Source organism: Streptomyces sp. NPDC003032 (genome assembly GCF_053591415.1).
In genome coordinates, this window is sequence record NZ_JBSFTT010000021.1 from 1 (window position 1) to 113,485 (window position 113,485).

The following is a 113,485-nucleotide window of genomic DNA, read 5'->3' on the forward strand; positions in this document are numbered from 1 at the left end:
TGTTGCGGCGGCCGGCCCCGCGGGGGGTTGAGGCTGTTGGTTAATTCCGGGGCTCGCGTGACGTCGGCCTTCAAGACCTGGTTGTGGTCTTGAAGGCCGACGTTGTCGTATGGGGTGGGTGCGGATGTCGATGCAGCCGAAGGGGTCTGGGGAGATTCCGGCGGAGACGGTGCGGGTGGCGCGGGCCGCGTTCCCGAAGAGAAGCCTGGCGATCCGGGTGAGGGACGAGCTGGGGCCGTTGTTCACGGACGAGGAGTTCGCTGACCTGTTTCCGGCGCGGGGCAAGCCTGCCTGGTCACCGGGGAGGCTGGCGGTGGTGCTGGTGTTGCAGTTCGTGGAGGGGCTGACCGACCGGCAGGCCGCGGAGGCAGTGCGGGCGAGAATCGACTTCAAATACGCCCTCGGGCTGGAGTTGGGTGATCCGGGGTTCGATTACTCGGTGCTTTCGGAGTTCCGGGACCGTCTGATCGCTGCGGATGCCGGGCGCGAGGTTTTGGACGGAATCTTGGCCGCGGCCCGGGAACGAGGGCTGCTCAAGACGGCAGGCCGGGCCAGGACCGACGCCACCCACGTGCAGAGTGCGGCAAGGGCGCTGAACTGGCTGGAGCATGTCGCGGAGACACTGCGCTCTGCCCTGAACGCGCTGGCCCAGGCAGCCCCTGACTGGCTGGCGGAGGTGGCCGAGCCGGACTGGTTCAAGCACTACGCGACCCGGGCCGAGGACTCACGTTTCCCCCAAGCCCGGTCCAGGCGGGAGGAAGTCGGCAGAAGGATCGGGGCGGACGGGATGCGCCTGCTGATGGCGGTGACCTCCCCTGAAACGGACGGGCGGCTGCGCGTGCTGCCCGAGGTGGAGACACTGCGAAAGGTCTGGGTCCAGCATTTCCACCTGGTGGAGGGAGAGGTGATCCGCCGGGCCCCAAAAGACCGCCCGCCGGGCGCGTTACGCCTGGTCAACCCGTATGACATCGAGGCACGCTGCGGGAAGAAGCGCGACATCCTCTGGGACGGCTACAAGGTCCATCTGACAGAGACTTGCGAGCCGGACGCCCCCCACCTGATCACGAACGTGGCCACCACCGTTGCCACCGTCGCAGACAGTTTGATGAGCGGAACGATCCATGCGGACCTGGCCCGACGGAACTGCCTGCCCGACGAGCACTGGGTCGACGCCGGCTACCCCACCGCCGCACACATCGTGGCCGCCCAGCATGAGCACGGCGTGGCCCTGCACGGTCCGGTTCAGGTCAACACGAGCACCCAGACAAGCACCGCAAGCGGCTATGACCAGGAGGCGTTCACCATCGACTGGGGCGCCAAGCGGGTCACCTGCCCGGGCGGTCACACCAGCAGAACCTGGAGCAACCGGCTCTCCCAGCAAGGACTCCCGGTTATCCGGGTGGTGTTCTCCGTGAACGACTGCCGCCCCTGTCCCGTGCGGGCCCAGTGCCTTGACGCGCCCGTCAGCAGGCCCCGTGAGCTGCGTCTGCGCCACCAAGACGAACACCACGCTCTGCGGGCCGCCAGGGCCGAGCAGCAGACCGACCAGTGGAAGGACCGCTACCAGATCCGCGCCGGGATCGAGGGCACCATCTCCCAGGGTGTCTTGCGGTGCGGATTACGCAGATCCCGTTACCGCGGCCAGGCGAAGACCAGCCTTCAGCACCAGCTCACGGGCGCCGCGATCAACCTCGCCCGCATCGACGCCCACCTCACCAAAACACCCCGAGCCCGCACCCGCACCAGCCACTTCGCAGCACTTCGCCCCGCCGAACAACTCGACGGGGCGAAGCAGCACGGCCCGGATTAACCAACAGCGTCCACCTACAAGTAGGGCGGGCCGTTCCGCATTTCGGGCGTGACGGTCCGATTTTCGGTTCGTTACTCCGTACGAGGCCGCGAACGGGCGGCCGGATACGGAGGGGAAGATGCCGGTCAGCCGGTACACCAAGGAACGCCCGGAGGGCGTCTACAGCAAGAAGCACCTCATGGCGATGGTCGCTGAGGCACGCAACTGGACCGACCTGATGCGCCGCCTCGGCCTCGGGACGGACGGCGGGCAGCGCCGCGTGGTGCAGGAGAAGGTGATCCAGCATGGGCTCGACACGAGCCACTTCGCCAAACGCAGCCCATGGCGTAAGTATCCGGACGCCGCCATTGCCGAAGCCGCAGCGTCATCGACTTCACTGCGCGAAGTAGCACTGAAGCTGGGCGCCACACCGGCCACAGGGACGCTCTCCCACATCCGACGCCGTATCGGCGCCGCAGGCATCGACATCAGCCACTTCCCTGGCATCGACCGTCCCGAGGTGGACCTTCCCGTCACCATCGAGGAACTGCAGACGGCGGCCTTGACGGCCACCAGCGTGCGCGGCGTGGCTCGCGCGTTGGGCGTGCCGGACGACAGCCGCTCCCGCGCAACACTGAGTCGCATACTGCGTGCTCAGCACATCGACACCAGGCACTTCTCCCACCAGCGTCTGCTCATCCGGGAGGAAGACCTGCGCGACCTGGTGCGGAGCTGCTCGAGCTATGCCGATGTGATGCGTGGTCTCGGCGTGGAGGTCAACGACACGAATCACCGCCGTGTCCGCCGCACGGCGGCACGCCTCCATCTCGACACGAGCCACTTCAAACGCAGGGCCTGGGGACAGCCGGAGCGCCCCGCACCGCCGTCGACCGCACACCGGGTGTTGGTCGTCCTGCCGGACGACGCCGGGCGGACCAGGAGGCCCCAGCTCCATCGGGCCCTGACCGAAATCGGAGTCCCGTACCAGTGCGCGTGGTGTGGCAGCACCGGGGAATGGCTGGGGCAGTCGGTCACTTTGCAGATCGACCACGTCAACGGAGACTGGCGCGACAACCGACGGGAGAACCTGCGGTATCTGTGCCCCAACTGCCACGCGTTGACGGAGACGTGGTGCCGCCGGAAGGGGCGACCACCTCTCGCCGGTCAGCCTGCCCAACCCGTACACTGAACGCCGCCGGTCAAACACACTGACCGTTTTTGAGCGGCCGTGATGGAATTTGGCAGTCATGCTGGGTTTAGGTCCCAGTGGGTTCACACCCGTGTGGGTTCGAGTCCCACCGGCCGCACTTTTTGCGGGCTGTGTGGCCGGTCGGCTGGGACCGGCCACACAGCCCGTTTGCGTCAGCCCAACAACTCCCGTACCACCGGCACCAACCCCCGGAACGCCTCCCCCCGATGGCTGATCGCGTTCTTCTCCGCGGGCGAGAGTTCCGCGCACGTGCGCGTCTCGCCGTCCGGCTGGAGGATCGGGTCGTAGCCGAAGCCTCCGGAGCCCGCGGGAGTGTGGCGCAGTACGCCCCGGAGTCGGCCCTCCACCACTCGCTCCGTGCCGTCGGGGAGCGCTAGGGCCGCCGCGCAGGCGAAGTGGGCGGCGCGGTGGTTCGGGGGGATGTCGGAGAGCTGGGCCAGGAGGAGGGCCAGGTTGGCCCGGTCGTCGCCGTGGCGGCCCGACCAGCGGGCGGAGAAGATGCCGGGGGCTCCGCCGAGGACGTCGACGCAGAGGCCCGAGTCGTCGGCGACGGCGGGCAGGCCGGTGGCCCGGGCGAGGGCGTGCGCCTTGAGCAGGGCGTTCTCCGCGAAGGTGACGCCGGTTTCCTTGACGTCGGGGATCTCGGGGTAGGCGTCCGCGCCGACGAGCTCATGGGTGAGGCCTGCGTCGGCGAGGATCGCCTTCAGCTCCGTGATCTTGCCGTTGTTGCGGGTGGCGAGGATGAGGCGGGTCATGCCCCCCAGTATCCCGATTCCGGTACCGGGGAGCGCGACGCGTCCGTGGCGAGCGTTCCTTACGGCGTGCAGACCTTGGTCAGTTCGCCCGCCGCGTCGGTGACCGGGCTGACATCGGGCGTGTTGTCGCCGTTCTTGATGGCGTCGCGGACGTTGTCGACGGCCTTGTCGAGGTCGTCGACGGCCTTGCCCACGTCGGCGTCGTCGGTCTTGTCGTCGATCTTGTCGAGGTTCTTGCCGATGTCGTCGAGCGCCCGGTCCGCCTCGGCGGGGTTGTCGGCGGCGTTCGAGACGGCCTGTTGCAGGTCGGTGACGCTGTCGGCGATGGTGTCCGCGGTCTGGACGCAGTCCAGGGCCTTGGAGACGGCGTCGCAGCCGACGAGGCCGACGCCTGCCGGTACGACGATCAGGGCTGTGGCGACAGCGGTGGCGATACGACGGTGGCGCGCGGCCATGGTTCGGTCCCTCCCCGGGGTGCGTACGGACGCACGGTTCCGCCCGTGCGTCCGTACTCGTTACAACGCCGGGCGCGGGTTGTTGGTTGCTCGGCGTGACCTACGTCGCTATCGCGTCGCTTCGAGCGCCTCGCGCTGGAGGGCGGCGAGGTCCTCGCAGCCGCCGACGGCGAGGTCGAGGAGCGCGTTGAGTTCCTTGCGGTCGAAGGGCTCGGCCTCGGCGGTGCCCTGGACCTCGACGAAGCGGCCGTCGCCGGTGCAGACGACGTTCATGTCGGTGTCGGCCCTGACGTCCTCCTCGTAGCAGAGGTCGAGGAGGGGTACGCCGCCGACGATGCCGACGGAGACGGCGGAGACGGTGTCGGTGAGGGGCTTGCGGCCGGCCTTGACGATCTTCTTGCCCTGGGCCCAGGCGACGGCGTCGGCGAGGGCTACGTACGCGCCGGTGATGGCGGCGGTGCGGGTGCCGCCGTCGGCCTGGAGGACGTCGCAGTCGAGGACGATGGTGTTCTCGCCGAGCGACTTGTGGTCGATGACGGCGCGGAGGCTGCGGCCGATGAGGCGGGAGATCTCGTGGGTGCGGCCGCCGATCTTGCCGCGGACGGCTTCGCGGTCGCCGCGGGTGTTGGTGGAGCGGGGCAGCATCGAGTATTCGGCGGTGACCCAGCCCTCGCCGCTGCCCTTGCGCCAGCGCGGGACGCCTTCGGTGACGGAGGCGGTGCAGAAGACCTTGGTGTCGCCGAAGGAGATGAGGACGGAGCCCTCGGCGTGCTTGCTCCAGCCGCGTTCGATGGTGACGGGGCGGAGCTGTGCGGAAGTGCGGCCGTCAATGCGGGGCGAGGGCGTAGAGGACATGCGTCGAGCCTAGCCTTTGAGCGGGCCCGCGAGTTGCCGCCCTTGGGGGCTGCGGTCCGCGGGACGGGCTCGCTCTTGCGTGCGAGAGGCCCCGTCCAGCGCTGCGGACGGGGCCTCTCGGTGCGGGTACCGCGATGCGGGTCTCTCGGTGCGGGCTCCTAGGCACGGGTCTCGCGCTGCGGGCCCCTGGGTGCGGGTCTCCCATCGCAGGCCCCTCTGTATGGGTCCCGCGATGCGGGTCCCGCGATGCGGGGTCAGGAACTCACATCATGTCTTCGATGTCCGCGGCGATCGGGTCGGCGTCCGTGCCGATGACGACCTGGATCGCGGTGCCCATCTTGACGACGCCGTGGGCGCCGGCGGCCTTCAGCGCGGCGTCGTCGACGAGGCTCGGATCGTGGACCTCCGTGCGGAGGCGGGTGATGCAGCCCTCGACCTCTTCGATGTTGTCGATGCCGCCGAGCCCGGCGACGATCTTCTCAGCCTTGCTGGCCATGTGTTTCTCCCTGGTTCCAAAGGACGCGGCCTCAGCACGCCGTAGGTCCGCTGTGTCACGTTAACGCACGGTTGGACCATCTTCGCGGGCGGTCACGGCGGGCGTGCCCAATGATGACGATCAAGGTGTCGGCTCCCGCCGAGGCGGCGCCCCCACCCGTTCCCAACTCGCTCCAACTGGTCTACACCAGTTTCCCACGACCGCCAAACCTGGCCTGTTCCGGGAGGACGCCGATGAGTTCCGACGCCGCCGCGGTACCGCGGAAGAAGTGGTGGAACGGCCTGTTCCAGGGGCTGCAGAAGATGGGCCGCAGCCTCCAGCTGCCCATCGCGGTCCTGCCGGCGGCGGGCATCCTCAACCGTCTCGGCCAGCCGGACGTCTTCGGCGAGGACGGCCTCGGCTGGACGAACGTGGCAAAGGTGTTCGCGGCGGCGGGCGGTTCGCTGCTGGACTCCTCGCTCGGGCTGCCGCTGCTGTTCTGCATCGGTGTCGCGATCGGGATGGCGAAGAAGGCGGACGGGTCGACGGCCCTCGCGGCGGTCGCCGGTTTCCTCGTCTACTACGGGGTGCTGCGCGCCTTCCCCGAGGACTGCCCCGCGGACACGACGTTCGGCGCCGCGGGCATGTGGAGCGGCGTCTGCGTCGCGGAGGACGGCACGGTCGCGCAGGCGGCGTTCCAGAACCCGGGGGTCTTCGGCGGCATCGTGATGGGCCTGCTGGCCTCGTGGTTCTGGCAGCGCTTCCACCGCGTGAAGCTGGTCGACTGGCTCGGCTTCTTCAACGGCCGTCGGCTGGTGCCGATCATCATGGCCTTCGTCGGGCTCGTCTTCGCGGGCCTGTGCGTCTGGATCTGGCCGCCCATCGGTGACGCGCTGACCAGCTTCTCCAAGTGGCTCGTCGACCTCGGCTGGCTGGGCTCCGGCATCTTCGGTGTCGCCAACCGGGCGCTGCTCACGGTGGGTCTGCACCAGTTCCTGAATACGTTCGTATGGTTCCAGTTCGGCGACTACACGAAGCCGGACGGCACGATGGTGCACGGTGACATCAACCGGTTCCTGGCGGGTGATCCGACGGCGGGCCAGTTCACCTCGGGGTTCTTCCCGATCATGATGTTCGCGCTGCCGGCGGCGGCCCTCGCGATCACGCACTGCGCGCGTCCGGAGCGGCGCAAGGTGGTGGGCGGCTTGATGCTGTCGGTGGGCCTGACGTCGTTCGTCACGGGCATCACCGAGCCGATCGAGTACTCGTTCCTCTTCATCGCGCCGCTGCTGTACGCGCTCCACGTGGTGCTCACCGGTGTCTCGATGGCGGTGACATGGGCGCTGGGTGTGAAGGACGGCTTCAGCTTCTCCGCGGGGCTGATCGACTACGTCATCAACTGGAGCCTGGCGACCAAGCCGTGGCTGATCATTCTGATCGGTCTTGGCTTCGGCGTCGTGTACTACTTCGTATTCCGCTTCGTCATCACGAAGTTCGATCTGGCGACTCCGGGACGTGAACCGGAGGAGGAGGCGGAGGCGTTGGACAGGGAGCAGACGAAGGCGTAACCGTCCGCCGCAAAGAGACCGCGGAGAGCCTTCGCCGTCCGCTTACGGCCCTCGGATCGCAAGGTCCGGGGGCCTTTGGCCTGTCATATCCAGATATGGCCCAGGCCACAGGAATCGCAGGTTCCTTACGCCACCTTCACCGTGCTACAACAGGTCTACACCACTTATTGGTGTAGACCACGCGGCATTCTCGCCGCGTCCCCCGGAGACGCCGCCGTCCCCCACTTCCATGTCCCCAGGCGGCGCCTTGCCCACTGGAGGAAGTTGTGTCCACGGCCAGTTCCGCTCCCGCGGCCGAGAAGAAGAAGGGCGCCGGCGTGATGGCTGTCATGCAGCGCATCGGCCGCAGCCTCATGCTGCCGGTCGCCGTGCTGCCCGCAGGCGCCCTGCTCGTCCGTCTCGGCAACCCCGACATGCTGGGCCGGGACTCCTTCCCGGCCTTCGTCACCAAGATCGCCTCGTTCATGGCGGCGGGCGGCAACGCGATCCTCGACAACATGGCGCTGCTGTTCGCCGTCGGCATCGCGATCGGCTTCGCCAAGAAGTCCGACGGCTCGACGGCGCTGGCCGCCGTCACCGGCTACCTCGTCTTCAAGAACGTACTCGCCACGTTCACCGACCCGAACCTCGACAAGATCGCGAAGGTCGTCGACGGCAAGATCGTCATGATAGAAGCCCCCGTGGACGCCAAGGTCCTCGGCGGTGTCGTGATGGGTATCGTCGTGGCCCTGCTGTACCAGAAGTTCTACCGGACCAAGCTGCCCGACTGGGCGGGCTTCTTCGGCGGCCGCCGTCTCGTCCCGATCCTCTCGGCCTTCGCGGGCCTGATCCTCGGCATCGCGTTCGGCTACATCTGGCCGGTCCTCGGCACGGGTCTGCACAACTTCGGTGAGTGGCTGGTCGGTTCGGGCGCCGTGGGCGCGGGCATCTTCGGTGTCGCCAACCGTGCGCTGATCCCGGTCGGCATGCACCACCTGCTGAACTCCTTCCCGTGGTTCCAGGCGGGCTCGTACGAGGGCAAGAGCGGCGACATCAACCGCTTCCTCGCCGGTGACCCGACCGCGGGCCAGTTCATGACCGGCTTCTTCCCGATCATGATGTTCGCCCTCCCGGCGGCCTGCCTCGCGATCGTCCACTGCGCCCGTCCCGAGCGCCGCAAGGTCGTCGGCGGCATGATGTTCTCGCTCGCGCTCACCGCGTTCGTGACCGGTGTGACCGAGCCGATCGAGTTCACCTTCATGTTCATCGCGCCGGTCCTGTACGCGATCCACGCGGTGCTCACCGGTGTCTCCATGGCGCTGACCTGGGCGCTCGGCATGAAGGACGGCTTCGGCTTCTCGGCGGGCGCGGTCGACTTCTTCCTGAACCTCGGCATCGCGAAGAACCCGTGGGGCCTGGCCCTGGTCGGCCTCTGCTTCGCCGCGGTCTACTACGTGGTCTTCCGCTTCGCGATCACCAAGTTCAACCTCCCGACGCCGGGCCGCGAGTCCGACGAGGAGCTGGCCGAGCTGCTGAAGGCCGAGGCGAAGTAGCCTCCGCCCGAACCGGGGACGACCCCGAACCGGGGACGACGAGAGCCCCCGCCGTTGACACCAACGGCGGGGGCTCTGTCAGATCTCGCACGTCCCGGTCAGATCTCGTACGTGACTCCGGGCGCCGCCAGGTCCGCCGGGCCGTCGTACACGGCGCGCGCGTCCGCGAGGTTCACCTGGGGGTCCGTCCACGGCGGGATATGGGTGAGCAGCAGCCTCCCCGCACCGGCGCGCTGGGCGCACTGGCCGGCCTCGCGGCCGTTGAGGTGCAGGTCGGGGATGTTCTCCTTGCCGTGCGTGAACGCGGCCTCGCAGAGGAACAGGTCGGTACCGGTGGCGAGTTCGTCCAGGTGTTCGCAGGTGCCCGTGTCCCCGGAGTACGTGAGTGACCTCCCGCCGTGCTCGACACGGATGGCGTACGCCTCGACGGGGTGGTGCACCTTCTCGGTGCGCACCGAGAACGGGCCGATGTCGAAGGAGGCCGGCTTGACCGTGTGGAAGTCGAAGACCTCGCTCATCGAGGAGGCCGAGGGCGTGTCGGCGTACGCGGTGGTCAGCCGCTGCTCGGTGCCCTCGGGGCCGTAGACCGGGAGGGGGGCGCAGCGGCCGCCCTCGTGCCGGTAGTACCGCGCCACGAAGTACGCGCACATGTCGATGCAGTGGTCGGCGTGCAGATGGCTGAGGAAGATCGCGTCGAGGTCGTACAGACCGATGTGGCGCTGCAGCTCGCCGAGGGCGCCATTGCCCATGTCGAGCAGCAACCGGAAGCCGTCGGCCTCTACGAGGTAGCTCGAACAGGCCGAGTCCGCGGACGGAAACGACCCCGAGCAGCCGACGACGGTGAGCTTCATGAAGCTGGGACCTCCGCGCTGGCAGGAGAGCTGGGGAGTGGGTATGCGGTCCGTCGAGCGTAAGGCGCAAAAGGGCTGGTCGCTCCTCCGTCGAGGGCCGTTGTGGGGGAACTCACCTGCGCTGTCACCGGTTCGGGGGGCGCATGGGGCCGTTGGTGGGACGGCGGGCGGTACGGGGAGTGCGCCGGTACCGTCGTGCGTATGGACACGTCGTGGTGGCTCGCGCTGGCCGCCGTGGTGGTGCTGGCCCTGGTTGTCGCGCTGGTGGACGGCTGGGGCCGCGGGCCGCGGCGATCGAGCACCCGTCCGCCGGGCCGGCAGCGGCCGCCGCGGGGGCCGCGGGGGCCCCGGCGGCGGCTGCCCGCGCCGCGGCCCGCGGAGATCTGGTGGGCTCGGGTGCCCTACGAGGACGGGCCCGGCGGGAAGGACCGGCCGTGTCTGGTCCTCTCGGTGCGCGGGGAGAGGGCCCTCGTCGCGAAGATCACCAGCCGGTACCACGAGGAGCGGGCGGGTGTGATCCCGCTGCCGCCGGGCTCGGTGGGTGACGCGGAGGGGCGTCCCAGCTTCCTGGAGACCGATGAGCTGAGGGACGTACCGCTGTGGGAGTTCCGGCGCAGGGCGGGGGTGGTGGATCCGGTGTTGTGGGATCAGGTGCGGTACTTGGCCGGTTGAGCCTGGAGATGCCGCTGCCCGGGCTGGAGAACCAGCCCGGGCAGCGGGATTTCAAGCCGACTACGCCCAGAGTTGCCCGTGCAGCGTCTCGATCGCCGCCTCGGTCGTCGCCGCGGTGTAGACGCCCGTCGACAGGTACTTCCAGCCGCCGTCGGCGACGACGAAGACGATGTCGGCGCTCTCGCCGGCCTTGACGGCCTTGTTGCCCATGCCGATCGCCGCGTGCAGCGCCGCGCCCGTGGAGACGCCCGCGAAGATGCCCTCCTGCTGGAGGAGTTCGCGCGTGCGCGTCACCGCGTCGGCCGAGCCGACGGAGAAGCGGGTGGTCAGCACGGAAGCGTCGTACAGCTCGGGGACGAAGCCCTCGTCGAGGTTGCGCAGGCCGTAGACGAGGTCGTCGTAGCGCGGCTCGGCGGCGACGATCTTGATGTCCGGCTTCTGTTCGCGCAGATAGCGGCCGACGCCCATGAGCGTGCCCGTGGTGCCGAGGCCCGCCACGAAGTGGGTGATGGTGGGCAGGTCCGTGAGGATCTCCGGGCCCGTCGTGGCGTAGTGGGCGCCCGCGTTGTCGGGGTTGCCGTACTGGTAGAGCATGACCCAGTCCGGGTGCTCGGCGGCCAGTTCCTTGGCGACGCGGACCGCGGTGTTGGAGCCTCCGGCCGCCGGGGAGGAGATGATCTCGGCGCCCCACATGGCGAGCAGGTCGCGCCGCTCCTGGGAGGTGTTCTCCGGCATGACGCACACGATGCGGTAGCCCTTGAGCTTGGCCGCCATGGCGAGCGAGATGCCGGTGTTGCCGGAGGTCGGCTCCAGGATCGTGCAGCCGGGCGTCAACCGGCCGTCCTTCTCGGCCTGTTCGACCATGTGCAGCGCGGGCCGGTCCTTGATGGAGCCGGTCGGGTTGCGGTCCTCCAGCTTGGCCCAGATGCGGACGTCGTCGGACGGCGACAGGCGCGGCAGGCGGACGAGCGGCGTGTTGCCGACCGCGGCGAGCGGGGAGTCGTAGCGAGGCATCCGGGATCGGGCCTAGACCATGCCGCCGGCGACGGCCGGCAGGATCGTGACGCTGTCGCCGTCGGTCAGCTTCGTGGAGATGCCGTCGAGGAAGCGGACGTCCTCGTCGTTGAGGTACACGTTCACGAAGCGGCGCAGCTTGCCGTCGTTCGCCGGGTCGATGAGTCGCTCGGCGATGCCCGTGTGCCGCGAGTCGAGGTCGGTGAAGAGCTCGGCAAGGGTGCCTCCGCTGCCCTGGACGGCCTTCTCGCCGTCGGTGTAGGTGCGGAGGATGGTCGGGATGCGGACCTCGATGGCCATGGCTGAGGGCTCCTGTCGGAAGAGTTCAGATGAGTGGGCGCGCGGCGGCCCGGTGGTGCGCCGGTGTGCGCGTTCGTACGCGGATGAGGCGCCGCGGCCCGTTTCCGGCCGTACGGCGGCAGGGGTCAGCGCGAACAGATGGCGCTGCTGAGCCTGCACAGGTCGACGTGCAGACGCGCCACGAGCAGCATGCCCGGCATCTTGTCGCTCACGTCGTAGGGAACCATGGGCTCATCGTATCGATTCCCGGTCCGGGTTCTGGAATGTGATCTCGCATGGTGGACGGTTTCCGTCCATTACCTGGATGCCGGGAGGTAGGTGACCGTCGGGGCGCCCGTCGCCGGGTGCACCGCGACCTCCGCCGTCACGCCGTACACCTCGGCGAGCATCTCGCTGGTCAGGACCTCCTTGGGGGTGCCGGAGGCGACCGGTCGGCCGTCCCGCAGGACGTACAGGCGGTCGCAGTAGTACGCCGCGAGGTTCAGGTCGTGCAGGGCGAGGAGATTGGTCGTGCCGAGGCCGCCGACCAGGCCGAGGATCTCCAGCTGGTAGCGGATGTCGAGGTGATTGGTCGGCTCGTCGAGGATGAGGACCGTGGGCTGCTGCACCAACGCCCGTGCCACCAGGGCACGTTGGCGCTCGCCGCCGGAGAGCGCGGCGAAGGAGCGGTCGGCGAGGCCCGCCGCGCCGACGCGGGCCAGGGCGGCCCGCACCAGTTCCTCGTCCCGCTCGGTGTCGCCCTCCCAGAAGCGTTTGTGCGGGGAGCGGCCCATCGCGACGATCTGCCGCACGGTGAGGTCGAAGCCCGCCTGGCCGTCCTGCGGGACGGTGGCGATGTGCCGGGAGCGGGCCTTGGCGCCGAGGCCCGCCAGGTCGGTCCCGTCCAGCAGGACCCGGCCCTCGGAGGGGGTGAGCGCCCCGTACACGCAGCGCAGCAGGGTCGTCTTGCCACTGCCGTTGGGGCCGACGACGCCGACCGTCTCGCCCTCGGCGACAGCGAGTGAGACGCCGTCGAGCAGGCGCGCGCCGCCGGGAAGGGTGTAGCCGAGGTTCTCGGCGCGCAGCATCATGCCGACACCCCTTCGTGCGTCTGGCTCCTGCGCAGCAGCCACAGGAAGAACGGGCCGCCGGTCAGCGCGGTGAGCACGCCGACCGGGATGTCCTGCGGCGCTGCCACCGTACGCGCGGCGAGGTCGGCGCCGACCAGGAACACCGCGCCCATCAGCGCCACCACCGGCAGCAGCGGGCGGTGCGCGGCGCCGACCAGCATGCGGGCGGCGTGCGGCACCATCAGGCCGACGAAGCCGATGGCCCCGCTGTACGCGACGAGGACTCCCGTCAGGAGCGAGGCGAGGACGAAGACCGCGGCGCGGAAGCGGGCCGTGTCCAGGCCGAGGACGGTGGCGCCCTCCTCGCCGACGAGCAGCAGGTCGAGAGGTCTGGCCAACGCGACAAGGAGCGCCGTGCCGACGGCCAGGACGGCGCAGGGCAGGGCGAGCATGTCCCAGCGGGCGCTGCCGAGGCCGCCGAGCGTCCAGTACAGGACTTCCTTGAGGTGGTCGGCGCTGTCCGCGGTGACCAGGATGAGGCTGGTCAGCGCGGTCAGGATGTACGAGACGGCGACGCCCGCGAGGATCAGGCGCCCGGTGGCGAATCCCCCGCCGCCGGTTCTCGCCAGGGCGTAGACGAGGACCAGGGAGATCAGCGCGCCCACGAAGGAGGCGGCGGGGATGGTGACGGTGGTGGTCAGGGCGGTACCGAGGCCGAAGACGCCGCCGAGCACGATCGCGGAGACCGCGCCTACGGAGGCGCCCGAGGAGACGCCGAGCAGGAACGGGTCGGCGAGGGGGTTGCGGACCAGCGCCTGGAGGACGGTGCCGATGACTGCCAGTCCGGCTCCGACGGCGGCGCCCAGTAGGACTCTGGGGAGTCTTACGTCCAGGACGATGGTTCTGAACGGGGAGGGTTCTGCTCTGCCGCTCAGTATCTCCAGGACCTGGCTCGGGGGGATGCTGACTGAGCCGAGGGCGAGCCCGGCGACTGTCGCTGCCGCGAGGGCTGCGGTGAGTATCGTCAGGATCAAGAGGCGGTGCCCCTTTGATCCGCGTTTATCGCCCTTCGGGCTCGTCCTCAAACGCCGGACGGGCTGGATCCCCCAACGCCCCCTCACAGCTGTGCCGCCAGCTTTCCCACCGCCTTGGGTGCTCTTACTCCCGTCACCGCGTCCGACAGCGGCAGCACCGCGAAGCGCTTGTGCTTGATGGCCGGGATGTCTGCCAGGGCCGGGTCGTCGAGGAGGCGCTGTTTCTTCTGGGCGACCGTCGTGGCGCCGTAGTCCAGGATCACGATGATCTCGGGCCGGCGCTCGACGACCGTCTCCCAGGACGCGTCGCCGAAGGACTTGTCCACGTCGGCGAAGACGTTGCGGCCGCCCGCGCGCTCGACGATGTCGTTGCCGATGCCCCGGCCGCCCAGCGTGAACGCCGTCTTGTCGCCGCTGTCGTAGACGAAGACCGGGACCGGCTTCCTGGCCTTCGACTTCTTCTCGGTGGCGGCCAGTTCACGCTTCGCGCCGCTCACCCACGTGTCGGCGCGTTCGCGCACCCCGAACGTGGAGCCGACCTCGCGCACCTCGCGGTACACGTCGTCCATCGTGACCGGGCGCTTCGCGCAGCCCTCGATGTCGAGGCGGCTGTCGATGCCGGACTTGGCGAGCGCGGAGCGGCTGCGGCCGTCGCCCGCGAGGAAGGCGCTGGCGTAGCCGCCGTAGACGAAGTCGGGGTTGGCGGACAGCAGCTTCTCGTAGGAGGGGTACTCCTTGGCGAGCACGGGGACGGACTTGTACGCCTTCTCGTACTTCGGCAGGACCTTGTCGTCGAGGTAGGCGGTCCCGGCGAGGCGGTCGCGCAGGCCCAGTTCCAGCATCACCTCGGTGACGTGCTGGTTCATGGTGACGGCGCGTTTCGGGGGTGCCTCGTACGTCGTCTTCACGCCGCAGTTGGTGACGGTGTACGGGAATCCGGCGGCCTTGGCGGCGGGCTTCCCGGAGTCGTCGCCGGGTGAGGTGGAGCATGCGGCGAGCGGGATCAGCAAGGTGGTCGCGACGAGGGCGCGTACGGGGCGGGACATGGCGGGTCTGCCTCCTCCAGGGGATTTCCGCGTCCCCTGCGTGGTGTGGAGAAGGGCGGCAGGTCAGTTCCTGACTCCCCCGCCCCGGTGTGGGGTGGGGTCACAGTGGCGGGACCGTGCCGGGTTCGCACCGGCTTCCTGGCTCCTGCCGCCCTGGAAGGTGGTCGGGGGTCAGTATGCCCCGACCACCCGCACCTCTTCCTCGGTGACCTCGCCGTCCACGATGCGGTACGAGCGGAACTGGAAGGGGCCCGCGTCATCGGTGTCCGCGGTGGAGACCAGGACGTAGTGGGCGCCGGGCTCGTTGGCGTATGTGATGTCGGTGCGGGAGGGGTAGGCCTCGGTCGCGGTGTGCGAGTGGTAGATGACCACCGGCTCCTCGTCGCGGTCGTCCATCTCGCGGTAGAGCTTGAGCAGGTCACCCGAGTCGAACTCGTAGAAGGTGGGCGAGCGAGCGGCGTTCAGCATGGGGATGAACCGCTCGGGGCGGCCGGTGCCCGCCGGGCCCGCGACCACGCCGCATGCCTCGTCGGGGTGGTCCTGGCGCGCGTGCGCGACGATCTGGTCGTGGAGGGCCTGGGTGATGGTCAGCATGGCAGTCAGGATAAGCAGAGGGCCCGCACCGTACCGAAGTGTGGTACGGGCGGGCCCGAATGCTGGACAGGTACCCCGAGGGGTCGGCGTCAGTCCTTCTCGGCCTGCTCGCTGTCGGAGGCGACGGCGGCAGCGGCGTACTTGCGCTTGTTGAACGCGGCGGCCTGCGGGTCGCGGCTCTTGAGGATCAGGTAGGAGACCCCGAGGATCGCGGCCCAGACCGGAGCGGCGTACAGCGAGACACGCGCGTCCTTGTCGACGCCCATCATCACGATGACCATGCCGATGAACAGCAGCGCGAACCAGCTGGTGTACGGGGCTCCGGGCGCCTTGAAGGTGGACTGCGGCAGCTCGCCGCGGTCGGCCTTGCGGCGGTAGCGGATCTGGCAGGCCAGGATCATGATCCAGGCCCACATGCCGGAGATGGTCGCGAAGGAGACGACGTAGTTGAACGCCTCGCCCGGCCACTGGTAGTTGATCCAGACGCCGACCAGCATGAACGCGGCGGAGGCCGTGGTGCCGATCAGCGGCAGGCCGTTCTTCGTGAGCTTGGTGAAGAACTTCGGGCCCTGGCCGTTGAGCGCCAGGTCACGCAGCATGCGGCCGGTGGAGTACATGCCCGAGTTGCAGGAGGAGAGCGCGGCGGTGAGGACCACGAAGTTCACGATCGCGGCGCCGACGCCGAGACCCATCTTCTCGAAGGCCGCGACGAACGGCGAGACGCCGGGCTGGAAGTGCGTCCACGGCACGACCGAGAGGATCATGATCAGCGCGCCGACGTAGAAGACGGCGATGCGCCACGGCACGGTGTTGATGGCCTTGGGCAGGACGGTCTTCGGGTCCTTGGACTCGCCCGCGGTGACGCCGACCAGCTCGACGGCGAGGAAGGCGAACATCACGATCTGGAGCGTCATCAGCGTGGAGCCGATGCCGTTGGGGAAGAACCCGCCCTGGTTCCACAGGTGCGCCACGGTCGCGGTGTCACCGGCGTCGGAGAAGCCGATGGTGAGGATGCCGACGCAGATCAGGATCATGCCGATGATGGCGGTGACCTTGACCATCGAGAACCAGAACTCCAGCTCACCGAAGAGCTTCACGGAGATGAGGTTCGCGCCGTACAGGATGACCGTGAAGACGAGCGCGTACGCCCATTGTGGGAATGAGTCGTGTGTCCAGTACTGCATGTACTGGGCGGCCGCTGTGACTTCCGTGATGCCGGTGACGACCCAGAAGAGCCAGTACGTCCAGCCGGTCACGAATCCGAAGAACGGGCCCATGAACTCGCGTGCGTACTCCGAGAAGGAGCCCGACACGGGGCGGTACATGAGGAGCTCGCCGAGCGCCCGCATGATGAAGAAGATGACGAGGCCCGCGATGGCGTACGCCAGGATGAGGCTGGGGCCGGCCTTGTGAATGGCCTTGCCCGCGCCGAGGAACAGGCCGGTGCCGATGGCACCGCCGATCGCGATCATCTGGATCTGCCGGGCCCCCAGACCGCGCTGGTAGCCCTCGCCCTCGCCGGACGGGCCGCCCGCGGCCTGCACGGCACCATTGCCGTCGTGCCCGTCGTGCTGCTCTTCGACCTGCACTGAGGTCATGGTGACGCCTTTCTCCATGCTGATCCGCGCCCGCTCACCGCGTGATGGCTGCGGATCAGGTCCTGATCCCCCCGGATATGTATGGAGTGCTACCGGCGGTCTGCCGGCCCGAGCGCCCTCGGCGACATGGGTGGCGTCACCGAGTGGTCGTGAAGATTTATCACGGCGGCAACAGTGGGGGAATCAGCCACCTGTGGCGCACACCACAGCAAGAAGCGGACAAAGTTCTCTTCGCGTGGCAAACGTGGGCAATGAAGTGACAGGATCGTTATCCGGATTTGAGCGTCCGCTGATCGGGACTCAGTCCAGCAACGTCCCGACCAGCGTCTCCTGCAATCCGCCCAGCCAGAGGTAGGCCATCACCATCGGCTTGCGGGGGTCGGAGTCGGGGAGCCGGTAGAGCAGATCGGCGTCGTCCTCCTCGGTGACTTCCAGGCGCGTGCCGATCGCGAGCCGCAGGTCGTTGAGGGAGCCGAGCCAGTGCCGGCACTCCTCGACCGACAGTTTCAGGACAGCTCCGCCCTCGCCGGAGGACGCCGTCGAGTCGAGCGAACGGATCACGGCCAGCGCGTCGTCACGCTTCTTCGCCCGCAGGTCGTTCTCCGTGAACCGGCGGAACTCGGCCGAATACGCCCGCAGCTCCTCCTCGTGTCCGACGTCCCCGGTCTCACTGCCGGGGCCGCCGTACGCGTCCGGCAGCAGCCGCTGCATCACAGGGTCGGCGGGCGGCTCGCTCGGGCCCTCGGCGAACAGCTCCGCCAGGGGGTCGTCGGAGGGCTCGCCACCGGGGCCCGGACCGATCAGCTCCAGGAGCTGCACGGCGAGGGAACGGATGATCGAGATCTCGACCTCGTCGAGCGCGACGGCGGCGCCGCCCCCGGGGATCGGTTCGAATTGTCCTGGCATCAGATGCGTCGCTGCTTCCGGTCCGTCCCGCTACTTGCGGTCCTGCTGAAGGGTGGCCCACAGCCCGTACCCGTGCATGGCCTGCACGTCGCGCTCCATCTCCTCGCGGGTGCCGCTGGACACGACCGCGCGGCCTTTCTGGTGCACGTCCATCATCAGCTTGGTCGCCTTGTCCTTCGAGTACCCGAAGTACGTCTGGAACACGTACGTCACATAGCTCATGAGGTTGACCGGGTCGTTGTGCACGAGCGTGATCCAGGGGACGTCCGGCTCGGGGACGACGAACGTCTCCTCGTCGGATTCCGGGCGGGTGATCTCTGCGGGAGCCGTACTCACGTGCCCCATGCTGCCACCCCCGAGGGCCACTCGCACAAACGGGCCACGAAATCGTCAGAGTGACGAGATGCGGGGTAGCATTCTCGGCATGAACACAGCGGACCTTGGCCTGCCGGTGGATGTTCCGTCGACAGCGCTCTTCACGGACCAGTACGAGCTGACGATGCTCCAGGCCGCGCTGAAAGCCGGTACGGGCGAGCGGCGTTCGGTCTTCGAGGTCTTCTCCCGCAGACTGCCCGAGGGGCGGCGCTACGGAGTCGTGGCGGGCACCGGCCGGGTCCTGGACGCCGTCGAGAACTTCCGCTTCGACGCCGGCGTCCTCGGCTTCCTGCGCGAGCGCTCCATCGTCGACGAGGCCACCCTCGAATGGCTGTCCGGCTACCGCTTCAGCGGCGACATCTGGGGCTACCCCGAGGGCGAGGTGTACTTCCCCGGCTCGCCGATCCTGCGGGTCGAGGGCGCCTTCGCGGAGTGCGTGCTCCTGGAGACCGTGATCCTCTCCATCCTCAACCACGACTCGGCCATCGCGGCGGCCGCCTCCCGGATGTCCTCGGCCGCCGGGGAGCGCCCGCTGATCGAGATGGGCGCCCGCCGCACCCACGAGCTGGCCGCCGTCGCCGCCTCCCGCGCCGCGTACGTCGGCGGCTTCGCCACCACGTCGGACCTGGCCGCCGGCTTCCGCTACGGCATCCCGACCGTCGGCACCAGCGCCCACGCCTTCACCCTGCTGCACGACACCGAACGCGACGCCTTCCGCGCCCAGGTCGACTCGCTCGGCCGCGGCACGACCCTCCTCGTGGACACCTACGACGTCACCGAGGCCGTCCGGCTCGCCGTCGAGATCGCCGGGCCCGAGCTGGGCGCCGTCCGCATCGACTCCGGTGACCTGCTGCTCGTCGCCCACCGGGTGCGTCAGCAGCTGGACGAGCTGGGCGCCACCACGACGAAGATCGTCGTGACCTCCGACCTCGACGAGTACGCCATCGCCTCGCTGCGGGCGGCGCCCGTGGACGCGTACGGCGTCGGCACGCAGCTCGTCACCGGCTCCGGGCACCCCACCGCCTCGATGGTCTACAAGCTGGTGGCCCGCGCCCACTCGGCGGACCCCAAGGCGCCCCTGGAGCCCGTGGCGAAGAAGTCGCTGGGCGCCAAGAGCTCCGTCGGCGGCCGCAAGTGGGCCGCGCGGCGGACCGACGAGCACGGCGTCGCCGAGGCCGAGGTCATCGGCACCGGCCCCGTGCCGGCCGAGCTGGCCGACCGGCAGCTTCTGGTCGAGCTGGTCAAGGGCGGCCAGGTCGTCGCCCGCGAGCCGCTGGACGCGGTCCGCGACCGGCACGCCGCCGCGCGCGCCGGGCTGCCCCTCTCGGCGACGCAGCTGTCGCGCGGCGAGGCGGTCATCCCCACGGAGTACGTCTGATCCCCTCTTCACGCGGGACCCCCGCAGTCTCTAGGCTCGTAGTCACCCCACAGAAGGACAGCCCATGCGCCGCGCACTGATCGTCGTAGACGTGCAGAACGACTTCTGCGAGGGCGGCAGCCTCGCGGTCGCAGGAGGCGCGGACGTGGCCGCCGCCGTCACCGAGCTGATCGGCCAGGCCCCGGCGTGCTACCGCCACGTCGTGGCCACGCGGGACCACCATGTCGACCCTGGTGACCACTTCTCCGACCATCCGGACTACGTCGACTCCTGGCCGCCGCACTGCGTGGCGGGGACGGAGGGGGTGGGCTTCCACCCGAACTTCGCTCCCGCCGTCGCCTCCGGGGCCATCGACGCCGTCTTCGACAAGGGGGCGTACTCGGCCGCGTACAGCGGCTTCGAGGGCGTCGACGAGAACGGGGTCTCGCTGGCGCGGTGGCTGCGGGAGCGGGAGATCACGGAGGTCGATGTGGTCGGCATCGCCACGGACCACTGCGTTCGCGCTACCGCGATGGACGCGGTGCGGGAGGGGTTCGGGGCGACTGTGCTGCTGGAGCTGACCGCCGGGGTCGCTGAGGCGACCACCGAGGCCGCCATGGCCGAGTTGCGCTCGGCCGGGGTGGAGCTGACCGGGAAGCCCGTCGTCTGACACGGCTCAGCCGGCGGCGCTCTGTCTCCTGAGCGCCCGTATCGGATGCCACAGCTCCCGTACGTCATCCGGTGCCGTACGCCATATCAAGCCGTCCGGATGGTGCAGTACCGCCGTGACCTCGTCCGGCGTGGGCGGCTCCGCGTTGCCCCGCAGGTACACCGCCCGCAGGCCGAGGTTCCGCACCCGCGTCAGCGCCCTCGCGCGGTTCACGGCGTGCGCTATCACCCTGACCGAGCCCCCGGCCGGCCACGGGCTCGGCAGGGTCAGTGCCACCACCACGCTGCCGCTCGGCAGCTTGCAGAAGCCTCCTGCGGACATGCCGGCTCACACCCCCGTCAATAAGAAGTACTCAGCACGCACCTAAACACGATCGGCCGCCGCCCGCTAGAGGACGACGACCGATCATGGCTTGACCTGCGGAAACGCTAATTACTTCTTCGAGGGAGCCACCTGGACCGTGATCGAGGAGCCGTCCTTCGGCTGCTTCAGGATCTTGATCTGCGTGTTGGTGTCAGTGACCTTGACGCTTCCGGTGGGGTTCTCCTTGTACCAGTAGGTGCCCTTGTGGTCGTCGAAGACCGGGACGCCCTTCTGGGACTTCAGCTTCAGCGCGACGTCCGCGTTGTGGAGCGTGAACTTGTCCGTCGCGTACTTGCTGAACGGCGCGTCGAACGGCTGGATCTTGTTGCGCAGGAGCGAGCCGTCCTTCCACTTCAGCGGCTTGGCGTGCGCGTCGACCGGGAGGATCAGGCCCTCGCCGGGGTGCGCGCTGGTGTTGTTGTCCTTCTGGGAGGTGTCCCACTGCCAGACCATCAGACCGGTCTGGTACGGGTAGTGCTCGACCCAGTCGGGGCGGGACTGCGAGAAGCCGAAGTTGTACGGGCCGACCTTCAGGGTCTTGTCGTACGAGACGTACTGGCGGTTCTCGGCGAGGTAGTACTGGTCGTACTTCTTGGTGAAGGACTCGGCGATGCGCGAGAAGCCCTTCGACGTCCAGCCGTTGTCGTCGCCCTCGGCGCCGTCCTCGAAGAGCTTGGTGCCGTCCGCGGTGATCGCGAGGGCGTCGGCCGCGAAGCCCTTGCCGCCCGCGCCGCCGTCCGTGGCGTAGCGGAAGCGGACGTCGATCTTCTTGCCCGCGTAGGCGTCGAGCGGGAAGACCAGCTTCTTGTACGCGCCGGAGGCACCGGTCAGCGCGGGCTTGTCACCGGCGTCGCGGGTGATCGGCCTGCCGTCGGCGGTGCCGTCGACCGGCGTGTAGTTCGCGCCGCCGTCCGTGGACACCTCGGTGTAGAGGTAGTCGTAGTTGGCCTCGATGTCCCACCAGCCCTGGAGCGACAGCTCGGCCTTGGCCTTGCCGGTCAGGTCGACGGAGCGCGTGAGGGTGTTCTTCAGGTCGTCGCCCTGGTCGCTCCACCACTGCTTGGCGCCCTCGGCGGGCTTCACTATCTTGGTGGTGACGGCCTTCTTCGGCAGGTCGACGAGGAGCGCCTGGCGGTGGCGGGTGTTGTACTCCGCGACGCCCAGCTTGTGCTCGGAGGTCGTGGCCGCCTTGGCCTTGGCGTAGTCGAGCCAGCCCAGCTGGAACTTGTCCCAGGCGGTCATGTCGCCCGGCAGGTCACCGATCGAGTCCTTGCCGGTGCCGAGCCAGGAACCGGCGGACATCAGCGACCAGAAGCCGACCGAGTTCTCGCCCTTGCCCGTGGTGTCGTACAGGTCCGGCAGACCGAGGTCGTGGCCGTACTCGTGGGCGAAGACGCCGAGGCCGCCGTTCTCCGGCTGCATCGTGTAGTCGCCGACCCAGATGCCCGAGTCGCCGATCTGGGTGCCGCCGGCCTTGTTGTTGCCGGGGCCGGTCCTGCCCGCGTCGTTGCCGTACGCGTACCAGCGGTGCGCCCACAGGGCGTTCTCGCCCTCGGCGCCGCCGCCGGCCGACTCGTCCTCGCCCGCGTGGACGATCTGGAAGTGGTCGATGTAGCCGTCGGACTCGTTGAAGTCGCCGTCGTTGTCGAAGTCGTAGCGGTCCCAGATGTCGTACTTGGCCAGGTCCGCCTTGATCTGCGCGTCCGTGCGGCCCTGGGCCTTCTGGTCCTTGGTCCAGGCGGTCACGCCGTCCTTGACCGCGTCCCAGACGTTGGCGCAGTTGGTGTCGCCGCAGTAGTTCGAGCCGTAGCGGGCCTCGTTGTAGTCGACCTTGACCCAGTCGGAGACCGTGCCGTCGACCGAGTAACGGCCCGAGGAGGTCTTCTCGTAGTAGGTCTTCAGCGAGTGCTTGGCCTTGCCCTTGCTGTCCTTGCCCTCGCCGAAGTACAGGTCCTTGAAGTGCTTGCGGTTGTAATCCGCCTGCCAGGCCGTGCTGTTGTCCTTCGCCCGGTCGGGCTTGGCTATCTTGTTGTGCAGCGGGCCGGGCTTGCCCCCGTACTTCTTGACGGGCTCCTGCGGGCCCTCGGGGCCGTCCGGGTCGTACATGGTCGTGTCGTCGACCTTGCTCCCGAACTCCACCAGGATCGTGAAGATCTTGTCGGTCTTCTCGCGGCCCAGCTCGACGTACTTCTTGTCGTCGAGCTTGACGACCTGCGAGCCGCCCCGCTTCTGGACCTTGGCGTCGCCCGCGACGACCTGCTGGAGGGCCGCCTTGCGCTGCTGCGCCTGCTGCTTGCTGAACGGACCGTCGAGGTCGTGGTCGACGTGCGCCTTCGGGCGCGACGGGTCCTGCCGGTCGATGGCGGGTGCCCCGCCCGGTGCCCCGTCCCCCGGCGCGGCCGTGGCCGTGGTCGCCGAGTACGTGGCGGCGGCCGCGGCCACCGCCACAGCCACCGCCGTGGCTCTGAACGTGCGTGTTCTGGCTGTCACTTGATGAATGTCCTCCCCACGCGCCCGCGCGAATGGCGGACCGATATCCCGGTCGGAGGAGGTCCGCGCGCGATGTACGCGTCACAAGTGACGACATTCGACCGGAAGTACGGGAGAAAAGACAGTCCTTGACTTGCACAGGCCAAGTGCACTATGCGACCTCCGCATCCGCTATGCGGACACGGGGCACTCGTCCACGGGGCAGGCCAACGGGCGCGCCGCGCCGTCCACTTCATGGACGCCATGAACCCGTGCGCCCCCTGTGCTCCGGCACCGTGGGTTAGGTCACGCTTACCGCCCGTTCCCGTCGGGCATGCAGCGTCATAGAGTCAATCGACGGTGCGCTACCGCGCGAGGCGGCACATCCCAAGTCGCTGCCGTCGAGCCCCCTTTGATTCGTATACATCCGTGCAGACATCCGCGCAGACAGCCGTACACACATCCGCATCCGCCCCCATCGCCACAAAGCGTGTGGGGGGATCACTGCCGAGGACGGATCACGTCATGCCTCGTCCCATGCCACGTCCGACCACCGCACAGATCGCCTACGGTTCGGTGACCGTCGTCTTCTCCACCCTCGCCATGCTGCTGCTCTCCCGGACCGGTTCCGGGGTCGGCGTCGCGGTGATAGCCGTCGCCGCGCTCGGCCTCGGCATACTGGTCGCGATGACGGTCCCCGCCCCCAAACCCATGGCGCCCGCCGCGCCCGCCTCTCCCCTCTCTCCCGTCTCTCCGGGACGCGTTCCCGCTCAGCGCGGACTGCTCGCCGAGTCCGTGAGCGAACCGGCGGGCCCGTGAGGCGGACATGACCTAGACACTGACCACCACCGTCTTCGCGGCCTTGTCGTGCAGGCCCTGTCTGTAGGGCCTGTCGAAGAAGCTCCAGCCGCCGCAGATCGCCGTCCAGACGCAGGCGCAGCAGAAGGCGAACGGCAGCCAGAGGACGGCGGCGCGGGCGAGTGCGGTCTGCATGCTCGGCGTGGCACCGTCGTTGAGGTTCGCGACCCGCATCCCGAGCCACTTCTTGCCGAGCGTCTGCCCGGTCCTGGAGATCATGAAGGTGTCGTACGCGATGTAGAGCACGGCGGCCAGCAGCGACTGGCCGAACGACCTGCCCCTGTTCACCTCGTCCGGGTCGACGTCGTACTCGGCCGTGTTGAACAGCCAGGACAGCAGCCAGACGACGATGCCGACGAGGATCATGTCAATGACGCGGGCGAGGACGCGCTTGGCGCTGTCGGCGAGCGGTGGCATACCGGCGAGGGGGTCCTGCCCGCCGTAACCGCCCGGACCGCCGCCGTAAGGGCCGCCGCCCCCGTAGGGTCCGCCGCCGCCGTAGGGTCCGCCGCCCCCACCCTCGTAGGGGTCGCCGCCTTCGGGCGGGGGCGGAACGCCGTAGGGGGAGCCGCCGCCGGGGCCCGGGGGCGTGCTCCCGTAGGGGGCGCCGCCGCCCGGTGGCGGAGTGTCGTACGGCGACCCGCCGCCCCGCGGGGGCTCCCCCGGGGACTGCTTCTTGAACGGGTCGTCGTCCGGCGGCGGGTCTTGCGGCGGTTCGGTGCTCATGGCCCGAGTCGACCGTGAGGGTCCCGGCCGCGCATCCGGCGAGCGGCTGACCGGGTTACCCGACGCCGTGCGTACGCCTCGGACCGCGCCCTACGTACGGACGCTCATCCCGCCACGAACGTGCCCGCCGCCTTGTCGTGCCAGCACTGCCGCCACGGCCTGTCGAAGAGGCACCACAGCACGCCGACGACGCCGATCACCAGGAGCCCCGGCACGCTGTAGACGAGCCAGCGCCGCAGCGCCGCCCCGAACGTCGGCGCCTCGTGCTCCCCGATGTCCCGCACCTCGATGCCGCACACCTTCTTGCCGAGCGTGCGGCCCCACTTGGCGGTGGGCAGCGCCTCGTACACGACGCCGAAGAGGAGGAGGACGGCGAGGATGATGCCGAGGTAGCCCGCGGTGGTGCCGTCGAGCAGCCAGACCGTGGTCTTCTCGCCGGAGAGCTTCGCCGCGTCGATCTTGCTGTCGACGTGGTCGGCGGCCTTGGTGCCGAGCGGCAGGGCCGCCGCTCCGGTGACCGCGACGAGGACGACCGTGTCGATGAGCCGCGCCGCGAAGCGCCTGCCGAGCCCGGCGGGCCGGGCCGACGCCTGGGCCTGCGCGACCGCGAGGAACGGGTCGCTGGCCACCGGCTTCCACGGCACGACGGGCTGCCCCTCGCCCTGCTGGGCCGACGCGGGGGCGCCGGACGCCAGCTGGTGAACCTGCTGCGCCCAGGAGGCCGAACCGCCACCGGCCCCGGCGGCGACGGGCGCCGGGGCGCCGCCGTCCTGCGGGGGCGCGGCGCTCGGCGTGGACGCGGCGCTCGGCGGAAACGCGGCGCTCGGCGAGGGCTGTTTTGAGTGCTGGGCCCGCTGGGACTGCTGGGGCAGAAGGGCCTGTCGCGATGCGGGGGCCTGCTGTGGGGCGGGGGTCTGCGTCTGCGCGGGGGCGGGTGCCTGCGGGGGTACGGAGGGGTGCTCGGCGGCGGTGCGGCCGTCCCGCTGGCCCGGTCCCGGCCGGATCGCGCGGATCGACATGGTGCCGTCGGTGACGGGCGAGGGGGCGGGGGGCGGGGTGGGGGTGGGCGCGCTGCCGTCTGCGGGGTTCACCGGGGCCGTCGGGCGGCGGAACGTCACTGTGCCCTCGCCGGCGGCCGGCGTGGACGCGCCCGGCTTGACGGCGCGGATGGTGACCGTGCCGGGGTTGCTCTCGTCCCGCGACGGCGGCTCGGGCGCCGCCGCGGGCACGCGCGGGTCGGCCTGGTCCGGGGCGCCCCACGAGATCCGGCGCTCCTGCTCGCCGCCGAGGCCGGACTGCCGGTTGGCGTCGGCCTGCCAGGCGGAGGCGGGCTCGGGCATGGCGCCGTGCTGGTCGGCCGCCGGGTCCTCGTCGAAGAAGTGCGGGCCGGTCTCCTCCACGGCGGGCACCACAGCGGCACCCGCACCCGCACCCGCGCTCACGCCAGGAGGGGCCGGCAGAGGTTCGCCGTCGGACGGCGCGGGACGGCTCGTACCGGGCACCCAGGCGGCACCGTTCCAGTACCGGACATATCCGGGAATGGACGGGTCGGGGTAATAGCCTTCGCGGGGCCTGTCGTCGCCTGGGGCCGGAGTTGGGGCGCTCATGTCCGTCGTCCCGTATCTGCTCGGGGGTCTTTTTGGGGCTCCACATCTATCAGACCTCCGTGTCCCACCGGGCGTCTCCCGCCCTACGGACCACTTTCCGGGCACGCTCCCCACACTTTCCCCGCGAGCCCCACGCCCCTCCCGGCCCGCTCTCCGCAGCCGTCCGAAGTCATCCGAAGTCGTCCGAAGAAAAATTGACGAACCCGCGTAATGCTCCGGCGACCACGCGCTCTCCACTCGTACGGGTCCGCCCCCAAGGGCCCCGCGACGAAAGGAAGCACCCGACATGCACTCCGTGGTGGAACGCGAGCTGGAGCTCAAACTCGTCCTCTCACCGGAACGGATCGTCCCCGTCCCGGCCCGCCTCACCTACCGCACCGACGATCCCTACGCCATCCACATCGCCTTCCACATCGGCTCCGAGCACCCCGTGCACTGGACGTTCGCCCGCGAACTCCTGGTGGAGGGGGTGTTCAGGCCCTGCGGCCACGGCGACGTACGGGTCTGGCCGACGAAGGTGGACGGCCGCGGCGTCGTCATGATGGCGCTCAGCTCGCCGGACGGCGACGCCCTCCTCGAAGCACCGGCGGCCGCCGTGTCCGCCTGGCTGGAGCGCACGCTGCGGGTGGTCCCTCCGGGCTCTGAGGGCGAGCGGCTCGGCATCGACGACGGCCTCGCCGAGCTGCTCGCACCCGCTTCGGGCCGTGGCCGTGTGGACGAGCTGTGGCTGCGCGACCCGTGGCCCTCGGACGAGTCCAAGGACGGTGAGTGAGCAGCTTGCCCGGATCTCGGGGCAGTTCGCCCGGATCTCGGGGCAGCTTGCCCGGATCTCGGAACGGTTCGCCCGGGTCTCAGAACAGCTTGCCCGGGTTGAGGAGTGAGTGCGGGTCGAAGGCCGCCTTGACGGCCCGCTGCATCTCCACTCCCACGGGGCCGATCTCGCGTGCCAGCCACTCCTTCTTCAGGACCCCGACGCCGTGCTCGCCGGTGATGGTGCCGCCGAGTTCGAGGCCGAGGGCCATGATCTCGTCGAAGGAGTCGCGGGCGCGCCGGCCCTCGTCGGGGTCCGCCGCGTCGAAGCAGACGGTGGGGTGGGTGTTGCCGTCGCCCGCGTGCGCGCAGACCCCGATGGTCAGGCCGTACTTCTCGCCGATGCGCTCGACGCCGTCGAGCATGTCCGCGAGCTTGGAGCGCGGCACGCACACGTCGTCGATCATCGTGGTGCCCTTGACGGCTTCGAGCGCGGTGAGGGACAACCGCCTCGCCTGGAGCAGGAGTTCCGACTCGGCGGCGCCCTCGGCCGGGACCACCTGGGTGGCGCCCGCGGCCTCGCAGAGCGCGCCGACGGCGGCCAGGTCGGCCGTCGGGTCCGGGGTGTCGAAGGCGGCGAACAGGAGCGCCTCGGTGGTCTCGGGCAGCCCCATGTTCGCCAGCGCGTTCACGGCCTTGATGGTCGTACGGTCCATCAGTTCGAGCAGGGACGGGACGTGTCCGCCCTCCATGATCTTGCATACGGCGTCACAGGCGTCCTTGGACGAGCCGAACTCGGCGGCCAGCACGAGCTGTCGGGGCGGCCGGGGCCTGAGCGCGAGGACGGCGCGGACGACGATGCCGAGGCTGCCCTCCGAGCCGACGAACAGACGCGTGAGGTCGTAACCCGCGACGCCCTTGGCCGTGCGGCGGCCGGTGCTCATCAGCCGCCCGTCGGCGAGGACGACGTCGAGCCCGAGGACGTACTCGGCGGTGACCCCGTACTTCACGCAGCACAGGCCGCCGGAGGCGGTGCCGATGTTCCCGCCGATGGTGCACATCTCCCAACTGGAGGGATCGGGCGGGTAGTACAGGCCGTGCTCGCCCACGGCGCGGGAGAGCGCGGCGTTGACGACGCCCGGCTCGACGACCGCGATCCGGTCGACGGGGCTGATCTCCAGGATGCGGTCCATCTTGACGAGGGACAGCACGATGCAGCCCTCGCTGGCGTTCGCGGCGCCGGACAGGCCCGTGCGGGCGCCCTGCGGCACCACCGGGACGCGCAGCTCGGTGGCCGTGCGCATGACGTGCTGGACCTGCTCGACGGTGCGCGGCAGGACCACGACGGCGGGGGCCCCCGCGTCGCAGAAGCTCGCCATGTCGTGGGAGTACGAGGAGGTGACGTCCGGGTCGGTGAGAACCGCCTCGGCCGGGACGCCCTCCTGAAGGCGTTCGATGAGGGTGCGGCTCATGATCACAGCCTCGCATCCGGGGCCATCGGTGTGAACCCGTGTGCGACGCCGTTCGCCGTGCCGGGATGTGCTCTTCATATTGACGCACAGTGAGCGTCATGAAGCCTTACCGGTCGAGGTCTCCCCTGACGCCTTCCACGTCCCTCATGGAGCCGCCCGCCAAGTCCTCCGTGAGGCGTTCGGCGAAGCGTGCCCTGGTCGCCTCCGTGGCGGGGGCCGTGGTGCTCGGCGCCGCCTACGTGCTGGTGCCGATGGACCGCGGGGCCGCGAAGCCGCCCGCGCTGGGGCCCGCGGGGCGCGCGCTGGCGGCCGTGGGGTCGGGGGCGCCGGCCTCGCTGCCGGATCTGGCGGCGCTCATCGGGGAGCGCGAGACGTATCTGCGGGCGCACCCCGGCGACGACCACTCCTGGGCGGTGCTCGGCTCGGCGTATGTGGCGCGGGGCGCGCGCACCGCCGACTTCGCGTACTACCCGAAGGCCGAGCAGGCGCTGCGTACGTCGCTCAAGGTGCGGCCCGAGGGCAATGCGGAGGCGCTGACGGGCCTTGCCGCCCTCGCCAACGCCCGGCACGACTTCCGCGCGGCCCGCATGTGGGGCGAGCGGGCGGTCCGGCAGGCGCCGAAGCGGTGGACGGCGTATCCCGTGCTGATCGACGCGTACACCGGGCTCGGCGACGCCAAGGCGGTCGGCAAGGCGCTGGAGTCCCTCAAGAAGCTGGGCTCGGGCGCCGTGGTCAGGGCGCGCGCCGGGCAGGTCTACCGCGACCGCGGCTGGCACGAGGACGCCGACGCCGCCCTCAGCGACGCGGTGGCGCTCGCCGACGCTCCCGTGGAGAAGGCCGCGTGTCTGCACCGCGTCGGGGAGCTGGCGTGGGAGCGGGGCGAGCCTGCGCAGGCGCTGCGCCACTATGACGCGGCGCTCGCCGCCGACCCCGACCACCACGCGTCGCTGGCGGGCCGGGGCCGGGCGCTCGCGGCGCTCGGCCGCACCTCGGAGGCGCTGCACGCCTACCGCTCGGCGCTCACCAGGCAGCCGCTGCCGGAGTACGCCCTTGAGCTGGGCGAGCTGTACGACGCGCTGAGGCTGCGGCCCGCCGCGCGCGCCCAGTACGACGTGCTGCGGGCCCTGGTGAAGCAGGAGGGCACGGGCGGCGTCAACAACGAACGCGTCCTCGGCCTCTTCGAGGCGGACCACGGGGACGCGGAGGCGGCGGTGGAGCGGCTGAGGGCGGAGTACAAGCGGCACGGCAGCCCGGAGACGGCGGACGCGCTGGGCTGGGCGCTGCACCGTTCCGGGGACGGCGAGGAGGGCCTGAAGCTCGTCACGAAGGCGATGGAGAAGGGCCCGCGCAGCGCGCTCTTCGCCTACCACCGGGGCGAGATCGAGCGCCGGCTCGGCCGCTACGGGGCGGCGCGGCGGCACATCGGTGAGGCCATGCGGATCAACCCGTTCTTCTCCCCGCTGGGCGTGCCCGCGGCGAAGAAGGCCCTGGAGTCGCTGGGCGAGCCCCCGGAGGGCGGCCCGGCACAGATGTACGAGCCGACCCCGGAGCCCCCCGCACCGGCGGCGGCCCCGCGCCGGCCGTCCGCACAGCGGCCGGGCCCCCGCCAGGCGACGCCCCGCAGCTCCACGCGGCGCCAGGCCACACCCCGCCGGACGACACCGCGCCGTGCGGCCACCAGTTCGCCTCGGCGGCCGTGGGCGCGGACGGGTCCGGTGCGCACGGGCTCACCGCGCCGCTGAGTCCGGAACCGGGTCAGGGGCGGGCGGCGGCCCCCACGGGGCCTCCAGGGCCGTCCGCAGGGTGTCGGCGAGGTCCTTGCCGATGCGTTCGGCGAGCTGTTCCTCAAGGCGGGCGAGGGCGGCCCTGGCCTGGCCGTGGGCCTGTTCCCCGGCGCTGGTGCGGCGGATGAGCCGCTGACGGGCGGAGGCGGGGTCGGGGGCCTGTTCGAGGATGCCGACGGCGACCAGGCCGTGCACGGCCTGGTGCGCGGTCTGCCGGGTGACGCCCATGCGCCGCGCCAGTTCGGAGACCGTGGTGCCCTCGTCGTCCAGGACGGAGCAGAGCTGCACCTGCGTCGGGGACACCGGCGTCGCACCGGCGGCGGCCATGGCCGCGAAGAGGCCCTCTTCGAACCAGCGGCGCGCCTCGCCGAGGAGTTGGGGCAGATCGCGCAGATCGCGCTGGGTGGACGACATTTTTTCCTCACAGATGCGCTCACCGGCTTGCTCACCGGTACTCTTAATGTCAGGCTGCCTGACATTCCGACGGTCCGACATTCACGGAGGATTCCATGACCATCGAGTACGCCACTCGCTACCGACCCGCGTCCCGCATCCCCGCGGACCCGAGCAAGCCGTACTTCATCGAGAAGGGCGAGGGAGACCGCGCCCACCTCTTCGGCGACCTGGTCACCGTCTACGCCGGCGGCGAGCAGACCGAGAACTCCTTCAACTTCTTCACCGTAGAGGGCCCCAAGGGCGACCTCATCCCCGCCCACATGCACGCCGACACTCACGAGGTCTTCTACGTCACCCAGGGCGCCGTCCGCCTCTTCGTCGAGGACACCGAGGGCATCCAGCAGGAGAAGCTGCTCACCCCGGGCGACTTCGGCTTCGTACCGAAGAACTGCACGCACGCCTACCGCATGGAGCGCCACCACAGCCAGGTCGTCGGCGTCGCCGCGGGCCCCGGCGGCACCTTCGAGCGGTTCTTCGAGAACCTCGGCGCGCCCACGGAACAGCACGGCCTGCCGCACCGGCCGCTCATACCCGAGCCCCACAAGTTCGGAACCGTGCCCCAGCAGTACGACGTGAACTTCCTGCCCGACCACCAGTGGCGGACCCGGTGACCGGCCCCTCGCTGCGCCGGCTGATCGCCGCGCCCCACCCGGACGTGGCCCCCCTGCCGCCCCCGGCCCCGCGCGAGCCCGGCGTACGGGAACTGCGCGGCGTGCCCTATCAGCAGGCCATGGGCAGCCGCCCCCTGGAGCTGGACCTGTGGCTGCCCGGGACCGCTCCGGCGGCCGACCCGGCCCCGCTGGTGCTGTTCCTGCACGGTGGCGCCTGGCTCCAGGGCCGCCGCGACGACATGGGCATGCGCACCCGGCACTGGTCCCCGGGCCCGTTCGCCCGTATCGCGGCCGCCGGTGTCGCCGTCGCCTGCGTCGACTACCGGCTCAGCGGCGAGGCCGTCTTCCCCGCCCCGCTGGACGACGTACGGGCCGCGCTGCGCTGGCTCACCCTGCGCGGCCCGGAACTCGGCGTCGACGCCGGGCGGACCGTGGTGTGGGGCGAGTCGGCGGGCGGCCACCTGGCCTCGCTCCTCGCGCTGGGCCCGGCCGAGCCGCCCCTGGCCGGTGCGGTGATCTGGTACGGCCCAAGCGACTTCACCACTCCCCGGGGCCACTTCACCCCCGAGGACCCCGCCACTCCCGAGGCGCTCCTGCTCGGCGCGGCCCCGGCGTCCGTCCCCGAGCGGGCCGGGTCCGCCAGCCCACTGGCCCAGGTCGCCTCGGGGGCGCCGCCGTTCCTGCTGGCGCACGGCGACGCGGACACCATGGTGGACCACTCGCACAGCGCGTCCCTGGCGGCCGCGCTGCAAGGGTCGGGGACCTCGGCGGAACTGCGGACGGTCCCGGGCGCGGACCACGGCTGGCACGGCCTGCCGGATGCGGAGGTCGAGGAGATCTTCCTGCGCTCACTGGACTTCGTACGCGACTGTACGAGGCGATAGAGCCCGGCCGCCGGACAGGCGGTGACACGTGAGCCTGTCCGGCGACCGATCACGGACTTCAACCCGTCCGGCGCTTGAGGACGAGCTGGGCGCAGCCCGCGATCAACGGTGCCTAGAGATTGCCCCGCTTCTCCTGCTCCCGCTCGATCGCCTCGAACAGCGCCTTGAAGTTGCCCTTGCCGAAGCCCATCGACCCGTGCCGCTCGATCATCTCGAAGAACACGGTCGGCCGGTCCTGGACCGGCTTGGTGAAGATCTGCAGGAGGTAGCCGTCCTCGTCGCGGTCGACGAGGATCTTCAGCTCGCGCAGGATCTCCACGGGTACGCGCGTCTCGCCGGCCCACTCGCCGAGCGTGTCGTAGTACGAGTCGGGCGTGTCCAGGAACTGGACCCCGGCCGCGCGCATGGTGCGTACGGACTCCACGATGTCGTTCGTGGCGAGCGCGATGTGCTGGACGCCCGCGCCGCCGTAGAACTCCAGGTACTCGTCGATCTGCGACTTCTTCTTCGCGATGGCGGGCTCGTTGATCGGGAACTTCACCTTCAGCGTCCCGTCGGCCACCACCTTCGACATGAGCGCGCTGTACTCGGTGGCGATGTCGTCGCCCACGAACTCCTTCATGTTCGTGAAGCCCATGACCTTGTTGTAGAAGCCGACCCACTCGTTCATCTTGCCGAGTTCGACGTTGCCGACGCAGTGGTCGATCGCCTGGAAGGTCCGCTTGGCCGGCGGCTCGACGATCGGCTTCGCGGCGGTGAAACCGGGCAGATAAGGACCGTCGTAGTCGACGCGCTCCACCAGCGTGTGGCGGGTCTGGCCGTAGGTGGCGATGGCGGCGAGGACGACCTTGCCGTTCTCGTCCTTCTCCTCGTACGGCTCGGTGATCCCGCGCGCGCCGTGCTCGACGGCGTACGCGTACGCGGCACGCGCGTCCGGCACCTCGATGGCGAGGTCGACGACGCCGTCGCCGTGCTCGGCCACGTGGGAGGCGATGAAGTGGCCCCGGTCGGTGGAGGCCTTGATGACGGAGGTGAGGACGAAGCGGGCGGCGCCGTTCGAGAGCACGTAACCGGCGGTCTCGCGGCTGCCGTTCTCCGGTCCGGAGTAGGCCACGAGCTTCATTCCGAAGGCGGTGGAGTAGTAGTGCGCGGCCTGCTTGGCGTTGCCCACGGCGAAGACGACCGCGTCCATTCCCTTCACCGGGAAGGGATCGGCCTCGCGCGCGGTGTTCGGAGTGGTGTGGGTGGTGGTCTCAGTCATGGCTTGAGGCTCCCGCCGAACAGCAAGGTGCGCAATAGTTGGCGTTTTCAGTGGTCAATCTGACCAGCGGATGGCCGGACCGAGCGGGCTATCTGTACATCATGACCATCCTGGAGGCCGCATGGCGATCGATCATCTGGACGGGAGACTCATCGTGCTGCTGGCGCGCGAGCCGCGTATCGGGGTTCTTGAGGCGTCCCGCAGGCTCGGAGTCGCGCGCGGCACGGTGCAGGCGCGGATGGACCGGCTTCAGTCAAATGGAGTCATCCGGGGGTTCGGCCCGGAGGTCGATCCGGCGGCGCTCGGCTACCCCGTCACGGCGTTCGCGACGCTGGAGATCAAACAGGGCCAGGGCGCGGACGTACGGGCCCACTTGGCGACCGTCGCCGAGGTGCTCGAACTGCACACCATCACCGGCCACGGTGACATGCTCTGCCGCCTCGTGGCCCGGTCGAACGCCGATCTCCAGCGGGTGATCGACCGGGTGGTGGGTTTTGATGGCATCGTCCGGGCCTCCACGGCGATCGTGATGGAGAACCCCGTTCCGCTGCGGATCATCCCGCTTGTGGAACAGGCGTCCGAAGATCCTTGAGTCGACGACCATTGAGCACTTCGGAAAGGCGAGGTGAGCACTTCAGTGAATTTCTGGGACTACCTCGGCAACCGTCACCAGCAGTTGCTGTCGGACACGTACCAACACGCCAGCGCCGTCTTCCAGTGCATGGTCGTGGCGACCGTCATCGGCGTACTGATCGGCGTCCTCACCTACCGCAGCGACTGGGCGGGCAATCTGGCGACGACCGTCACCTCCACCATCCTGACCGTCCCCTCGCTCGCCATGATCGGTCTGCTGATCCCGGTCGTCGGGCTCGGCGTCGCGCCGACCGTCATCGCGCTGACCCTCTACGGCCTGCTCCCGATCGTGCGCAACGCCATCGTCGGCCTGCGCGGCGTCGACCCCTCGCTCGTCGACGCGGCGAAGGGCATCGGGATGTCCAGGATCGCCCGGCTCCTGCGGGTGGAGCTGCCGATCGCCTGGCCGCCGATCCTGACCGGCATCCGGGTCTCCACCCAGATGCTGATGGGCATCGCCGCCATCGCGGCGTACGCGTCCGGGCCCGGCCTCGGCAACGAGATCTTCCGGGGCATCGGCTCGCTCGGCTCCAAGAACGCGCTCAACCAAGTGCTGGCGGGCACGCTGGGCATCATCGTCCTGGCGCTGCTCTTCGACGCCGCGTACGTCCTGATCGGCCGGCTCACGATTCCGAGGGGTATCCGTGTCTGAGACCACCGATTCGTCTGGGGCCACCGAAGCGTCCGGGGCCACCGAACCGCCCGGGACCGCCACCTCCGGGGCGACGATCGAGCTGGAGCACCTCACCAAGCGCTACCCGGGCAGCCACGAGCCGGCCGTGGACAGCGTCAGCATGGAGATCAAGGCGGGCGAGACCGTGATCTTCGTCGGCCCGTCCGGGTGCGGCAAGTCGACGACCCTGAAGATGATCAACCGCCTCATCGAGCCGACCAGCGGCCGCATCCGCATCAACGGCGAGGACGTCACCGACATCGACCCGGTGAAGCTGCGCCGCAAGGTCGGTTACGCCATCCAGTCGTCCGGCCTCTTCCCGCACATGACGGTCGCCCAGAACGTGGCTCTCGTACCGAAGATGATCGGCTGGGGAAAGGCGCGGATCAGGTCGAGGGTGGAGGAGATGCTCGACCTGGTCGGCCTGGACCCGGGCGAGTTCCACGGCCGCTATCCGCGTCAGCTCTCCGGCGGCCAGCAGCAACGCGTCGGCGTCGCGCGGGCGTTGGCGGCCGACCCGCCCGTCCTCCTCATGGACGAGCCGTTCGGCGCCGTCGACCCGATCACCCGCGACCACCTCCAGGACGAGCTGATCCGGCTCCAGCGCGAGCTGCACAAGACCATCGTCTTCGTCACGCACGACTTCGACGAGGCGATCAAGCTCGGGGACCGTATCGCCGTGCTGCGGGAACGCTCGCACATCGCGCAGTTCGACACGCCCGAGGCGATCCTCACCAACCCCGCCGACGACTTCGTGTCGGGCTTCGTGGGCGCGGGGGCGGCGCTCAAGCGCCTGAACCTCACCCGCGTACGGGATGTGGAGATCGCCGACATCCCGACGGTGACCGTCGACGACCCGCTCCAGAAGATCTTCGACAAGCTCCGCGGGGGCGGTGTCAACGAACTGCTGCTGCTCGACAAGCGCGGCCGTCCCTACAAGTGGCTGCGCCGCGGTGACCTGATGCGCGCCAGGGGCTCGCTGGCCCGCGCGGGCACCCTCGTCCACGACACGGTGACCCGCGACGCCACGCTGCGGGACGCGCTCGAAGCGGTGCTCACCGACAACGCGGGGCGGGTCGCGGTGACCGGGCGGCGCGGCGAGTACACGGGCGTCGTCGACATGGAGACGCTGATGAACTCCGTGCACGAGATGCTGGAGGCGGACCGCCTCGACGCGATCGAGAACCAGCATGAACTCGTCGAACAGCGGGCGCAGTTGACGCACATGGAGCAGGAGGGCGCGGGCTACGCGGATCCCGGAGGGGCGGCGAAGGCATGAGGCCGACGGAGCGCCGTCCCGAAGGTGAGCACGAGGTCAAGGGGCTCGCCTTCCGTGACGGCGGCGAGGCCGAACTGGAGGCTGCGCCGCCACCGGCGGTCCAGCGGCAGCCGCGCCGGGTCACGTGGCAGAAGGTCACGTTCCTGCCGGTCGTCCTCGCGGTGATCCTGCTGCTGACGTGGTGGTGGTTCCGGCAGGCCGACCTGGACTCGATCTCCAGGAACGCGCTGGCGAACGGAAACGTGGGGCTGCGGCTCCGCCAGCACATCGAACTCACCGCCATCTCCACCTTCTTCGTCCTGATCATCGCCATCCCGCTCGGCATCCTGCTGACTCGCGGGAGGCTGCGGAGGGCGGCGCCGGCCGCGATGGCACTGGCCAACATCGGCCAGGCGACACCGGCGATCGGTCTGCTCGCGCTGCTGGTGATCTGGCTGGGCATCGGCGAGAGGGCGGCCCTGATCGGCATCATCGTCTACGCGGTCCTGCCGGTCCTGTCCAACACGATCGCGGGCCTGAAGGGGAACGACCCGACGCTGCTCGAAGCGGCGCGGGGCATCGGCATGTCGCCGCTGGGCGTCCTGGCGAAGATCGAACTCCCACTGGCCGTCCCCCTGATCCTCGCGGGTGTACGGACTGCCCTCGTCCTGAACGTCGGCACGGCGACGCTCGCCACGTTCGGCGGGGGCGGCGGCCTCGGTGACCTGATCACGACCGGGATGACCAACCAGCGCATGCCGGTCCTGATGCTCGGCTCGATCCTGACGATCACGCTGGCGCTCCTGGTGGACTGGCTGGCCTCACTGGCCGAACTGGTCCTGCGTCCGCGCGGACTGGAGGTGCGGTCATGAGAGTCACCGCACGCACGTCGGCTCTCGCCGTGCTGGCCGGCGCCCTGCTGGTGAGCTGCGGCCTGACCAGCGGCAGCCCGATGGTGGACGACGTCAAGCCGGGCTCCATCGGCCGGGGCCTGCCCCTCAAGGGCGCCGACCTCACGGTCACGTCCAAGGAGTTCACGGAGCAGCTGATCCTCGGCGCGATCATGGGCATCGCCTTCGAGGCGGCGGGCGCGGACGTGCTCGACCGCACCGGCATCCAGGGCTCGATCGGCGCGCGGGAGGCGGTCAAGGGCGGCGACGCGGATGCCATGTACGAGTACACGGGCACGGCCTGGATCACGTACCAGGGCAACTCGGAGCCCATCGACGACCCGCAGAAGCAGTGGGAGGCGGTGCGCGACGCGGACCTGAAGAACGGCATCACGTGGCTGCCACCGGCGACGCTCAACAACACGTACGCGCTGGCGACGAACGAGAAGAACGCGGCGAACTACAAAACAAAGACCCTCTCGGAGGTGGCGGCCCTCTCCAAGTCCGACCCGAAGGCGGTCACGCTCTGCGTGGAGAGCGAGTTCGCGTCCCGCGAGGACGGTCTGCCGGGCATGCAGAAGGAGTACGGGATGAGCGTCCCGTCCGCCAACATCACCAAGATGGACACCGGCATCATCTACACGCAGGCGTCCAAGGGGTCGTGCACCTACGGCGAGGTCTTCACGACCGACGGCCGCATCAAGGCGATGCACCTCACGGTGATGGAGGACGACAAGCGCTTCTTCCCCAACTACAACGCGGCCCCGGAGATCAACAGCGACTCGCTGAAGAAGCACCCAGAAATGGCGGAGATCCTGGCCCCCATCACGGCGAAGCTGAACAACACGGTGGCGCGGGACCTGAACTCAAAGGTGGACGTGGACGGCCAGGACCCGCACACGGTGGCGAAGAAGTGGCTGATCGAGGAGGGGTTCGTCAAGGAGTAGCGGCGGTGTCGGCGCGGGGCTGCGGCCCGGTCGCCCGGTCAGCAGCTCGGGACGTTCTCACCCTTGTTCAGGGCCCGCAGCGCGTCGACCGTTTGCGGCAGTGTGGTGACGGGGATCAGGCGCAGGCCCTTCGGGAGTTCTTCCTTGGCGTCCGCGCACTCTGCCCTCGGGACCAGGAAGACCGTCGCTCCGTCGCGGCGTGCCGCCTGGGTCTTCAGGGCGACGCCGCCGACCGGGCCCACTTTGCCGGAGGCCGTGATCGTGCCGGTGCCCGCGATGTCGCGGCCGCCCGTGAGGTCGTTGCCGCTGCCGTCGCCGTCCAGCTTGTCGATGATGCCGAGCGACAGGAACAGGCCCGCGCTGGGGCCGCCGATCTTGCCGAGGTCGGCCTGGACGTCCACCTTGTCGGTGTTGTCCACGCCGTTCGCCTTGAGGTAGCGCAGCGCCGCCTTCGTGGCCTCGTCCTGCGACTTCCTCATGTCGCCGAGGTTGTGCTTCTGGACTTCCTTGACGTTGTCGCCGGTCGGGTAGACCGAGTCCTTCGGCATCACCGCGCGGTCTGTTCGGAACCAGCCGTCGATCACGTCACCGAGCCGCACGTCCATCTGCGGTCCCGTCGCGACGATCGTCGTCATGCGCAGCGCGCCTCTCGTGTCGCGGGTGGGCGCGCCGGTGATGGTGAGGACCGGCTTCCCCTCGTGCTTGCCCAGCACGTTCGCCGTCCCGCCTGGCTGCGCCACGGCAAACGGCAACGGCGCAAGCCCCGCCACGGCGAGCAGGGCCGCCACGGGCAGGGCGCAGACGGCGAGGGCCTGGGGGCGCGTGAAACGAGAGAGGGAGAAGACCACGGGATCAATCTAACGTGAGGCGACAGTTCCAAGCCCGTCCGGCGTTCGAGGACAAGCCCGGCGCAACCGGCGGATGGTTCTCAGCCTGTCCGGCGTTCGAGGACAAGCCCGGCGCAGCCGGCGATGTGCGGTACCAGAAACGGGACCGCTCGCCCGCGCGGCCTCAGCGCAACGCGTCGGCGACCTCCCGTGCCGCGTCCACCACCCGCGGCCCCACCCGCTCCGGCACCGAGTCCGCCAGCATCACCACTCCCACGCTGCCCTCTATGCCGGTCACCCCGACCAGCGGGGCGGCGGCTCCGCTCGCGCCCGCTTCCAGTTCGCCGTGGGTGAGCGCGTAGCCGGGGTCGGTCACCAGGTTCTGGCGGGCGGCGAGGATGGCGCGGCCCGCGGCGCCCCGGTCCAGGGGGTGACGGAAGCCGGTGCGGTAGGCGACGTGGTAGTCCGTCCACGTCGGCTCGACCACGGCGACCGCGAGGGCCTCCGTGCCGTCGACGAGGGTCAGATGTGCCGTCGCCCCTATGTCCTCGGCGAGCGACCGCAGCGCCGGCAGCGCGGCCTCGCGCACCAGCGGGTGCACCTGGCGGCCCAGGCGCAGCACGCCGAGGCCGACGCGGGCCCGGCCGCCCAGGTCCCGTCGTACGAGGGAGTGCTGTTCGAGCGTGGCGAGCAGGCGGTACACCACGGTCCGGTTCACGCCGAGCTTGTTCGACAGCTCGGTGACCGTGAGTCCATGGTCGGTGTCGGCCAGCAGCTTGAGGACACGCAGTCCTCGGTCCAGCGTCTGGGATGTCTCCGCGGTCACGACGCCCACTCCTTAAGTGAGGGTCGGCGGCCCCCTTACGCGGCGGTTGCGCCGCCGGTCCCGTGGGCGACGCGCGTCAGAGGCCGCCGGTCGGAACACCGGCTGCGCTCCGCGGCGGCGCTGCCACGGGGCGTGTGCGTTGCGGGGACAGTAGCGAGGCCGTCCCGCTGAGCGGAAGACTCCGTCCAGAATCCGGGCAGGGAGGCGTCCCGAGCGCCCCCACTTGCCCCGTTACGCGGGGGCCGGGAGGGAAGACGTGTGCACGACCTTCGCACACACTCCCCGCACTTGGAGCGTCACGGTCCTGCGTCACGCTCCACCGCTCACTTCATGCGCGTAGCCCACTCCTGCACCTTCTCGATGCGCTGCCGCAGCTGCCCCGCCGTGGCCTCCGCGCTCGGCGGCCCGCCGCAGGTGCGCCGCAGCTCGGTGTGGATCACGCCGTGCGGCTTCCCGCTCTGATGGACGTACGCGCCGACCATGGTGTTCAGCTGCTTCCGCAGCCCCAGCAGCTCCTTGTGGGAGACCACCGGGCGCCGCTCGGCGGGCAGTTCGAGGAGGTCGGCCTCCTCGTCCGGCTTCTTCCTGCTGTGGGCGATCTGCCGGGCCTGCCGCTTCTGGAGCAGCATCTGCACCTGGTCGGGTTCGAGGAGCCCGGGGATGCCCAGGTAGTCCTGCTCCTCCTCGCTCCCCGGGTGCGCCTGCATGCCGAACTCGGCGCCGTCGAACAGCACCCGGTCGAAGACGGCCTCGGACTCCAGCGCCTCGAAGGAGAACTGCTCCTGCTCGCCGGTGTCCTCGTCCTGCTCCTTGTTCGCCTCGTCCATCTCCTTCTCGGACTCGGCGTAGGGGTCCTCTTCCCCCTCCTTCTTCGGCTTGTCGAGGGCGTGGTCCCGCTCGACCTCCATCTCGTTGGCGAAGGTCAGCAGGTCGGGCACGGTGGGCAGGAAGACGGAGGCCGTCTCGCCGCGCCGCCGCGAACGCACGAAACGGCCCACGGCCTGCGCGAAGAAGAGCGGAGTCGAGATGGTGGTGGCATACACGCCCACCGCCAGGCGCGGCACGTCGACGCCCTCGGACACCATGCGGACGGCGACCATCCACCGGGAGGTGCTCGCGCTGAAGTCGTCGATGCGCTTGGAGGCGCCGGTGTCGTCGGAGAGGACGACCGTCGCCTTGTCCCCCGTGATCTCCCGGATCAGCTTGGCGTAGGCGCGCGCGGAGTCCTGGTCGGAGGCGATGACGAGCCCGCCAGCGTCGGGGATGGCCTTCCTGACCTCGGTGAGCCGCGTGTCGGCGGCCTTCAGCACGTTCGGCATCCACTCGCCGCGCGGGTCCAGGGCGGTCCGCCAGGCCTGCGAGACGGCGTCCTTGGTCATCGGCTCGCCGAGCCGCGCGGCGATCTCGTCCCCCGCCTTCGTGCGCCAGCGCATGTTGCCGGAGTAAGAGAGGAAGATGACGGGCCGCACGACGCCGTCGCCGAGCGCGCTGCCGTAGCCGTAGGTGTAGTCGGCGGAGGAGCGCCGGATTCCGTCGTTTCCCTCCTCGTACGTGACGAAGGGGATCGGGTTGGTGTCGGACCGGAACGGCGTACCGGTGAGCGCCAGCCGCCGCGTCGCGGGCTCGAACGCTTCGAGGCACGCCTCGCCCCACGACTTGCTGTCCCCCGCGTGGTGGATCTCGTCGAGGATGACGAGCGTCTTGCGCTGCTCGGAGCGGTTGCGGTGCAGCATCGGACGCACGCCCACACCCGCGTACGTCACGGCGACGCCGTGGTACTCCTTGCTGAGCGGCCCCGCGCTGTACTCCGGGTCCAGTTTGATGCCGATCCGGGCGGCCGCCTCCGCCCACTGCTTCTTCAGGTGCTCGGTCGGCGCGACGACGGTGACCTGCTGCACGACATGGTGGTGCAGCAGCCATGACGCGAGCGTGAGCGCGAACGTCGTCTTGCCGGCGCCGGGGGTGGCGACGGCCAGGAAGTCTCGCGGCTGCTCCTGGAGGTACCGCTCCATCGCCCCCTGCTGCCAGGCACGCAGCTTGTTGGCGGTGCCCCAGGGGGCGCGGCCGGGGAAGGCGGGCGAGAGGTGGTGGGAGTTGGCGGCGGCGCTGGTGGTAGTCACGGTCTCCGGGTTTTTACGGCTCGGGTACGTACGACAACCGGGCCACCTTACCGGTGATGGATTGACGTACCCGCGAGTTCGGGGCGGGGTCCGGGCCGGGTGCGACGGGTCTCACATCTACGTTTCACGGCGTACGTCCGTTCGACTCACGGCGTACGTTCCTTCTCTTCACCGCGTACGTTCCTTCAGCCGCGTCCCCACCCAGGCGCCGACCAGGGCGACCGCGGCCATCGGCAGGAAGACGGCGACGAAGGCCCCCGGATGCGTCGCCGAGACCCCGTCCGCCCCGTGGCCCGCGCCCACCGTGCCGCCCCCGAGCGCGGCGAACGCGGCGCCGCCGACGGCGAGGAGCAGGACGTTCGAGAGGCCGTCGGAGATCTGGAGCGCGGCGGAGTTCGACCCCGCGTCCTCGGGCGCCGAGAGCCGCAGCAGCAGGACACTGGTCGAGGCGATGACCATGCCCATGCCGAAGCAGCCGAAGCCCCAGGCGACCCCGACGATCCACACGGGCACCGCCTCGATGAGGACGGTGGGCGCGGTGAGGATGGCGGCGGCCACGAGGATCATCCCGACGACCATGAGACGCGCCCGGTACGGCTCCATGCGGGGCCGCGACTGGACGTACGAGCCGAGCGCCCACGTCGCCCCGCCCACGGCGAGCGAGAGTCCGGCCATGGTGGGGCTCAGCCCCCGCTGCGTGACGAGCATCAGCGGCACGAAGGACTCCGCTGCGATGAACGACCCGGCGGCGACGCCGCGCAGCAGCACCACGGACGGGAGCCCGCGGGCGGCGCGGTAGGTGCCGCGGGGCAGCAGCCCGAGCACGGCGGGGACGAGCACGGCGGCGCCGACAGCGGCCGGGAGCAGCGAGAGCCACCGCAGCTCCTGACCCGCGTACTGAAGGAGCCCCGCCCCCAGCGAGATCCCGAGCGCGAGCCGGATGCGCCGCCGGTCGAAGGCCATGACCGGCGCCGACGGGTCGACGGGCCCGGCGGCGGTCCGCCGTATCGCGGGCAGCGCGAGGGCGAGCGGCGCGACGACGAGCACGGGGATGCCGACGAAGACCCACCGCCACCCGAGCTGCTCGGTCACGGTGCCCGACACCAGCGGCCCCACCACGGACGGCACCACCCAGCTCGCCGCGAACGCCGCCATGATCGCCGGGCGCAGGTGCTCCGGATAGGCCCGGCTGACGACGACGTACAACGCGACGATCACGAGCCCGCCGCCGAACCCCTGTACGGCCCGTCCCGCGATGAACAGCCACATCGCCCCTGCGGTCCCGCTCAGCAGCAGCCCCGCCGCGAACATCGATATCCCGGCCGCGAGTGGTCCCAGCGGTCCCCGCCGGTCGGCCCACTGCCCGCTGAGCACCATGCCGAAGAGGCTGGTCGTGAAGTACCCCGAGAAGGCGAAGGCGTACAGCGAGACCCCGTCCAACTCCCGCGCCGCGACCGGCATCGCGGTCCCGACGGCGGTCGCCTCGAACGCGATCAGCAGCACGACGGAGACGATGCCGATGCTGAGGGCCCGGTGGGGCTTGCCCAGGAGGCCAGCCGTGCGGTCCTGGCCGGGTGGGGGTGGGGGTGCGGCTGTGGTCTCGGAGGCGACGCCGGTCTCGGTCATGCGCCTCAGGGTAAGAGGCGTGGGGTGGTTATGCGCCTGTCCGGGGGTGGGGGGTCGGTGGTCCCTTGGTCGTACGTCTTCAGGCGCGTGAGGCGTGGGTGGCGTACGTGACGAAGGCGGACCAGGTTTGGGGGGTGACGGTCAGGTGGGGGGTGGTGGGGGTTTTGGAGTCCCGGATGTGGATGGTGTCGGGGGTGGGGGCTATTTCGACGCAGTCTTCGCCGTTGCTGCTGTCGCTGTAGCTGCTCTTGCGCCACTCCAGGGCAAGTTCGACGCAGTCGCCGGACTCGTTGCTGCTGCTGTAGCTGCTCTTGAACCACTCCAGCCCGGAGGTGTCCCCGACAGAGGCCTTGCGGATCATGTCTCTCCCAGCACTTGCTCGATGAAGGCCCGCGACTCCTCTGGCGTAAGGGCCTGAGCCCGGATAATTCCATACCGCAGTTCGAGGATACGAAGCTGCTTCGGATCTGAGACCGGACGACCGGCGAACTCGTCGTCGGTGCGCCCCATCGCCGTACCGTCCCCGAACTTGAGCACCTGAATCCGCCCGCCCGTCCCGGGGTGGCCACCACAGGATGTCGGCATCACCTGAATCTCGACGTTCGGCAACTTTGCCACCTCTAGGAGGTGTTCGAGCTGTCGGCGCAGGACCATTGTCCCCCCGATCGGCCGCCGCAGCGTCACCTCTTCTTGGACGAAGCTGAACTCAGGAGCAGGTGTTCGCTCGAAGACCGACCGGCGTGCCATACGCGCCGCCACCAGACGCTCCAATGCGGCGTCCGAGTACACAGGCCGCCTGGTGCGGAGCAACGCCCGCGCGTACTCCTCCGTCTGCAATAGACCGTGAAGGTTGTGGTTGCTGTACATGGCAAGCTCAACGGCCCGCTCCTCCAGCTTCGCCAACTCACGCACCTTCTTCGGGTACCGAGCCTCCCGCATCTCCTTCTTCATCGCGGAGACAAGCCCCCGCGCATCCACGACCTGGTCCACCTTGTCCAGGTACTCGGAACGAGGAATCCGCGCCCCCCGCTCGATCTTCCGGATCAGATCCTCCCCGTACCCGATCGCGTTCCCGAAGTCGGTGACCCGGAGCCCCGCCGCCTCCCTCCACAGCTTGAGCTGATGGCCGACCATCTCGACGACCGCACTGATCTCGTCCTCGGGATCAACGTCCCAACCGGGTTCGTCCACACTGTCGTTACCGTCGTTGCGTTCCACCGCGCCACCTCCCGACGTACCGTCCAAGCCCAACGCGCACGCGTACCCGGGCGTCACCCGGGACAGCCAGGACAAGCCGGGACAACGACCGGACATACGCGGGACGCAAAGCCCGCATGGCTATTCACGGTACGCACGGACGGCCACGCTGAGTGACGTGAACCAAGAAATCACCCGTGCCCCCGCGCCCGTACACCAGTTCACGGTGCTGCTCTCGGCGACCCGCAGAGGCGCGCGCCTGGCAAGGCTGCTGGTGGGCGACCAACTCCGCACCTGGGGGCGGCCGTACGAGGCGGCGGAGCAGATCGTCGCCGAGCTGGCGAGCAACGCCGCGCTCCACGGTGCCGTGCCCGGCAGAAGCTTCCGCCTCGCGCTGACACTCAGCGAGACGGACACGCTCCGTATCGAGGTGACGGACGCGAGAGCGGACCGCCACCCGCCGAGCGCCGCGCGGCTCCCCGCGGCCGACGCGGAGTCGGGCCGGGGCCTCTTCCTGGTGGAGGCCCTCTCCAGCCGCTGGGGCACGTCGGAGGGCCCCGCCCCCTGCAAAACGGTGTGGGCAGAACTGCCCGCCCCGCCCTCGCGGTGAACCCGGCGGGTCAGTCGCCGCGAGGGCTGGTGAACTCCTCGATCAGTACGGGGTACTGCTCCCCGCCGTGCCCCGCGGCGATAGCGCGGTCCGCCATCGCCTTCAACAGCCTGGGGAGTTCCGCGTTGATGCCCGCCGCCTCGCTCTCCTCGATCAGGTGGCCCATCGCCCGCGCGTCGGTCTCCAGGGCCGACACCTCGGCCGGGAAGGAGCCGCCGTCGATCTGCTCGGCGTACCCGGGCAGCCATTCGGCCACGCCCGCGGCGATCTGCCGTGCGAACGGCGCGTACGTCGCGGCGTCGACCCCGGCCGTCCTGAGCAGGGCCGTGCCCTGGAGCCAGGCGTTCAGGACGCTCCACATCATGGCCAGGCCCGCCACGTCGTACAGGGCGGCGAGACCGTGGTCCGCGCCGAGATGGGTGACGGTGCCGAGCGCCGCGAGTGTCGCCTCGTGCGCATCGAAGTCCGACCGCGGCCCGCTGTGCAGGATGAACGCGTCGGCGGTCCCGATCGCGGGCGGGACGGCCATGATGGCGCCGTCCAGGTAGCGGGCGCCGCGCTGCTCGGCCCACTGGGCGGTCTCCCGGGCCTGGGTGGAGTCGCCCGAGGTCAGGTTGATCAGCGTCGTGCCGTCCAGCTCGGCGTCGCTCGCGCCGCCGAGCAGTTCGCGTACGGCCTGGTAGTCGGTGAGGCAGATGATCGCGAGGGGACCCGCCTTGAGCGCGTCCCCGACCGTCGGGGCCAACTCGGCCCCGCCCGCGACCAGTTCGTCGGCCTTGGAGGCCGTGCGGTTCCACACGGTTGTGGGGTGCCCGGCCTTCAGGAACGCGCCCGCGAGCGCCTGGCCCATCAGGCCGAGTCCGATCACTGTCACAGGAGGAAGAGGAGTAATGGGAGTAGCGGTTTCGTTGGTCATGACAGGATCGTCAACGTTGATGCCGGTGTGAAGGTCAAGCGAGGTTCTGATGCTGATCGGGGAACTGAGTCGTCGGACGGGCGTCAACGCCCACCAGTTGCGCTATTACGAGGCCCACGGCCTGCTGGAGGCGGACCGCGGCGCGAACGGCTACCGCGCGTACGACGAGAGCGCGGTGCTGCGGGTGAAGCAGATCCGGCACCTGCTCGGCGCCGGTCTGTCCTCCGAGGACATCGCGTACGTGCTGCCCTGCGCGGTCGGTGAGGCCCCGGAACTGCCCGGCTGCCCCGAGTTGCTGACCGCGATGCGGACACGGCTGCGGCGGCTGGACGACCAGATGGACAAGCTGGCGCAGTCCCGCGACGCCCTGGCCCACTACATCGACGCGGCCGAGCGGACGGGCGGCGAGAGCTATCCCCCCTTCGACGGCACCGGCTTGGAATCCAGCCCCGCCGCCTGAGCGGTTCATTGCAGCCACATGGCAGTCCCGTTGCGGCGCCCGCCGTTCCCTTGAGCCGTCCGTCCGGTCCCGGTTACGTTCATGGAGTCAGGTCGACGACTTGGCCGTGTGCCCGAGTGGCTCAGGGGCTGGACTGCAAATCCAGTAACGCGGGTTCGAATCCCGCCACGGCCTCTACGAAGTTCTCCATGAGGGGGTTCCCCACGGAGGGCGTCAGGCGACCCGCGCCTCTTCCATCCGCTCCAGAATCGCGTCCACCGTCTCCCCCACCGACAGCTCCGAGCTGTCCAGCCAGAGTCCGAGGCGCGGCGTCGTCTCGCGCAGGCCCGTGTCCAGGTCCTGGACCGTCCACGCGCCGTAGCCCGTCTTGCCGCGGCCGGCCTCGCGGGCGGTGACCACGTCGGGGCGCGGGGCGAGGACGATCACGTACAGCGGGCGGGTCCGCACGAGATCCACGTACGTCTTCAACTGCTCGCCCAGGATGACGTCCTGGACGACCGCCGTGAAGCCCGCGCTCGCGTACGCGTCCGCCGTGGACGCCGACAGGCCGTACCGCAGGCGGAGTTGCGCCTCGGCCTCTCCCCCGGCCCCCGGCTCGTACTCCACGCCGCCGGAGACGATCATCCGCCGGTAGACGTCGCCCCGCACATGCGCGGCCTTCGGCAGCCGCTCGGCCAGGGCCTGGGCCACCGTGGACTTTCCGGACGCCATGATGCCGGTGATGACGATGACACCGGTGGGGTCAGAGGTAGTCATGCGCTCCATGGTGCCACCAGTGCCGCGTCCCCGGCCTCCGGTCAACGCTCTCCCGGCCTCCGGTCAATGCGGCGCCGCCACCGCCGCCTGCGGGCGGATCGGGAGGCGGTTGACCGGGCGGCCCGTCGCCGCGCGGACCGCCGAGGCGATCGCCGCCGGGGACGTCACGACCGGGACCGCGCTGGCCGCCTTCGCGCCGAAGGGGGCGACGACGTCCCGCTCCTCCACCAGTTTCACGATGCGGATGTCCGGGGTGTCCAGGGCGGTCGGAAGGGCGTAGCCGGTCAGGTCGGGGTGGCGGACGATGCCTCGCGGGGTGCGGAGGTTCTCCGTGAGCGCCGCGCCCACGCCCTGCGTGACGCCCGCCTCGATACGGGCCTTCAGCTGGACGGGGTTGAGGACGCGGCCCACGTCCTGGGCGACGGCCAGTTCGACGACCCGGACCGAGCCGATCTCGATGTCGACGTCCACCACCGCGCGGATCGCGCAGAACGCCATGCCCACGAAGGCGTCGCCCTGCCCGGCCTCGTCCAGCGGCTCGGTCGGATGCGGGCGGCACTGGGCCGTGGCCCACAGCTCCTTGCCGTCCAGCGCCTCGGTGACCGTCGTGGAGAGCACGCCGTCGTACGAGGTGATCTTGCCGTCGGTGATCTGGAGCAGCTCGGTGGACATGCCGAACTTGTGGGCCAGTGGCTGGAGCAGCTGGGTCCTGACCATCTTCGCCGCGCGCTCCACCGCGCCGCCCGACACCCAGGTGTGGCGGCCGCGGCAGCTCGGGCCCGCCGGGGGCTGGTCGGTGTCGACGGGGGCGACGCGGACGTCGTCGATGCCCAGGGTCTCCTGGACGATCTGGCGGGCCAGCGTGGTGAAGCCCTGGCCGGTCTCGACGGCCGCGCAGATCACCGTCGCCACGCCGTCGTGGACCTTCACGGTGGCGGTGGAGACCTCGTCCGTGCCCTCGGCGCCGAGGAGCTGGACCATGCCGAGGCCGTAGCCGACGCCCCGCCGCACGGCGGCCGGTTCGCCCGCGCCCTCGGGGCCGCCGGGCAGCAGCCACTCGTCCTCGGGGCTGTCCTTGGGAAGGTCGGGGAGGGGGACGTCCCGGACGGCGGCGAGGAGTTCGGCCACCGGGGCCGGGCACGTCACCGTCTGGCCCGTGGGCATGATGTCGCCGGTCGCCATGGCGTTGCGCAGCCGCAGCTCGGCCGGGTCGATCGACAGCTTCTTCGCGATCTTGTCCATCTGGGCCTCGTACGCGGCGCACACCTGCATGGCGCCTTCGCCCCGGACATGCCCGGAGGGCGGGTTGTTCGTACGGACCGCCCAGCCCTCGATGAAGGCGTTCGGTACGACGTAGGGGCCGCAGGCGAAGGAGACGGCGGCGGCCAGCGCCTCCGACGACGTGTCCGCGTACGCGCCCGCGTCGAGCAGGATCTGCGCCTCCACCTTGACCAGGCGGCCCTCGGTGTCCGCGTGGTGGCGGTAGCGCAGGAGCGTGGGGTGGCGGTGGGCGTGGCCGAGGAAGGACTCCTCGCGGGTCGCGGTGAGCTTGACGGGGCAGCCGGTCCGCAACGCGAGGAGGCCGAGCGGCAGTTGGAAGCTGGCGTCCTCGCGGTCGGCGGTCGCGCCCGGCACGCCCGTGACGACGACCTTCACCTGGTCGTGCGCCAGGCCGTAGCAGGCGGCGGCCCGGTCGCGGTCCGCGTGCGGGTCGGTGGAGGCGACGTACAGCTCCACTCCCCCGTCGGGGCGCGGCACGGCGAGGCCCGCCTCGGCGCCGACCGGCGCCGGGTCCTGGCGGCCGATGCGGTACAGGCCCTCGACGACCAGCTCGCCCACCACCTCCGGGTCGCCGTGCCGCAGCGGGATGTGGCGGATCAGGTTGCCGTCGGGGTGCAGCGGTTCGGCCTCGAAGGCCTTCTCCGGGTCGGTGACCGGTTCGAGCACCTCGTACTCGACGATGACGGCGGCGGCGGCCATGCGCGCGGTGTCGGGGTGGTCGGCGGCGACGGCGGCGATGGGCTCGCCGTGGTGGCGTACGACATCGGAGGCGAAGACCGGCCGGTCCGGCGTCCTGCGGCCGTGCAGCGCGTCGCCGGGCACGTCCTCGTGGGTGACGACGGCGTGCACGCCCGGCATGTCGCGCGCGTGGCTGGTGTCGACGGAGACGATGCGCGCGTGCGCGTGCGGGGAGCGCAGGACCGCCGCCCACAGCAGGCCCTCGGCCCACAGGTCGGAGGCGTACGGGAAGGTGCCCTCCGTCTTGGCGCGGCACTCGGCCGGCGACAGGGCCGAACCGATGCCGTGCGGCAGCGGCTCGGAGCCCGGCGCGGTGGCGGGGGGCGCGGCCGTGGTGGTGGTCTCGGTGCTCACGCCTGGCCTCCGTCCTGGCCGTAGGGCCTCTGCGGTCCTTCTTGTCCGTCGTACGGGCCGTGGTGCGGGGGGCCGTCGTACGGGCCGTCGTGCGGACCGTCGTACGGGGGGCCGTCGTGCGTGCCTTCGTACGAGCGGTCGTGCGTGCCTTCGTACGTGGTGCCGTCGTACGCGCTCTGGTGGACGCCGCCCGCGCCCGGACCCGCCTGGTGCGGGATGCGCGCCTCGTCCGTCTGCTCGTCCTGCGCCGGGGCTTGGGCCTGGACTTGGGCCTGGGCCTGGGCCTGGGCCGAGTTCTCGGCGGCGGACGACTCGCGCTCGGTGACCACCTCGCGCACGGCGTCGAGGACGCCGCGGTAGCCCGAGCAGCGGCAGAGGTTGCCGCACAACGCGCGGCGGGTCTCCAGCTCGCTGGGCGCGGGGTTGCCCTCAAGGAGGTCGTGCACGGTCATGGCCATGCCCGGCACACAGAAGCCGCACTGCACCGCGCCGCACGCGGCGAGCGCGCGCTGCACGTCGGAGGGCTGCCCGTCGACGGCCAGACCCTCGACGGTACGGACCTCGCTGCCCGCGGTGGTGGCGGCGGGCACCAGGCAGGACGCGACGAGCCGCCCGTCCACCTGGACGTTGCAGGCCCCGCACTCACCCTGCGAACAGCCGTCCTTGGCGCCCGCGAGACCGAGCCGCTCACGCAGGACGTAGAGCAGGGACTCGCCGATCCAGGCGTCGGTGACGGGCCGGTCGGTGCCGTTCACGCGCAGGACGTAGGAGCCGAGGGGGTGGTCGTCGTGCAGGGGGTTGGGGGCGATGACGGGGGCGGCGCGTTCCTCGGCCGCTTCCGCGGCGCTCTCCTCGACCGTTCCGGCAGCCGGTTCCGCGGCGTCTTCCCTGTCCATTCCGGCAGCCACTCCCGCGTGGACTCCGTCAGCCGTCCCGGCAGCCGCCTCCGCGGCGCTCACCCCGGCCGTCCCGGCAATCGCTGCCGCGGCGTTTTCCCTGGCCATCCCGGCAGCCGCTCCCGCGTGGACTCCGTCAGCCGTCCCGGCAGCCGCCTCCGCGGCGCTCACCCCCGCCATCCCGGCAGCCGCCTCCGCGGCGCTCACCCCCGCCGTCCCGGCAGCCGCTCCCGCGTGCGCTCCGTCAGCCGTCCCGGCAGCCGCCTCCGCGGCGCTCACCCCGGCCGTCCCGGCAGTCGCTGCCGCGTGGGCTCCGTCGGCTTCGCCGGGCTCGGTCGCGTCGCTCGGCTCTTCGGTGGCGTCCGCTTCATTCGGCGCCCCCGGCGCCCCCGGCTCGTCCGGGCCGTCAGCCGGTTCCGCGACTGCTTCGGCGGGTGCGTCAGGCGTGGGGGACACGGCGTCCACGGGATCGGCGGCGTCCACCGCGCCCGTCGGCTCCGCGGAGTCCGGCAGCTCCGGCGTCTCCGTCAGTTCCGCCAGCTCCGAAGGCTCGGCGGACTCCAGGGCCTCCGCGATCTCCGCGGCCTCGGCTGCCTCTGCCGCCTCCTGGGCGGCTTCCTGAGCCGCTTCGGCGGCCGCCGCCGCCCGCGCCGCCGCCTCGGCCCCGGACTGCCCGGCGGGCGGCACCTTGACAGCCCGCAGCAGCGTCGTCTGCTCGAACCGGCTCTCCTGCGGCGCCTGCTCCGAGGCATCGGGAAGCGGCGGCGCGGCCTCCTGGGGCGGTGCGCCCCAGGGCGCTCCGGCTCCCGCGCCCGTCGCCCACGGCGCGGGCGCGCCGCCCGGCAGCGTGGCGGGAGGCATGCCGCCCCCGGCCCAGCCGCTCACCTGCGTACCAAGGGGGTAGGCGCCATCCCCGGTCAGCGAAGACGCGGTGTACTCGCCCGACTCGTCCGGGAGATCCCCACCGGCGACCGGGATCGACCACTGCCCCGTGACGTCGGAGGAGGGAGCGGCGACGCCATTCCCGTCATACCGCTGCCCGTAGCCCTGGCTGTGGCCCTGCGCCTGCCCGTACTCCCGGTGGTCGTACTCCTGGTGGTCGTACTCCTGCTCGTATTCCCGTCCGTACGTCCGCCCCTCCGCCGCGCCTGCGTCGGTGAAGCTCCACTGTCCGGTCGCGCGGGAGTCGTAGCCGTGTGCCGTGTCCGCGTCGGGCCACCGCACCGCGCGTCCGCCGTCGGCCGCGCCCGTCACCTCGGGCGGCATGACCCACGCGCCCGTGCCCGCGGGGTCGGTGGCGTCGGCCGTGGTCGGGGTGACCGTTATCTGCGGCGGCACATAGCCGTGGCCGGGCGCGGCGAGCGGGATGTCCAGCATGCCTTCGGGGAGCTGCACGAACGCCGTGGCGTCCGAGTCGTACTCACCCTGTGGATGCGGCTGCCAGCCGCCGTTGTCGGTGTTGCGGTCGTCGCTCACGACAGCGCCCTCCCCAGTGCTCGTCGGGCCAGCACGGCGACGGTGCGCCGCAGGTGCAGTACGCCGGGCGACAGCGGCTGTTCGGTGCCGTCGGCCGCCGGGGGCTGGTCGGGGATGCACGCGGCGGCGACGTACTCACCGAAGGCGGCGACCGCCTCGGGCACGAGGCTGCCGCGCTCGCCGTCCCAGTCGATCAGCGAGGCGACCCACTGCTCGGCCTCCAGGGGCCGTAGCGGCATCGGCGCGATGGCGCCGACCGCGCACCGCACGCCGCGCCGCGCGGGGTCGAGGACCAGCGCGACGGAGGCGGTCGCCCGGCCGGGGCCGGTGCGTCCGGTCGCCTTGAGGAAGACCTGGGGGGCGTGCAGCAACGGCACGCGCACAAAACCGATCAGCTCGCCGGGGCGGAGCATCTCCATGCCCGCGAGCAGGTGCGGGACGGGGACCTCGCGGCGGGTCCCGCCGGGCCCCGCGATGATCAGGACGGCTTCGAGCGCGGCGAGCACGGGCAGCGCGTCGCCGGTGGGCGCGGCCGAGGCGATGTTGCCGCCGAGGGTGCCCGCGTTGCGGATCTGGGGCGGTCCCGCGGCGCGCGCGGCGGCGGCCAGGGCGGGGATCAGCGCGGCGAAGTCGGGGCGGCCCATGCGGGCGTGGGTGAGACCGGCGCCGAGCAGGGCGTGGCCGTCCTGGTACTGCCAGCCGCGGATCTCGTTGATGCGGCCGAGGCCGACGAGGGCGGTGGGGCGCAGCTGTCCCGAGTTGACCGAGGCCATGAGGTCCGTGCCGCCGGCGACGGGCACGGCGGCGGGCATGGCGGCGAGTGCCGCCACGGCCTCGTCGAGTGTGGCGGGCAGGTTCACCGACCGCGGTGTCCGCGCCGCCTGCGGTGCGTGCGTGCTCAAAACCGGCTGCCCCTTCCCGATGCCCGGCCGTGTACCTCACCTACGTCGCGTACGTGAAGTGCTCGCCGTTCGCGACGCGTCGCCGTTACGCCTGTTCCGCCGTACGGTACGTGCTCACAACCCGGACGTGGCAACTCTGGCACATCTTCGCCGGGGCCCGACGCGGGGGTCCGCTAGGAGGCATTCGTCCCTGGTCCAGGGGGATATGCCGCTTTCGCACGGCTTTCCGGCGGCCCGCACCCGGCCCTCGTTCGGCCCCCGTTCGGGGCGCGTTCGGTCCGCGTTCGGTCGCGTTCGTGGGGCGGGCCGCCGGGGTACACGCACTCGGACGGAACCTCACACGTTCGGGGGCGGCCCCTCGATCGGGCGTCCGAGACCGCTGCTCGTCAGCCCTTCGGGGGCGGGTCGCCGCTGCCAGGGCAACGGGCCGCCCGGCGGGCGGTAGTCGACGCCGAGGGCGTCAAGTCGTGCGTAATGGGCCGACATACGCCGTTCGAAACCGGCGAAGTCCCGCTCGGCCGGGGCGGGCAGGCTGCGCCAGGCGACCTCGCAGAAGGCGGCGAGGCGGGGGAAGACCTGGTAGTCGACGCGCCCTTGGTGCTCCATCACCTCGGTCCAGACGTTGGCCTGGGTGCCGATGACGCGCGCGGCCTCCTCCTCGGTCAGCTCCGCGGGGACGGGCTCGAAGCGGTAGACGTCTTCGAGGGTGCGGATGAAGCCGATGGGCATCGGCTCGTCGGGGCCGCCGTCCTGCCGGTGGTCCAAGTACACGTGCTGTTCGGGGCACATGATGACGTCGTGGCCGGACTTGGCCGCGGCGATGCCGCCGCGGTAGCCGCGCCAGGACGAGACGGTGGCGCCCTCGGCGAGGCCGCCCTCCAGGATCTCGTCCCAGCCGATGAGCCGCCGCCCGCGGGCCGTGAGCCAGGTGTCGAAGTGGCGGATGAACCAGCTCTGCAGCCCGTCCTCACCCTCGACGCCCAGCTCCTTGACGCGGGCCTGCGCGGCGGGCGAGGCCTTCCACTGGTCCTTGGGGCACTCGTCGCCGCCGACGTGGACGAAGGTGGAGGGGAAGAGGCCGAGGATCTCCTCGAAGACACCTTCGTAGAAACGGAGTACGTCCTCGGTCGGGGCGAGGACGTTCTTGCTGACGCCCCAGGTGTCCCAGACGGTGAGCGCCTCGGTGTCGACGACGTCCGCGTTGCCGAGGTGCGGGTAGGCGCTGATGGCGGCCTGCGAGTGGCCCGGGATGTCGATCTCCGGGACGACGGCGATGTGCAGGGAGTCCGCGTACGCGACGATCTCGCGGATGTCGTCCTGGGTGTAGAAGCCGCCGTGCGGGCGCTCCTCCCAGAGCGGCGACGCGCGGTGCCCCCACTTGGAGCGGGCGCGCCACGAACCGACCTCCGTCAGCTTCGGGTGGCGCTTGATCTCCACCCGCCAGCCCTGGTCGTCGGTGAGGTGGAAGTGGAAGACGTTGAGCTTGTGGGCGGCGAGCAGGTCGAGGTAGCGCAGGACGCCGTCCTTCGGCATGAAGTGCCGGGCCACGTCGAGCATCATGCCGCGCCACCCGAAGCGGGGGGCGTCCTCGACGACGCCCGCGGGGACGGAGCGCGGCGCGCCGGGCCGCAGTGGCACGCGCCGGAAGGCGTCCGGGCCGAAGAGCTGGCGGAGCGTCTGGGCGCCCCAGAAGACGCCCGCGGCCGCTCCGCCGCGGATCTCGACGCGGTCGCCGCCGATGGTGAGGCGGTACGCCTCCGGCTCCAGGGAGTCGTCGACGAGCAGGGAGACGGAGTCGCCCGCGCCTTCGGCGCCGGGGTGAAGCGGCAGGCCGAGGGCGGCGCCGAGCGTGGCGCGCAGCCAGCGCTCGGTGGACTCGGTGCCGGGGCCGGCCCACAAGGTGGTCGAGGGTCCGGCGGCGAAGGAGGAACCAGGCACGGCCTCGGCGCGTGCGGGCGCCGGGATGAGCTGCTCGAATGTCATGCCACAGAAGGCTGTCACGCGATTGCGCAACGCAAAAGGGGCGTTGCGGCACACGCAACGCCCCTTGGGCGAAGGGGTCTCACCGGGACGGAAAAGGAGCCCCGGCGGGACAGAAAGGGACTACTTCTTGCCGCCCTTGCCGTCCTTGCCGCCCTTGTCCTTGTCGCCGCCGGCGCCCATGGACTCGTAGATCTCCTTGCACATGGGACAGACGGGGTACTTCTTCGGGTCGCGGCCGGGGACCCACACCTTGCCGCAGAGCGCGACGACGGGGGTGCCGTCGAGTGCGCTCGCCATGATCTTGTCCTTCTGGACATAGTGCGCATAGCGCTCGTGGTCGCCGTCACCGTGCGACACCTGCGGCGTCGGCTCTACGAGGGTCCCCGTACCTGCCCCGCGTTCGGGCTCGGGCTCAAGAGTGCTCATAAGGGCCAAGGGTACTCACGCGCGCGGCGTCCTGGCAGCGACCGCCCTCGGGAGTCCGGCCGGAAGTCTGTCCGCAGGTGCCGGCGGGCGTGCGCCGGGCGCGGGCGGTCGCCAGGTGCAGGGCGAGGCCCGCCGCCGCCACCGCGGCCGCCGCCCACGGCAGGTCGCGGGGCGCGAGGCCCGCGGAGAGGGCGAGCCCGGCCACCCCGGAGCCGACGGCGCTGCCCAGGTAGAGGGCGGAGTTGTTGAGCGCGAGTGCCACGGTGCCGCGCTCGGCGCGCAGGGCGAGGAGGCGGTGCTGCTGCGGGACCTGGAACGCCCAGCCCGCGGCGCCCCAGACGACGAGCGCGGGGAAGGCGGCGGCGCCGAGCAGCGGCAGGACGCCTATGGCGACGACCAGGGTCGAGACGATCCCCGTCACGAGGAGGACCACCCGGCCGGTGCGGTCCACCAGCGGCCCGGCGACCACGCTGCCGATCACCCCGCCGATGCCCCACGCCCACAGATACGGCGCCACCTCGCCCTCGCCCACCCCGCCCGACGAGGCGAGCACCGGCGCGAGATAGGTGTAGAGGCCGAGGCTCGCCACCGCCCCCAGGAAGGAGACGCTCACGACGGGCAGCACCTTCCGGTCGGTGAGCGCCCCGAGCCGCGCCCGCACCGGAACCGGCGGCTCGGCGGGGACCTCCGGCAGCCCCACCGCGAGGCCGACGAGCGCGACCGCGCCAAGGCCCGTCACCAGCCACATCGTGGCCCGCCACGACGTGTGGCCGGCGAGCAGCACACCCAGCGGGACACCGAGTACCGTGCCCGAACTCATCCCGCCCATCACCAGCGCGAGCGCCCGCCCGCGCCGCTCCGGCCCCGCCAGCGAGGCGGCGGCCGCCGTGGACAGCGCGGAGTAGACCCCGGCGCCGACACCCGCCACCGCCCGAGCGACGAGCAGCACGGCGAGGCCGGGCGCGAGCGCGGTGAGGCCGTTGCCGAGCGTGAAGACGGCCAGCGCGGCGACGATCAGCACGCGCGGCCGTACGCCGGTCAGCAGCCCGGTGACGAGCGGCGCGCTCACCGCGTACGCGAGGGTGAAGACGGTGACCATCTGCCCCGCCAATGAAACGGTCGTTCCCAGATCCCCGGCGACGACGGGCAGCAGCCCCGCCATCACATAGGCGTCGAGCCCCAACGTGAAGGCCCCCACCATCAGCAACCACACCTTGCGCACGCCGCTCAACTCCCTCGTCGGTTCGGTCCGGCGAGGGAAACGTAGGCACCCTCCGAATACTGGGGGAAATGCCTGCCGTGCGCATTTATGCTGGGGCGGCATGAATGACGTACAGCCCCCGGAGCCCCGAGAGTCCCGGGTGTCCCGGGTGTCCCGGGTGTCCCTGGAGGGCATCGAGCTGCGGCACCTCCGCGCCTTCCTCGCCGTAGCCGACGAGCTGAGCTTCACGCACGCCGCCGACCGGCTCCGCGTCGGGCAGCCCGCGCTCACGCGGGCCGTGCGGGGGCTGGAGGAGAGCCTCGGGGCGCGGCTGCTGGAGCGGACGACGCGGCGCGTCGCGCTCACGGAGGCCGGGCGGCGGCTGCGGGACGAGCTGGTGCCGCTGCTGGGCCGCCTGGACGCCACGCTGCGCACCGCCGCCGGTGCCGAGCCGCCCCTTCTGCGGCTCGGCTTCACCTCGCTGCTGCCCGAGGCGTGCGCCGAGCTGGCCCACGCCTTCAAGGCGGCCACCGGCGCGGGCGTGCGCCTGGTGCGGCGTGACGCCCCGCTGGCCGGGCTGCTGTCGGGCGCCTGTGACATCGCGGTCGTGCGGGGCGACATCCCGGCCGGCGGCGCGGTGCGCTCACGCCTGCTTCTGCACGAGCCGCGCGTCGCCGTCCTCGCCCGCGACGCGCCCGAACTCGCGGGCCGCCGTGTCGTGGACTGGACGGAGCTGGCGGACCTCCCCCTCGTCGTCAACACGGTCACCGGCACGACCGGCCCCGAGCTGTGGCCCGAGGGGCGCCGCCCGCGACCGGCCTGCACCGCCGACAACTTCGACGAGTGGCTGGAGGCGGTCGCCGCGGGCCACGGCGTGGGCGTGGCCCCGGAACCGGTCGCCCGCAGGCACTCCCACCCGTCCCTGCGCTACGTACGCCTGAAGAACGCCCCGCCCGTCGCCGTGCGCCTGGCGGTCCCGGCCAGGGACGCGCATCCGCTCGCCGAGCGGTTTCTCGCTCTCGGCGGGACCGGTCAGTTCAGCGACGGGTCGTCCGGATAGGTCGCCACCATGGCCAGCTCGCTGCGCTGGCGTCTGAGCACCGCGCGCCACAGCCGCTCCGGGTCGGGCGACGAGACGTCACCGGGCTCGGACTCGACGACGTACCACGCGCCGTCCGCCAGTTCGGTCTCCAGCTGGCCCGGCCCCCACCCCGAATACCCCGCGAAGATCCGCAGGCTGCCGAGGGCCGGGGAGAGCAGCTCCGGCGGTGCCTCCAGATCGACGAGGCCGATCGCGCCGTGCACACGGCGGAAGCCGACGGGGTCCGCCCTGCCGGGGCGCGGCCGGGTACCGAGGGACGCGCCCTCCTCGCCGGGGATCACCGCGACGCCGAGCGCCGAGTCCAGCGAGACGGGGCCGCCCTGGAAGACGACGCCCGGCGCGCCGGTCAGCGCGCCCCAGCCCTCCAGGATGTCGGCGACGTCCACGGGCGTCGGGCGGTTCAGGACCACGCCGAGCGAGCCCTCCTCGTCGTGGTCGAGGAGCAGCACCACCGCACGGTCGAAGTTCGGGTCCGCCAGGGCCGGTGTGGCCACGAGCAGCCGCCCTGTGAGCGAGGACACCTCGGTCATGGTCCACATGATCCCGCATCTTCGCCCCGCGCGGGGAGGTAATGGCCGTACGTGAACCGGTGCAGATCAGGGCGCATGAAGGCGACCGGAGCGCACACGGAGGGCGGTGACCCGGAGTGTCCGGTTCCGCACGGTTCGTGTTGTGGCGAACTCATGACCTGTTTTGCACGGCCTTGGCCTTACGGAAGGGGGGTACGCGGCCATTACGCTTGGCCCTTTGGTCCCCCCGTCCATCCAATCGGAACGCGAGATTCATGACCGTCACCGGCACCGAAGACGTACTGCTTGTCCATGGCGGAACCCCGCTGGAGGGCGAGATCCGTGTCCGCGGCGCGAAGAACCTCGTGCCCAAGGCCATGGTCGCCGCGCTGCTCGGCAGCGCACCGAGCCGGCTGCGCAATGTCCCCGACATCCGCGACGTACGTGTCGTACGCGGCCTGCTTCAGCTGCACGGCGTGACGGTCCGCCCCGGTGAGCAGCCGGGCGAGCTGATCATGGACCCGTCGCACGTGGAGAGCGCGAACGTCGCCGACATCGACGCCCACGCCGGTTCGTCGCGGATTCCGATCCTCTTCTGCGGACCGCTCCTGCACCGCCTGGGGCACGCCTTCATCCCCGGCCTCGGCGGCTGCGACATCGGCGGCCGTCCCATCGACTTCCACTTCGAGGTGCTCCGCCAGTTCGGCGCGACCATCGAGAAGCGCGAGGGCGGCCAGTACCTGGAGGCCCCGCAGCGGCTCCGCGGCACGAAGATCAAGCTGCCGTACCCGTCCGTGGGCGCCACCGAGCAGGTCCTGCTCACCGCCGTGCTCGCGGAGGGTGTGACCGAGCTCTCGAACGCCGCGGTCGAGCCGGAGATCGAGGACCTGATCTGCGTCCTGCAGAAAATGGGCGCGATCATCGCCATGGACACCGACCGGACCATACGGATCACCGGTGTCGACAGCCTGGGCGGCTACAACCACCACGCCCTCTCGGACCGCCTGGAGGCCGCCTCCTGGGCTTCCGCGGCCCTGGCGACCGAAGGCAACATCTACGTCCGCGGCGCCCAGCAGCGCTCGATGATGACGTTCCTGAACACCTACCGGAAGGTGGGCGGTGCCTTCGAGATCGACGACGAGGGCATCCGCTTCTGGCACCCGGGCGGCTCGCTCAACGCGATCGCCCTGGAGACGGACGTGCACCCCGGCTTCCAGACCGACTGGCAGCAGCCGCTCGTCGTCGCCCTGACGCAGGCCGCGGGCCTGTCCATCGTCCACGAGACGGTCTACGAGTCGCGGCTCGGCTTCACCTCCGCGCTCAACCAGATGGGCGCGCACATCCAGCTCTACCGCGAGTGCCTCGGCGGCTCCCACTGCCGCTTCGGCCAGCGGAACTTCCTGCACTCCGCGGTCGTCAGCGGCCCCACGAAGCTCCAGGGCGCCGATCTGGTCATCCCGGACCTGCGCGGCGGCTTCTCGTACCTCATCGCGGCCCTCGCGGCCCAGGGGACGTCCCGCGTCCACGGCATCGACCTGATCAACCGCGGCTACGAGAACTTCATGGAGAAGCTCCAGGAGCTGGGCGCGAAGGTCGAACTCCCGAACGGCAAGACAGCGCTGTAGCTGATTTCAGCAAGCAAAAGGGGCGGTCACCCAGTGGGTGACCGCCCCTTTCAGCTGCTTGAGGCTACTTGCCCTTCGCCGCTTCCTTCAGCTTGGAACCGGCCGAAACCTTGACGCTGTAGCCGGCCGGGATGTTGATCGGCTCGCCGGTCTGCGGGTTACGGGCGGTGCGAGCGGCACGGTGGGTGCGCTCGAAGGTCAGGAAGCCGGGGATGGTGACCTTCTCGTCGCCCTTGGCAACGATCTCGCCGACGGTCTCGGCGAACGCGGCCAGCACGGCGTCGGCGTCCTTGCGGGTCACCTCGGCGCGGTCGGCCAGCGCGGCCACCAGCTCACTGCGGTTCATGTTTGTACTCCCGTGTTCTTTTGCCGTTGAGGCGTGATCGAAGCCGATGCTGCCAGGGTCCTCGGACAGTCCCCGGACCCGGGTCTGGCGTCAGACCCTCGCGCCCGATTACGCATCCTGCCCCCACCTGCGGCGGGAAAGCCAATCCGGCACCCTCCGAAGGGCCGCAGGGCCATGGTCCGCCACCCTAAAGGGGCGTTTACGAACCGGTGTCCCGCGACGCGCCGACGGTCAGGCGGACGTGGGACCCGTCACAGTGGCCCCCGCGGCCTTCGCGGCGGTGCGCACCGCACCGGCCACCGCGCCCGCGACCTTGTCGTTGAAAACGCTGGGGATGATGTAGTTCCGGTTCAGCTCGTCCTCGGCGACGACGTCGGCGAGCGCGCCCGCGGCGGCCAGCATCATCTCCGTGTTGACCGTACGCGACTGGGCGTCGAGGAGGCCGCGGAAGACACCGGGGAAGACCAGGACGTTGTTGATCTGGTTCGGGAAGTCCGAGCGCCCGGTGGCCACAACTGCCGCCGTCTGACGGGCGATTGCCGGGTCGACCTCGGGGTCCGGGTTCGCGAGCGCGAAGACGATGGCGTCGTCGGCCATGGCGGCGACGTCCTCGCCGTTCAGCACGTTCGGGGCCGAGACGCCGATGAACACGTCGGCGCCGACGACGGCCTCCTTGAGGGTGCCGGTGAGGCCCTCGGGGTTGGTGTTGTCAGCGATCCAGCGCAGCGGCGAGTCCTGCTCGGCGCCGACCAGGTCCTCGCGGTCGGCGTGCACGACGCCGTGGATGTCGGCCACCACGGCGTTCTTCACGCCCGCGGCGAGCAGCAGCTTGAGGATGGCCGTGCCGGCCGCGCCGGCGCCCGACATGACCACACGGACGTCGCCGATGCCCTTGGCCACCACACGCAGCGCGTTGGTGAGCGCGGCCAGGACCACGATCGCGGTGCCGTGCTGGTCGTCGTGGAAGACGGGGATGTCCAGGGCCTCGCGCAGCCGGGCCTCGATCTCGAAGCAGCGGGGCGCGGAGATGTCCTCCAGGTTGATGCCCGCGAAGCCGGGGGCGATCGCCTTGACGATCTCGACGATGGCGTCGGTGTCCTGGGTGTCCAGGCAGAGCGGCCAGGCGTCGATGCCGGCGAAGCGCTTGAAGAGGGCCGCCTTGCCCTCCATGACCGGCAGCGCGGCCTTCGGGCCGATGTTGCCGAGGCCGAGAACGGCCGATCCGTCCGTTACGACCGCAACGGAGTTGCGCTTGATCGTGAGGCGGCGCGCGTCCTCGGGGTTCTCGGCGATCGCCATGCAGACCCGGGCGACACCCGGGGTGTAGATCATGGAGAGGTCGTCACGGTTCCTGATGGGGTGCTTGGACGCCATCTCGATCTTGCCGCCGAGGTGCATCAGGAACGTACGGTCGGAGACCTTGCCGAGGGTCACGCCCTCGATGGTGCGCAGCTGCTCGACGATCTCGTCGGCGTGCGTGGTGGAGGACGCCGCGATCGTCACGTCGATCCGCAGCATCTCGTGGCCGGAGGCCGTGACGTCGAGGCCGGTGACCGAGCCCCCGGATGACTCGACGGCCGTGGTGAGCTGGGAGACCGCCGTTCCGCTCGCGGGCACCTCCAGCCGGACCGTCATCGAGTAGGAGACGCTGGGCGCCGTTGCCATGGCCGACTTCCTCTGCTTTCACCTTGTAGCTCTTGCCGTCCGATGGTCGCACCTACCGCCGAGTACGTGGTAGCCGCCCCGGATTGAGAACGTTTTGTTCACCGGCCGCTGCGCTTCGTTTTCGGAAACTGGTTTCCACCATACGAGAAGTCGCGGGAAACAGAAAGAGGCCCACGTCACTTGGTGACGTGGGCCTCTCTCCTACGTTCATGACACCGACCCGCCATGCTCGCCTCGCGGCAAGTGGTCGCTCGTAGCGACGAAGGTTGGGCCCGGGGGCTTGGATCGAGCCGGTGCCACATCCAAGGTAACAAACGATTCCCGCAAGGCAATTCCCGTCCCGCGAATCAATCCCGGAGCAGGTCCGGCACACCCTCCCCGTCCGGGTCGTCCCGCTCCCCCGAAAGGACCGTGAGCTGCTGCGTCGCGCGCGTCAGCGCCACGTACAGGACCCGCAGGCCCGCCGGGGACTCGTCCGCGATCTCAGCCGGAGAGACGACGACCGTCGCGTCGTACTCCAGGCCCTTGGCCTCCAGACTGCCGAGCGCCACCACACGGTCACCGAGCCCCGCCAGCCAGCGGGCCGCCTGGTCGCGGCGGTTCATCGCGACGACCACGCCGACCGTGCCGCTCACCCGCTCCAGGAGCAGGGCCGCCTCCTCGCGCACGGACGCGCCAAGATCCCCGCCGCGTACGACACTGAAGCGGGGCTCCACGCCGGTGGAGCGGACCGCCGACGGGGACTCGGCGCCCGGCATCGCCAGGGCCAGGACCTTGGCGGCCAGATCCGCGATCTCGGCCGGGTTGCGGTAGTTGACGGTGAGCGTGAAGCGGCGGCGCGGGCGGGTGCCCAGGGCCTCGTCGCGGGCCGCGGCCGCCTCGTCCGGGTCGGACCACGAGGACTGCGCCGGGTCGCCGACGACCGTCCAGGTGGCGTGCCGCCCGCGGCGGCCCACCATGCGCCACTGCATGGGCGTGAGGTCCTGCGCCTCGTCGACGATGACGTGGGCGTACTCGGTGCGCTCCGCCGCCAGGCGCTCGGCGCGCTCGCGCTGGGTCTCCTCGCGCTGCGGCATCAGCTCTTCGAGGCCGGTCAGCAGGTCGAGCGGGTCCAGCTCCTTCTTCTTGCGGGGCCTGTGCGGCGTACCGAGGATCGCCTGGAGCTCGTCGAGCAGCGCCACGTCGTGCACGGACAGCGCGTCCCGCTTGAGGGAACGGGCGACCTTGCGGACCTCGCCGGGGTTCAGGACGCGGCGGGCCCAGCGGCCCAGGCGCCGCTCGTCGCCCATCGCGGACAGGACCGCGCGCGGGGTCAGCTCCGGCCACCACGCGTCGAGGAAGCGGATGAAGTCGTCCTCTGACGTGATGTCGTCGTCGAAGGAGGAGCGCAGCTCGGCGGCGAGTTCCGGGTCCGAGTGGCGGCCCGCGGCCCCGGACTGCGACCAGAGGGCGTCCAGGAGCAGCTTGCGGGCGCGCGGGCGCAGCAGGTTGACGGGGGCGGTGCCGCCGAGGGCGTTGCGGCGGACGCGGTCCAGCTGGTCGGCGTCCAGTTCCAGGCGGCGGCCGAAGGCGACGACGCGGAGGCGGGTGGGAGTGCCCTGGGGCTCCCGGGGCTCCGGCGCCGGGTCGTCACCGAAGGTCAGCTGCTCGTCGCGGGGGGCCGCGGGCCTGGCCCGTACGCCCTCCAGCGCGCCCCGTGCCGCCTTGCGCAGCACGCTCAGCATCCGCGAGGACCCCTTGACGCGGGCCACCGCCGGAGAGTCGTACACCGTGGCCCCGATGCCGTCGACGAGGGAGCCGACCGCGCGGATCGCCACCTGGCCCTCCTCGCCGAGGGAGGGCAGGACGCCCTCCGTGTAGGCGACCAGGAGCGGCGTCGGCGAGACGATGAGGATGCCGCCCGCGTAACGGCGGCGGTCCTGGTAGAGGAGGTAGGCGGCGCGGTGCAGCGCCACCGCCGTCTTGCCGGTGCCGGGGCCGCCCTCCACGTACGTCACCGACGCGGCGGGCGCGCGGATCACCATGTCCTGCTCGGCCTGGATCGACGCCACGATGTCCCGCATCGAGTGGCTGCGCGCCTGGCCGAGCGCGGCCATCAGCGCGCCGTCGCCGATCACCGGGAGCTCCTCGCCGTCGAGGCGGGCGGTGATCTCCGGGCGCATCAGGTCGTCCTCGACGCCGAGGACCTTGCGGCCCTTGGAGCGGATGACGCGGCGGCGCACGACGCGGCCCGGGTCGACCGGGGTCGAGCGGTAGAAGGGGGCGGCGGCGGGCGCGCGCCAGTCGATGACGAGCGGGGAGTAGTCCGCGTCGAGGACACCGATGCGGCCGATGTGGAGCGTCTCCGCGATCTCCGCCGTGTTGTCCTCGCCGATCGCGCCCTCCGCGGGCTCGACCGCCGTGTACGCGCCGTCCGGGCCCTTCTTGCCGTCCTTGCCCCGGAGCAGGTCGATGCGGCCGAAGAGGAAGTCCTCGAACTCGTTGTTGAGCCGGTTGAGGTGGACGCCGGCGCGGAAGACCTGCGCGTCGCGCTCGGCGAGCGCGCCCGGCGTGCCCACCTGGGAGCGCTGCGCGGCGTCGTTCATCAGGAACTCGGCCTCGTGGATCTTCTCTTCGAGACGTCGGTAGACCTGGTCGAGATGGTCCTGTTCGACACTGATCTCGTGGTCGCGTGTGCCTGGCGGCATTACTGCGTTGAGGTCGGCCACCGAGGCCCCTTTCAGACGTGCTGCTCGCCTGTGATGAGCAGCCGTCCACCGTACGCGAAAGGGGCCCCGCTTGTGCACCTCCTCTACGTCGGCCCATATGTCGGCCTATACGTCGACCGTGACCAGGCGGTCGCCGTCGAAGGTGGTCACCTCGAAGTGGTCGATGTCGTCGCGGTCCATGGCGGCGCCCCCGTGGACGTACAGAGGATCGCGCGCCCATTTGTTCGGGCTGTCCTTGATGCCGTAGCCCCACTTGGGCACCGACCAGGTGGTGACCGTCTCCTTCGCGCCGTTCTTGCCCACCGCGACCAGGGAGCACTTGAGCGGGCCCTTGACGTTCTTCAGCTCCAGGACGGTGTGCGTGCCCCAGGCCTTCTTCTCCGTGCCGACCGTGGCGCTGACCTTCGTCGACGGGTCCGTGGCCCGCGCCTTCTCGTCCATGTGGTGGAAGAAGGCGTCCTCGGCGGGGCTGGTGGGGTGCGGGTGCGGCCGCTGCTCGACGGCGACGTCCTTCGGGGCGCCTTCGTCGTCCCCGCTCACCGCGAGGACGGTGAGCGGGCCGCCGACGATCAGCGCGACCGCCGCCGCGACCAGGAGCAGCCCGCGCCTGCGGCGCCGCTCGCGCCGGAGCGACACCTCGGCGACGAGGCGGTCGGCGAGGCGGGGGCCCGGGCGGGCCGCGAGCCGTTCACCGATGGCCGGTACGCCGTGTCCGCCGTGTCCGCTGGGAAGGTCCGCGAGCGCCGCCAGCATCGGCTCCACGCCGGAGAGCTCCTCCAGCTGCCGCGCGCAGATCCCGCACCCGGCGAGATGCTCCTCGAACCGCGCGGCCTCGGCCTCGTCGAGCACGCCGAGGGCGTAGGCGCCGACGGTCTCGTGGATGGTGTCGTCCTGCCACGCGCCATGGTGGCCGTAGGACTCGGTCATGCCGTCACCCCCCGCTCCTCCAGTGCGAGCTTCATCGAACGAAGCGCGTAGAAGACCCGTGAGCGGACCGTGCCGCTGGGTATGCCCAGCGTCCGCGCCGCCTCATTGACCGTACGCCCTTTGAAGTAGGTCTCGACAAGTACCTCTCGGTGCGCGGGAGTCAGATCCTCCAGCGCGTCGGAGAGCGTCATCAGCCACAGCGCCTTATCGATCTCGTCCTCCGCGGGGATGACCTCCAGCGGCGACGGATCGACCTCCTGCGGCCGGGCCTGCCGGCTGCGGTGGCCGTCGATGACGATGCGCCGGGCGACCGTCACCAGCCAGGGGCGTACCGAACCGGTCGCCCGGTTGAGCTGACCGGCGTTCTTCCAGGCACGGATGAGCGTTTCCTGTACGACGTCCTCGGCGCGCTGCCGGTCTCCCGCCACCAGCCGCAGCACGTACGCGAGGAGGGGACCCGCGTGCTCGCGGTAGAGCGCGCGCATCAGCTCCTCGTCCGGGCCCGGCGGTCGGCCAAGGCGGTGCCGGGGCGGCTGCGGGCGTTCATCGGCCACGGCGGAATCCTTGCGCACGTCTGCCTCCGGTGTCCGCGCTTCGGGCGGGTCGGGCGGGTCTCACGTCGGAGATACGTACGTGGGGCGCGGGGTGTTCAACGGACCGCGGAAACAAGTGGTTCAGGTGCGGGCGAGCGCGGCATTCAGGTGCCGGCGAGCGCGGCATTCAGGTGCGGGCGAGCGCGGCATTCAGGTGCGGGCGAGCGCGGCCCTGCGGCGGTGCCTCGCGACTCGTTCGCGGTTGCCGCACACCTCGCTGGAGCACCAGCGGCGGCGGTGCCCGCGGGACGTGTCCAGGTACACGATGAGGCAGTTGTCGCCCTCGCACTGCCGCAGCAGGGCGCGGGCCGCGGGGTCGGTGAGCAGATCGACGGCGTCCCTGGCGACGCAGGCGACGAGCGCCGCGCAGCCCGGGTCGTCCCGCAGGGCGCGGACCAGGGTGCCGTCGGCGGCGCGCACCGCGCGGGGCGCCGGGGGCGCGGCGGCGGCCAGCGCGTTGACGCGTTCCAGCGCGCCGGCAGCGGGCGCACCGCCGATCTCACCGAGCACCAACTCCTCGATCCGGGCACGCAGTTCGTGGAACGCTGTGAGCCACGGCGGGCCCGCGCCGGGCAGGGGCGCGCCCGCCGGGACGAGGCCCGCGCCCGCGAGCCAGGCGCGCAGCCTGGCCACGGAGTCGAGCCGTTCCACGGGGTGGTTCGTCGCCACGAGGTCCAGGCTGCTCCGCCCGGAGTCGAATCGCAGCTCGTACGGAGCCGGGGCCGTGCCCAACGCCATGCGCCTGTCACCGCCTTGGAGGTCACCGGTGAGTGAGTGCCGTTGCGTACCCCCTACAGTGCCTGTCCCCCGGCGGGTCCGGAACCCCCGCCACCGGACGGCGTTCGACGAACCGTCAGTTATGCGCTCAGACCGTGTACTTCGACTCCGTCGCCGGGTCGATCGAGAGGCGGTAGCCCCTCTTGACCACCGTCTGGATCAGCTTCGGCGTACCGAGCGACGTACGCAGCCGGGCCATCGCCGTCTCCACCGCGTGCTCGTCGCGGCCGGCGCCCGGCAGGGCGCGCAGCAGTTCGGCGCGGGCCACCACCCAGCCGGGCCGGCGGGCGAGGGCGCGCAGGAGGGCCATGCCCGCGGGCGGCACGGCCCGCAGCTCCTCGTCGACCAGCACGGCGTGGCCGCGGATCTCCACACGGTGCCCGGCGATGGGCAGCGCCCGCGCGCGGGAGGGCAGTTCCTGGCAGAGCAGTTGTACGAGGGGGCCGAGCCGGAAACGTTCGGGCTGGACGGTGGCCACGCCCCGGGACTGGAGCGGCAGCGCGGTCACGGGCCCCACGCAGGCGGCCAGTACGTCATGGTCGAGGGCGGCCAGGAACTCGTCCGCCATGCCCCGCTCCTCCGCGCGGGACAGCAGCGAGGCGGCGGCGGGCGCGCTGGTGAACGTCAGCGCGTCGACACCCCGCCCGACCGCCGCGTCGAGCAGCCGGTCCACGGGCGCGAGGTCCTCCGGCGGCATCCACCGGTAGACGGGTACGCCGACGACTTCCGCTCCCCCGGCCCGCAGCGCCTCCACGAAGCCGGGCAGCGGCTCGCCGTGCAGTTGCAGCGCGATGCGCCGCCCGTCGACACCCTCGCCGAGCAGCCGGTCAAGGACCTCGGCCATGGACTCGGACGACGGCGACCACTCCTCGGTGAGCCCGGCGGCGCGCACCGCGCCCTTCACCTTCGGGCCGCGGGCGAGCAGTTCGACGCCGCGCAGGCAGCCGAGCAGCGCCTCGCCGTACCCCCAGCCGTCGGCGGCCTCGATCCAGCCGCGGAACCCGATGGCGGTGGTGGCGACCACGACGTCGGGGGCCTGGTCGATCAGCTGCTTGGTGGCGGCGAGGAGTTCGCTGTCGTCGGCGAGCGGCACGATGCGCAGTGCGGGGGCGTGCAGGACGGTGGCGCCGCGCCGCTGGAGCAGCGCGCCGAGCTCGTCGGCGCGGCGGGCGGCGGTCACGCCGACGGTGAATCCGGCGAGGGGGCCGTGCGCCGCCGGAGCGGCGTTCGACGGCCTGGGCTGCGGTGGAGTGGCGTGCATAGTTTGTCTCGTCTCGTCCCGCTCGTGGCTCGTGGGCGGCGGACGACCGAGCCTGTCAACGGCGCGTGACAGGCCCGGATCACTGCGATGTCCGCCGTGTTACGTCACACCTCGGCATAGCTGAGCTGCGGCTTCGCGTCCGTATCGGCCCCGGCGACCGTACGCGTGCGCAGGGCCGTCTTCCCACGAAGGTATACGGCCCAGGTGACGACCGAGCACACCCCGTAGAAGGCGAGGAACCCGATGAACGCGCCCGTGCCCGAGCCCACGGTCTGGAAGGACTGCCGCAGGGCGAGGTTGATGCCGAGCCCGCCGAGCGCGCCGACCGCTCCGATGAGCCCCATGGCGGCCCCCGACAGCCGCCGCCCGTAGGCCGCGGCCTCCTCCCCCACGAGCCCCTTCGCCTCCGCCTTGGCCTGGAAGATCCCGGGGATCATCTTGTACGTCGATCCGTTGCCGAGTCCGGTGAGCATGAACAGGGCGATGAAGGCGCCGACGAACAGCGGCAGCGACTCCTGGACCGAGGCGGCCACGACGACGCCGGTCGCGGCGCCCATGCCGACGAAGTTCCACAGGGTGATGCGCGCCCCGCCGAACCGGTCGGCGAGCCGTCCGCCGACGGGCCGGATGAGCGAGCCGAGCAGCGGGCCGATGAAGGTCAGCTGGGCCGCCTCCAGGGGCGTACGGCCGAACTGCGTCTGGAGGACGAGCCCGAAGGCGAAGCTGTATCCGATGAACGACCCGAACGTCCCCACATACAGGAAGGCCATGATCCACGTGTGCGCGTCCCGCGTGGCGGCCTTGACCGCGCCCGTGTCGTTGCGCACGGACGAGATGCTGTCCATGTAGCGGGCGGCGCAGAAGACGGAGACGAGGATCAGCGGGATGTAGATGCCGAGCACCACCCGGGGCCCGCCGCTCGCCCCGATGACAGCGAGCCCGACGAGCTGGACGACCGGTACGCCGATGTTGCCGCCCCCGGCGTTGAGCCCGAGCGCCCATCCCTTCTTCCGCAGCGGGAAGAAGGAGTTGATGTTGGTCATGCTGGAGGCGAAGTTGCCCCCGCCGACGCCGGTGAGCAGCGCGCACACCATGAAGGTGGCGTAGGAGGTCCCCGGCTCCATGACGGCGAAGGCGGCGACGGTCGGCGCGAGCAGCAGCGAGGCGGCGATGACGGTCCAGTTGCGGCCGCCGAAGCGGGCGACGGCGAAGGTGTACGGGACGCGGACGACGGCCCCGACCAGGGTCGCCATCGACACGAGGAAGAACTTTCCGGCCGGGTCGATCCCGTACTCCGGTCCCATGAACAGGACCATCACGGACCACAGGCTCCAGATGGAGAACCCGATGTGCTCGGAGAGCACCGAGAAGGCGAGGTTGCGCCGGGCGACCCGCTCGCCTCCCTCCTCCTTCCAGAACCTCTCGTCCTCCGGGTCCCACCGCTCGATCCACATCACGCGCCTCCACGGCTAGTCCACGGGCATCGGCCGGCGCTCCCGAAAGTGCCGACGGTCCCGAAGGTAGGGAGATCGCGTTTCGGCCCTGTGGCGTGGAGTGACCGTCGGGGAACGTTGCTCTCACGTGGGGTGGGCCGGGGTGGTGAGGGGCGGGTGAGTAGGGCGGTGGGGCGGTGAGGGCCGCTCAGCCCAGGTGGGTGTCCCCCAGTGACACCAGGAGGCGGCGCAGCGCCCAGTCGAGCGCCTCGCGGTCGGCGGGGGTGAGGGCGGCCAGCATGCGTTCCTCGTTGGCGATGTGGTCGACGACCGCGCGGTCCACGAGGTCCAGGCCCGCTTCGGTGAGGCGTACGCGGATGGCCCGGCGGTCGGCGGGGTCGGGGTGGCGTTCGATGAGGCCCTTGCGTTCCAGCTTGTCGAGGCGGTTGGTGATGGCGCCCGAGGTCACCATCGCCGTCTTCAGGAGGCCGCCCGCGGTCAGCTCGTGCGGGGCGCCGACCCGGCGCAGCGTGGCGAGGACGTCGAACTCCGCGAATTCGAGGCCGTACTCGACGAAGACCTTCTTCATGCCCTTGCTCAGCAGGTGGTCGGCGCGCTTGATGCGGCCCACCAGGGCCATCGCGTCCAGGCCCGTGAGGTCGAGGTCGGGGCGTTCGCGGCGCCACTGGGCGCGGAGCGCGTCGATGGCGTCGGGCTGGGGCTGTTCCGACGGCTCTTGCTCAGCCATGGCTGTAGTACTCCTGAATCTCTCAACGTTCAGATACTTGACGTTCGTAGACCGGGGGTCCATATTTGTCTCAACGTTGAGAATAACAGCGTTGAGGGGAAGAGCGAGGGGAAGCGTCATGTCCGTCAGCAAGAGCACCGTGGAGCGCCCGTCCGCACGGACGGTCAAGGCACCGGTCACCAAGACCGCGGCCGCCAAGACCGCGGCCGCCAGGACCGCAGCCGCCAGGACCCCGGTGGCGTCCCGCACCACCGCCAAGACCGCCGCCGGCATCGCCGCGCTCGCCGCGATCGGCCCCGCCACCTGGGGCACGACGTACGTCACGACCACCGAACTGCTGCCCCCGGACCGCCCGTTGCTCGCCGCGGCCCTGCGCGCCCTGCCCGCCGGGCTGATCCTGCTCGCGCTCACCAGGCGGCTGCCGAGCGGCGACTGGTGGTGGAAGGCGGCCGTGCTCGGGCTGCTCAACTTCGGCGCCTTCTTCCCGCTCCTCTTCTTCGGCGCCTACCGCCTGCCCGGCGGCGTCGCGTCGACGATCTCCGCGGTCATGCCGCTGCTCGTGGCGGGCTTCGGGATCGGCGTCCTGAAGGTGCGGCCCACCCGTCGTACTTTGGCCGCGGGCCTCGTCGGTGTCGTGGGCGTCGGGCTGCTGGTCCTGCGCGGCAGCGCGGCGATCGACGCCACCGGGATCATCGCGATGCTGGCGGCCACGACGCTGATGGCCCTCGCCGTGGTCCTCAGCAAGCGCTGGGGCCGCCCCGAGGGAGTCTCGCTGCTCGCCCTCACCGGCTGGCAGCTCACCGCGGGCGGCCTGGTCCTTGCGCCCATCGCCCTCACCGCGGAGGGCCTGCCGGACCACTTCACCGGCGACAACCTCGCCGGGTACGCCTACCTCGGCATCATCGGCACGGCCATCGCGTACGCCCTGTGGTTCCGCGGCATCGAACGCCTCCCCGCCTCCTCGGTCTCCTTCCTCGGCCTCACCAACCCGGTGGTCGCCACGCTCGCGGGCCTGCTGCTCCTGGGCCAGACGCTGACCGCCTGGCAGGTCGGCGGCCTGGCCCTGGTCCTGACGAGCGTCCTCCTCGGCCAAGCGCCCCGAGCCGCCCGCAAGCCATAACCCCACAACGCACAACCCGCCACTCACATCACTGAACGACGACACAAGGAGCGAACCCCATGCGCATCACCGTCTTCGGAGCAGCAGGAAACGTGGGAAGCCGCGTCGTGACCGAGGCCCTGGCCCGCGGTCACGAGGTCACCGCGGTGGTCCGCGACCCCGCGCGCTACCCGGCGCTGCACCCCGACGCCACGCACCGCACGGGCGACGCGGGAAACCCGGACCACGTGGCGGAGCTGGCCACAGGGCAGGACGTCATGGTGAACGCGACGAGACCGGCCCCGGGCCGCGAAGACGACCACGCGACCATCACCAGAGCCATGCTGTCGGGCCTGGCCCACACCCCCGGCATCCGCCTCCTGGTGGTCGGCGGCGCGGGCAGCCTGACGGTCCCCGACAGGGAGGGCACCCTGGCGATCGACGACCCGAGATACGTCCCCACGGCCTGGCGCCACATAGCGGCGGCCTCCAACGCCCAGTACGACGCACTCCGCACGGCGGACACGCCCGTGAACTGGACCTACCTGAGCCCCTCCGCGCTCCTGGAACCGGGCACCCGCACCGGCACGTTCCGCCTCGGCAAGGACGACCTACTGGTGGACACGGACGGCAACTCGTCCCTCTCCATGGAGGACTTGGCGGTAGCCCTCCTGAACGAAACGGAACATCCCGAACACCCGCGTGCGCGCTTCACGGCCGGGTACTGACCGACTGCCTGACTGACGCTCAGCGGTTGACGGCCTGGACTTCCCGCACGACGACATCCTGCGCCGCGCCGTACACCCCGTCCGGCAGGTCGCCGCCGTAACCCTCGGTGCTGGTCCAGGTGATCTCCCAGGTGAGGGTGGCGTTGAGCTCGTACGCACCGTCCTTGGCGGAGGACCGCAGATACCGCACGCCGCACGCCGGCTCGGTGTCCACGGGAGTCCCCTTGGCGCGAGGCCGGCCGATCCGCCCGCCCTCGATGGGGCACTCCCCCGAGGCCGGGTACGTCTCGGCGTCCGCCGTCCCGGGGTCGATCGTGAGGGAGACGGGCTCGGCGGTCGTCGTCGCGGAGAGGCCGGACCCCGGGATACTCGCCGTCACGGAGACCTTCTTGAACTTCGCCTTGTCCAGCCAGACCCAGGTCGGCAGGTTGACCTTCGTCTCGCCCGTCGGGGCCATCGTGATCTCGGTGTCGGGGACGGGGAGTTCGTCATAGGCGTACTCGGCGAGGATCTTCGGGGTGACGGCGAGGGGCTCATCGGGGGTCTGGCCCTCATCAACCCAGAACGGCTGCTTGTCGCACGCGCTGGCCTCCGGGTCGTCCTTGCGGTTCGGATTGACCGCGGCCGCCCAGAACATCCCCTTGCCCTGCTTGTCGAGGTTGTAGTCCTTGTACGGCTTGCCCTTCTTGTAGCGGTCGTCGAGATAGTCACCGACGAACTCGCCGACGCCGTCGAAGAGCGGGACGCCATCACCGAAACCGCGCCACGCCTTGACGGTCTTCTCGATCTCCTTGGGCGAGAACGCGGGCTCGTACCAGCACGCGGGCGGATTCCAATTGCTGTCCGCCGACGAAAGGTTGCCGGTCGTGGCGGATCGCGTGTCGCCGTTGACGGACGTCCGCACCTTCGTCTGTACGGTGATGGTGCGGCCGTTCTTGCCGCCCTTGGCGTCCCTGCTGGGAGCCCCGGGGTTCGTCCAATCTGCCCATGCCGCAGGCGCGGCCTGCACGGTAAACAGCATGGCCGCGCACATGGCCAGGGCTACACTCCTGCGCGTCACGGCTGGCAGACCTCGCTCCCCCGCTCCGAGGTGCTCTTGGTGAGCTGCCACACGCCCTTGGAGTTCTTACGGAGCCGGTCGTTGTAGAAGACGTACGAATTCTTCGTGGCCTTGGTGACGTTCGTCTTCTTCGTCTTACGGTCCTTCGTGTACCCCTTGGACTCGTCGGCGCAGTACGTGAGCCCGGCGGAACCGTCCTTGCTGAAGACGACCTTGCGGTTGAAATAGCGCACCGAGCCGGTCAGCGTCGTGTCGGCCTTGATGAACCCGCTGACCCAGTCGACCGAACCCAGCAGGGCCGAGCCCTTGCTGTAAAAAACAATGGCCTCTGATTTGGGGTCCCGCTTGTCTATGGCCTCGACAAGGGCGCGCTGATACTCCGCACTGTCACGCAGCACCGCGTCGGTCTTCGGCTCGCCCGTCGTCTCCGGGGTGAAGGCCAGCTCAACCCCCTTCGGCAAGGTGACCTCGGGCCGCTCGATCCCGTCCGACGACGCCGATGGGGAGGGTGACTTCTTCGCCTCGTCCCCCGATCCGGCCCCGGCGATCTTGTCGTTGTCCTTGGACCCCCCATCGCCCCCTCCGCAGGCGGAGAGCGAAAGGACTGCCGCGGCAGTGAGGGTGGCCGCTGTGAGCAAGGCAGGTCGGGGGTTCACGGTCAGCTCCTGGTGGGGGAGAGTTCTCTTGCAGTGATCCAAGCTATCCAACCGAGCGTGGCCGCGCGCCGCCGCGTCTCGGCACGCGGCTCACCCGCCGCGCCTACTTCGCCGGGAACTTCCAGACGGTCGGCTCGGCCTCGCTGCCCTCCGGGGTCCACTGGACCTCAAGTTCCTTGGTGCCGACGGGGACCAGGTAGGTCTGGCAGAGCACGTGGCTCTCGCCCTTCTTCCAGCCCTCCAGTTCCAGCTCGTCCTCGCAGCCCGCCGCGTCCTCGGAGGCACCGATCAGGAGGCCGCCGCGAGTGCCGTCGGCGTAGATCTCCGCGCCGTCGCCCACGTCCGGGACGTCCGCGAGGGGTGCGCCCGCCTTGTGCGTGTACTTCACGTGGGCGACCGCGGCGACCAGGCCCTTGGCCTTCTTCGGGTCCGAGACGAGTTTCTTGGTCTCCGCCTCCGTGCCCAGGTCGACCTTCTGCGCGGCGACGTCGTACGTGACGGTGGCGTCGCCCTCCTTGACCTTCCCCGTGGTGCTCTCGCCGGCCGTCAGCGCGGCGGGCTCCTTCGGCTTGGCCTGCGAGTTGGCGGCGTCGGTCCTCGGCTTCTCCTCCGACTTCTTGTCGTCACCGCCACCGCAGGCGGTCAGCGCGAGGGCGAGTACGGCGACGGGCGCGGCCAAACGCAGCGCGGTCTTCTTGCAGAGCAAAGTGATCTCCTGGCAGTGATGAACCCGCCGCCCCGCGGACGATCGACCCGTGCGAGCAGCAGGAAGAGCCGTCAGCTTAGGAGTCGGGCACGTGGCGCGTCGAGATCATCACCGGCCATCGACCCTCCCCCGTTGGCGATTGCAATGCTTTGCGCGTCGCTGCGTCCAATGCCGCCCCGTCCAGCGCCTTTTCGCACACGTGCACTTCACCAAAGCGAATGGCGTTGCTTGTGTGACTGACGAGGCCCGACCGGCCCGGCTTCCCAACGCCCCCATTTCCCAGGGTTTTTCGGCTCATTGCGGTCACCAACTCGCGCGTAACAGTCGCGCAACGCAATGGGCTTCGCTTCTGAGTCTCCGCTAAGAGCGGGAAGAACGGGACGTCGGCCACAGTCGTGGGCTCCGCCTCGCCGCCAGGTCCTCGACCCAGCCCACGGCCACGGTCATCACGCCGATCAGCGGCCATATCAGCAGTGCCATCCAGAGCATGTACGTCATGTCCAGCGCCGAACTCCAGCGCTCGTCCTCCATGAACGGCAGGTCGTACGCCATGTCGATGATCGGCACCGTCGCCGTGATCAGGAGGTTGTGCCAGAGGTAGATCGTGACGGCCCTGTTGTTGGAGAGCGTCACCAGCCTGTCCCACTTCGCGAGCCTGCCGGGCAGCTCCTGCCACGAGGGCGCGTACGAGAGCAGGATCACGACGAAGCCGGACGACCAGGCCGCCTGCGCCATCGGGATGTCGTTCAAGTCCCAGCCGTCGGGGCCCTGGTGGCCCGACGCCCACCACAGGCCGAAGGCCATGACCAGGGACGACACCGACACCGCCAGATAGCGCGGGACGCGGGCGAGCAGACCGTCCTGGTGGGCGAAACCGAGGACCCAGCAGCTGCCGTACACCGCGAAGTCCGTGACCGCGTCGCCCGTCTCGCCGGGGATCGTGACGACGCCCGTGCCGATCACCGCGGTCAGCGCGAGCGGCGCGAACAGCGTCGCCCACGGCGCCTTGCGGAACGCCCACAGCAGCAGCGGCGAGGCGATGACGAACCACAGGTACGCGCGGAGATACCAGACGGCGCCCACGGCCTGCGCCGGCCAGGTGTCCTCCGGGAGGCCCGCCTTGTCACCCAGGTGCCAGGGGAAGGGTGGCGCGCCCACCGGGAACACGTAATTGAGCATGCTCAGCACGCCCCAGGTGCTCCCGTGGTCGGGGTCCTCGGAGACGTTCCAGCCACCGGCCAGGAGGAGGACGAGCGCCGCGGCGCTGAACACCCACAGGGGAGGCAGGAGCCGGCGGACGCGGCCCTTGATCACGCCCCACGCCGGGCGTTTCAGCGAGCGCGCCATGAGCGAGCCCGCCAGCGCGAACATCACGCCCATGGAGGGGAACACGATCGTCAGCCACGCCCAGCCGAACAGGTGGTAGACGATGACGCGGACGAGCGCCAGCGAGCGGAGCACGTCGAGGTAGCGGTCCCTGCCCGGCTCCTTGACGGCCGCGGGGGCCTTGGAAGGCAGGCTCTGGGTCGTGTGCGGGCTCTGGGTCGTGTGTGGGTCCTGGGTCGTGTGCGGGTCGTGGGTCGTGTGCGGACTCTGGCTCATGCGACGGGCCTCCGTTCACGGCCGCCCGACCGCTGTCGCGGGATGGAGCCGGGCGCCTCCACCACCCCCGTGCGCCGGAGCTTCTGCCAGCGAAGGCGGCCTCCGGTGAGGGCGGTGATCCAGGACTGCAGCAGCACGACGTACATCAGCTGCCGGTAGAGGATCTGCTGGAGCGGCAGCGAGATCAGATGGGTCATGCGTTCGCGGTCGAGGCGGAAGGCGTACGCGGCACACACCGCCTGGATGGCGAGGACGCCGAGCCAGGCGGCGACGGTCTTCCGGGTGGGGCCGAAGACCAGGCCGTAGAGCAGGAATACGTCGATGAGGGGGGCCAGGAGCGGTGCCAGGACCATGAAGAGGGACACCAGGGGCAGGCCGACGCGGCCGAAGCGTCCGGAGGGACCGGATTCGACGAAGGCGCGGCGGTGCTTCCAGATGGCCTGCATCGTGCCGTACGACCAGCGGTAGCGCTGGGACCAGAGCTGCTGGACGGACTCCGGGGCCTCGGTCCAGGCGCGCGCCTTCTCCGCGTACACGACCCGCCAGCCGTCGCGGTGCAGGGCCATGGTGATGTCGGTGTCCTCGGCTAGCGTGTCGTCGCTCATGCCGCCGACACGCTCCAGGGCGGACCGCCGGAACGCACCGACCGCTCCGGGGATGGTCGGCATGCAGCGCAGCACCTCGTACATCCGGCGGTCGAGGTTGAAGCCCATCACGTACTCGATGTGCTGCCAGGCGCCGATGAGCGAGTCCCTGTTGCCGACCTTCGCGTTGCCCGCGACGGCGCCCACGCGCGGGTCACCGAAGGGCTGCACGAGTTCGCGGACGGTGGACTTCTCGAAGACCGTGTCGCCGTCCATCATCACGATGAGGTCGAAACGGGCGTTGGCCATGCCCCTGTTGAGGGCGGCGGGCTTGCCCGCGTTCTGCTGGCGTACGACGCGTACGTTCGGCAGGTCCGGCCCCGGGCCCAGATCCAGGCCCAGGCCCAGGCCCAGGCCCAGGCCCTCGACGATCGCTGCCGTGCCGTCCGAGGAGCCGTCGTCTATGACGACGACCTCGATGGGGTGGTCGCTCGCCATCAGGGAACGGACGGTGGCCTCTATGCACTTGGCCTCGTTGTACGCGGGGACCAGGACGGAGACCGGCTCGGTGGTCTGTGGGCCCCAGTGGAAGTCCCGCCGCCGCACCCGGCGGGCGTGCGCGGCGGAGAACAGCAGCATCAGGCCGAACCGGGTGAAGACGAGGACGCCGATGACGGCGAGCGCCACGACCAGGCCGTCGGTGATGCGCTCGGAGGCACCGACCAGGAAGACCCAGGCCTTGCCCTTCCACAGGTCGACGCCGCTGACCCGCGTGTGCGCGCTGGGCGCGTCCAGAACCTCGGTGAGGTTCCCGAACTCGTAGCCCCTCTCCTGGAGCTGAGGCAGAAACCGGTCGAGCGCGGCGACGGTCTGGGAGCGGTCGCCGCCGGAGTCGTGCATGAGGACGATGGCGCCCTCGCCGCCCCGGGGGGTGGCGCGGCGGATGATCTCGTCGACGCCCGGGCGCTTCCAGTCCTCGCTGTCGGTGTCGTTGACGACGGTGAGGTAGCCGCGGTCGCCTACGTGCTGGGTCACCGGATAGGACTTGTCGTCCATGGCGTCCGAGAAGGAGGAGTACGGGGGACGGAAGAGGGACGTCCGTATCCCCGCCGCTCCGGCGAGCGCGAGCTGGTTCTGCGAGAGCTCCCAGTCGATGCGGTCGGTGGACTGGTAGGAGAGGTCGGGGTGGTTGAAGGTGTGCAGACCGATCTCGTGGCCCTCGTCGACCATGCGCTGGACCAGGTCGGGGTGGCGCGAGGCCATGGTGCCGGTGACGAAGAAGACGCCGTGCGCGCGGTGCTTCTTCAGGACGTCGAGGACCTTGGGGGTCCACTTGGGGTCCGGCCCGTCGTCGAAGGACAGCACGAGCCGGTGATCGGGCACGCGCAGAGTGGCCTCGCGGTCGCCGCGGGTGTCAATGACGGGGCCGCCGTCGAGGATCTTCTGGGGCACGTGGTCGGTGGGCGCGGACGGTCTGACGCGGTGGTCGGCGAGGATCTCGCTGTGTACGTATCCGCGCAGCATCAGCATGGCGAGCAGCACGAGGAGCAGCAGCGAGGGCAACAGATGACGGAGGGGCAACCGCCGCCACCATCCGTCGGGCCCCGCCGTGCCTGCGTTGGGGCGGCGGTCCTTGGGGCGGTGGGCCTCGGGACGGTGGGCCTCGGGGCGGTGGCCCTGGGCGCGGTGGGCCTGGGCGCGGTGGCTTCGATTGCTGTTGGGCTGGGGGTGGCCGCCTGCCTGGCCGTAGCTGGCAGGCTGGGCGTGGCCCAGAGGCTGCGGCGGGCTGTCGGGCTCGGCGTGGCTGCCGGGTTGGCGATTGCCGCTGGGCTGGGGGCTGCCGCTGGGCTGGGCGCAGCCACCTGCCTGACCGTAGCCGGTGGGTTGGGAGCGGCTGTCGGGCTGGGTGTAGTCCCCTGACTGGGGATGGCCGTCAGGCTGGACGTAGTCCCCTGGCTGGGGACGGCCGCCAGGCTCGACGTACCCCCCAGGCTGCCGGAAATCCTGGCCCTCCGGGACGTGACTGTCCTGGGGCCGGTCCGGTCGTCGGCCCCCGTTCGTGCGGGAGTTCATCGCTGAGCGTCCTCCGAGGGCGGTGGGGAGTCAGCGGGGGGCCGCTGGGCGGGTGAGGTGTGTCCGGCGGGGTCGTCGGTGCCACCGGCGGGGGCCGTCGACTGTGCGGGCGGGTCGGGGGGCGGGGCGGGCGGCGCCGTGGGTTCGGGGGCCGGGGCGGGAGGCGGGTCGGTCGGGGCCGGAGCGGCGCCGGCCGCGGGGACGGGGGCGGGGGCGCCGCCTCCGTCCATCGGGCCCCGGCCCGGAAGCGCGCCGTCGGCGTCACCGCTGCGGCCGGGGCCCGGCCCCGCGCCGTCGCCGGGCTCGCCCGCGACCTCGGTGCCGTCCGTGGCGCCGCCCCGCGAAGGGGCCGCGCCGCCGGGGGAGGTGGACGGGCTGCCCGGCGGAGCCACCTTGCTCGCCGGTCTGCCGTCCCCGCCGTCCCCGCCGTCCCTGCCGCCCTCGCCGCCCTCGCCGCCCTTGGGGTCCTGCACCGGCAGCCACGGCGCGCTGGAGTTGCCCGAGAGCAGCGTCCCCACGATGACCAGGGCATAGACCGCGCAGGCTATGCCGACGATCACGCCGATCCGGCGGTACCTCCGGCTGCGGCGGCCCGTCTCGTCGACGAAGACGGGGCCGTCGGCCGCGTCTTCCGCGTCGGCCCGGGCGGGCAGGTCCGCCAACATGCGCCCCACCCCGTCGATCTGAACAGTGACCTCGCCCGGATCATGGGTATGTCCCGGCAGGGCATCTTCTCGCCACGTTTCCATGCGTACGCACAACCCCCCACGTCAGGATTCGGGTGCGCGCACGGCCCCGGGCGCCCGCCGTCCGGACCGGGCCCCCGCCCGTTCCGAGCGCCCCCTCTATCACACTGCGCCGGGGCAAACGAAAGTAGCGCACCGGAGTGGCCAGGTTGCTTTCAGTCAATTTCTACTCATCATGATGAGTGCATCTTTGGCCGGAACCCAGCCGTTCTCGGGCCTCACCAGCCACCCTTCTGCGGCGGCAAGCTCCGCGGCAGCGGTCCGAACTGCGGCAACACCAGGATGAATCAGCCCCTTACGCCACACCAGTGACACGGGCGAGAGCGGCACAGGGTCCACCAGCGGCCGCAGCTCCGCGCCCGGCATGGCCGGAAAGTCCACGACGACCAGGGCCGGATTGCGCTTCTTCGCCATGATCCGCCCGAACTCCTCGGGCCCCACGGCGAGCGGCGCGGGCGCCGCGACACCGATGCCGCGCCCCTCGAAGAGCCGGTGCGCGAGATCGGTCCACTCCAGGGTCCGGGGGTTGCCCGCCCCCGCGTACACGGTCTCTCCGGAGAGCGCGTCCAGCGGCACGGCGTCGAGTTCGGTGAGCGGATGGCCGTAGGGCAGCAGCACCGCCATCGGCTCGTACCGCACGGGCTGGTGGGCGAGCCCGGCCCGCAGCGCCGGGTCGAGTCCGGCGTACCGCCCGAAGGACATGTCCAGCCGCCCGGCGATCATCTCGGCGGCGGCGCCGGTGAGGCCGCTCTCGAAGCGGGCCATCAGCTCGCAGTCCGGGGCGAGTTCGCGGGCCCGCGCAAGGATCCGCCCGAAGACGAGGCCGGGGCTGTTCAGATCGACGAGCAGCGGCCGGGCGGCGCCCGTGAACGCCGCGACCAGTTCGTCCTGCGCCTCCAGGACCCTTCGCGCGTACGGAAGGAGCCGCTCGCCGTCGGCGGTGAGCGCGACCTGCCGTGTCGTACGTGAGAACAGCTCGGCTCCCAACTCCCGCTCAAGCCGCCGCACATCACGGCTCAGCGCCTGCTGTGCGACGTACAGCCGGGCGGCGGCCCGGGTGAAGTGCAGCTCTTCGGAGACGGCGATGAACGCGCGCAGCAGACGCGGGTCCACGTCGCGGGGCAGGGCGGGTCCTTCGGCGGGGCGTATGCCGGGCTCTGCGGTCACCGCTGGAACCTACAACGCGTTCACCGCCGGGACTCACAACGCGGTCACCGCCGGCACTCACAACGCGGTCACCGCCGGAACTCACAACCAGGGTGCGTGAATCGGCACCCAGAAGGTGTTGGACCCCGCCGATCACCGGCGGCCAGCCTGAGAGGCATGCCCCGCGACAAACCCCGCATCCCCTACGCCCGCCTCTTCGCGATACCCGGCGCCACCGCCTTCACCATCGGCAACCTCATCGCACGCCTCCCCATGGGCATGTTCAGCGTGAGCGCCGTCATCATGATCTCCGGCGCCCGCGGTTCGTACGCGTTGGCCGGCGCCGTCACCGCGACCGGCCTCGCGGCGACCGCCGTCGTGGCGCCCTGGACGGCGCGGCTCGTCGACCGGCACGGGCAGGCGCGCGTCGCCGTGCCCGCCACCGCGGTCGCCGCGCTCGGCTCGCTCTCGCTGCTGCTCTGCGTACGGTACGGAGCCCCCGACTGGACGCTCTTCGCGTCGTACGCCGCCACGGCCACGACCCCCAACACGGGCGGCATGTCCCGCGCCCGCTGGGCGTACCTCCTCAAGGGCGACACCGCGGCCGTGCACACGGCCAACTCCTTCGAGCAGGCCGCCGACGAGCTCTGCTTCATGCTCGGCCCTGTCCTCGCGGCCTTCCTCTGCGGCTCGCTCTTCCCGCAGGCGGGCACCTTGATCGGCGTGGCGCTGCTGCTGACCGGCGTGCTCCTCTTCGCCGCCCAGCGCGCGACGGAGCCCCCGCCCCAAGGACGTACGGACTTCTCCGCCGAGGCGAAGTCGCCCCTCCGCGCGCGTGGGATGCCCGCTCTGCTGGTCGTCTTCCTCGCCACGGGTGCCGTCTTCGGCTCCCTGGAGGTCGTCACGATCGCCTACGCCGACGCGCAAGGGCACAAGGCGGCCGCGGGTGTGATCCTCGCCCTCCAGGCCGCGGGTTCCTGCGCGGCGGGCCTCGTCTACGGGGCCGCGAAACCGCGCGGGCCGCTCGTGGGCCGGCACCTGCTGTGCGGCGCGGCGATGGCGGCCCTGATGACGCTGCCGCTGCTCGCGGTGACGGTCACGGGTTCCCTGATCGCCCTCTCCGGAGCCCTGCTCGTCGCGGGGATGGCGACGGCGCCCACGATGGTCACCGGTATGACGCTGGTCCAGCACCGCACCCCCGAGGGGCGGCTCAACGAGGGCATGACCCTCGCCGTGACCGGCCTCCTCGGGGGCATCGCGTGCGGCGCGGCGGGCGGCGGCTGGGCGGTGGAGCGCCTGGGCCCCGCCGCGGGCTACTGGGTGCCGGTCGCCGCCGCCGGTCTCGCCCTGCTGCTCAGCAGCGCGCAGGCTTGCGCCACGAGCACTCCACGTCGCCGTCCCGCTCGGTCGCCGCACGTGTCGAACGGGGCCTGACTGGCACGGCCTTGTCTTTCGTGGACGACGCGAGGGTCACCACGATCGCGTCCTCCAGTGCCTTCACTGAGGGAGCCAGGTGGTTGTTGAGGATGATGCTGAACACCAGCTCGCGGCCGCTCCTGTCCGTCACGTAACCCGACAGCGCGGACGCTCCCGTCAACGTCCCTGTCTTGGCGTGGACATTGCGCGCCGCCGGGGTCCCGCACATCCGTGAGCGCAGCGTGCCGCCGCCGGACTTGCCCGGGGCGCAGGCCACCGGCAGGGACGCGTACCAGTCGGCGAACCACGGCTCTCCCTTCGCCGAGCGCAGCAGCTCGATGTACTGATCCGCCGGCGCGTTGTCCTTGCGGGAGAGCCCGGAGCCGTCGACCTGGCGCAGCTTGCCCGGGTCGACACCGGCGGTCTTCAGATAGCCGCCGATCGCGGCGATGCCGTCGCCCCAACTCCCCGGCCTGCCGGTCGCCTTGTGGCCCATCGCCTTGGTCAGGGACTCCGCGTGCATGTTGTTGGACAGTTTCATGAAGGGGACCATGAGGTCCTTGAGCTTCATGGAGTCGTGCGAGGCGAGCTGCCGCGCGCCCTTGGGTGTGGCGGTCCCGGTCCTGGTGGGCCCGCTCACCTGCACGCCGTGCGCGGCGAGCGCGTCCCGGAAGACGGCGGCCGCGTAACCGGTCGGCTCCCAGACGGTGACCCACTCCTTGGTGGTGGTCCCGCCGACCGGGACCGTGCCGCTGACGGTGATGGTGTTCTTGCCGTGCTGCCGCTCCACGGCGATGGTGTCGGCGCCGCCGGAAGCGACGGTGGTCGCCCGCAGATCGATGTCCACGTAGTCGGTCTCCGGTGTCACGCCGACGCGCGGCGCGTCCCCCGCCTCCGCCCCGGGCGCCACCTCGACGATGACCGTCCCGGTGTCGTAGTCCGTGTCGGGCGCGACGCTCAGGGCGCTGATCTGCGCCGCGTAGTACGCGGACTCGTCATCGGCGCTCCAGGTGTCGCCGACGCGCTCGGCGTCGAAGCGGGTGTCGTCGGCGATCAGCCGCCCGTGGACCCACCGGACCCCCGAGTCGGCGATCTCCTCGGCGAGCCGCTCGTAGTCCTTGGCGAGCGTCGTCGGATCGCCCGTGCCGCGCAGATACAGGTTCCCGCGCAGGACGGGGCCCCGCCGCACGCCGTCGGAGAGTACGTCGGTGGTGAACCGGTGGTCGGGCCCCAGGAGCTCCATGGCGGCGGCCGAGGTGAGCAGCTTGGTGTTGGAGGCGGGCATGAGGCGCCCGCTGGACCGGTGCTGGTAGAGGACGTCACCGGACGCGGCGTCGGCGACGACCACACTGGCCACGCCGCCCTCCATGCGGGGGTCGCCGAGGATGGTGTCGATGGCTTCGGGCAGCCCCGACCGGGCGGAGTCCGCCCCGGCCGGGCCGCCGACGGAAAGGGTGGCCGCCGCCACACCGAGCACGGCGGGCCAGATCCAGTGGCGCATACGGTGGTTGACGCGTCTCACGGGTCTACTCATGACCCTGGAGCATCCCGGACCGCGCCGCCTCGCGACAGACCCCACTCCGGAGGTGACCGGCGGGATACGGAAAAGCCCAAACGGAAAAAGCCCCCTGGCCTGGGGCCAGAGGGCTTCGTCCTCACATGGGAATTGTGGAGATGGCGGGAATCGAACCCGCGTCCAACGGTGCAGAATCAGGGCTTCTCCGAGCGCAGTTCGCTACGATTTTCTCGGCCCCGGAGATCTCGCGAACAAGTCTCCGACGGGCCCAGTCACTGTTTGATTTCCCGTCGAACCCCGTGACCGGGCTCGGCGGTTTAGTTCCCTAGATTATGCCAGGGTCCGGGTCGGGAACACCCCCGGGCTGACACCCATTAAGGGTCCTTCAGTCACTGCTTATTAGGCAGCGAGGGCGAAGGACTGGGAATCGCTCTTGGAATTGGCGATTATTGGTTGCGACATATGGTTTACGAGATCATTGCCGCTTCCTCGGCTCGCTTCCCCTGCTTCGACATCCGCTGTCGAAACCGATCATCCCCATGTTGATTTTTCAAGGTGGATCTTTCGATCCGGGCGCCCCGTCATCAGCGGGGCAAGACCCATCGTACGTGACCAACGCACGACGGTGCCAGCCTATTCCTGAGGACCCGCCGGAGGCTAGGCGATGCCCTGCCGGCGGCGCACCTCCGAGATCGCGCGGCTCGTCTCCCTCGTGTCCTGCTTCTCGCGGAGCGTCTGCCGCTTGTCGTACTCCTTCTTGCCCTTGGCCAGCGCGATCTCGACCTTCACCCGGCTGTCCTTGAAGTACAGCGCGAGGGGCACGATCGTGTGACCCGTCTCCTGCGACTTGGAGTCCAGCTTGTCGATCTCCGCGCGGTGCAGCAGCAGCTTGCGCTTCCGCGTGGCGGAGTGGTTGGTCCAGGTGCCCTGCACGTACTCCGGGACGTGGATGTTGTGCAGCCACGCCTCGCCGCCGTCGATGTGCACGAAGCCGTCCACCAGGGAGGCCCTGCCCATGCGCAGCGACTTGACCTCGGTGCCCATCAGCACCAGGCCGCACTCGTAGGTGTCCAGGATGTGGTAGTCGTGCCGCGCCTTCTTGTTCTGCGCGACCATCTTCCGGGCGGGGGCCTTCTCACTGGCCTTCGCGGCCTTGCGCTTAACCTTTTCCTTAGCCATAGTGCGGCCATTTTCGCACTACGAGGGGGGTCCGAGGCCAGTCAATACTGTCTCGGCCCTGGCCTCGGCCCCGTCCCCCACCTCAAGGTCGGGGGTGATGCCCCGCCCGTCGACGGTCCGGCCCGACGGGGTGCGGTAGTGGCCGACGGTCAGCTCGGCGACGGAGCCGTCGGGGAGGCGGCTCGGCATCTGGACCGAGCCCTTGCCGAAGGTCCTGGAGCCCACGACGACCGCGCGGCCGCGGTCCTGGAGGGCACCCGTGAGGAGCTCGGCCGCGCTCATGGTGCCCCCGTCGACCAGCGTGACCACCGGCCGGTGGGCGTCGCCGCCCCGCTCGGCGTGCAGGGCCTTCTGCTCGCCCCGGACGTCGTACGTGGCCACGAGGCCGCCGTCGACCAGCGCGGACGAGGCGGTGACCGCCTCCGACACCAGGCCTCCGGAGTTCCCGCGCAGGTCGAGCAGAATGCCTGCGCCCTCGGGGGCCTCGCGCACCGCGGACCGCACGGCCTCCCCCGAGCCCTTGGTGAAGGCGGCGACCTTGATCATGACGGCGCCGCCGGGCAGCTCGGTGACGGTGACGGAGTCCGTGGAGAGGCGGGCCCTGCGCAGGGTCTCGCTCCACGCGCGCGTGGAGCGCGTCAGACCCAGGCGGACCGGCGTACCGGCGCGGTCGCCGCGCAGCAGGGCGACGACCTCCGTGACGGGGCGGCCGGTGACGCGCTCGCCGTCGATGGTGCGCAGCCGGTCGCCCTCGCGGATCCCGGCGCGGTCGGCGGGCCCGTCCCGCTGGACCCGGGAGACCTCGATACGGCCGTCGGCCCCGCGCCGGGCCCACAGTCCGACGCCGGTGTACGCGCCGTCGAGGGCCTGCGCGAACTCCTCGTACTCCCCGTGCGAGTACACCGACCCCCAGCGGTCCCCGCTGCGGCTCACGGCCTCCTCGGCGGCCTTCTTCGCGGACTTGCCGTCGGCCATGGCCTCGGCGGCGGCCTCGGCGGCCTCCTCGGCGGTGCCGGCGTCTCCCACCGACAGGGCCGCGGCGTCCGAACGTAACGAAGGAGAAGGCGTTTTCCGGCCGTCGCCCGCCGCGTCGCTCCAGGAGCCGGTGGCTGCACCGGTGGCAAGGACGCTCGCGAAGACCAATGTCAGGGCCGCCCCGCGGCGTACGCTGCGGGGCGTTGAGAACCGATCGGCGAGCCGGTCGCGGCCTGACATGACGGTGAGTCTAGGACAACGAGAAGCGCCGTACGGTTGGTTGAACCGTACGGCGCCCTGGGACGACAGGGGTACTTGTCACACCTTGAGGTACTTGCGCAACGCGAAGAACGCGGCGAGCGCGGGCATCAGAAGGCCGATCGCGAGCACCAGCGGCAGCTTCGCGAGGACGGCGTCCCAGCCGATGAAGTTGATGAGGTTGATCTTATCGGCGAGCGCGAGACCGTGGTCGATCATGAAGTAGCGCCCCACGAGCAGCATTCCGCAGGCCAGACCGCCGCCGATGAGGCCGGCGACGGCGGCCTCCATGATGAACGGCATCTGGATGTAGAAGCTGGACGCGCCGACAAGGCGCATGATGCCGGTCTCCCGCCTGCGGCTGAACGCCGATACGCGCACGGTGTTGACGATCAGCATCAGCGCGACGACGAGCATCAGCGCCATCACCGCGAGCGCCGCCCAGTTCATACCGTTGAGAAGCCCGAAGAGGTTGTCCAGATAGCCCTTCTGGTCCTGCACGGACTGCACACCGTCACGCCCGGAGAAGGCGGTCGCGACGACCTGGTACTTCTCCGGGTCCTTCAGCTTGATGCGGTACGACTCCTGCATCTGGTCCGGCGTGAGGGAGCTGGACAGCGGGGAGTCGCCGAACTGCTCCTTGTAGTGCTTGTACGCCTCGTCCGCCGACTCGTGCGTGACCTTGTCCACGACCGGCATCTTCTTCAGATCACCGAGGATCTGGTCCTTCTGCTCGTTCGTGACGGCGCCCTTGGCGCACTTGGGGTCCTGTTCGGCGTCGGCCTTGTTGCACAGGAAGACCGAGACGTTGACCTTGTCGTACCAGTAGCCCTTCATCGTGCTCACCTGGTCGCGCATGAGCAGCGAACCGCCGAAAAGGGCGAGCGAAAGCGCTACGGAGACGACGACCGCGAAAGTCATCGTGAGATTGCGGCGGAGACCTACGCCGATCTCCGACAGGACGAACTGGGCGCGCATGGCGGCCTTTCAATGGCTCAGGTGGAACGGGTGAATCAGATGGAACAAATCAGTGCTGGTAGCCGTAGACGCCGCGCGACTGGTCGCGCACGAGGCGGCCCTTCTCCAGCTCGATGACCCGCTTGCGCATCTGGTCCACGATCTGCTGGTCGTGGGTGGCCATCACGACGGTGGTGCCGGTCCGGTTGATCCGGTCGAGCAGTTTCATGATGCCGACGGAGGTCTGCGGGTCGAGGTTGCCGGTCGGCTCGTCGGCGATGAGGAGCTTGGGACGGTTGACGAACGCGCGCGCGATCGCCACTCGTTGCTGCTCACCACCGGAGAGCTCGCCGGGCATCCGGTCCTCCTTGCCGCCGAGGCCCACGAGATCGAGGACCTGGGGCACGGATTTGCGGATCTCGCCGCGGGACTTGCCGATGACCTCCTGCGCGAAGGCGACGTTCTCGGCGACGGTCTTGTTGGGCAGGAGGCGGAAGTCCTGGAAGACGGTGCCCAACTGGCGTCGCATGTGCGGCACCTTGAAGTTGGACAGGCGCGCGAGGTCCTTGCCCAGGACGTGCACCTGGCCGTGGCTGGTGCGCTCCTCACGCAGGACCAGCCGCAGGAAGGTGGACTTTCCGGAGCCGGAGGACCCCACCAGGAAGACGAACTCGCCCTTTTCGATCTCCAGGGAGACGTCCCTGAGCGCGGGGCGGGTCTGCTTGGGGTAGGCCTTGGAGACGTTGTCGAAACGGATCACGGATGCACCACGGGTTGCCGGGGGTAGGTGTGCGTGACCCTACGCGAAGCCAGTACGCGAGCGCAGTCGGCGTCCGGAGTTGCGCGATTTGTCGCGCGAGTGCCGGGTACGGAACGTGTCGAAACCGTCACCGGACGGCGGCCCGCGCCGAAATCCGCGGAAGCTGGCACAGTGGTAAGGGGAACGATTGGGTTCCCCGTAGCGTTGGGCAGGCTGAGACTGTGCGGGAGGAGAAGCGCATGACCCTGGATCGGTTGGTATGCGCGAACTGCGCAGCGCCCGTGAGTGAAGGCCGCTGCCCCGTGTGCCGGGCCAGTCGCGAGCGCATGCAGCAGCAGGAGGGGCCCTTCGCGGGCCTCAATCCCGCGGCACTGATAGCACTGCTCGTGGTGCTGATCGCGGCGGTCGCGCTGCTGGCGCACCAGTCCGCGTAGGGACTGGGGCGCGGGAGCGGCACCGACGTAACGATCAAGAAGGGCCCGGAGCTGCAGAAGCTCTGGGCCCTTCTTGATGTGGTGCTACGTACGTGGTGTACGTGCCGTACATCTCAACACGTCCATAGGTCCGTACGTCCATAGGTCCGTACGTCCGTACGTCCGTCAACGCCTCGATCAAGCGATCAGGCAGCGGCGCCGCGGTTGCCGACGAGGCGAGGCAGGATGCGGAAGCCGATGCCGCCGGCGATCATCGTGGCGGCGCCGATCACCAGGAAGGTGGTCTCGGCGGCGCCGGTCTCGGCCAGCTCGCCCTTGTCGCCCTTGTTGCCGCCCTGCTCGACCGGCTTGGAGCCGGTGTCGGTCAGGCTGTCCTTGCCCTGGCCCTGCTCGACGGGGTTGGAGCCGCCGTCGGGGTTGGTGTCGTTGCCACCACCTCCGCCGTTGCCACCTCCGCCGTTGCCACCTCCGCCGTTGCCTCCGCCGCCGTTGCCGTTGTTGTCCGGGCCGTTCGGGCCGCCCGGGTCCGAGGTGGGCTTGCCCGGGTCGGTCGGGTCAGAGGTGGGCGGGTCCGTGGGGTCCGGCTCCGGCGGCTCCCCCGGCTCCGTCGGCTCCCCGGTCGGCTCCGGCGGGTCGTCCGTCGGCTCCTGGGTCGGGATGCCAGGGTCGCCCGGCGGGGGCGGGTCGTCGTTCGGCTTCACGTCCACGTCGACACCGACGCCACTGTCGTCCGCGTGGGCGCCGACACCGACAGGGCCGAGGTCCACGCCGACGTCGAGGGCCGAGGCGGCGCCCGCGGCGGTCAGCGAGGCACCGGCGGCGATCACCGCACCGGCGGCTATGCGCGCGACACGAATCCGTGTCCTTTTGGTCATCTGGTTGCTACCCCCAGTAGCTGAATCGTCAGTGAGGCAGCGTCCGGGGCGGCGTACGAGCAGGGGCGGTCGATCAGCCCCCACAGATCCCACGCACCCCAGGAATACGCATACCGCACGCTAGCCTTTCCACTTTTCACAGCAGCGTCAAGGTCGTTGCGCGTGCGATGTCCGATATCTGGGCAGTTGACCGTCGTAGGGAGATGTGACTGTGACGTAAAAGGCAACTGCCGCCTCTTGGGCGGCAGTTGCCTTGTCGATAAAGCCGCTCAGGGCGGTTTTTACTTCTCCTGCTGCTTGCGCCAGCGAATTCCGGCTTCCAGGAAACCGTCGATCTCGCCGTTGAAGACGGACTCGGGATTACCGACCTCGAACTCCGTACGCAGGTCCTTGACCATTTGGTACGGGTGCAGGACGTACGAACGCATCTGGTTGCCCCAGGAGTTGCCGCCGTCGCCCTTGAGGGCGTTCATCTTCGCCTGCTCCTCCTGGCGGCGGCGCTCGAGGAGCTTCGCCTGGAGGACGTTCATCGCGGTCGCCTTGTTCTGGATCTGCGAGCGCTCGTTCTGACAGGAGACGACGATGCCGGTCGGCAGGTGGGTCAGGCGGACCGCCGAGTCGGTGGTGTTGACGCCCTGACCACCGGGGCCCGAGGAGCGGTACACGTCGATGCGCAGCTCGCTCTCGTCGATCTCGATGTGGTCGGTCTGCTCGACCACCGGGAGGATCTCGACACCGGCGAAGGAGGTCTGGCGGCGACCCTGATTGTCGAACGGCGAGATGCGGACCAGACGGTGGGTGCCCTGCTCGACGGAGAGCGTGCCGTACGCGTACGGGACCTGGACGGCGAAGGTGGTCGACTTGATGCCGGCCTCTTCCGCGTACGAGGTTTCGTATAGCTCCGTCTTGTAGCCATGCCGCTCCGCCCAGCGCAGGTACATCCGCTGGAGCTTCTCGGTGAAGTCGGAGGCGTCGACGCCGCCGGCCTCGGCGCGGATGGTGACGAGGGCCTCACGGGCGTCGTACTCCCCGGAGAGGAGGGTCCTGACCTCCATCTCGTCCAGCGCCTTCTTGACGGACGCCAGCTCGGACTCCGCCTCGGCGCGGGTGTCCGAGTCGTCCTCCTCCTCGGCCATCTCGAACAGCACGCTGAGGTCGTCGATGCGCCCGCGCAGGGCCTCGGCCTTCCTGACCTCCGCCTGGAGGTGGCTCAGCTTGCTGGTGATCTTCTGCGCCGCTTCCGGGTCGTCCCACAGGGACGGCGCGGCCGCCTGCTCCTCGAGCACGGCGATATCGGCCCTCATCTTGTCGAGGTCCAGGACGGCCTCGATCGACTCCATGGTCGAGGAGAGGGACTTGAGCTCTTCGGATACATCGACGACTGCCACGCCTCCAGCCTAACGGCTGCGGCAAGTGTCGTATCCCGGGGCGGGGCCTTCCCCGTGCGGGGCCTAGGCGCGGGGCCTAGGCGCGGGGCCTAGGCGCGGGGCCTGAGGCAGGGGGGCCTGAGGCAGGGGGGCCTGCCTCAGGCCCCGCGGCTGCCCGCGGGGTGGGGCCTCCCTCCCCCCGGCGGGGCCGAGGCGCGGCTGCTCGCGGGGCGGGGGCCTGCCCTGCGGGGTGGAGGGGGGTGGGGGGGCTTCCCTCGCCCGCCGCGGGGGTGGGCCTTCCCTGCGGGGGTGGGGGCTTCCCTCGCCCGCCGCGAGGGTGGGCCTTCCCTGCGGGGGTGGGGGGGCTTTCCCTCTCCCGCCGCTTCGCGGCGGATATCTCCCACCCACCCGCCCGTTTGCCCCGCGTTGCGCGGCGGATGTAGGGGCCAGGCGCATCCTGTCGCGCGTAGCGGGGGGCGTGGTCCGCCGGTGGGCGGGGAAAGGGATGCCGGGCAAACGGGTGGGTGGGAGGGAGACATCCCGACGCGAAGCGGCGGGGAACCGCCCACCGGCAGGCCGACGAAAGCGGTGCGAGAGCCCAGAGGGCTACCTCGGCAGAACCATGCCGGGCAAACGGGCGGGTGGGAGGGACACATCCCGACGCGAAGCGGCGGGGGAACCGCCCACCGGCAGGCCGGTGAAAGCGGTGCGGTGGCTCAGGGGGCTGCCTCGGCAGGACCATGCCGGGCAAACGGGCGGGCGGGCGGGAGGCATCCCCGCGTGACGCGGCGGGGAACGGCCGCCGGCCGGTGGTCCAGGGGGCTGGCCCGGGAGGTTCATGCCGGGGGGCCGGGTCAGGGGGCGGGTGGGGAGGAGTTGCCCGTGTGCGGCGGGGGGTCGTCGGATGATGTGGCCGCCCATGTGCCTACCCCCGCCGCCGCCACAAGGACCACCGCCGCCACACCCAGCGTGATCCGGCGCCGCCGCGCCGAGGCCCGGTGCTTCGCGGAGCCCGGCCGCGCCGCCCCGGAGGCGCGCGGGGCACGGGCCGTGCCGCGGGCCCCGCCGGCCAGTTCGTCGGGGCCCGGCACCCGCATCGAGGTGTGCGTGTCGCGGTTGGAGTCGGCGGACGCCGGGCCCGGCACCAGGGGGACGGCGCCCCGCCGGGGAGCGGCCTCGCGCGGCTCCGGCGCCGAGTCCTCGTACGCCTCCTCGGCCGGCGAAGGCTCCGCGTCCGGTTCGTCGACGTCCAGCGGCGGCATCCCCGCGACCAGCGGCAGCAGCTCCCGCAGCCGCACCGCCAGCTCGGAGGCGCGCAGCCGCGAGGCGGGGGCCTTGGCGAGGCACTGGACGAGGAGCTGCCAGAGCTCCTCGGGGATGCCGGGGAGCGGCACCACCGTCTCCGTGACGTGGCGCCGCAGGACCGCCCCGGGATGCCCGCCACCGAAGGGAGTGAAGCCCGCGAGAAGCTCGTAGAGGACGGTCGCGAGGGCGTAGATGTCGACGGCCGCGCGCGGCGGCAGGCCCTCGATGATCTCGGGGGCGAGATAGTCGGGGGTCCCGATGATCTTCGTGGCGCGGGTCCGGCGCGGGGAGTCGATCAGCTTGGCGACGCCGAAGTCGGTCAGCAGGGCCGGGTGCGCGCCGCCGGGGCCGAGCGGGCCCTGCATGTCCAGGAGGACGTTCTCGGGCTTGACGTCACGGTGGACGATGCCCGCGGAGTGCGCGGCGGCGAGGCCGTCGGCGACGTCCGCGACGATGGCGACGGCGGCCTCGGGGGCCATGCGCCGCTCACGGTCCAGGCGGGTGCGCAGGTCCGTACCGCGTACGAGGTCCATGACCAGGGCCAGGTCGTTGCCGTCGACCACGAGGTCGTGGACGCCCACCACGCGCGCGTGGTCGAGGCTGAGCAGCGCCGTGCGTTCCTGGACGAAGCGGCCGACGAGTTCCTGGTCGGACGCCAGGTCCTCGCGCAGCAGCTTGATGGCGACGGGGCCTTCGGGTCCCTCGCCGAGCCACACCGTGCCGGCGCTGCCACGGCCCAGGATCTGGTGGGCGGTGTACCGGCTGCCGATCTTGCGCGTCAAGACTGCTCCTACGGATGCGTGTTGGCGACAAAACTACGCGGCCTTGCCGCCAACCTTCACTCCGGGAGCAGAAATCACTCTGCCGATGTCGACATATCGCTCCGGTCACCCTCCGGCCGGTTGCCGGTCAGTCGACGGTCAGTTGCCGCCCAGCTTTCCTATCCAGCCGCTGACCGTGTCGTACCAGTCCGTCAGCTGCTCCCAGTAGCCCTTCGTCGTGCCGATCCAGTCCTGGAGCGGGCTGAACTCCCACACCAGCCAGCTCGCCACGAAGAGGATGACGATCGTGAACAGGCATCCCTTGAGGCAGCCGAGACCCGGGATCTTCATCGGGTTGGCGCTGCGCTGACGCGGCTGGCGCGGCTCCCGCGGCGGACGCGGCTCGCGCGTGGGGCGCGGGGCGGGCTGCTGGGGCGGCGGCGCCTGCGGAGGCGCGGCGTACTGCTGGGGCTGGTGCTGCGGCTGGTACGGCTGCGGCGCGGGGGCGTGCTGCTGCGGGCGCTGCCCGCGGGGCTGCTGCGGCGCGTACTGCTGGGGGCGCTGCTGCGGCTGCTGCTGCGGGCGGGCCACCTGGCGCTGGGGGCGGCGGCGCAGCGGGTCCTCGCTGGGGTCCAGGTACGACTGGACCTGCGTCTGTTCGTTGCGGTCGCGGGCCGCGCGCATCTGGTTCTGCCAGGGGTGCGGCTCGTTCGGGTCGGCCCCGGGGGCGCCCGGCGGGACCGGCGGCATGACCGCGGTCGGGTCGGCGGCGCCGGCGCTGTGCGGCAGGACCGACGTCGGGTCCGCGTCACCGAAGCCCTGGCCGTGGCCCTGACCCGGGCCGCCGGTGTTCCGCATGACGCTGGTCGCCGCGTTCGGGTCGTACGAGCCCGCGTTGCTCGGCAGGACCTGCGTGGGGTCGGCGGCGCCCGGGGCGTCCGGCACGGGGGCCGGCGACGGGTCCGGCATGAGCAGCGCGCCCACGCCCTCGGCGGCGGCGATCTGCGCGGGCGTGGAGTGCACGCCGACGCCCTCGGCGACGGCCCGCAGGGCGCGCGCGAGGTTCTCGGCGCTGGGGCGGCGGTCCGGGTTCTTGTCCAGGCAGCGCTCGATGACCGTCCACAGCGGGTCGGGGACGGTCGAGGGGCGGCGCGGTTCGGCGCTGAGGTGCTGGTGGAGGACTTCGAGGGCCGAGCCCCCGGCGAACGGCGGGCGGCCGGTGACCAGCTCGTAGAGCAGGATGCCGGCGCCGTAGATGTCGACGGCGCTGGTCTGCGGGCGGCCCTCGGCGGACTCCGGCGCGACGTACGCGGGCGTGCCGACGAATTCCTGGGTGCGGGTCAGGCCCGGCGAGTCGGCGAGGCGTGCGATGCCGAAGTCGGTGAGCATCGGGTGCATGCCTTCGGCGTCCTGCTTGAGCAGGACGTTCGCGGGCTTCAGGTCGCGGTGCACGACGCCGTCGGCGTGGCTCGCGGCGAGCGCGTCGGCGATCTGGGCGGTCAGCAGGGCCGCCGCGACCGGCGTGAACGGACCGTTCTCGCGCAGATAGCGGTGCAGGTCCGGGCCGTCGACCAGGTCCATGACCAGGGCGAGGAGGTCGCCCTCGACGACCAGGTCGCGCGTTCTGACGATGTTCTCGTGGGTCAGCCTGAGCAGGACGGACCGCTCCCTGAGGAAGCGCATCACGACGTCCGCGTCGTTGGCGAGCTCTTCCTTGAGGACCTTGATCGCGACGGTCTCGCCGGGCTGGCCGGGGACGGCCGCCTCGGCACCCGCGGTCTCCCGCTGGCGGGCTCGCCAGACGGTGCCCGTGGCGCCGCGCCCGAGCGGCTCCTCGAGCAGGTACTTGCTGCCTACCGGCCGCACGTCATGCGCTCCCTGCTGATCTGGCTGGTCCCGTCCGGACGCTGGTCCCGTCCGGGGGTCTGAGATGTTCCGACCCACTGTAGTGCTGACGAACGGGGCACCGGCCGATCCGATTCCGTCCGGCCCGTTCCTTCCGGATTCCTTCCGGAATTCCCTTCGGAATCCCGCCGGAATCCTGCCCACCCCTCCCGGTCGCTGTCCGGGAGGAAGACGTCCACCCGTGGCCATTGGTTGCCGCGGAGTTCCGGATTCGGTCTTCCGCCGTGGAAGCCCGCACATATCCCCAACGGTCCAAGCAGGCACTTTTCCGAGCAGAGCCGACCATTCAAGATCACTTACCGGTGGCCGCCGGGCGTGTTGTCAGTGGCAGGTGCGAGGATGCATCCCGTACTGGCCGACGTGCCCGTGTGCGGTGGGGGGAATCACAGCGCGAGTCCCCGTGCCGGGCGCCCAGCGCAGAAGGGACCGCTGACGGCGATGCAGATCCGGCTGACCGTCCTCGGGCCGCGCAGCGGCCAGACCGAGCGGCAAGGCCGCCCCCCGGCGGCGACCGGGGTTCACGGCGCCTGTGACGTCCTGGTCACCGCGCCCGCCGGGACCGCCCTCGCCGCGGTGGCCTCCGGCCTCGCCACGGCCGTGGCGGGCACCGAGAGCCCCCTCGTGCTGTACGCGGGCCCGGAGCGCCTCGACGCCCAGCGGTGCACGCTCGGCGAACCCCCCTTGATCGACGGCGCGGTGCTCTCCCTGGGCGCACCGGCCGAGCCGGGGCCCGAACCGGCCGGTGCCGCCGCCCAGTTGCACGTGGTGGCGGGTCCCGACGCGGGCGGCGTCCATCTCCTGCACGGCGGCCAGATCCGGGTCGGCCGCTCCGCCGAGGCGGACGTCCCGCTGGACGACCCCGACGTCTCCCGGCTGCACTGCGCGGTCACCCTCGCCCCGGACGGCCGCGTCACGGTCACGGACCTCGGCTCGACGAACGGCACATCCGTGGACGGCAGGGAGGTCACCGACCGCCCGGTGCCGCTCTCCCCCGGCTCGCTGCTGCGGATCGGCGAGTCCGCGCTCCGCCTGACGGACGGCGGTCTCGGCACGGCCTCCGGCGCGGGCGGGGCGCTGGCCACGGCCCCGGACGGCGAGGGGCACGTGCGCGTGCGGGCCGCCGCGACCCCGCAGCCCGCGTTCCTCGCACCCTCACGCGTCCCGGAGGGAAGCAGCCATCACGCGTACGGCTCGGCGGACTGGGGAGCCGCGGGAGGCGACGCCCCTCACCGGCCGACCGGGTCCCACGGCACGCACGGGGCCCATGGGGCCCACGGGACTTCAGGGACGTACGAGACACACCAGCCGTACGAGACACACCAGGCGTACGGGACCGCGGAGACGTACCGCAGCGGTCACGTGGCGTACGGTCCGGGCGTCGTGCCGCCCCAGGGCGGCGCGCCCGACGCCGAGCGCACGCGTCTCGGCACACCGCCGCGCGGCACGACGGTGCCGCGCGCCCTGCGCAAGCGAGGCGGCCTCTCGGCGTGGGCCCGTCGGCTGACCGGGGGCCGGGGCAGCGGGCAGGACCAGGGCGCGTATGAGGGGGATGAGACGTACGACGGTTACGAGGACGGCGGTGACGGCGGCCCCGGAGCACCGGAGCCCACCCCGGAGGAGCTCGCCGTGGCCGCCGCCGCCCGTACGCCCGAATCGTGGCCGGATCCCGCCGCCCTGCTGCTCGCGGCGCTCGGCCCCGGCCCCCGCCTCTGGGAGCGCGGCCCCGGTCACCCGGAGGCCCTCGCGGTGCGGCTCGGCACGGTCGACCGGGCGGTCCCCGACGACCAGGGGCTGCTGCCCGCCGTGCCCGTCACCGTGAGCCTGCGGGAGGCGGGCGCGCTGGGCCTCGCCGGGCCCCGGGAGCGGCTGACCGGTCTGGCCAGGGCCGTCGTCGCGCAGCTCGCCGCGCTGCACTCCCCCGACTGCCTGGAGATCGTGCTGATCAGCACGGACCGCGCGCGCACCACCGCGGAGCGCACCGCCGAGTGGGCCTGGCTCGGCTGGCTCCCCCATCTGCGGCCCACGCACGGCCAGGACTGCCGGCTCCTCCTCGCCTACGACCGCGATCAGGCGGCGGCGCGCACGGACGAGCTGATCCGCCGCCTGGACGACCGCATCGCCGACGGCGCCGACGCGCGCGCCGGGCTCTCCGGCCCCGGACAGTCCGGCCCCGGACAGTCCGGTCCCGGGGAGCCCGGATCTCGCACGGTCGTCGTCGTCGACGGCGATCCCGGGTCGGCCGGGCTGCGCGAGGCCGCGGTCCGGCTCGCCGGTGAGGGCGCGCGGGCCGGCATCCACGTCGTCTGCCTCGCCGAGACGGTGGCAGCCTCCCCCGCGTCGCCGGTCCTTGACACGTACGAGGCGGCCTGCGCCGTCTCGCCCGCCTTCCGCGCGTGTGGCGCCGTCGCGCTGCTCAGCGGTGATGTGGCGACCGCGCTGCGGCTGATGCGGACGGCGGGCGGACGCCCGGCGGGGCACGGCACGGTCGCCGCCGTGGACGCGGTGTCGGCGGCCTGGGCCGAGCGGTTCGCGCGGGCGCTGGCGCCCCTGCGGACGGACGGCACGGCCGGCGAGGGGCACGCGCGCGTGTCCGCGCCGCTGCCCCAAGCGGCGAGGCTCCTGGACGAGTTGGGGCTCGCCCGGGCCACGCCCGCCTCGCTGATGGCGCGGTGGGCCGCGGCGGCGGACGACCCCGAGGCGCTCGGCGGGCGCGCGGTCGCGGTGCTCGGCGCGGGGCCGCGCGGGCCCGTCGTCGCGGACCTCGCCGCCGACGGCCCGCATCTGCTGGCCGAGGGCCCCGCGGGCAGCGGGCGCACCGAGCTGCTGCGTTCCGTCGCCGCGTCCCTGGCCGCCGCCGAGCGGCCCGACCGGCTCGGCATCGTGCTCGTCGACGGCCGGGACAGCGGGGGCGGGAGCGCGGGGCGCCAGGGCGCGGGGCTCGGGGTCTGCACGGACCTGCCGCATGTCACCACGCATCTGGTGGCCAACGACCCGGTGCGGATGCGGGAGTTCGCGCAGTCCCTGGCCGCCGAGCTGAAGCGGCGGGCCGAGCTGCTCGGCAGGCTCGGCTTCGCCGAGTGGCACACACGGCGGGAGGTCTCGGGGCGGATGGTGGCACAGCGGTCGCCGTCGTCCTCGGGGGCGTCCGCCCCTTCCGGGCCAGATGGTTCTTCCGTGTCCGCTCAGGCGGCCGACGGCGACCTCGATCCGCCGCCCAGCGCCACGATGCGGCTGCGGCCCGCGGCGGCGCGGCAGCGGGCCGAGCCGGGGCCTCCGCTGCCCCGGCTCGTGGTGCTCGTCGACGACTTCGACGCGCTGCTCTCGCCCGCCCTCGGCTCTCCGGGGCGGCCCGCGGCCGGGTCGGTCGTCCGCGCCCTGGAGGCGGTCGCGCGGGACGGCGAGCGGCTCGGCGTGCACCTCGTGGCGGCCACCGGGCGCAGCGAGCGGATGCCGGAGACCGAGCTGGGGCAGCGGGCCTCGCTGCGGGTCGTCCTCGACGCGGTGACGTCCGGGCCGGAGGAGCCCGCGCCGGGCCGCGGCGAGCTGCGTTCCCCGGACGGCCGGGCCACCGCCTTCCAGGCGGGGCGGGTCACCGGACGGATTCCCCGTACGGCGACGCTGCGGCCCACGGTCGTGCCACTGGAGTGGGAGCGGATGGGCGACCCGCCGGCCCGGCGTCCCGTGCGGGAGCTGGGGAACGGCCCGACCGACCTGGCCCTGCTCGCCAGCGCCCTGGAGCGGGCGGCGCGCTCGGTCTCGGCGGACCAGGTGCCGTCCCTCCTCTAGGACGCGTGAGGACGCGTGAGGACGCGTGAGGACGCGTGAGGACGCGTGAGGACGCGTCGCGAAAGTCCCGCCTGCCCCGCGGGGCCCCGCCCTCCGGGCGAACGGCGAGACCTCGCGACGCGCCCTGGCGGCCGGCCTCACGGCACGCGTCCGTCCATAAGCGGCCCCGTCAACGGATCGTCGCCCCGTACACCCGCTCCACCCTCATCGTGATCAGCACGCGTCGCTCGGCGACCATCACCGCGCGGTACTCGTCCCAGTCCGGGTGCTCGCCGGCGGCGTCGCGGTAGTACCGCACCAGGGCGTCGACCTCGGGGCCGTGCGGGTCGGAGCCGGGGCCGGTGAGGGTGACCGTGCCCTCGGCGGTGGCCCAGGCCATGCCGTCCGGGTGGGTCACCTCCAGTGCGGTCCGTGCGTCGCGGCGCAGGTTGCTGATCTTGGCGGTGCCCTCGGTCGTCGACACCTGGAGAAGACCGGTGGCACGGTCGTACGACGGCATGACCGGGGAGAGCTGCGGGCGGCCGTCGGACTTGATCGTCGCCAGTACGCCGAGCCGGCTCCGGGCGAGCAGCGCGTGCGGGTCGAAGGAGTCGGCGGGGCGGGTGGAGTCCGCGGAGCCGGTTGAGTCTGCCGAGCCGGTGGGTGCGTCAGTCATGTCCGGCCCAACCCGGCCGCCGATGGTGCCTATTCCCACCAGTGGTGTGACAAGGCCGGGCACGAGGTTTTGACCCCACGTCACAACGCCATCACGATCACCGAGTTGACAGCGCAGGCCATCTTGCCGCCCCTCCCCGCGCGGGCGTAGACCAGAGCGCACGGGACTCGCCAGGGAAGAGAACGGGGCAGTGATGCGCAGCACTCTTCGTACACGCAGGACACCGCTACATCGGCGTACCACCGCCAGAATCGCCGCGGCCGTCGTCGCGGGGACGCTCGCGCTCACCGTCACCGCGTGCGGCGGAGACGACAAGGACGACGGGGAGAAGGGGGACAAGGGCACAGGGAACGACACCGGGGCGGCGCTTCAACTGCCGAAGCTGGACGGGGAGACGGTCTCCGTGTCCGCCGTGTGGGGCGGTTCGGAGCGCAAGGTCTTCCTGAAGGTCCTCGACGAGTTCGAGAAGAGGACGGGTGCCAAGGTCTCCTTCGTACCGGCGCAGGACCCCATCATCAGCTTCCTGGAGTCGAAGGTGGCGGGCGGGCAGCCGCCGGACGTCGCGATGCTGCCCCAGGTCGGCGCGATCGAGCAGGCCGTGGAGAACAAGTGGGCCAAGCCGGTCGGCGCCGAGGCGCAGAAGCAGCTCGACAAGAACTACGCGCAGGGGTGGCAGGACCTCGGGGCGGTCGACGGCAAGCAGTACGGCGTGTACTTCAAGGCCGCCAACAAGTCGCTGGTCTGGTACAACACGCTGGTCTTCGAGAACGCGGGCGTGAGCGAGCCCAAGACCTGGGACGACTTCATGAAGACGGCCCAGACGATCTACGACTCCGGGGTGGCGCCGGTATCGGTCGCGGGCGCCGAGGCGTGGACCCTCACGGACTGGTTCGAGAACATCTATCTGTCGCAGGCGGGCCCGGAGAAGTACGACCAGCTCGCCCAGCACGAGATCAAGTGGACGGACCCGTCCGTCAAGGACGCGCTGACCACGCTCGGCGAGCTGTTCGGGAAGAAGGGCTTCGTGGCGGGCGGCGCGGACGGCGCGCTGCAGACCGAGTTCCCCGCGTCCGTGAAGCAGACCTTCAAGGGCGGCGACCAGCCCAAGGCGGGCATGGTCTTCGAGGGCGACATGGTCTCCCTGCCGATCTCCGAGACGAAGGCCGAGGTGGGCACCGACGCCAAGGTGTTCCCGTTCCCGGCCGTGGGCGACGAGTCCCCGGCCGTGGTCGCCGGTGACGCGGCCGTCGCGCTGAAGGACAGCAAGGGCGCGCAGGCGCTGCTGACCTATCTGGCCTCGCCGGACGCCGCGAAGATCTGGGCGGAGGCGGGCGGTTTCATCTCGCCGAACAAGAACCTGGACATGGCGGCGTACCCGAACGACGTGCAGCGCGACATCGCCAAGGCGCTCATCGCGGCCGGTGACGACATCCGCTTCGACATGTCGGACCAGGCCCCGCAGTCGTTCGGCGGCACGCCGGGCAAGGGCGAGTGGAAGGCGCTGCAGGACTTCCTGAAGAACCCGAAGGACGTCGAAGGGACACAGAAGACGCTGGAGACGGCCGCCGCCAAGGCCTACAAGGACTGACGCGATGGCGTCCGCGAACGCCGGGGGCAATGCCAAGGTGGCGCCCCCGGCCCCGACCCCGCGCAAGAGCGTGACCGGCACCCGCAAGACGGTGGCAGTGCTGTTCCTGCTGCCCGCCCTGGTGCTGCTCGGCGCGCTCGTCCTCTACCCCATCGGGTACTCGCTGTTCCGCAGCTTCTTCGACAAGTCGGGCGACTTCACGGCGTTCGACAACTACAAGACGCTGTTCACGGACGACAGCATTCTGACCGCCATCAAGAACAACGCGATCTGGGTGGTCGTGGCGCCCACCGTCGCGACCGCGCTCGGCCTGATCTTCGCCGTGCTGACCGAACGGGTGCGCTGGGGCACGGCGTTCAAGCTCGTCATCTTCATGCCGATGGCGATCTCGATGCTGGCCGCGGGCATCATCTTCCGGCTCGTGTACGAGTCCGATCCCGACCGGGGTGTCGCCAACGCCGTGGCCGTGAGCGTGCATGACACGTTCGCCGAGTCGTCGGCGTTCCCCCAGGCGCATCCCAGCATGACGTCGCCCCTGAAGAGCGCGGGCGGGGGTGCCTTCATCACCCGCGACCCGGTGGAGGCGGGCACGCCCGTGGTGCTGCCGCTGACCGGTGTGCCACCGAACGAGATGCCGGACGACGCGAAGGCCGCCAAGGCCGCGCGGGCAGACCCGGACCAGGTCACCGGCACGGCCTGGCAGGACTTCACGCGCGGCAAGGGCCGGGGCCAGGTCAACGCCCCGGACACCGCCGAGTTCGGCTACGCGGGCATCAAGATCGAAGCCGTCAAGGACGGCGAGGTCGTGGCGTCCACCGAGGCGAAGGCGGACGGCACCTTCGCGCTGCCGAAGGAGGCGGACGGCGCCCAACTGCGCTTCCCCGCCTCCAACTTCCGCGAGCCGTACAACGGCGTGGACTGGCTCGGCCCGTCCTTGATCACGCCGGCCGTGATCGGCTCGTATCTGTGGATGTGGGCCGGTTTCGCGATGGTCCTGATCGCGGCGGGCCTGGCGAGCGTGCCGCGGGAGCTCCTGGAGGCGGCACGGGTGGACGGCGCCAACGAGTGGCAGGTGTTCCGTCGTGTGACGGTGCCGCTGCTCGCCCCGGTCCTCGCGGTGGTGCTGGTCACGCTCATGATCAACGTACTGAAGATCTTCGACCTGGTCTTCGTGATCCCGCCGGGCTCGTCGAAGGACGACGCGAACGTGCTCGCGCTCCAGCTGTACAACTCGGCGTTCGGCGACAGCGACGCGGGCGTGGCCAGCGCCATCGCGATGCTTCTGTTCCTCCTGGTGATCCCGGTGATGCTGTTCAACATCCGGCGCATGCGGCGGGAGGCGGGGCGATGACGACCCGGACCGAGATCGTCAAGGCCAAGCGGTCGCTGGGCGGGCGCGTCGCCGCCGCGCTCGGCGGCACCGCGCTGCGCGTGTTCCTGGTGCTCGTGGGCCTCTTCTGGCTGGTGCCGACCATCGGGCTGCTGATCGGCTCGCTGCGCAGCTCCGCCGACATGAGCGAGAGCGGCTGGTGGAAGGTGTTCGGCGCGCCCTCGCAGATGACGCTGGACAACTACTCCAACCTCCTCAAGGACGAGACGATCACCGACTCGATCCTGTCCAGCGTCATGATCACCGTTCCGGCGACGCTGCTCGTCGTGATCCTCGGTTCGCTCGCCGGATACGCCTTCGCGTGGATGGACTTCCCGGGCCGCGACTGGTGGTTCATCGCCGTGGTCGGGCTGCTCGTCGTCCCCGTCCAGGTGGCGCTGTTGCCGGTCTCCGAACTCTTCGGCAAGATCGGCATCTTCGAGACGACGGTCGGCGTGGTCATCTTCCACGTGGCGTTCGGCCTGCCGTTCGCGATCTTCCTCCTGCGGAACTTCTTCGCGGAGATCCCGCGCGAACTGCTGGAGGCGGCGCGGCTCGACGGGGCGGGCGAGCTGCGGCTCTTCCTGCGGGTCGTGATGCCGCTGGGGGCGCCCGCCATCGCCTCGCTCGGCATCTTCCAGTTCCTCTGGGTCTGGAACGACATGCTGATCGCACTGATCTTCGCCGACTCGCAGAAGCCGCCGATCACGGTGGCGCTCCAGCAGCAGGTGCGGTTCTTCGGCGACAACGTGCACATTCTGGCGCCCGGCGCGTTCATCTCCATGGTGATCCCGCTGGCCGTGTTCTTCGCGTTCCAGCGGCAGTTCGTGTCCGGTGTGATGGCGGGGGCGGTGAAGTAGGCCGGGGGTTCCGAATGTTCGTACGGTGATCGAGGCGGCCCGGGTCCGGGCCGCCTCCTTCCGTGTGCCCGCCCCGGTGCCGCCGTCCCGTTCGCGGGCGGCACTGCTCCGAGCGGATCGATTCTGCTGGCCCGGGGAGGGAAACGGCCCGCGGTACGCGGAGTACGGGGCCAAAGCGGGCAAAGTAGGCAAATGCACCGCATCGGGTTCACGTCACCTCGCCGTCCCGGGCCCCCGCCGGCCCTCGTCCGGCGGCTGCGCGCCTCCGCGCGAAGCACGCGGTTCCGGCTGGAGCGGGCGGCCGCGGGGCGGGTGCGCGGGGCCGCCGGGCGGGCCGCGCCCCTGCTGACGCCCGTGCACCTCTCCCTCCGCGACAGCCGCACGCTCAACCTCGCCCTCGCCGCCGGGACGGCCGAGCCTCCGGACCGGGCCCGGCTGCTGATCACGCGCGGCCGCCGCGGGCAGGCCGTCCCCCTCGCCTTCGAGCGGCACACGGCCGGCACGCCGCTGCTCACCGCCACGGTCACGCTGCGGGGCATGCGGGACGGTGTCTGGCGGCTCACCGTGGAGACACGGGGCGCCGACGGACGCGTACGGCGTCAGGGGATCGCGCCCGCCGGTGACGGCGCGCCGCCCGCGACGCCGACCGTGCCGCACGCGCCCGATCCGCTGAGCGGGACCCTCGTGCGGATCGTCAGGTCCCGCAGCGGGCGGGCCGTGCTCCAGGCCACGCGGCCGCGGCCGCGCGCCGAGCTGGTGCGGTTCGAGCCGCGCGGGGACGGGATCACCGTGCACGGGCGGCTGGTCGGGGCGGCGCTCTCCCCGGGCCGCGCGGAGGCCGTGCGGCGCCGGGACGGGGTCGTCGTGCCCGTCGAAGTGACGGGGCACGGCGGCGCGTTCACGCTACGGGTGCCGCTCGGCGCGATGACCGGGGCCGGTGCCGGGCAGTGGGTGTGGGACTTCCGGGTGGCCGGACTGCCGCTCGGACGGTGGCTGTCCGACGTACGGAACCCCGCGACGGCCTACCCCAGCCCCTTCCGCGTCTTCGCCCTCCCGAACGGCACGCTGGTCCGGGCACACGCCCACTTCACAGGGGCGGGCGCGTTCGCGGTGACGTGCTGGGACATCACGGAACTCACGCGGGAGCGGACCAACCGCACGCGCCAGTCGGCGGCGAAGGAGACCTCATGAAGATCACGTACCTGCTCGGATGGGGTGACGAGATGGGAGGGACCGAGCTTGCCACCTATACGCAGGCGCGGCATCTCGGCGAGCGGCCCGGTGTCGAGGTCGAGGTCGTCTCCGTTTTCCGGACCCGTGCCGAGCCGTTCTTCGCCGAGGCGCGTGTCCTGCCCGTGCGGTATCTCGTGGACCGTACGACTGCGCCCGAGCGTCCGGTGCGGGAGTCGGAGTTGGATGACGGAGCCTGTCGGACGCTCGCCGCGCTGCCCAGTGAGCTGATCCGGCCCGCCTGGGAGGATGCCTTCGACCGGCTCTCGGATGTCGAGATGACCGCCGCGCTCGGCTCACTCGACACCGATGTGCTGGTCACCACCACGCCCGCGCTGCTCGCCGCCGCCGTGGCGCTCGTGCCCGCGCGGGTCGTCACCGTCCACCAGGAGCACCGCCCCACCCAGCGGCGCGGCCCCTCCGGTGAGCCGCTGCTCCTGCACGCGCCGCGCCTGGACGCCCTCGTCACGCTGACCGAGCGCACCCGGCAGTGGATCGCGGAGTCCCTGGGGCCCACCGCGCCCGAGCTGGCCGTCATCCCGAACGCCGTGCCGGACGGCTTCCGGCCGCGTGCGGACGGCGAGGGCAAGGTCATCGTGATGGCGGCGCGGCTGACCGGCGAGAAGCGCGTCGACCACGCCGTGCGGGCCTTCGCGCAGGTCGCCGACGCGCATCCGGAGTGGACGCTGCGGATCTTCGGCGGCGGCCACCGCGAGCGGCATCTGCGCCGCCTGGTCGACGGGTTCGGCCTGCACGACCGCGTCGAACTGCTCGGCCCCTGCCAGGACATGGCCGCCGAGTGGGCCAAGGCGGGGCTGAGCCTGATGACCGCCGGGCACAACGAGGCGTTCCCGCTGGTGCTCCTGGAGGCGCTCGCCGCGGGGGTGCCCGTCATCGCGTACGACGTGGTGACCGGGCCCGCCGAGATCGTGCGGCACCGCGTCGACGGGCTGCTCGTACCCCCCGGGGAGGTCGACGAACTCGCGCGGGCCATGGACGAGTTGATGGCGGACGACGCGGCCCGCCGCGCGTACGCACGCGCCGCCCGCGAAGGCGTCTACGCCCGTTTCTCCTCGGCGGACGTCACCGCCCGCTGGGAGGAGCTGTACAGGCGGCTCGTGGCCGGGCGCGACCGGCCGCGACGGCTCGGCGGGCGCGCGGACCGCGTGGCGCTCGGCGTCGCGTCCGGCGGCTGCGGCTTCCGGCCCACCGCCCCGCACACCTTCGACGCCGCGGCCGCCGCCGACGAGCGGGCCCGCGAGGACGAGATCATCGCCGCCGACACCACGGGCCGCGTCATCCGCTCCGTGGGCCGCCTCGCCGAGCGGCGCGACGACGTGCTCGCGCCGCGCATGGCGGAGTGGAATCTGCGGCTCACCGCGTCCGCGCTGGAGGCGGAGGGTGTGCCGCACGTCCTGGTACGCACCCCGGACGACACCGCCCACACCCTCGCCGTGGCCGCCGACGACCGGAGCCGCGCCCTGAAGGCCCTGGCCGGGGCGCTGCGCGGGCAGCCCGTCTACGCCGAGCTGGTCAACCCGCGCGACGCGGCACCCGGCGCCGTCCTGGCCGAACGCCTCGACGGCATCGGCGACCTGTCCGGCGTGAAGATCTTCAAGCCGGTGACCACGACGACGCTGTCGCTGCGGCACGGCGCGGGCCTCGCCTGCACGGTGGCGTTCTGGCCCCGGACGGTCCAGGGCGCCCCCGCCACCGCCGCGGCCGACGGCTTCCGCGCGCCCTTCGGGACGACGCTCGCCGGCGCGGAGCTGCCCTCGCTCACCCCGACGGCGACCCTGCGGGTGGCGGACCGCGACTACCCGACCCTTCAGATCTTCACCGAACTCCTCGTCAAGGACGTCGACTTCCCCGTCGACGCCGTCTACACCTGGGTCGACGACTCCGACCCCGAGTGGCGCGCCCGCCGCGACGCGGCCCGGAGCGACACGGCCCGCGGGCCCGGGCGGGAGTCGGCGGACGACGGCGCCGTGCGCTACCGCAACCGCGACGAGCTCCGCTTCAGCCTGCGCTCCCTGGCGATGTACGCGCCGTGGATCCGGCACGTGTACCTGGTCACGGCCGGCCAGGTGCCCGACTGGCTCGACCGGGACCACCCCGGCCTGACGGTCGTGGACCACCGCGACCTGTTCGCCGACCCCGAGGAGTGCCTGCCGACCTTCAACTCGCACTCCATCGAGTCCCAACTGCACCGCGTCGAAAGCCTGTCGGAGCACTTCCTGTACTTCAACGACGACATGTTCCTCGGCCGCCCCACCACCCCCGACACGTTCTTCCTCAGCAACGGCCTGGCCCGCTTCTTCTGGTCCTCGGCGTCCGTGCCCGCCCTGCCCCTGTCGCCGGACGACGAGGGCTATCTCGCGGCGGCGAAGAACAACCGCGAGCTGCTGCGCCGCGCGTTCGGCAGGACGACGACGCACAGCTTCTTCCACGTGCCGTACGCGCTGCGCCGCAGCGTCCTGGAGGAGATCGCCGAGCGCTTCCCCGAGGAGACGGCGGCCACGGCCCGCAACCGCTTCCGCTGCGCCGACGACTTCGCGCTCGTCTCGTCGCTGTACCAGCACTACGCGTACCTCACCGGGCGGGCGGTGCCGGGCTGGATCGCGTACGACTTCGTGGACATCGGTGACCGCGCCGACCACGCGCGGCTCGGCCGGCTGCTGCAGAACCGCGACCGGACGGCCTTCTGCATCGGGGAGTCCCACGACAGCGGCATGGCGGAGGAGGAGATGGCGCTCGCCATCAGGTCGTTCCTGACGGCGTACTTCCCGGTGCGCTCGCCCTACGAGGTCTGAGCGGCGGACAGGAAGAGCCGCCGGACGACGCGTTCGGCGGCCTTCCCGTCGTCGTAGGGGCAGAAGCGCGCACGGAACGCCGAGCGCAACGCCGTCGTCTCCGGCGTGTCCCAGCCGCCGTCCCGGAACAGCTCCGTCAGTGCGTCCTCGGTGGTGGCCACGGCCCCCGGTGTCTCGCCCGGTCTGCCGGACACCACGTCGAAGTAGGTGCCGCGCGCGAGGCGGTACGCCTGCCAGTCCGGCGCGTACGTCACGATCGGGCGGTCCAGGCAGGCGTAGTCGAACATCAGCGACGAGTAGTCCGTGACGAGCGCGTCGGCGGCCAGGCAGAGGTCCTCCACGCGCGCGTGCCCGGTGACGTCGACGAGCTGCGGGTGCGCGTCGAGCCCGGCGTCGCCGCCGTAGAAGTAGTGGGCGCGTACGAGCACGACGTACGCGGGACCGAGCCGTTCGGCGAAGCGCTTGAGGTCCAGGCGGGGCAGGAAGCCCTTCTGGTAGTCGCGGTGGGTCGGCGCGTACAGCAGCACGGTCCGGCCGTCGGCGACGCCCAGCTGGGTGCGGACGCGGTCGATCTCCTCGTCGCCCGTCGTGAAGTACACGTCGTTGCGCGGGTAGCCCGCCTCCAGCGGCTGGTAGGCGGTGGAGGGGTAGACGCGCTCCCAGACCTCCGTGGAGTGCGGGTTGGCGGAGAGGCTGAAGTCCCACTGGTCGGTGTGGTCCAGGACCTTCTGGAAGCTGATGCCGTGCGTACCGGCCGGGTAGCGGCGCTGGTCCAGGCCCATCTTCTTCAGCGGCGTGCCGTGGTGCGTCTGGAGATAGACCTGGCCGGGGCGCTTGGTGAACCCGCCGGGGAAGCTGGAGTTGTTGACGAGGTACGTCGCCCTGGCCATCGCCTCCCAGTAGCGCCGGGAGCCCTCGACGACGTACTCGACCCCGGCGGGCACCTTGTGCTTGTGGCGCCCGGAGACCACCCAGACGCCCCTGATGTGCGGGGCCAGTTCACGGGCCTTGGCGTGGATGGCGGCCGGGTTGCAGGAGACGGCGCGGTTCCAGTAGGCGCCGTAGACCGCGAGGTGCGGGTCGAGAGAGCGGTGCAGGTCGGTGCGGTAGGCGGCGCGCATGGCGTGGGCGCGCAGCTTCTTCTTCTGCTGCTTGAGCTGCCGGGTGACGCGCAGGCGCCGCGACTCGGCCTTGCGCAGCCCTTCGTGGGCGGCATAGAAGGCGGCGGCGAGGGCCTTCTCGCCGGGGGTGCGGGGCTCGGTGCCGACGGGCGCGTACGTCCGGTACACGCGGGCCGCCTCGTGGAAGAAGTCGCGCCGGTCGCCCGCGCGGATGCGGCCGGGGTCGTCGAGTACGGCGAGGAGGTGCGCGGCGGCGTGCGGCAGGAGCCGGGCGCGGTCGGCGGGCGCGGCGGCGGCGAGCAGCTCCTCGTACCGCTCGACGAGGGCGAAGTGGTGTCTGCCCGGCGTCTTGGAGAAGCTCCCGGCGCGCCGCTCGCGCCAGCGCACGCAGGGCCGGTCGAGGACGGCGAGGCGCTCGCCCGCCCGCAGGGTGGCGGTGTGCACCGGCACCACGTCCTCGTACGGTCCCTCGGAGAAGGCGAGCCGCTGCTCGCGCCAGAACCCGCGACGGAATACGCGGTTCCAGGCGGCCGGGGTGACGGACAGCGGGTCGCCCGTGAGGTGGTCCCCGCCGGGGCGGACGGTCTCCCACCAGTCGACGCGGTCGTGCGCGAAGAGCAGGACGTCCGGCTCGCCCCGCTCGGTGAGGGCCGCGTCGATGGTTTCGAGGGCGCCCGGCAGGAGGAGGTCGTCGCCGTCGAGGAAGAGGAGGTGCTCGCCGGTGGCGCGGTCGGCGCCGATGTCGCGGGCGGGGCCGGGGCCCGACCGGTCGGTGACGCGGACCAGTTGCGCGCGCGGGTCGCGCTCCGCATACTCCCCGGCGATCGCGGCGCAGCCGTCGGGCGACGCGTCGTCGACGACGATCAGTTCGAGGTCGCCGAAGGACTGCGTGAGCACCGAGTCCAGACATTCCCGCAGGTAGCCCTGGACACGGTGGGCGGGGACGACAACCGAGAAGCGCGACATGACAACCGACCGTAGTCAGCCGGACACCCCCTGTCGAAGACCTCCCATCACTCATTGGGGTGATAGACGCCGAAGAAACTGACCTTCGGGGGCCGCGAGCGGGCAAAGGGGGCTAAATATGCCCGTACTCCCATGAAAGGCCGGTCGCCGTGCAGCCCCGTCTCAGCGTCGTCGTGCCCATCTACAACGTCGAGGAGTTCCTGGAGGAGTGCCTGGAATCGATCGCCCGGCAGACCATGGACGGCCCGGGAAGGACCGGCGGGCCCGAGGGCCCCGGCGGTCTGGAGTGCGTCATGGTCGACGACGGCTCGACCGACGCCAGCCCGCTCATCGCCCGCGAGTTCGCCGCCAGGGACCCCCGCTTCGTCTACGTCCGCCAGCGCAACGCCGGGCTGAGCGCCGCCCGCAACACCGGCGTGCGCAAGGCGTCCCCCACCGCCGAGTTCCTGACCTTCGTCGACAGTGACGACGTCGTGCCGCACGACGCGTACGAGCGGATGATCGCGAGCCTGGACGCCACCGGCTCCGACTTCGCGAGCGGCAACGTCTGGCGGCTCACCGAACGCGGCCGCTCGCAGGCCTGGCAGTACAAGTGGCTCACCGAGCCGCGCACCCGTACGCACATCGCGCGCGACCTGGACCTGCTCTCCGACCGCGTGGCCTGGAACAAGGTCTTCCGCCGCTCCTTCTGGGACCGGCACCGCTTCGCCTTCCCCGAGGGCAAGCTCTACGAGGACACGCCCGTGATGATCCCGGCGCACTTCCTCGCCGCGTCCGTGGACGTGCTCAGCGACCACGTCTACTACTGGCGGGTCCGCGAGGGCTCGATCACCCGGCGGCGCACCGACGTCAAGGGCGTGCGCGACCGGATCGCGGCGTGCGCGCACGTCAGCGGCTTCCTCGCCCGGCACGCGCCGGAGATGAAGAAGACGTACGACGCCTCCTGTCTGCGCGACGACTTCGTGTACTTCCTGGAGGGGCTGCCGATGGGCGGCCCCGAGTACCGCACGGCCTTCATGACGGACACGGCGGCGTTCCTGCGCCGCGCCGACCCGTCCGTCGTGGCCGGGCTCCCCGTCGGCCTGCGCATCAAGTGGCAGCTGGTCCGCGAGGCGCGCACCGCCGAACTCATCGACCTGCTCACCTTCGAGCGGGCCAACGGCACCGCCTTCCACGTGCGCGGCACGGTGCGGCGCAGCGCCTCCTACCCCGGCGTCGGGCGTGTCCCCGAGAAGCTGGCGCGGATCGGGCGGCGCGAACTGCCCGTCGTGGCGCGGGTCGGCGAGGCGCGGTGGGACGCCGACGGGAAGCTGCGGATCGACGGCTACGCGTACGTACGCAATCTGGAGGCGACCCGGCCCGGGCACTCCGTCAAGGCGGGGCTGCTCAAGTCGGCGCGGAGCAGGGGGCGGTTCCGGCGCGTGCCGACGAGGACCGTCGCCGCGCCGCAGGCCACCGAGCAGTCGCGGCAGCGCCTGCACTGCTACGACCTGTCCGGCTTCGAGATGACCGTCGACCCCGAGCAGCTCAAGACCGGCGGCCGGTGGCGGCCGGGGAACTGGCTGCTCGGCGTGGTCGTCGCGGGACACGGCACGGTGCGGCGCGCGGCCGTGCGGGCCGCCGACGGGGCGTCCGCGCAGTCCCTGGTGCGCGAGCTGGGCGACGGGCTGCGGCTCGTCCTCGGCTTCAGCAAGGGACGGCGGCTCGTGCTGAAGATCCAGGAGTACGCGGCGCGGGTGGACGCCCATCGGCGCGACGGGGGCGACGTGGTGCTGAGCGGGAGTCTGCCGGGGCGTGCGCGCCCCCAGGCGCTGCGGCTCACCCACAAGCACTCCGGCACCGGGTTCGACTACCCGGTGTCCCTCGCCGACGACCGCTTCGAGGTCCGCGTGCACCTCGCCGACCTGGAGGGGGCGGCGCCCATCCCGCACCTCGCGCCCAAGGAGGTCGAGCCGCCGCACGGCGACCGCTGGCAGGCCAACCTCGTCCTGCCCGACGGCAGTCTGAAGTCCCTCGCCGCCACGCTCGACCTCGCCCCGGGGCGGTACGCGACGGGCGCGGGCCGCGAACTGTGCGCCACGGCCAACGACCAGGGCCAGCTGGTCGTCGAACTGACCCGCCAGCCGTTCGCCGACCGCGTCACGTGGGGCACGGACGGCACGCTGACCGTCGACATCCTGGCGACGCGAGCCTGCTGGCCCGAGGCCGAGTTCGTACTGCGGCACAGCGGCCGCGACGAGGAGCTCGCGGTACCGGTCGAGCGTGACGGCGACCGGCTGCGCGCGGTGGTCGCGCCGGGGGGCGGGGCGTTGCGGGAGGGGCGGTGGTACGCGTTTCTGCGGGAGGCGGGGGCCGGGGCTGGGGCCGAGGGCGCCGGAGGACCTGGGCGGCGCGAGGACGGTATGCCCGTGCGGCTGCTGGCCTCCATGTCAGCGTCGCTGCCGCTTCACCGGGCCGTGCAGGGGCGGGAGTTCACTGTCGACCGGCGGTTCGGGGACCGGCTGCTCGTCGAGGCGGGGTCCGTCCTCGCCCGGTCCGAGCGCGGGGCCTACCGGCAGCACCGGCTCCGCACCGCCCACTACCCGGGCTGCCGCAAGCGGCCGCTGACCGACGCCGTCCTCTACCTCGACGGGGACTCGCCCCGCGCCGTCCACGAGGAGCTGGCCCGGCGCGGCGACGACATCGAGCACCTGTGGGTCACGCACGACCAGCAGACCCGCGTCCCGGCCGGCGCGAAGGGCGTCGAGGAGCACAGCGCCGCCTGGTACGAGGCGCTGGCCCGCTGCCGCCGCATCGTCACCGCGGGCCACCTGCCGGAGTTCTTCGAGCGCCGCGAGGGCCAGACCGTCGTACAGACCTGGAACGGCGCCCCGCTCAAGCGCATCGGCACCGACCTCACCGACACGCTCTACGCCGACCACGGCCATCTCGACGCCCTGCCGGGCCTGTCCCGCCAGTGGGACGTGCTGGTCTCGCCGAACCGCTTCTCCACCCCGCATCTGGGCCGCGCCCTCGCCTACGACGGCGAGGTCCTCGAAGCGGGCTCGCCCCGCAACGACGTGCTGTTCGGCGACGACCGCCAGAAGGTCGCCGAGCGGGTCCGCCGCGAGCTGGACATCGCGCCGGGCAAGCGGATCGTGCTGTACGCGCCGACGTACCGGGACCATCTCGCGTACTCCCCGGGCCGCTTCCGCTACGAGCCCGCGCTCGACTTCCGCGCGGCCGAGTCGGTGCTCGGCGACGACCACGTCCTGCTGGTGCGCAAGCACCCGCTGACGGCGGGCCGGCTGCCGGGCGCCCGCGCGCCCTTCGTACGCGATGTGTCGGCCCACCCCCGCGCGGCCGAACTGCTGCTGATCGCCGACGTGCTGGTGACCGACTACTCCTCGCTGATGTTCGACTTCGCGCACACCGGGCGCCCGATGCTCTTCCACGCCTACGACCTGGAGCACTACCGCGACACGGTGCGCGGCTTCTACCTCGACTTCGAGACGAGCGCCCCGGGCCCGCTGCTCGCCTCCACCGGCGAGGTCGTCGAGGCGCTGCGCGACCTGGACGCCATCGCGGCCCGGCACGCGGACGCGTACACGGCGTTCCGCGAGGCCTACTGCGACCTGGACGACGGCAGGGCCGCGGCCCGCGTCGTGGAGAGGCTGATGCGGTGAGCGGCACGCTTCTGGTCCGCCGGGCCGCCCACGGCGCGACGGCGCTGCGCGGCGCCCCCCGGTGGCGCCCCTCGCCCTACGCGGTCTTCGGCGGGCTCTTCTGGCTGGTGATGTCGCTGGCGTTCTGGCGGGTCCCGATGTGCTGCGACTTCGGGCAGCACGCGGCGGTCGTCGAGCGCCTGAAGGAGAACCTCCTTCACCCGGCGCACCCGATGGCGGATCTGCCGGGCGACGGCAGCGCGTACTACTCGCCGTACGCGGTAGCCCAGGGCCTGCTCGCCAAGGCGACGGGTTTCGCGGGCTGGGAGGTCGTGAAGGTCTCGGGCCCGCTCAACCTCCTCGTCCTGCTCACCGGCATCGGCCGTTTCGTGCGCGTCCTGACGCCCCGCCCGTGGGCCCCGGTCCTCGCGCTCTTCGCGATGGTGCTGCTCTGGGGCACCCGGATGGCGTGGTGGAGCGGCTATCTGGGCCTGATGTCGATGACGGGGAACCTCGGCTATCCGTCGACGTTCGCGATCGGCCTGGCGTTCTGGGCGTGGGCGTGGGCCGGTGCGCTCGCCCGGCGGCCTCGGGGCCTCTGGCCGTACGTCGGTCTTGGCTCCCTGTGCGGGCTCGTCCTGCTCGTCCATCCGATCTCGTCGGTGGCGGCGGTCATCGGCGTGGCCGCCTTCGCGGCGTCCGACCGGAAGGCGCGGTCGTGGGGGCGGCTGGGGGCGTGGGCGGTGACCGCCCTGACCGCGGCGGTCGTCGCGGCGCTCTGGCCGTACTTCAGCGTCTTCTCCCTGGTCGGTGACGACAGCGTCGACTGGATCCACCGCCAGCTCTACAGCGGGATGCCCCAGCGCTTCTGGCTGGCGCTGCTCGGGCTCCCGGCGCTGTGGCTGCGCCATCGCAGGGACCGCAGGGATCCCCTCGTCCTGATGTTCGCCCTGGAGTGCGCGGTCGTCGCGTACGGCTGGGTCAGCGGCCACTACACCTATGGGCGCATCCTCGGACTGACGCTGGTGCCCCTCCAGTTCGCCCTCGCCATCGAGCTCGCGGCGCCGCGCACCTGGGGGTGGCGGCGGGGCGCGCTCGCCGGGGCGGCGGCGCTCGGCGCCTGTGTCGGGTTCTTCCAGGTCCAGGCGGGCGCCGTCGTGCCGCGCGCGCTGGACCCCATCGGCTTCGACCAGCCGCCGCGCTGGCCCGGCTACGGCTGGGCGGCCGGCCATATGCGCAAGGGCGACGTCGTCCTGACCGACGGCTACCGGCCCACCCGCTCCGTCCCCGGCTACGGCGCCAACCTCGT

General features: G+C 71.3%; 96 protein-coding genes, 2 tRNA genes, 1 other RNA gene, 1 pseudogene and 1 riboswitch (1 of these 101 cut by a window edge). Of the genes and pseudogenes, 35 read left to right on the forward strand and 65 right to left on the reverse strand.

Annotated features, from left to right (window positions below; translation table 11 throughout):
* Positions 1-124: 124 nt before the first annotated feature.
* From ACWDZ7_RS26615 to ACWDZ7_RS26625, 3 genes are all read left to right on the forward strand, one after another.
* A complete protein-coding gene (locus ACWDZ7_RS26615) occupies positions 125-1,810 on the forward strand; it encodes an IS1182 family transposase (protein WP_451800380.1) in 1,686 nt (561 codons plus the stop codon).
* Positions 1,811-1,928: 118 nt separating this feature from the next.
* Entirely contained in the window at positions 1,929-2,978 is a 1,050-nt protein-coding gene (locus ACWDZ7_RS26620; protein ID WP_451800382.1) for an HNH endonuclease, read from the forward strand.
* A 33-nt stretch (positions 2,979-3,011) separates the two neighbouring features.
* A tRNA-Leu gene (locus ACWDZ7_RS26625) sits at positions 3,012-3,096 on the forward strand.
* A gap of 55 nt (positions 3,097-3,151) precedes the next feature.
* On the opposite strand, the gene rdgB is transcribed toward ACWDZ7_RS26625, so the two are convergent.
* The 4 genes and pseudogenes from rdgB to ACWDZ7_RS26645 all read right to left on the reverse strand — a co-directional run.
* Positions 3,152-3,754 (reverse strand): RdgB/HAM1 family non-canonical purine NTP pyrophosphatase, encoded by a 603-nt coding sequence (gene rdgB / locus ACWDZ7_RS26630; RefSeq protein WP_451800384.1) that lies wholly within the window; start codon positions 3,752-3,754, stop codon positions 3,152-3,154.
* A 59-nt stretch (positions 3,755-3,813) separates the two neighbouring features.
* The gene (locus tag ACWDZ7_RS26635; protein WP_451800386.1) at positions 3,814-4,209 is read right to left on the reverse strand and encodes a hypothetical protein; all 396 of its coding nucleotides are present in this window, start codon (positions 4,207-4,209) and stop codon (positions 3,814-3,816) included.
* 108 nt (positions 4,210-4,317) lie between these two features.
* The gene (rph, locus tag ACWDZ7_RS26640; protein WP_451800388.1) at positions 4,318-5,064 is read right to left on the reverse strand and encodes a ribonuclease PH; all 747 of its coding nucleotides are present in this window, start codon (positions 5,062-5,064) and stop codon (positions 4,318-4,320) included.
* A gap of 262 nt (positions 5,065-5,326) precedes the next feature.
* Positions 5,327-5,563: pseudogene (locus tag ACWDZ7_RS26645) on the reverse strand (glucose PTS transporter subunit EIIB); the annotation flags it as partial.
* 230 nt (positions 5,564-5,793) lie between these two features.
* Here ACWDZ7_RS26645 and ACWDZ7_RS26650 point away from each other — a divergent pair.
* Positions 5,794-7,107 carry a PTS transporter subunit EIIC gene (locus ACWDZ7_RS26650; protein WP_451800389.1) on the forward strand — a complete coding sequence of 438 codons (1,314 nt, stop codon included), beginning with the start codon at positions 5,794-5,796 and terminating at the stop codon, positions 7,105-7,107.
* Between the two features lie 266 nt (positions 7,108-7,373).
* Positions 7,374-8,639: a PTS transporter subunit EIIC gene (locus ACWDZ7_RS26655; protein WP_451800391.1), complete on the forward strand. Its 1,266-nt coding sequence runs from the start codon at positions 7,374-7,376 to the stop codon at positions 8,637-8,639.
* Positions 8,640-8,737: 98 nt separating this feature from the next.
* On the opposite strand, the gene ACWDZ7_RS26660 is transcribed toward ACWDZ7_RS26655, so the two are convergent.
* Positions 8,738-9,490: an MBL fold metallo-hydrolase gene (locus tag ACWDZ7_RS26660; protein ID WP_451800393.1), complete on the reverse strand. Its 753-nt coding sequence runs from the start codon at positions 9,488-9,490 to the stop codon at positions 8,738-8,740.
* 201 nt (positions 9,491-9,691) lie between these two features.
* On the opposite strand from ACWDZ7_RS26660, the gene ACWDZ7_RS26665 reads away from it, so the two are divergent.
* Positions 9,692-10,162 (forward strand): type II toxin-antitoxin system PemK/MazF family toxin, encoded by a 471-nt coding sequence (locus ACWDZ7_RS26665; RefSeq protein ID WP_451800395.1) that lies wholly within the window; start codon positions 9,692-9,694, stop codon positions 10,160-10,162.
* Between the two features lie 60 nt (positions 10,163-10,222).
* On the opposite strand, the gene ACWDZ7_RS26670 is transcribed toward ACWDZ7_RS26665, so the two are convergent.
* The 10 genes from ACWDZ7_RS26670 to clpS all read right to left on the reverse strand — a co-directional run bounded on the left by ACWDZ7_RS26670 (position 10,223) and on the right by clpS (position 18,048).
* Positions 10,223-11,176, reverse strand: coding sequence for a PLP-dependent cysteine synthase family protein (locus tag ACWDZ7_RS26670; RefSeq protein ID WP_451515583.1), 954 nt, complete (start codon positions 11,174-11,176; stop codon positions 10,223-10,225).
* A 12-nt stretch (positions 11,177-11,188) separates the two neighbouring features.
* Complete coding sequence (locus ACWDZ7_RS26675) at positions 11,189-11,476, reverse strand: MoaD/ThiS family protein (protein ID WP_451800396.1); 288 nt, start codon at positions 11,474-11,476, stop codon at positions 11,189-11,191.
* Positions 11,477-11,601: 125 nt separating this feature from the next.
* Positions 11,602-11,703 carry a putative leader peptide gene (locus tag ACWDZ7_RS26680; protein WP_451515581.1) on the reverse strand — a complete coding sequence of 34 codons (102 nt, stop codon included), beginning with the start codon at positions 11,701-11,703 and terminating at the stop codon, positions 11,602-11,604.
* A gap of 69 nt (positions 11,704-11,772) precedes the next feature.
* A complete protein-coding gene (locus tag ACWDZ7_RS26685) occupies positions 11,773-12,546 on the reverse strand; it encodes an ABC transporter ATP-binding protein (RefSeq protein ID WP_451800397.1) in 774 nt (257 codons plus the stop codon).
* Complete coding sequence (locus ACWDZ7_RS26690) at positions 12,543-13,559, reverse strand: FecCD family ABC transporter permease (RefSeq protein ID WP_451800399.1); 1,017 nt, start codon at positions 13,557-13,559, stop codon at positions 12,543-12,545. The genes ACWDZ7_RS26685 and ACWDZ7_RS26690 overlap by 4 nt, the downstream gene beginning before the upstream one ends.
* A gap of 83 nt (positions 13,560-13,642) precedes the next feature.
* Positions 13,643-14,605 (reverse strand): ABC transporter substrate-binding protein, encoded by a 963-nt coding sequence (locus tag ACWDZ7_RS26695; protein WP_451800400.1) that lies wholly within the window; start codon positions 14,603-14,605, stop codon positions 13,643-13,645.
* Between the two features lie 44 nt (positions 14,606-14,649).
* Positions 14,650-14,769: riboswitch (cobalamin riboswitch) on the reverse strand.
* 7 nt (positions 14,770-14,776) lie between these two features.
* Positions 14,777-15,199 (reverse strand): Mov34/MPN/PAD-1 family protein, encoded by a 423-nt coding sequence (locus ACWDZ7_RS26700; RefSeq protein ID WP_451800402.1) that lies wholly within the window; start codon positions 15,197-15,199, stop codon positions 14,777-14,779.
* A gap of 89 nt (positions 15,200-15,288) precedes the next feature.
* On the reverse strand, positions 15,289-16,797 hold the full coding sequence (locus ACWDZ7_RS26705) for an amino acid permease (RefSeq protein ID WP_451800403.1): 1,509 nt from the start codon (positions 16,795-16,797) through the stop codon (positions 15,289-15,291).
* 300 nt (positions 16,798-17,097) lie between these two features.
* Positions 17,098-17,703, reverse strand: coding sequence for a DUF2017 domain-containing protein (locus ACWDZ7_RS26710; RefSeq protein WP_451800405.1), 606 nt, complete (start codon positions 17,701-17,703; stop codon positions 17,098-17,100).
* A gap of 30 nt (positions 17,704-17,733) precedes the next feature.
* Entirely contained in the window at positions 17,734-18,048 is a 315-nt protein-coding gene (clpS, locus tag ACWDZ7_RS26715) for an ATP-dependent Clp protease adapter ClpS (protein WP_451515574.1), read from the reverse strand.
* 79 nt (positions 18,049-18,127) lie between these two features.
* On the opposite strand from clpS, the gene ACWDZ7_RS26720 reads away from it, so the two are divergent.
* Both ACWDZ7_RS26720 and ACWDZ7_RS26725 read left to right on the forward strand, forming a co-directional pair.
* On the forward strand, positions 18,128-19,456 hold the full coding sequence (locus tag ACWDZ7_RS26720; RefSeq protein ID WP_451800406.1) for a nicotinate phosphoribosyltransferase: 1,329 nt from the start codon (positions 18,128-18,130) through the stop codon (positions 19,454-19,456).
* A gap of 64 nt (positions 19,457-19,520) precedes the next feature.
* Positions 19,521-20,105 (forward strand): isochorismatase family protein, encoded by a 585-nt coding sequence (locus ACWDZ7_RS26725; protein WP_451800408.1) that lies wholly within the window; start codon positions 19,521-19,523, stop codon positions 20,103-20,105.
* 6 nt (positions 20,106-20,111) lie between these two features.
* On the opposite strand, the gene ACWDZ7_RS26730 is transcribed toward ACWDZ7_RS26725, so the two are convergent.
* Both ACWDZ7_RS26730 and ACWDZ7_RS26735 read right to left on the reverse strand, forming a co-directional pair.
* Complete coding sequence (locus tag ACWDZ7_RS26730; RefSeq protein ID WP_451800409.1) at positions 20,112-20,426, reverse strand: hypothetical protein; 315 nt, start codon at positions 20,424-20,426, stop codon at positions 20,112-20,114.
* Positions 20,427-20,537: 111 nt separating this feature from the next.
* Positions 20,538-22,958: an immune inhibitor A domain-containing protein gene (locus tag ACWDZ7_RS26735; protein ID WP_451800411.1), complete on the reverse strand. Its 2,421-nt coding sequence runs from the start codon at positions 22,956-22,958 to the stop codon at positions 20,538-20,540.
* Between the two features lie 516 nt (positions 22,959-23,474).
* On the opposite strand from ACWDZ7_RS26735, the gene ACWDZ7_RS26740 reads away from it, so the two are divergent.
* Positions 23,475-23,756: a hypothetical protein gene (locus tag ACWDZ7_RS26740; protein WP_451800413.1), complete on the forward strand. Its 282-nt coding sequence runs from the start codon at positions 23,475-23,477 to the stop codon at positions 23,754-23,756.
* Positions 23,757-23,768: 12 nt separating this feature from the next.
* Here the strand turns inward: ACWDZ7_RS26740 and ACWDZ7_RS26745 are convergent, their stop codons facing one another.
* Positions 23,769-24,521, reverse strand: coding sequence for an RDD family protein (locus tag ACWDZ7_RS26745; protein ID WP_451800414.1), 753 nt, complete (start codon positions 24,519-24,521; stop codon positions 23,769-23,771).
* A gap of 104 nt (positions 24,522-24,625) precedes the next feature.
* Entirely contained in the window at positions 24,626-26,128 is a 1,503-nt protein-coding gene (locus tag ACWDZ7_RS26750; RefSeq protein ID WP_451800415.1) for an RDD family protein, read from the reverse strand.
* Positions 26,129-26,414: 286 nt separating this feature from the next.
* Here ACWDZ7_RS26750 and ACWDZ7_RS26755 point away from each other — a divergent pair, with 286 nt between their 5' ends.
* The gene (locus ACWDZ7_RS26755; RefSeq protein ID WP_451800417.1) at positions 26,415-26,900 is read left to right on the forward strand and encodes an SsgA family sporulation/cell division regulator; all 486 of its coding nucleotides are present in this window, start codon (positions 26,415-26,417) and stop codon (positions 26,898-26,900) included.
* A 79-nt stretch (positions 26,901-26,979) separates the two neighbouring features.
* On the opposite strand, the gene ACWDZ7_RS26760 is transcribed toward ACWDZ7_RS26755, so the two are convergent.
* Positions 26,980-28,350, reverse strand: coding sequence for an FAD-binding oxidoreductase (locus tag ACWDZ7_RS26760; protein WP_451800419.1), 1,371 nt, complete (start codon positions 28,348-28,350; stop codon positions 26,980-26,982).
* A 98-nt stretch (positions 28,351-28,448) separates the two neighbouring features.
* On the opposite strand from ACWDZ7_RS26760, the gene ACWDZ7_RS26765 reads away from it, so the two are divergent.
* Positions 28,449-30,092 carry a tetratricopeptide repeat protein gene (locus ACWDZ7_RS26765; RefSeq protein WP_451800421.1) on the forward strand — a complete coding sequence of 548 codons (1,644 nt, stop codon included), beginning with the start codon at positions 28,449-28,451 and terminating at the stop codon, positions 30,090-30,092.
* Here ACWDZ7_RS26765 and ACWDZ7_RS26770 read toward each other — a convergent pair.
* Positions 30,078-30,548 carry a MarR family winged helix-turn-helix transcriptional regulator gene (locus ACWDZ7_RS26770; RefSeq protein ID WP_451800423.1) on the reverse strand — a complete coding sequence of 157 codons (471 nt, stop codon included), beginning with the start codon at positions 30,546-30,548 and terminating at the stop codon, positions 30,078-30,080. The two genes, ACWDZ7_RS26765 and ACWDZ7_RS26770, sit on opposite strands and share 15 nt — an antisense overlap.
* A 95-nt stretch (positions 30,549-30,643) precedes the next feature.
* Between ACWDZ7_RS26770 and ACWDZ7_RS26775 the strand changes: the two genes are divergently transcribed.
* Both ACWDZ7_RS26775 and ACWDZ7_RS26780 read left to right on the forward strand, forming a co-directional pair.
* Positions 30,644-31,201 carry a quercetin 2,3-dioxygenase gene (locus tag ACWDZ7_RS26775; RefSeq protein ID WP_451515562.1) on the forward strand — a complete coding sequence of 186 codons (558 nt, stop codon included), beginning with the start codon at positions 30,644-30,646 and terminating at the stop codon, positions 31,199-31,201.
* On the forward strand, positions 31,198-32,085 hold the full coding sequence (locus ACWDZ7_RS26780; protein ID WP_451800424.1) for an alpha/beta hydrolase fold domain-containing protein: 888 nt from the start codon (positions 31,198-31,200) through the stop codon (positions 32,083-32,085). The genes ACWDZ7_RS26775 and ACWDZ7_RS26780 overlap by 4 nt, the downstream gene beginning before the upstream one ends.
* A 112-nt stretch (positions 32,086-32,197) precedes the next feature.
* Here the strand turns inward: ACWDZ7_RS26780 and hppD are convergent, their stop codons facing one another.
* Entirely contained in the window at positions 32,198-33,346 is a 1,149-nt protein-coding gene (hppD, locus tag ACWDZ7_RS26785; RefSeq protein WP_451800425.1) for a 4-hydroxyphenylpyruvate dioxygenase, read from the reverse strand.
* Positions 33,347-33,467: 121 nt separating this feature from the next.
* On the opposite strand from hppD, the gene ACWDZ7_RS26790 reads away from it, so the two are divergent.
* Genes ACWDZ7_RS26790 through ACWDZ7_RS26810 form a run of 5 tightly spaced genes read left to right on the forward strand, consistent with a single transcriptional unit; the run spans position 33,468 to position 37,747 of the window.
* A complete protein-coding gene (locus tag ACWDZ7_RS26790; protein WP_030794967.1) occupies positions 33,468-33,938 on the forward strand; it encodes an Lrp/AsnC family transcriptional regulator in 471 nt (156 codons plus the stop codon).
* A gap of 45 nt (positions 33,939-33,983) precedes the next feature.
* On the forward strand, positions 33,984-34,631 hold the full coding sequence (locus tag ACWDZ7_RS26795; RefSeq protein ID WP_451800546.1) for an ABC transporter permease: 648 nt from the start codon (positions 33,984-33,986) through the stop codon (positions 34,629-34,631).
* Positions 34,624-35,931 carry a betaine/proline/choline family ABC transporter ATP-binding protein gene (locus ACWDZ7_RS26800; RefSeq protein ID WP_451800426.1) on the forward strand — a complete coding sequence of 436 codons (1,308 nt, stop codon included), beginning with the start codon at positions 34,624-34,626 and terminating at the stop codon, positions 35,929-35,931. Before ACWDZ7_RS26795 ends, ACWDZ7_RS26800 begins: the two co-directional genes overlap by 8 nt.
* Complete coding sequence (locus ACWDZ7_RS26805; protein ID WP_451800428.1) at positions 35,928-36,782, forward strand: ABC transporter permease; 855 nt, start codon at positions 35,928-35,930, stop codon at positions 36,780-36,782. The genes ACWDZ7_RS26800 and ACWDZ7_RS26805 overlap by 4 nt, the downstream gene beginning before the upstream one ends.
* Positions 36,779-37,747, forward strand: coding sequence for a glycine betaine ABC transporter substrate-binding protein (locus tag ACWDZ7_RS26810; protein ID WP_451800429.1), 969 nt, complete (start codon positions 36,779-36,781; stop codon positions 37,745-37,747). Before ACWDZ7_RS26805 ends, ACWDZ7_RS26810 begins: the two co-directional genes overlap by 4 nt.
* Positions 37,748-37,785: 38 nt before the next feature.
* On the opposite strand, the gene ACWDZ7_RS26815 is transcribed toward ACWDZ7_RS26810, so the two are convergent.
* From ACWDZ7_RS26815 to ACWDZ7_RS26840, 6 genes are all read right to left on the reverse strand, one after another.
* Positions 37,786-38,595: a S16 family serine protease gene (locus ACWDZ7_RS26815; protein ID WP_451800431.1), complete on the reverse strand. Its 810-nt coding sequence runs from the start codon at positions 38,593-38,595 to the stop codon at positions 37,786-37,788.
* Positions 38,596-38,758: 163 nt separating this feature from the next.
* Complete coding sequence (locus ACWDZ7_RS26820; RefSeq protein ID WP_451515554.1) at positions 38,759-39,400, reverse strand: IclR family transcriptional regulator; 642 nt, start codon at positions 39,398-39,400, stop codon at positions 38,759-38,761.
* Between the two features lie 323 nt (positions 39,401-39,723).
* Positions 39,724-41,520 (reverse strand): DEAD/DEAH box helicase, encoded by a 1,797-nt coding sequence (locus ACWDZ7_RS26825; RefSeq protein ID WP_451800433.1) that lies wholly within the window; start codon positions 41,518-41,520, stop codon positions 39,724-39,726.
* Between the two features lie 168 nt (positions 41,521-41,688).
* The gene (locus tag ACWDZ7_RS26830) at positions 41,689-43,146 is read right to left on the reverse strand and encodes an MFS transporter (RefSeq protein ID WP_451800434.1); all 1,458 of its coding nucleotides are present in this window, start codon (positions 43,144-43,146) and stop codon (positions 41,689-41,691) included.
* A gap of 79 nt (positions 43,147-43,225) precedes the next feature.
* Positions 43,226-43,507 (reverse strand): DUF397 domain-containing protein, encoded by a 282-nt coding sequence (locus tag ACWDZ7_RS26835; protein ID WP_451800435.1) that lies wholly within the window; start codon positions 43,505-43,507, stop codon positions 43,226-43,228.
* Entirely contained in the window at positions 43,504-44,364 is an 861-nt protein-coding gene (locus tag ACWDZ7_RS26840; RefSeq protein ID WP_451800437.1) for a helix-turn-helix domain-containing protein, read from the reverse strand. The genes ACWDZ7_RS26835 and ACWDZ7_RS26840 overlap by 4 nt, the downstream gene beginning before the upstream one ends.
* 157 nt (positions 44,365-44,521) lie before the next feature.
* Here ACWDZ7_RS26840 and ACWDZ7_RS26845 point away from each other — a divergent pair, with 157 nt between their 5' ends.
* Positions 44,522-44,953, forward strand: coding sequence for an ATP-binding protein (locus tag ACWDZ7_RS26845; protein ID WP_451800439.1), 432 nt, complete (start codon positions 44,522-44,524; stop codon positions 44,951-44,953).
* 10 nt (positions 44,954-44,963) lie between these two features.
* On the opposite strand, the gene ACWDZ7_RS26850 is transcribed toward ACWDZ7_RS26845, so the two are convergent.
* Positions 44,964-45,869 (reverse strand): NAD(P)-dependent oxidoreductase, encoded by a 906-nt coding sequence (locus ACWDZ7_RS26850; RefSeq protein ID WP_451800440.1) that lies wholly within the window; start codon positions 45,867-45,869, stop codon positions 44,964-44,966.
* Positions 45,870-45,918: 49 nt separating this feature from the next.
* Here ACWDZ7_RS26850 and ACWDZ7_RS26855 point away from each other — a divergent pair, with 49 nt between their 5' ends.
* Positions 45,919-46,329, forward strand: coding sequence for a MerR family transcriptional regulator (locus ACWDZ7_RS26855; protein ID WP_451800441.1), 411 nt, complete (start codon positions 45,919-45,921; stop codon positions 46,327-46,329).
* A 102-nt stretch (positions 46,330-46,431) separates the two neighbouring features.
* A tRNA-Cys gene (locus tag ACWDZ7_RS26860) sits at positions 46,432-46,503 on the forward strand.
* Positions 46,504-46,542: 39 nt separating this feature from the next.
* Here ACWDZ7_RS26860 and ACWDZ7_RS26865 read toward each other — a convergent pair.
* The 7 genes from ACWDZ7_RS26865 to ACWDZ7_RS26895 form a co-directional block, all read right to left on the reverse strand.
* A complete protein-coding gene (locus ACWDZ7_RS26865; protein WP_451800443.1) occupies positions 46,543-47,085 on the reverse strand; it encodes an AAA family ATPase in 543 nt (180 codons plus the stop codon).
* Between the two features lie 63 nt (positions 47,086-47,148).
* Positions 47,149-49,458: a xanthine dehydrogenase family protein molybdopterin-binding subunit gene (locus ACWDZ7_RS26870; protein WP_451800444.1), complete on the reverse strand. Its 2,310-nt coding sequence runs from the start codon at positions 49,456-49,458 to the stop codon at positions 47,149-47,151.
* Positions 49,455-51,830: a (2Fe-2S)-binding protein gene (locus ACWDZ7_RS26875; protein ID WP_451800445.1), complete on the reverse strand. Its 2,376-nt coding sequence runs from the start codon at positions 51,828-51,830 to the stop codon at positions 49,455-49,457. Before ACWDZ7_RS26875 ends, ACWDZ7_RS26870 begins: the two co-directional genes overlap by 4 nt.
* Positions 51,827-52,732, reverse strand: a complete 906-nt coding sequence (locus tag ACWDZ7_RS26880) for an FAD binding domain-containing protein (RefSeq protein ID WP_451800447.1) — start codon at positions 52,730-52,732, stop codon at positions 51,827-51,829. Before ACWDZ7_RS26880 ends, ACWDZ7_RS26875 begins: the two co-directional genes overlap by 4 nt.
* Positions 52,733-53,068: 336 nt before the next feature.
* Positions 53,069-54,715 (reverse strand): beta-N-acetylhexosaminidase, encoded by a 1,647-nt coding sequence (locus ACWDZ7_RS26885; protein WP_451800448.1) that lies wholly within the window; start codon positions 54,713-54,715, stop codon positions 53,069-53,071.
* Between the two features lie 120 nt (positions 54,716-54,835).
* Complete coding sequence (locus ACWDZ7_RS26890) at positions 54,836-55,141, reverse strand: DUF3039 domain-containing protein (RefSeq protein WP_055550135.1); 306 nt, start codon at positions 55,139-55,141, stop codon at positions 54,836-54,838.
* Positions 55,128-56,363 (reverse strand): MFS transporter, encoded by a 1,236-nt coding sequence (locus ACWDZ7_RS26895; RefSeq protein ID WP_451800450.1) that lies wholly within the window; start codon positions 56,361-56,363, stop codon positions 55,128-55,130. Before ACWDZ7_RS26895 ends, ACWDZ7_RS26890 begins: the two co-directional genes overlap by 14 nt.
* Before the next feature lie 100 nt (positions 56,364-56,463).
* Between ACWDZ7_RS26895 and ACWDZ7_RS26900 the strand changes: the two genes are divergently transcribed.
* The gene (locus ACWDZ7_RS26900) at positions 56,464-57,402 is read left to right on the forward strand and encodes a LysR family transcriptional regulator (protein ID WP_451800451.1); all 939 of its coding nucleotides are present in this window, start codon (positions 56,464-56,466) and stop codon (positions 57,400-57,402) included.
* Here the strand turns inward: ACWDZ7_RS26900 and ACWDZ7_RS26905 are convergent.
* On the reverse strand, positions 57,375-57,974 hold the full coding sequence (locus tag ACWDZ7_RS26905; protein WP_451800452.1) for a YqgE/AlgH family protein: 600 nt from the start codon (positions 57,972-57,974) through the stop codon (positions 57,375-57,377). The genes ACWDZ7_RS26900 and ACWDZ7_RS26905 overlap by 28 nt on opposite strands.
* 254 nt (positions 57,975-58,228) lie before the next feature.
* Here ACWDZ7_RS26905 and murA point away from each other — a divergent pair, with 254 nt between their 5' ends.
* Positions 58,229-59,578, forward strand: coding sequence for a UDP-N-acetylglucosamine 1-carboxyvinyltransferase (murA, locus tag ACWDZ7_RS26910; protein WP_451515541.1), 1,350 nt, complete (start codon positions 58,229-58,231; stop codon positions 59,576-59,578).
* 64 nt (positions 59,579-59,642) lie between these two features.
* Here murA and ACWDZ7_RS26915 read toward each other — a convergent pair whose 3' ends face one another.
* The 9 genes from ACWDZ7_RS26915 to ACWDZ7_RS26955 all read right to left on the reverse strand — a co-directional run bounded on the left by ACWDZ7_RS26915 (position 59,643) and on the right by ACWDZ7_RS26955 (position 70,036).
* Positions 59,643-59,924, reverse strand: coding sequence for an HU family DNA-binding protein (locus ACWDZ7_RS26915; protein WP_016645140.1), 282 nt, complete (start codon positions 59,922-59,924; stop codon positions 59,643-59,645).
* A 231-nt stretch (positions 59,925-60,155) separates the two neighbouring features.
* The gene (locus tag ACWDZ7_RS26920; protein ID WP_451519287.1) at positions 60,156-61,589 is read right to left on the reverse strand and encodes a malic enzyme-like NAD(P)-binding protein; all 1,434 of its coding nucleotides are present in this window, start codon (positions 61,587-61,589) and stop codon (positions 60,156-60,158) included.
* 347 nt (positions 61,590-61,936) lie between these two features.
* On the reverse strand, positions 61,937-64,276 hold the full coding sequence (locus tag ACWDZ7_RS26925) for a HelD family protein (protein WP_451800547.1): 2,340 nt from the start codon (positions 64,274-64,276) through the stop codon (positions 61,937-61,939).
* Between the two features lie 126 nt (positions 64,277-64,402).
* On the reverse strand, positions 64,403-65,224 hold the full coding sequence (locus ACWDZ7_RS26930) for an anti-sigma factor family protein (protein WP_451800453.1): 822 nt from the start codon (positions 65,222-65,224) through the stop codon (positions 64,403-64,405).
* Entirely contained in the window at positions 65,221-65,796 is a 576-nt protein-coding gene (locus tag ACWDZ7_RS26935; protein WP_451800455.1) for a sigma-70 family RNA polymerase sigma factor, read from the reverse strand. Before ACWDZ7_RS26935 ends, ACWDZ7_RS26930 begins: the two co-directional genes overlap by 4 nt.
* Positions 65,797-65,967: 171 nt before the next feature.
* The gene (locus tag ACWDZ7_RS26940) at positions 65,968-66,555 is read right to left on the reverse strand and encodes a CGNR zinc finger domain-containing protein (RefSeq protein WP_451800457.1); all 588 of its coding nucleotides are present in this window, start codon (positions 66,553-66,555) and stop codon (positions 65,968-65,970) included.
* Positions 66,556-66,682: 127 nt separating this feature from the next.
* Positions 66,683-67,855: a uroporphyrinogen-III synthase gene (locus tag ACWDZ7_RS26945; protein WP_451800459.1), complete on the reverse strand. Its 1,173-nt coding sequence runs from the start codon at positions 67,853-67,855 to the stop codon at positions 66,683-66,685.
* 104 nt (positions 67,856-67,959) lie between these two features.
* Complete coding sequence (locus tag ACWDZ7_RS26950; protein WP_451800460.1) at positions 67,960-69,309, reverse strand: nitrate/nitrite transporter; 1,350 nt, start codon at positions 69,307-69,309, stop codon at positions 67,960-67,962.
* A gap of 187 nt (positions 69,310-69,496) precedes the next feature.
* The gene (locus tag ACWDZ7_RS26955) at positions 69,497-70,036 is read right to left on the reverse strand and encodes a MarR family winged helix-turn-helix transcriptional regulator (RefSeq protein WP_451800462.1); all 540 of its coding nucleotides are present in this window, start codon (positions 70,034-70,036) and stop codon (positions 69,497-69,499) included.
* 118 nt (positions 70,037-70,154) lie between these two features.
* Here ACWDZ7_RS26955 and ACWDZ7_RS26960 point away from each other — a divergent pair, with 118 nt between their 5' ends.
* Together ACWDZ7_RS26960 and ACWDZ7_RS26965 are read left to right on the forward strand one after the other, a co-directional pair.
* A complete protein-coding gene (locus ACWDZ7_RS26960) occupies positions 70,155-71,156 on the forward strand; it encodes an EamA family transporter (protein ID WP_451800463.1) in 1,002 nt (333 codons plus the stop codon).
* 59 nt (positions 71,157-71,215) lie between these two features.
* A complete protein-coding gene (locus tag ACWDZ7_RS26965) occupies positions 71,216-71,863 on the forward strand; it encodes an NAD(P)-dependent oxidoreductase (RefSeq protein ID WP_451800465.1) in 648 nt (215 codons plus the stop codon).
* A 19-nt stretch (positions 71,864-71,882) separates the two neighbouring features.
* Here the strand turns inward: ACWDZ7_RS26965 and ACWDZ7_RS26970 are convergent, their stop codons facing one another.
* From ACWDZ7_RS26970 to ACWDZ7_RS27000, 7 genes are all read right to left on the reverse strand, one after another.
* Positions 71,883-72,872, reverse strand: coding sequence for a hypothetical protein (locus ACWDZ7_RS26970; RefSeq protein ID WP_451800466.1), 990 nt, complete (start codon positions 72,870-72,872; stop codon positions 71,883-71,885).
* Positions 72,873-72,919: 47 nt separating this feature from the next.
* Positions 72,920-73,579: a hypothetical protein gene (locus ACWDZ7_RS26975; RefSeq protein WP_451800467.1), complete on the reverse strand. Its 660-nt coding sequence runs from the start codon at positions 73,577-73,579 to the stop codon at positions 72,920-72,922.
* A 103-nt stretch (positions 73,580-73,682) separates the two neighbouring features.
* A complete protein-coding gene (locus tag ACWDZ7_RS26980) occupies positions 73,683-74,285 on the reverse strand; it encodes a hypothetical protein (protein WP_451800468.1) in 603 nt (200 codons plus the stop codon).
* 360 nt (positions 74,286-74,645) lie between these two features.
* Entirely contained in the window at positions 74,646-75,887 is a 1,242-nt protein-coding gene (locus tag ACWDZ7_RS26985; RefSeq protein ID WP_451800470.1) for an acyltransferase family protein, read from the reverse strand.
* A complete protein-coding gene (locus ACWDZ7_RS26990; protein WP_451800548.1) occupies positions 75,884-78,001 on the reverse strand; it encodes a polysaccharide deacetylase family protein in 2,118 nt (705 codons plus the stop codon). The genes ACWDZ7_RS26985 and ACWDZ7_RS26990 overlap by 4 nt, the downstream gene beginning before the upstream one ends.
* A gap of 539 nt (positions 78,002-78,540) precedes the next feature.
* The gene (locus ACWDZ7_RS26995) at positions 78,541-79,209 is read right to left on the reverse strand and encodes a hypothetical protein (RefSeq protein ID WP_451800472.1); all 669 of its coding nucleotides are present in this window, start codon (positions 79,207-79,209) and stop codon (positions 78,541-78,543) included.
* A 240-nt stretch (positions 79,210-79,449) separates the two neighbouring features.
* On the reverse strand, positions 79,450-80,457 hold the full coding sequence (locus ACWDZ7_RS27000; protein ID WP_451800474.1) for a LysR family transcriptional regulator: 1,008 nt from the start codon (positions 80,455-80,457) through the stop codon (positions 79,450-79,452).
* 156 nt (positions 80,458-80,613) lie between these two features.
* Between ACWDZ7_RS27000 and ACWDZ7_RS27005 the strand changes: the two genes are divergently transcribed.
* Positions 80,614-81,870 (forward strand): MFS transporter, encoded by a 1,257-nt coding sequence (locus tag ACWDZ7_RS27005; protein WP_451800475.1) that lies wholly within the window; start codon positions 80,614-80,616, stop codon positions 81,868-81,870.
* On the opposite strand, the gene dacB is transcribed toward ACWDZ7_RS27005, so the two are convergent.
* The 6 genes from dacB to ftsE all read right to left on the reverse strand — a co-directional run bounded on the left by dacB (position 81,791) and on the right by ftsE (position 87,497).
* Positions 81,791-83,386 carry a D-alanyl-D-alanine carboxypeptidase/D-alanyl-D-alanine endopeptidase gene (dacB, locus tag ACWDZ7_RS27010; RefSeq protein WP_451800477.1) on the reverse strand — a complete coding sequence of 532 codons (1,596 nt, stop codon included), beginning with the start codon at positions 83,384-83,386 and terminating at the stop codon, positions 81,791-81,793. The genes ACWDZ7_RS27005 and dacB overlap by 80 nt on opposite strands.
* A gap of 132 nt (positions 83,387-83,518) precedes the next feature.
* Positions 83,519-83,907: a transfer-messenger RNA gene (gene ssrA, locus ACWDZ7_RS27015) on the reverse strand.
* Between the two features lie 118 nt (positions 83,908-84,025).
* Positions 84,026-84,547, reverse strand: coding sequence for an SsrA-binding protein SmpB (smpB, locus tag ACWDZ7_RS27020; RefSeq protein ID WP_451519270.1), 522 nt, complete (start codon positions 84,545-84,547; stop codon positions 84,026-84,028).
* An 18-nt stretch (positions 84,548-84,565) separates the two neighbouring features.
* Positions 84,566-85,762, reverse strand: coding sequence for a S41 family peptidase (locus tag ACWDZ7_RS27025; RefSeq protein ID WP_451800478.1), 1,197 nt, complete (start codon positions 85,760-85,762; stop codon positions 84,566-84,568).
* Between the two features lie 78 nt (positions 85,763-85,840).
* The gene (gene ftsX, locus ACWDZ7_RS27030) at positions 85,841-86,758 is read right to left on the reverse strand and encodes a permease-like cell division protein FtsX (RefSeq protein ID WP_451800480.1); all 918 of its coding nucleotides are present in this window, start codon (positions 86,756-86,758) and stop codon (positions 85,841-85,843) included.
* 49 nt (positions 86,759-86,807) lie between these two features.
* On the reverse strand, positions 86,808-87,497 hold the full coding sequence (gene ftsE / locus ACWDZ7_RS27035) for a cell division ATP-binding protein FtsE (RefSeq protein WP_358584549.1): 690 nt from the start codon (positions 87,495-87,497) through the stop codon (positions 86,808-86,810).
* Between the two features lie 239 nt (positions 87,498-87,736).
* Here ftsE and ACWDZ7_RS27040 point away from each other — a divergent pair, with 239 nt between their 5' ends.
* Positions 87,737-87,931 (forward strand): hypothetical protein, encoded by a 195-nt coding sequence (locus ACWDZ7_RS27040; RefSeq protein ID WP_451519267.1) that lies wholly within the window; start codon positions 87,737-87,739, stop codon positions 87,929-87,931.
* Positions 87,932-88,116: 185 nt separating this feature from the next.
* Here the strand turns inward: ACWDZ7_RS27040 and ACWDZ7_RS27045 are convergent, their stop codons facing one another.
* The 4 genes from ACWDZ7_RS27045 to ACWDZ7_RS27060 all read right to left on the reverse strand — a co-directional run bounded on the left by ACWDZ7_RS27045 (position 88,117) and on the right by ACWDZ7_RS27060 (position 94,105).
* Positions 88,117-88,806 (reverse strand): hypothetical protein, encoded by a 690-nt coding sequence (locus tag ACWDZ7_RS27045; protein WP_451800482.1) that lies wholly within the window; start codon positions 88,804-88,806, stop codon positions 88,117-88,119.
* 281 nt (positions 88,807-89,087) lie between these two features.
* Positions 89,088-90,194, reverse strand: a complete 1,107-nt coding sequence (prfB, locus tag ACWDZ7_RS27050) for a peptide chain release factor 2 (RefSeq protein ID WP_451800483.1) — start codon at positions 90,192-90,194, stop codon at positions 89,088-89,090.
* A gap of 833 nt (positions 90,195-91,027) precedes the next feature.
* On the reverse strand, positions 91,028-92,260 hold the full coding sequence (locus ACWDZ7_RS27055; protein ID WP_451800485.1) for a protein kinase domain-containing protein: 1,233 nt from the start codon (positions 92,258-92,260) through the stop codon (positions 91,028-91,030).
* A 138-nt stretch (positions 92,261-92,398) separates the two neighbouring features.
* Positions 92,399-94,105, reverse strand: coding sequence for a serine/threonine-protein kinase (locus ACWDZ7_RS27060; RefSeq protein WP_451800486.1), 1,707 nt, complete (start codon positions 94,103-94,105; stop codon positions 92,399-92,401).
* 477 nt (positions 94,106-94,582) lie between these two features.
* Between ACWDZ7_RS27060 and ACWDZ7_RS27065 the strand changes: the two genes are divergently transcribed.
* Positions 94,583-97,930, forward strand: a complete 3,348-nt coding sequence (locus ACWDZ7_RS27065; protein ID WP_451800487.1) for an FHA domain-containing protein — start codon at positions 94,583-94,585, stop codon at positions 97,928-97,930.
* Between the two features lie 169 nt (positions 97,931-98,099).
* Here ACWDZ7_RS27065 and ACWDZ7_RS27070 read toward each other — a convergent pair whose 3' ends face one another.
* A complete protein-coding gene (locus ACWDZ7_RS27070; protein WP_451800489.1) occupies positions 98,100-98,585 on the reverse strand; it encodes a PPOX class F420-dependent oxidoreductase in 486 nt (161 codons plus the stop codon).
* Between the two features lie 193 nt (positions 98,586-98,778).
* Between ACWDZ7_RS27070 and ACWDZ7_RS27075 the strand changes: the two genes are divergently transcribed.
* The 5 genes from ACWDZ7_RS27075 to ACWDZ7_RS27095 all read left to right on the forward strand — a co-directional run bounded on the left by ACWDZ7_RS27075 (position 98,779) and on the right by ACWDZ7_RS27095 (position 106,445).
* Entirely contained in the window at positions 98,779-100,173 is a 1,395-nt protein-coding gene (locus tag ACWDZ7_RS27075; RefSeq protein ID WP_451800490.1) for an ABC transporter substrate-binding protein, read from the forward strand.
* Between the two features lie 4 nt (positions 100,174-100,177).
* Positions 100,178-101,524 (forward strand): carbohydrate ABC transporter permease, encoded by a 1,347-nt coding sequence (locus tag ACWDZ7_RS27080; RefSeq protein WP_451800492.1) that lies wholly within the window; start codon positions 100,178-100,180, stop codon positions 101,522-101,524.
* Positions 101,521-102,402 carry a carbohydrate ABC transporter permease gene (locus tag ACWDZ7_RS27085; RefSeq protein ID WP_451800493.1) on the forward strand — a complete coding sequence of 294 codons (882 nt, stop codon included), beginning with the start codon at positions 101,521-101,523 and terminating at the stop codon, positions 102,400-102,402. Before ACWDZ7_RS27080 ends, ACWDZ7_RS27085 begins: the two co-directional genes overlap by 4 nt.
* Before the next feature lie 192 nt (positions 102,403-102,594).
* A complete protein-coding gene (locus ACWDZ7_RS27090) occupies positions 102,595-103,593 on the forward strand; it encodes a hypothetical protein (protein ID WP_451800495.1) in 999 nt (332 codons plus the stop codon).
* Complete coding sequence (locus ACWDZ7_RS27095) at positions 103,590-106,445, forward strand: stealth conserved region 3 domain-containing protein (protein ID WP_451800497.1); 2,856 nt, start codon at positions 103,590-103,592, stop codon at positions 106,443-106,445. The genes ACWDZ7_RS27090 and ACWDZ7_RS27095 overlap by 4 nt, the downstream gene beginning before the upstream one ends.
* Here the strand turns inward: ACWDZ7_RS27095 and ACWDZ7_RS27100 are convergent.
* Positions 106,433-108,532, reverse strand: coding sequence for a bifunctional glycosyltransferase/CDP-glycerol:glycerophosphate glycerophosphotransferase (locus ACWDZ7_RS27100; protein ID WP_451800499.1), 2,100 nt, complete (start codon positions 108,530-108,532; stop codon positions 106,433-106,435). The genes ACWDZ7_RS27095 and ACWDZ7_RS27100 overlap by 13 nt on opposite strands.
* A 149-nt stretch (positions 108,533-108,681) precedes the next feature.
* Here ACWDZ7_RS27100 and ACWDZ7_RS27105 point away from each other — a divergent pair, with 149 nt between their 5' ends.
* Together ACWDZ7_RS27105 and ACWDZ7_RS27110 are read left to right on the forward strand one after the other, a co-directional pair.
* Complete coding sequence (locus tag ACWDZ7_RS27105) at positions 108,682-112,197, forward strand: bifunctional glycosyltransferase/CDP-glycerol:glycerophosphate glycerophosphotransferase (protein WP_451800501.1); 3,516 nt, start codon at positions 108,682-108,684, stop codon at positions 112,195-112,197.
* Positions 112,194-113,485, forward strand: partial view of a hypothetical protein gene (locus ACWDZ7_RS27110; RefSeq protein ID WP_451800502.1) — the 5' portion only. The gene runs 286 nt beyond the window's last position; the window shows 1,292 of its 1,578 coding nt (coding positions 1-1,292); it begins with the start codon at positions 112,194-112,196; the stop codon falls past the right edge of the window. Before ACWDZ7_RS27105 ends, ACWDZ7_RS27110 begins: the two co-directional genes overlap by 4 nt.

Coding starts and splice junctions, on each gene's coding strand:
- ACWDZ7_RS26615 (WP_451800380.1), top strand. CDS start 125: ATGTCGATGCAGCCGAAGGGGTCTGGGGAGATTCCGGCGGAGACGGTG.
- ACWDZ7_RS26620 (WP_451800382.1), top strand. CDS start 1,929: ATGCCGGTCAGCCGGTACACCAAGGAACGCCCGGAGGGCGTCTACAGC.
- rdgB (WP_451800384.1), bottom strand. CDS start 3,754: ATGACCCGCCTCATCCTCGCCACCCGCAACAACGGCAAGATCACGGAG.
- ACWDZ7_RS26635 (WP_451800386.1), bottom strand. CDS start 4,209: ATGGCCGCGCGCCACCGTCGTATCGCCACCGCTGTCGCCACAGCCCTG.
- rph (WP_451800388.1), bottom strand. CDS start 5,064: ATGTCCTCTACGCCCTCGCCCCGCATTGACGGCCGCACTTCCGCACAG.
- ACWDZ7_RS26650 (WP_451800389.1), top strand. CDS start 5,794: ATGAGTTCCGACGCCGCCGCGGTACCGCGGAAGAAGTGGTGGAACGGC.
- ACWDZ7_RS26660 (WP_451800393.1), bottom strand. CDS start 9,490: ATGAAGCTCACCGTCGTCGGCTGCTCGGGGTCGTTTCCGTCCGCGGAC.
- ACWDZ7_RS26665 (WP_451800395.1), top strand. CDS start 9,692: ATGGACACGTCGTGGTGGCTCGCGCTGGCCGCCGTGGTGGTGCTGGCC.
- ACWDZ7_RS26670 (WP_451515583.1), bottom strand. CDS start 11,176: ATGCCTCGCTACGACTCCCCGCTCGCCGCGGTCGGCAACACGCCGCTC.
- ACWDZ7_RS26675 (WP_451800396.1), bottom strand. CDS start 11,476: ATGGCCATCGAGGTCCGCATCCCGACCATCCTCCGCACCTACACCGAC.
- ACWDZ7_RS26680 (WP_451515581.1), bottom strand. CDS start 11,703: ATGGTTCCCTACGACGTGAGCGACAAGATGCCGGGCATGCTGCTCGTG.
- ACWDZ7_RS26685 (WP_451800397.1), bottom strand. CDS start 12,546: ATGATGCTGCGCGCCGAGAACCTCGGCTACACCCTTCCCGGCGGCGCG.
- ACWDZ7_RS26695 (WP_451800400.1), bottom strand. CDS start 14,605: ATGTCCCGCCCCGTACGCGCCCTCGTCGCGACCACCTTGCTGATCCCG.
- ACWDZ7_RS26700 (WP_451800402.1), bottom strand. CDS start 15,199: ATGCTGACCATCACCCAGGCCCTCCACGACCAGATCGTCGCGCACGCG.
- ACWDZ7_RS26705 (WP_451800403.1), bottom strand. CDS start 16,797: ATGACCTCAGTGCAGGTCGAAGAGCAGCACGACGGGCACGACGGCAAT.
- ACWDZ7_RS26710 (WP_451800405.1), bottom strand. CDS start 17,703: ATGCCAGGACAATTCGAACCGATCCCCGGGGGCGGCGCCGCCGTCGCG.
- clpS (WP_451515574.1), bottom strand. CDS start 18,048: ATGGGGCACGTGAGTACGGCTCCCGCAGAGATCACCCGCCCGGAATCC.
- ACWDZ7_RS26720 (WP_451800406.1), top strand. CDS start 18,128: ATGAACACAGCGGACCTTGGCCTGCCGGTGGATGTTCCGTCGACAGCG.
- ACWDZ7_RS26725 (WP_451800408.1), top strand. CDS start 19,521: ATGCGCCGCGCACTGATCGTCGTAGACGTGCAGAACGACTTCTGCGAG.
- ACWDZ7_RS26730 (WP_451800409.1), bottom strand. CDS start 20,426: ATGTCCGCAGGAGGCTTCTGCAAGCTGCCGAGCGGCAGCGTGGTGGTG.
- ACWDZ7_RS26740 (WP_451800413.1), top strand. CDS start 23,475: ATGCCACGTCCGACCACCGCACAGATCGCCTACGGTTCGGTGACCGTC.
- ACWDZ7_RS26745 (WP_451800414.1), bottom strand. CDS start 24,521: ATGAGCACCGAACCGCCGCAAGACCCGCCGCCGGACGACGACCCGTTC.
- ACWDZ7_RS26750 (WP_451800415.1), bottom strand. CDS start 26,128: ATGAGCGCCCCAACTCCGGCCCCAGGCGACGACAGGCCCCGCGAAGGC.
- ACWDZ7_RS26755 (WP_451800417.1), top strand. CDS start 26,415: ATGCACTCCGTGGTGGAACGCGAGCTGGAGCTCAAACTCGTCCTCTCA.
- ACWDZ7_RS26760 (WP_451800419.1), bottom strand. CDS start 28,350: ATGAGCCGCACCCTCATCGAACGCCTTCAGGAGGGCGTCCCGGCCGAG.
- ACWDZ7_RS26765 (WP_451800421.1), top strand. CDS start 28,449: ATGAAGCCTTACCGGTCGAGGTCTCCCCTGACGCCTTCCACGTCCCTC.
- ACWDZ7_RS26770 (WP_451800423.1), bottom strand. CDS start 30,548: ATGTCGTCCACCCAGCGCGATCTGCGCGATCTGCCCCAACTCCTCGGC.
- ACWDZ7_RS26775 (WP_451515562.1), top strand. CDS start 30,644: ATGACCATCGAGTACGCCACTCGCTACCGACCCGCGTCCCGCATCCCC.
- hppD (WP_451800425.1), bottom strand. CDS start 33,346: ATGACTGAGACCACCACCCACACCACTCCGAACACCGCGCGCGAGGCC.
- ACWDZ7_RS26790 (WP_030794967.1), top strand. CDS start 33,468: ATGGCGATCGATCATCTGGACGGGAGACTCATCGTGCTGCTGGCGCGC.
- ACWDZ7_RS26805 (WP_451800428.1), top strand. CDS start 35,928: ATGAGGCCGACGGAGCGCCGTCCCGAAGGTGAGCACGAGGTCAAGGGG.
- ACWDZ7_RS26810 (WP_451800429.1), top strand. CDS start 36,779: ATGAGAGTCACCGCACGCACGTCGGCTCTCGCCGTGCTGGCCGGCGCC.
- ACWDZ7_RS26830 (WP_451800434.1), bottom strand. CDS start 43,146: ATGACCGAGACCGGCGTCGCCTCCGAGACCACAGCCGCACCCCCACCC.
- ACWDZ7_RS26835 (WP_451800435.1), bottom strand. CDS start 43,507: ATGATCCGCAAGGCCTCTGTCGGGGACACCTCCGGGCTGGAGTGGTTC.
- ACWDZ7_RS26850 (WP_451800440.1), bottom strand. CDS start 45,869: ATGACCAACGAAACCGCTACTCCCATTACTCCTCTTCCTCCTGTGACA.
- ACWDZ7_RS26855 (WP_451800441.1), top strand. CDS start 45,919: ATGCTGATCGGGGAACTGAGTCGTCGGACGGGCGTCAACGCCCACCAG.
- ACWDZ7_RS26865 (WP_451800443.1), bottom strand. CDS start 47,085: ATGACTACCTCTGACCCCACCGGTGTCATCGTCATCACCGGCATCATG.
- ACWDZ7_RS26885 (WP_451800448.1), bottom strand. CDS start 54,715: ATGACATTCGAGCAGCTCATCCCGGCGCCCGCACGCGCCGAGGCCGTG.
- ACWDZ7_RS26890 (WP_055550135.1), bottom strand. CDS start 55,141: ATGAGCACTCTTGAGCCCGAGCCCGAACGCGGGGCAGGTACGGGGACC.
- ACWDZ7_RS26900 (WP_451800451.1), top strand. CDS start 56,464: ATGAATGACGTACAGCCCCCGGAGCCCCGAGAGTCCCGGGTGTCCCGG.
- ACWDZ7_RS26905 (WP_451800452.1), bottom strand. CDS start 57,974: ATGACCGAGGTGTCCTCGCTCACAGGGCGGCTGCTCGTGGCCACACCG.
- murA (WP_451515541.1), top strand. CDS start 58,229: ATGACCGTCACCGGCACCGAAGACGTACTGCTTGTCCATGGCGGAACC.
- ACWDZ7_RS26915 (WP_016645140.1), bottom strand. CDS start 59,924: ATGAACCGCAGTGAGCTGGTGGCCGCGCTGGCCGACCGCGCCGAGGTG.
- ACWDZ7_RS26920 (WP_451519287.1), bottom strand. CDS start 61,589: ATGGCAACGGCGCCCAGCGTCTCCTACTCGATGACGGTCCGGCTGGAG.
- ACWDZ7_RS26925 (WP_451800547.1), bottom strand. CDS start 64,276: ATGCCGCCAGGCACACGCGACCACGAGATCAGTGTCGAACAGGACCAT.
- ACWDZ7_RS26930 (WP_451800453.1), bottom strand. CDS start 65,224: ATGACCGAGTCCTACGGCCACCATGGCGCGTGGCAGGACGACACCATC.
- ACWDZ7_RS26940 (WP_451800457.1), bottom strand. CDS start 66,555: ATGGCGTTGGGCACGGCCCCGGCTCCGTACGAGCTGCGATTCGACTCC.
- ACWDZ7_RS26945 (WP_451800459.1), bottom strand. CDS start 67,855: ATGCACGCCACTCCACCGCAGCCCAGGCCGTCGAACGCCGCTCCGGCG.
- ACWDZ7_RS26950 (WP_451800460.1), bottom strand. CDS start 69,309: ATGTGGATCGAGCGGTGGGACCCGGAGGACGAGAGGTTCTGGAAGGAG.
- ACWDZ7_RS26955 (WP_451800462.1), bottom strand. CDS start 70,036: ATGGCTGAGCAAGAGCCGTCGGAACAGCCCCAGCCCGACGCCATCGAC.
- ACWDZ7_RS26960 (WP_451800463.1), top strand. CDS start 70,155: ATGTCCGTCAGCAAGAGCACCGTGGAGCGCCCGTCCGCACGGACGGTC.
- ACWDZ7_RS26965 (WP_451800465.1), top strand. CDS start 71,216: ATGCGCATCACCGTCTTCGGAGCAGCAGGAAACGTGGGAAGCCGCGTC.
- ACWDZ7_RS26985 (WP_451800470.1), bottom strand. CDS start 75,887: ATGAGCCAGAGTCCGCACACGACCCACGACCCGCACACGACCCAGGAC.
- ACWDZ7_RS26990 (WP_451800548.1), bottom strand. CDS start 78,001: ATGCTGATGCTGCGCGGATACGTACACAGCGAGATCCTCGCCGACCAC.
- ACWDZ7_RS26995 (WP_451800472.1), bottom strand. CDS start 79,209: ATGTTGGCGGACCTGCCCGCCCGGGCCGACGCGGAAGACGCGGCCGAC.
- ACWDZ7_RS27005 (WP_451800475.1), top strand. CDS start 80,614: ATGCCCCGCGACAAACCCCGCATCCCCTACGCCCGCCTCTTCGCGATA.
- dacB (WP_451800477.1), bottom strand. CDS start 83,386: ATGAGTAGACCCGTGAGACGCGTCAACCACCGTATGCGCCACTGGATC.
- smpB (WP_451519270.1), bottom strand. CDS start 84,547: ATGGCTAAGGAAAAGGTTAAGCGCAAGGCCGCGAAGGCCAGTGAGAAG.
- ACWDZ7_RS27025 (WP_451800478.1), bottom strand. CDS start 85,762: ATGTCAGGCCGCGACCGGCTCGCCGATCGGTTCTCAACGCCCCGCAGC.
- ftsX (WP_451800480.1), bottom strand. CDS start 86,758: ATGCGCGCCCAGTTCGTCCTGTCGGAGATCGGCGTAGGTCTCCGCCGC.
- ACWDZ7_RS27040 (WP_451519267.1), top strand. CDS start 87,737: ATGACCCTGGATCGGTTGGTATGCGCGAACTGCGCAGCGCCCGTGAGT.
- ACWDZ7_RS27045 (WP_451800482.1), bottom strand. CDS start 88,806: ATGACCAAAAGGACACGGATTCGTGTCGCGCGCATAGCCGCCGGTGCG.
- ACWDZ7_RS27065 (WP_451800487.1), top strand. CDS start 94,583: ATGCAGATCCGGCTGACCGTCCTCGGGCCGCGCAGCGGCCAGACCGAG.
- ACWDZ7_RS27070 (WP_451800489.1), bottom strand. CDS start 98,585: ATGACTGACGCACCCACCGGCTCGGCAGACTCAACCGGCTCCGCGGAC.
- ACWDZ7_RS27075 (WP_451800490.1), top strand. CDS start 98,779: ATGCGCAGCACTCTTCGTACACGCAGGACACCGCTACATCGGCGTACC.
- ACWDZ7_RS27080 (WP_451800492.1), top strand. CDS start 100,178: ATGGCGTCCGCGAACGCCGGGGGCAATGCCAAGGTGGCGCCCCCGGCC.
- ACWDZ7_RS27085 (WP_451800493.1), top strand. CDS start 101,521: ATGACGACCCGGACCGAGATCGTCAAGGCCAAGCGGTCGCTGGGCGGG.
- ACWDZ7_RS27090 (WP_451800495.1), top strand. CDS start 102,595: ATGCACCGCATCGGGTTCACGTCACCTCGCCGTCCCGGGCCCCCGCCG.
- ACWDZ7_RS27095 (WP_451800497.1), top strand. CDS start 103,590: ATGAAGATCACGTACCTGCTCGGATGGGGTGACGAGATGGGAGGGACC.
- ACWDZ7_RS27100 (WP_451800499.1), bottom strand. CDS start 108,532: ATGTCGCGCTTCTCGGTTGTCGTCCCCGCCCACCGTGTCCAGGGCTAC.